The organism is Enterobacter sp. 22466 (genome assembly GCF_052044775.1).
GTDB lineage: Bacteria > Pseudomonadota > Gammaproteobacteria > Enterobacterales > Enterobacteriaceae > Enterobacter > Enterobacter dissolvens.
Genome location: NZ_JBQENX010000001.1, coordinates 1,140,368 through 1,253,363, shown reverse-complemented (window position 1 = coordinate 1,253,363; position 112,996 = coordinate 1,140,368). Strand labels below are relative to the sequence as shown.

General features: G+C 55.0%; 113 protein-coding genes and 2 tRNA genes (2 of these 115 cut by a window edge). 65 read left to right on the top strand and 50 right to left on the bottom strand.

Going from position 1 to position 112,996, the window contains the following annotated elements:
* On the bottom strand, window positions 1–402 hold the 5' portion of the coding sequence (locus tag ACTJJI_RS06125) for an aldo/keto reductase family oxidoreductase (RefSeq protein ID WP_440653428.1). The gene continues 462 nt to the left of window position 1, outside the view; only the first 402 of its 864 coding nucleotides appear in the window; its start codon is at window positions 400–402; the stop codon falls past the left edge of the window.
* 142 nt (window positions 403–544) lie between these two features.
* On the opposite strand from ACTJJI_RS06125, the gene tcp reads away from it, so the two are divergent.
* Complete coding sequence (tcp, locus tag ACTJJI_RS06120; RefSeq protein WP_014831676.1) at window positions 545–2,206, top strand: methyl-accepting chemotaxis citrate transducer; 1,662 nt, start codon at window positions 545–547, stop codon at window positions 2,204–2,206.
* A 37-nt stretch (window positions 2,207–2,243) separates the two neighbouring features.
* On the opposite strand, the gene smrA is transcribed toward tcp, so the two are convergent.
* Window positions 2,244–2,807, bottom strand: a complete 564-nt coding sequence (smrA, locus tag ACTJJI_RS06115) for a DNA endonuclease SmrA (RefSeq protein WP_014831675.1) — start codon at window positions 2,805–2,807, stop codon at window positions 2,244–2,246.
* A gap of 355 nt (window positions 2,808–3,162) precedes the next feature.
* Window positions 3,163–4,074, bottom strand: coding sequence for a LysR family transcriptional regulator (locus ACTJJI_RS06110; protein WP_014831674.1), 912 nt, complete (start codon window positions 4,072–4,074; stop codon window positions 3,163–3,165).
* A 175-nt stretch (window positions 4,075–4,249) separates the two neighbouring features.
* Here ACTJJI_RS06110 and ACTJJI_RS06105 point away from each other — a divergent pair, with 175 nt between their 5' ends.
* The 7 genes from ACTJJI_RS06105 (at window position 4,250) to uspE (ending at window position 11,416) form a co-directional block, all read left to right on the top strand.
* A complete protein-coding gene (locus tag ACTJJI_RS06105; protein ID WP_083021686.1) occupies window positions 4,250–5,560 on the top strand; it encodes a M20 family metallo-hydrolase in 1,311 nt (436 codons plus the stop codon).
* Window positions 5,560–7,005 (top strand): M20 family metallopeptidase, encoded by a 1,446-nt coding sequence (locus tag ACTJJI_RS06100; RefSeq protein ID WP_163280950.1) that lies wholly within the window; start codon window positions 5,560–5,562, stop codon window positions 7,003–7,005. Before ACTJJI_RS06105 ends, ACTJJI_RS06100 begins: the two co-directional genes overlap by 1 nt.
* A gap of 41 nt (window positions 7,006–7,046) precedes the next feature.
* Window positions 7,047–8,573 carry a p-aminobenzoyl-glutamate transporter gene (gene abgT, locus ACTJJI_RS06095; RefSeq protein WP_083021688.1) on the top strand — a complete coding sequence of 509 codons (1,527 nt, stop codon included), beginning with the start codon at window positions 7,047–7,049 and terminating at the stop codon, window positions 8,571–8,573.
* 10 nt (window positions 8,574–8,583) lie between these two features.
* Complete coding sequence (ogt, locus tag ACTJJI_RS06090; protein WP_014831670.1) at window positions 8,584–9,099, top strand: methylated-DNA--[protein]-cysteine S-methyltransferase; 516 nt, start codon at window positions 8,584–8,586, stop codon at window positions 9,097–9,099.
* 183 nt (window positions 9,100–9,282) lie between these two features.
* Window positions 9,283–10,035 (top strand): fumarate/nitrate reduction transcriptional regulator Fnr, encoded by a 753-nt coding sequence (gene fnr, locus ACTJJI_RS06085; RefSeq protein WP_006174991.1) that lies wholly within the window; start codon window positions 9,283–9,285, stop codon window positions 10,033–10,035.
* A 168-nt stretch (window positions 10,036–10,203) separates the two neighbouring features.
* On the top strand, window positions 10,204–10,356 hold the full coding sequence (locus tag ACTJJI_RS06080) for a hypothetical protein (RefSeq protein WP_014831669.1): 153 nt from the start codon (window positions 10,204–10,206) through the stop codon (window positions 10,354–10,356).
* 109 nt (window positions 10,357–10,465) lie between these two features.
* On the top strand, window positions 10,466–11,416 hold the full coding sequence (uspE, locus tag ACTJJI_RS06075; protein ID WP_014831668.1) for a universal stress protein UspE: 951 nt from the start codon (window positions 10,466–10,468) through the stop codon (window positions 11,414–11,416).
* Window positions 11,417–11,537: 121 nt separating this feature from the next.
* Here the strand turns inward: uspE and pntB are convergent, their stop codons facing one another.
* Both pntB and pntA read right to left on the bottom strand, forming a co-directional pair.
* Complete coding sequence (gene pntB, locus ACTJJI_RS06070) at window positions 11,538–12,926, bottom strand: Re/Si-specific NAD(P)(+) transhydrogenase subunit beta (RefSeq protein ID WP_014831667.1); 1,389 nt, start codon at window positions 12,924–12,926, stop codon at window positions 11,538–11,540.
* 10 nt (window positions 12,927–12,936) lie between these two features.
* Window positions 12,937–14,466, bottom strand: a complete 1,530-nt coding sequence (gene pntA / locus ACTJJI_RS06065; RefSeq protein WP_014831666.1) for a Re/Si-specific NAD(P)(+) transhydrogenase subunit alpha — start codon at window positions 14,464–14,466, stop codon at window positions 12,937–12,939.
* A 534-nt stretch (window positions 14,467–15,000) separates the two neighbouring features.
* On the opposite strand from pntA, the gene ydgH reads away from it, so the two are divergent.
* The 3 genes from ydgH to folM all read left to right on the top strand — a co-directional run bounded on the left by ydgH (window position 15,001) and on the right by folM (window position 18,274).
* Entirely contained in the window at window positions 15,001–15,945 is a 945-nt protein-coding gene (gene ydgH, locus ACTJJI_RS06060; RefSeq protein WP_046887924.1) for a DUF1471 family protein YdgH, read from the top strand.
* A 184-nt stretch (window positions 15,946–16,129) separates the two neighbouring features.
* Entirely contained in the window at window positions 16,130–17,512 is a 1,383-nt protein-coding gene (locus ACTJJI_RS06055; RefSeq protein ID WP_014831664.1) for an amino acid permease, read from the top strand.
* Window positions 17,513–17,551: 39 nt separating this feature from the next.
* Window positions 17,552–18,274 carry a dihydromonapterin reductase gene (gene folM / locus ACTJJI_RS06050; protein WP_014831662.1) on the top strand — a complete coding sequence of 241 codons (723 nt, stop codon included), beginning with the start codon at window positions 17,552–17,554 and terminating at the stop codon, window positions 18,272–18,274.
* On the opposite strand, the gene ACTJJI_RS06045 is transcribed toward folM, so the two are convergent.
* Entirely contained in the window at window positions 18,271–18,606 is a 336-nt protein-coding gene (locus ACTJJI_RS06045) for a GlpM family protein (protein WP_014831661.1), read from the bottom strand. The two genes, folM and ACTJJI_RS06045, sit on opposite strands and share 4 nt — an antisense overlap.
* A 128-nt stretch (window positions 18,607–18,734) precedes the next feature.
* Between ACTJJI_RS06045 and rstA the strand changes: the two genes are divergently transcribed.
* From rstA to tus, 3 genes are all read left to right on the top strand, one after another.
* On the top strand, window positions 18,735–19,451 hold the full coding sequence (gene rstA / locus ACTJJI_RS06040) for a two-component system response regulator RstA (RefSeq protein WP_046887922.1): 717 nt from the start codon (window positions 18,735–18,737) through the stop codon (window positions 19,449–19,451).
* A 617-nt stretch (window positions 19,452–20,068) separates the two neighbouring features.
* The gene (rstB, locus tag ACTJJI_RS06035) at window positions 20,069–21,367 is read left to right on the top strand and encodes a two-component system sensor histidine kinase RstB (RefSeq protein WP_440653420.1); all 1,299 of its coding nucleotides are present in this window, start codon (window positions 20,069–20,071) and stop codon (window positions 21,365–21,367) included.
* Window positions 21,368–21,440: 73 nt separating this feature from the next.
* Entirely contained in the window at window positions 21,441–22,370 is a 930-nt protein-coding gene (tus, locus tag ACTJJI_RS06030; protein WP_440653418.1) for a DNA replication terminus site-binding protein, read from the top strand.
* Here the strand turns inward: tus and fumC are convergent, their stop codons facing one another.
* Both fumC and fumA read right to left on the bottom strand, forming a co-directional pair.
* Entirely contained in the window at window positions 22,371–23,765 is a 1,395-nt protein-coding gene (gene fumC / locus ACTJJI_RS06025; protein WP_248061629.1) for a class II fumarate hydratase, read from the bottom strand.
* 137 nt (window positions 23,766–23,902) lie between these two features.
* The gene (fumA, locus tag ACTJJI_RS06020) at window positions 23,903–25,549 is read right to left on the bottom strand and encodes a class I fumarate hydratase FumA (RefSeq protein ID WP_013096879.1); all 1,647 of its coding nucleotides are present in this window, start codon (window positions 25,547–25,549) and stop codon (window positions 23,903–23,905) included.
* A 197-nt stretch (window positions 25,550–25,746) separates the two neighbouring features.
* Here fumA and manA point away from each other — a divergent pair, with 197 nt between their 5' ends.
* Together manA and ACTJJI_RS06010 are read left to right on the top strand one after the other, a co-directional pair.
* Entirely contained in the window at window positions 25,747–26,922 is a 1,176-nt protein-coding gene (gene manA / locus ACTJJI_RS06015) for a mannose-6-phosphate isomerase (protein WP_440653415.1), read from the top strand.
* A 98-nt stretch (window positions 26,923–27,020) separates the two neighbouring features.
* On the top strand, window positions 27,021–28,553 hold the full coding sequence (locus ACTJJI_RS06010; RefSeq protein ID WP_046887918.1) for a YdgA family protein: 1,533 nt from the start codon (window positions 27,021–27,023) through the stop codon (window positions 28,551–28,553).
* Window positions 28,554–28,592: 39 nt separating this feature from the next.
* On the opposite strand, the gene ACTJJI_RS06005 is transcribed toward ACTJJI_RS06010, so the two are convergent.
* Together ACTJJI_RS06005 and ACTJJI_RS06000 are read right to left on the bottom strand one after the other, a co-directional pair.
* Window positions 28,593–29,447, bottom strand: coding sequence for an alpha/beta fold hydrolase (locus tag ACTJJI_RS06005; protein WP_440653413.1), 855 nt, complete (start codon window positions 29,445–29,447; stop codon window positions 28,593–28,595).
* 14 nt (window positions 29,448–29,461) lie between these two features.
* A complete protein-coding gene (locus ACTJJI_RS06000; protein WP_440653411.1) occupies window positions 29,462–30,442 on the bottom strand; it encodes an MBL fold metallo-hydrolase in 981 nt (326 codons plus the stop codon).
* Window positions 30,443–30,549: 107 nt separating this feature from the next.
* Between ACTJJI_RS06000 and ACTJJI_RS05995 the strand changes: the two genes are divergently transcribed.
* Entirely contained in the window at window positions 30,550–31,446 is an 897-nt protein-coding gene (locus tag ACTJJI_RS05995; protein WP_046887915.1) for a LysR family transcriptional regulator, read from the top strand.
* A 2-nt stretch (window positions 31,447–31,448) separates the two neighbouring features.
* On the opposite strand, the gene ACTJJI_RS05990 is transcribed toward ACTJJI_RS05995, so the two are convergent.
* Window positions 31,449–32,477, bottom strand: a complete 1,029-nt coding sequence (locus tag ACTJJI_RS05990; RefSeq protein ID WP_014831652.1) for a Mal regulon transcriptional regulator MalI — start codon at window positions 32,475–32,477, stop codon at window positions 31,449–31,451.
* Between the two features lie 178 nt (window positions 32,478–32,655).
* On the opposite strand from ACTJJI_RS05990, the gene malX reads away from it, so the two are divergent.
* The 3 genes from malX (at window position 32,656) to add (ending at window position 36,566) form a co-directional block, all read left to right on the top strand.
* The gene (gene malX / locus ACTJJI_RS05985; RefSeq protein ID WP_014831651.1) at window positions 32,656–34,248 is read left to right on the top strand and encodes a maltose/glucose-specific PTS transporter subunit IIBC; all 1,593 of its coding nucleotides are present in this window, start codon (window positions 32,656–32,658) and stop codon (window positions 34,246–34,248) included.
* A gap of 47 nt (window positions 34,249–34,295) precedes the next feature.
* A complete protein-coding gene (locus ACTJJI_RS05980; protein WP_440653408.1) occupies window positions 34,296–35,468 on the top strand; it encodes a MalY/PatB family protein in 1,173 nt (390 codons plus the stop codon).
* A gap of 96 nt (window positions 35,469–35,564) precedes the next feature.
* Entirely contained in the window at window positions 35,565–36,566 is a 1,002-nt protein-coding gene (gene add, locus ACTJJI_RS05975; protein WP_440653406.1) for an adenosine deaminase, read from the top strand.
* A gap of 44 nt (window positions 36,567–36,610) precedes the next feature.
* On the opposite strand, the gene ACTJJI_RS05970 is transcribed toward add, so the two are convergent.
* Window positions 36,611–37,651, bottom strand: a complete 1,041-nt coding sequence (locus tag ACTJJI_RS05970) for an oxidoreductase (protein ID WP_440653404.1) — start codon at window positions 37,649–37,651, stop codon at window positions 36,611–36,613.
* Window positions 37,652–37,894: 243 nt separating this feature from the next.
* Between ACTJJI_RS05970 and blr the strand changes: the two genes are divergently transcribed.
* The 12 genes from blr (at window position 37,895) to gstA (ending at window position 48,082) form a co-directional block, all read left to right on the top strand.
* Window positions 37,895–38,020: a division septum protein Blr gene (gene blr, locus ACTJJI_RS05965; protein WP_170289847.1), complete on the top strand. Its 126-nt coding sequence runs from the start codon at window positions 37,895–37,897 to the stop codon at window positions 38,018–38,020.
* 233 nt (window positions 38,021–38,253) lie between these two features.
* On the top strand, window positions 38,254–38,469 hold the full coding sequence (gene ydgT, locus ACTJJI_RS05960) for a transcription modulator YdgT (protein WP_013096896.1): 216 nt from the start codon (window positions 38,254–38,256) through the stop codon (window positions 38,467–38,469).
* 87 nt (window positions 38,470–38,556) lie between these two features.
* Window positions 38,557–38,997: a DUF2569 domain-containing protein gene (locus ACTJJI_RS05955; RefSeq protein WP_014831647.1), complete on the top strand. Its 441-nt coding sequence runs from the start codon at window positions 38,557–38,559 to the stop codon at window positions 38,995–38,997.
* Window positions 38,998–39,073: 76 nt separating this feature from the next.
* Complete coding sequence (gene rsxA, locus ACTJJI_RS05950; RefSeq protein WP_014831646.1) at window positions 39,074–39,655, top strand: electron transport complex subunit RsxA; 582 nt, start codon at window positions 39,074–39,076, stop codon at window positions 39,653–39,655.
* The gene (gene rsxB, locus ACTJJI_RS05945; protein ID WP_014831645.1) at window positions 39,655–40,233 is read left to right on the top strand and encodes an electron transport complex subunit RsxB; all 579 of its coding nucleotides are present in this window, start codon (window positions 39,655–39,657) and stop codon (window positions 40,231–40,233) included. The genes rsxA and rsxB overlap by 1 nt, the downstream gene beginning before the upstream one ends.
* Entirely contained in the window at window positions 40,226–42,247 is a 2,022-nt protein-coding gene (gene rsxC / locus ACTJJI_RS05940; RefSeq protein WP_050859593.1) for an electron transport complex subunit RsxC, read from the top strand. The genes rsxB and rsxC overlap by 8 nt, the downstream gene beginning before the upstream one ends.
* Entirely contained in the window at window positions 42,248–43,300 is a 1,053-nt protein-coding gene (gene rsxD, locus ACTJJI_RS05935) for an electron transport complex subunit RsxD (protein ID WP_440653400.1), read from the top strand.
* A gap of 10 nt (window positions 43,301–43,310) precedes the next feature.
* Entirely contained in the window at window positions 43,311–43,937 is a 627-nt protein-coding gene (rsxG, locus tag ACTJJI_RS05930; protein WP_014831642.1) for an electron transport complex subunit RsxG, read from the top strand.
* Window positions 43,934–44,620 (top strand): electron transport complex subunit E, encoded by a 687-nt coding sequence (locus ACTJJI_RS05925; protein WP_014831641.1) that lies wholly within the window; start codon window positions 43,934–43,936, stop codon window positions 44,618–44,620. Before rsxG ends, ACTJJI_RS05925 begins: the two co-directional genes overlap by 4 nt.
* The gene (nth, locus tag ACTJJI_RS05920; RefSeq protein ID WP_014831640.1) at window positions 44,617–45,252 is read left to right on the top strand and encodes an endonuclease III; all 636 of its coding nucleotides are present in this window, start codon (window positions 44,617–44,619) and stop codon (window positions 45,250–45,252) included. The genes ACTJJI_RS05925 and nth overlap by 4 nt, the downstream gene beginning before the upstream one ends.
* A gap of 617 nt (window positions 45,253–45,869) precedes the next feature.
* Window positions 45,870–47,378, top strand: coding sequence for a dipeptide/tripeptide permease DtpA (gene dtpA, locus ACTJJI_RS05915; protein ID WP_014831639.1), 1,509 nt, complete (start codon window positions 45,870–45,872; stop codon window positions 47,376–47,378).
* 98 nt (window positions 47,379–47,476) lie between these two features.
* On the top strand, window positions 47,477–48,082 hold the full coding sequence (gene gstA / locus ACTJJI_RS05910) for a glutathione transferase GstA (RefSeq protein WP_096928291.1): 606 nt from the start codon (window positions 47,477–47,479) through the stop codon (window positions 48,080–48,082).
* Window positions 48,083–48,168: 86 nt separating this feature from the next.
* Here gstA and pdxY read toward each other — a convergent pair whose 3' ends face one another.
* From pdxY to anmK, 5 genes are all read right to left on the bottom strand, one after another.
* Window positions 48,169–49,029 carry a pyridoxal kinase PdxY gene (gene pdxY / locus ACTJJI_RS05905; protein ID WP_046887986.1) on the bottom strand — a complete coding sequence of 287 codons (861 nt, stop codon included), beginning with the start codon at window positions 49,027–49,029 and terminating at the stop codon, window positions 48,169–48,171.
* 66 nt (window positions 49,030–49,095) lie between these two features.
* Window positions 49,096–50,370: a tyrosine--tRNA ligase gene (tyrS, locus tag ACTJJI_RS05900; RefSeq protein WP_046887913.1), complete on the bottom strand. Its 1,275-nt coding sequence runs from the start codon at window positions 50,368–50,370 to the stop codon at window positions 49,096–49,098.
* Window positions 50,371–50,495: 125 nt separating this feature from the next.
* Window positions 50,496–51,152 carry a pyridoxamine 5'-phosphate oxidase gene (gene pdxH / locus ACTJJI_RS05895; RefSeq protein ID WP_013096909.1) on the bottom strand — a complete coding sequence of 219 codons (657 nt, stop codon included), beginning with the start codon at window positions 51,150–51,152 and terminating at the stop codon, window positions 50,496–50,498.
* Between the two features lie 57 nt (window positions 51,153–51,209).
* Window positions 51,210–51,533 (bottom strand): C-type lysozyme inhibitor, encoded by a 324-nt coding sequence (gene mliC, locus ACTJJI_RS05890; RefSeq protein ID WP_014831635.1) that lies wholly within the window; start codon window positions 51,531–51,533, stop codon window positions 51,210–51,212.
* Between the two features lie 94 nt (window positions 51,534–51,627).
* Window positions 51,628–52,752 carry an anhydro-N-acetylmuramic acid kinase gene (gene anmK, locus ACTJJI_RS05885; protein WP_440653395.1) on the bottom strand — a complete coding sequence of 375 codons (1,125 nt, stop codon included), beginning with the start codon at window positions 52,750–52,752 and terminating at the stop codon, window positions 51,628–51,630.
* A gap of 254 nt (window positions 52,753–53,006) precedes the next feature.
* Here anmK and slyB point away from each other — a divergent pair, with 254 nt between their 5' ends.
* Together slyB and ACTJJI_RS05875 are read left to right on the top strand one after the other, a co-directional pair.
* Window positions 53,007–53,474: an outer membrane lipoprotein SlyB gene (gene slyB / locus ACTJJI_RS05880; protein ID WP_013096912.1), complete on the top strand. Its 468-nt coding sequence runs from the start codon at window positions 53,007–53,009 to the stop codon at window positions 53,472–53,474.
* Between the two features lie 197 nt (window positions 53,475–53,671).
* Window positions 53,672–55,036 carry a sensor domain-containing diguanylate cyclase gene (locus tag ACTJJI_RS05875; protein WP_014831633.1) on the top strand — a complete coding sequence of 455 codons (1,365 nt, stop codon included), beginning with the start codon at window positions 53,672–53,674 and terminating at the stop codon, window positions 55,034–55,036.
* A gap of 30 nt (window positions 55,037–55,066) precedes the next feature.
* Here the strand turns inward: ACTJJI_RS05875 and slyA are convergent, their stop codons facing one another.
* Window positions 55,067–55,510, bottom strand: coding sequence for a transcriptional regulator SlyA (gene slyA, locus ACTJJI_RS05870; protein WP_043951613.1), 444 nt, complete (start codon window positions 55,508–55,510; stop codon window positions 55,067–55,069).
* A gap of 186 nt (window positions 55,511–55,696) precedes the next feature.
* Between slyA and ACTJJI_RS05865 the strand changes: the two genes are divergently transcribed.
* From ACTJJI_RS05865 to ACTJJI_RS05855, 3 genes are read left to right on the top strand one after another with little or no spacing between them, the layout of a single operon-like run.
* Window positions 55,697–55,933: a DUF1656 domain-containing protein gene (locus ACTJJI_RS05865; RefSeq protein WP_014831631.1), complete on the top strand. Its 237-nt coding sequence runs from the start codon at window positions 55,697–55,699 to the stop codon at window positions 55,931–55,933.
* Between the two features lie 2 nt (window positions 55,934–55,935).
* On the top strand, window positions 55,936–56,796 hold the full coding sequence (locus ACTJJI_RS05860) for an efflux RND transporter periplasmic adaptor subunit (RefSeq protein ID WP_050859591.1): 861 nt from the start codon (window positions 55,936–55,938) through the stop codon (window positions 56,794–56,796).
* Window positions 56,796–58,823 carry an FUSC family protein gene (locus tag ACTJJI_RS05855; RefSeq protein WP_047362117.1) on the top strand — a complete coding sequence of 676 codons (2,028 nt, stop codon included), beginning with the start codon at window positions 56,796–56,798 and terminating at the stop codon, window positions 58,821–58,823. Before ACTJJI_RS05860 ends, ACTJJI_RS05855 begins: the two co-directional genes overlap by 1 nt.
* Here ACTJJI_RS05855 and sodC read toward each other — a convergent pair.
* The 3 genes from sodC to ACTJJI_RS05840 all read right to left on the bottom strand — a co-directional run bounded on the left by sodC (window position 58,802) and on the right by ACTJJI_RS05840 (window position 60,586).
* Complete coding sequence (sodC, locus tag ACTJJI_RS05850) at window positions 58,802–59,320, bottom strand: superoxide dismutase [Cu-Zn] SodC (protein WP_014831628.1); 519 nt, start codon at window positions 59,318–59,320, stop codon at window positions 58,802–58,804. The two genes, ACTJJI_RS05855 and sodC, sit on opposite strands and share 22 nt — an antisense overlap.
* Window positions 59,321–59,401: 81 nt before the next feature.
* Window positions 59,402–60,298 (bottom strand): aldo/keto reductase, encoded by an 897-nt coding sequence (locus ACTJJI_RS05845; RefSeq protein WP_014831627.1) that lies wholly within the window; start codon window positions 60,296–60,298, stop codon window positions 59,402–59,404.
* Window positions 60,299–60,346: 48 nt separating this feature from the next.
* Window positions 60,347–60,586, bottom strand: a complete 240-nt coding sequence (locus ACTJJI_RS05840) for a DUF1289 domain-containing protein (protein ID WP_046887985.1) — start codon at window positions 60,584–60,586, stop codon at window positions 60,347–60,349.
* A gap of 148 nt (window positions 60,587–60,734) precedes the next feature.
* On the opposite strand from ACTJJI_RS05840, the gene eptA reads away from it, so the two are divergent.
* From eptA to rnt, 5 genes are all read left to right on the top strand, one after another.
* The gene (gene eptA / locus ACTJJI_RS05835; RefSeq protein ID WP_440653390.1) at window positions 60,735–62,360 is read left to right on the top strand and encodes a phosphoethanolamine transferase EptA; all 1,626 of its coding nucleotides are present in this window, start codon (window positions 60,735–60,737) and stop codon (window positions 62,358–62,360) included.
* 41 nt (window positions 62,361–62,401) lie between these two features.
* A complete protein-coding gene (locus tag ACTJJI_RS05830) occupies window positions 62,402–63,001 on the top strand; it encodes a TetR/AcrR family transcriptional regulator (protein WP_440653388.1) in 600 nt (199 codons plus the stop codon).
* Window positions 63,002–63,054: 53 nt separating this feature from the next.
* Window positions 63,055–64,152: an alkene reductase gene (locus ACTJJI_RS05825; RefSeq protein ID WP_046887905.1), complete on the top strand. Its 1,098-nt coding sequence runs from the start codon at window positions 63,055–63,057 to the stop codon at window positions 64,150–64,152.
* A gap of 100 nt (window positions 64,153–64,252) precedes the next feature.
* The gene (gene gloA, locus ACTJJI_RS05820; RefSeq protein ID WP_013096923.1) at window positions 64,253–64,660 is read left to right on the top strand and encodes a lactoylglutathione lyase; all 408 of its coding nucleotides are present in this window, start codon (window positions 64,253–64,255) and stop codon (window positions 64,658–64,660) included.
* 95 nt (window positions 64,661–64,755) lie between these two features.
* Window positions 64,756–65,406: a ribonuclease T gene (gene rnt, locus ACTJJI_RS05815; protein ID WP_046887904.1), complete on the top strand. Its 651-nt coding sequence runs from the start codon at window positions 64,756–64,758 to the stop codon at window positions 65,404–65,406.
* A gap of 43 nt (window positions 65,407–65,449) precedes the next feature.
* Here rnt and grxD read toward each other — a convergent pair whose 3' ends face one another.
* Window positions 65,450–65,797: a monothiol glutaredoxin 4 gene (grxD, locus tag ACTJJI_RS05810; protein ID WP_003832760.1), complete on the bottom strand. Its 348-nt coding sequence runs from the start codon at window positions 65,795–65,797 to the stop codon at window positions 65,450–65,452.
* A gap of 338 nt (window positions 65,798–66,135) precedes the next feature.
* Between grxD and ACTJJI_RS05805 the strand changes: the two genes are divergently transcribed.
* Window positions 66,136–66,909 carry a C40 family peptidase gene (locus tag ACTJJI_RS05805; protein ID WP_014831621.1) on the top strand — a complete coding sequence of 258 codons (774 nt, stop codon included), beginning with the start codon at window positions 66,136–66,138 and terminating at the stop codon, window positions 66,907–66,909.
* A gap of 122 nt (window positions 66,910–67,031) precedes the next feature.
* Window positions 67,032–67,613, top strand: coding sequence for a superoxide dismutase [Fe] (gene sodB / locus ACTJJI_RS05800; RefSeq protein WP_029882771.1), 582 nt, complete (start codon window positions 67,032–67,034; stop codon window positions 67,611–67,613).
* A 35-nt stretch (window positions 67,614–67,648) separates the two neighbouring features.
* Here sodB and ACTJJI_RS05795 read toward each other — a convergent pair whose 3' ends face one another.
* Both ACTJJI_RS05795 and cydH read right to left on the bottom strand, forming a co-directional pair.
* Window positions 67,649–68,815, bottom strand: a complete 1,167-nt coding sequence (locus tag ACTJJI_RS05795) for an MFS transporter (RefSeq protein ID WP_046887902.1) — start codon at window positions 68,813–68,815, stop codon at window positions 67,649–67,651.
* Between the two features lie 163 nt (window positions 68,816–68,978).
* Window positions 68,979–69,068 (bottom strand): cytochrome bd-I oxidase subunit CydH, encoded by a 90-nt coding sequence (cydH, locus tag ACTJJI_RS05790; protein WP_014831618.1) that lies wholly within the window; start codon window positions 69,066–69,068, stop codon window positions 68,979–68,981.
* Window positions 69,069–69,365: 297 nt separating this feature from the next.
* Here cydH and purR point away from each other — a divergent pair, with 297 nt between their 5' ends.
* Window positions 69,366–70,391 carry an HTH-type transcriptional repressor PurR gene (gene purR / locus ACTJJI_RS05785; RefSeq protein WP_013096929.1) on the top strand — a complete coding sequence of 342 codons (1,026 nt, stop codon included), beginning with the start codon at window positions 69,366–69,368 and terminating at the stop codon, window positions 70,389–70,391.
* 17 nt (window positions 70,392–70,408) lie between these two features.
* Here the strand turns inward: purR and punR are convergent, their stop codons facing one another.
* Window positions 70,409–71,320, bottom strand: a complete 912-nt coding sequence (gene punR / locus ACTJJI_RS05780) for a DNA-binding transcriptional activator PunR (RefSeq protein WP_046887900.1) — start codon at window positions 71,318–71,320, stop codon at window positions 70,409–70,411.
* Between the two features lie 115 nt (window positions 71,321–71,435).
* Between punR and punC the strand changes: the two genes are divergently transcribed.
* Both punC and cfa read left to right on the top strand, forming a co-directional pair.
* Complete coding sequence (punC, locus tag ACTJJI_RS05775) at window positions 71,436–72,635, top strand: purine nucleoside transporter PunC (RefSeq protein WP_440653383.1); 1,200 nt, start codon at window positions 71,436–71,438, stop codon at window positions 72,633–72,635.
* Window positions 72,636–72,933: 298 nt separating this feature from the next.
* Window positions 72,934–74,082, top strand: a complete 1,149-nt coding sequence (cfa, locus tag ACTJJI_RS05770; protein ID WP_014831615.1) for a cyclopropane fatty acyl phospholipid synthase — start codon at window positions 72,934–72,936, stop codon at window positions 74,080–74,082.
* Between the two features lie 31 nt (window positions 74,083–74,113).
* On the opposite strand, the gene ACTJJI_RS05765 is transcribed toward cfa, so the two are convergent.
* On the bottom strand, window positions 74,114–74,755 hold the full coding sequence (locus ACTJJI_RS05765) for a riboflavin synthase (RefSeq protein WP_014831614.1): 642 nt from the start codon (window positions 74,753–74,755) through the stop codon (window positions 74,114–74,116).
* 226 nt (window positions 74,756–74,981) lie between these two features.
* On the opposite strand from ACTJJI_RS05765, the gene mdtK reads away from it, so the two are divergent.
* The 4 genes from mdtK (at window position 74,982) to ACTJJI_RS05745 (ending at window position 78,381) form a co-directional block, all read left to right on the top strand.
* Entirely contained in the window at window positions 74,982–76,355 is a 1,374-nt protein-coding gene (mdtK, locus tag ACTJJI_RS05760; RefSeq protein WP_014831613.1) for an MdtK family multidrug efflux MATE transporter, read from the top strand.
* Window positions 76,356–76,508: 153 nt separating this feature from the next.
* Window positions 76,509–76,585 (top strand) — tRNA-Val (locus ACTJJI_RS05755).
* Window positions 76,586–76,589: 4 nt separating this feature from the next.
* A tRNA-Val gene (locus ACTJJI_RS05750) sits at window positions 76,590–76,666 on the top strand.
* A 119-nt stretch (window positions 76,667–76,785) separates the two neighbouring features.
* Window positions 76,786–78,381, top strand: a complete 1,596-nt coding sequence (locus ACTJJI_RS05745; protein WP_163280963.1) for an FAD-NAD(P)-binding protein — start codon at window positions 76,786–76,788, stop codon at window positions 78,379–78,381.
* A 28-nt stretch (window positions 78,382–78,409) separates the two neighbouring features.
* Here ACTJJI_RS05745 and ACTJJI_RS05740 read toward each other — a convergent pair whose 3' ends face one another.
* Complete coding sequence (locus tag ACTJJI_RS05740; protein ID WP_014831612.1) at window positions 78,410–79,045, bottom strand: carbonic anhydrase; 636 nt, start codon at window positions 79,043–79,045, stop codon at window positions 78,410–78,412.
* Between the two features lie 72 nt (window positions 79,046–79,117).
* Complete coding sequence (locus tag ACTJJI_RS05735) at window positions 79,118–79,900, bottom strand: MBL fold metallo-hydrolase (RefSeq protein ID WP_125365004.1); 783 nt, start codon at window positions 79,898–79,900, stop codon at window positions 79,118–79,120.
* A gap of 126 nt (window positions 79,901–80,026) precedes the next feature.
* On the opposite strand from ACTJJI_RS05735, the gene ACTJJI_RS05730 reads away from it, so the two are divergent.
* Window positions 80,027–80,167 (top strand): hypothetical protein, encoded by a 141-nt coding sequence (locus tag ACTJJI_RS05730; protein WP_013096938.1) that lies wholly within the window; start codon window positions 80,027–80,029, stop codon window positions 80,165–80,167.
* A gap of 36 nt (window positions 80,168–80,203) precedes the next feature.
* On the opposite strand, the gene ACTJJI_RS05725 is transcribed toward ACTJJI_RS05730, so the two are convergent.
* The 4 genes from ACTJJI_RS05725 to ACTJJI_RS05710 form a co-directional block, all read right to left on the bottom strand.
* Complete coding sequence (locus ACTJJI_RS05725) at window positions 80,204–80,683, bottom strand: GlcG/HbpS family heme-binding protein (RefSeq protein ID WP_440653378.1); 480 nt, start codon at window positions 80,681–80,683, stop codon at window positions 80,204–80,206.
* A 90-nt stretch (window positions 80,684–80,773) separates the two neighbouring features.
* Entirely contained in the window at window positions 80,774–81,385 is a 612-nt protein-coding gene (locus ACTJJI_RS05720) for a response regulator transcription factor (protein ID WP_047362128.1), read from the bottom strand.
* Entirely contained in the window at window positions 81,378–82,703 is a 1,326-nt protein-coding gene (locus ACTJJI_RS05715; protein ID WP_083021701.1) for a sensor histidine kinase, read from the bottom strand. The genes ACTJJI_RS05720 and ACTJJI_RS05715 overlap by 8 nt, the downstream gene beginning before the upstream one ends.
* A gap of 107 nt (window positions 82,704–82,810) precedes the next feature.
* The gene (locus ACTJJI_RS05710) at window positions 82,811–82,978 is read right to left on the bottom strand and encodes a hypothetical protein (RefSeq protein ID WP_014831607.1); all 168 of its coding nucleotides are present in this window, start codon (window positions 82,976–82,978) and stop codon (window positions 82,811–82,813) included.
* A 243-nt stretch (window positions 82,979–83,221) separates the two neighbouring features.
* On the opposite strand from ACTJJI_RS05710, the gene ACTJJI_RS05705 reads away from it, so the two are divergent.
* Genes ACTJJI_RS05705 through ACTJJI_RS05690 form a run of 4 tightly spaced genes read left to right on the top strand, consistent with a single transcriptional unit; the run spans window position 83,222 to window position 86,315 of the window.
* Window positions 83,222–84,052: an ABC transporter substrate-binding protein gene (locus tag ACTJJI_RS05705; RefSeq protein ID WP_170289846.1), complete on the top strand. Its 831-nt coding sequence runs from the start codon at window positions 83,222–83,224 to the stop codon at window positions 84,050–84,052.
* Between the two features lies 1 nt (window position 84,053).
* Window positions 84,054–84,869 carry an amino acid ABC transporter ATP-binding protein gene (locus tag ACTJJI_RS05700; RefSeq protein ID WP_014831605.1) on the top strand — a complete coding sequence of 272 codons (816 nt, stop codon included), beginning with the start codon at window positions 84,054–84,056 and terminating at the stop codon, window positions 84,867–84,869.
* On the top strand, window positions 84,869–85,645 hold the full coding sequence (locus ACTJJI_RS05695) for an amino acid ABC transporter permease (protein WP_182381622.1): 777 nt from the start codon (window positions 84,869–84,871) through the stop codon (window positions 85,643–85,645). The genes ACTJJI_RS05700 and ACTJJI_RS05695 overlap by 1 nt, the downstream gene beginning before the upstream one ends.
* Window positions 85,629–86,315 carry an amino acid ABC transporter permease gene (locus ACTJJI_RS05690; protein WP_440653373.1) on the top strand — a complete coding sequence of 229 codons (687 nt, stop codon included), beginning with the start codon at window positions 85,629–85,631 and terminating at the stop codon, window positions 86,313–86,315. Before ACTJJI_RS05695 ends, ACTJJI_RS05690 begins: the two co-directional genes overlap by 17 nt.
* Here the strand turns inward: ACTJJI_RS05690 and fumD are convergent.
* From fumD to ACTJJI_RS05670, 4 genes are all read right to left on the bottom strand, one after another.
* Window positions 86,296–86,505, bottom strand: coding sequence for a fumarate hydratase FumD (gene fumD, locus ACTJJI_RS05685; protein ID WP_014831602.1), 210 nt, complete (start codon window positions 86,503–86,505; stop codon window positions 86,296–86,298). The genes ACTJJI_RS05690 and fumD overlap by 20 nt on opposite strands.
* 109 nt (window positions 86,506–86,614) lie before the next feature.
* Window positions 86,615–87,427 carry a MetQ/NlpA family ABC transporter substrate-binding protein gene (locus ACTJJI_RS05680; RefSeq protein ID WP_014831601.1) on the bottom strand — a complete coding sequence of 271 codons (813 nt, stop codon included), beginning with the start codon at window positions 87,425–87,427 and terminating at the stop codon, window positions 86,615–86,617.
* A 24-nt stretch (window positions 87,428–87,451) separates the two neighbouring features.
* Complete coding sequence (locus tag ACTJJI_RS05675) at window positions 87,452–88,120, bottom strand: methionine ABC transporter permease (protein WP_014831600.1); 669 nt, start codon at window positions 88,118–88,120, stop codon at window positions 87,452–87,454.
* On the bottom strand, window positions 88,113–89,135 hold the full coding sequence (locus ACTJJI_RS05670) for a methionine ABC transporter ATP-binding protein (RefSeq protein WP_440653370.1): 1,023 nt from the start codon (window positions 89,133–89,135) through the stop codon (window positions 88,113–88,115). The genes ACTJJI_RS05675 and ACTJJI_RS05670 overlap by 8 nt, the downstream gene beginning before the upstream one ends.
* A 400-nt stretch (window positions 89,136–89,535) precedes the next feature.
* On the opposite strand from ACTJJI_RS05670, the gene ACTJJI_RS05665 reads away from it, so the two are divergent.
* The 5 genes from ACTJJI_RS05665 (at window position 89,536) to lpp (ending at window position 94,401) form a co-directional block, all read left to right on the top strand.
* Window positions 89,536–90,906: a pyridoxal-phosphate dependent enzyme gene (locus ACTJJI_RS05665; RefSeq protein WP_046887887.1), complete on the top strand. Its 1,371-nt coding sequence runs from the start codon at window positions 89,536–89,538 to the stop codon at window positions 90,904–90,906.
* Window positions 90,907–90,917: 11 nt separating this feature from the next.
* Window positions 90,918–92,063: a trans-sulfuration enzyme family protein gene (locus ACTJJI_RS05660; RefSeq protein ID WP_063412832.1), complete on the top strand. Its 1,146-nt coding sequence runs from the start codon at window positions 90,918–90,920 to the stop codon at window positions 92,061–92,063.
* Window positions 92,064–92,136: 73 nt separating this feature from the next.
* The gene (gene ynhH / locus ACTJJI_RS05655; RefSeq protein ID WP_420795139.1) at window positions 92,137–92,433 is read left to right on the top strand and encodes a protein YnhH; all 297 of its coding nucleotides are present in this window, start codon (window positions 92,137–92,139) and stop codon (window positions 92,431–92,433) included.
* Between the two features lie 7 nt (window positions 92,434–92,440).
* The gene (pykF, locus tag ACTJJI_RS05650; protein WP_013096950.1) at window positions 92,441–93,853 is read left to right on the top strand and encodes a pyruvate kinase PykF; all 1,413 of its coding nucleotides are present in this window, start codon (window positions 92,441–92,443) and stop codon (window positions 93,851–93,853) included.
* Window positions 93,854–94,164: 311 nt separating this feature from the next.
* Window positions 94,165–94,401 carry a murein lipoprotein Lpp gene (gene lpp, locus ACTJJI_RS05645; RefSeq protein ID WP_001082307.1) on the top strand — a complete coding sequence of 79 codons (237 nt, stop codon included), beginning with the start codon at window positions 94,165–94,167 and terminating at the stop codon, window positions 94,399–94,401.
* A gap of 60 nt (window positions 94,402–94,461) precedes the next feature.
* Here lpp and ldtE read toward each other — a convergent pair whose 3' ends face one another.
* The 9 genes from ldtE to ACTJJI_RS05600 form a co-directional block, all read right to left on the bottom strand.
* Window positions 94,462–95,475: a L,D-transpeptidase LdtE gene (gene ldtE / locus ACTJJI_RS05640; RefSeq protein ID WP_014831596.1), complete on the bottom strand. Its 1,014-nt coding sequence runs from the start codon at window positions 95,473–95,475 to the stop codon at window positions 94,462–94,464.
* A gap of 97 nt (window positions 95,476–95,572) precedes the next feature.
* A complete protein-coding gene (sufE, locus tag ACTJJI_RS05635) occupies window positions 95,573–95,989 on the bottom strand; it encodes a cysteine desulfuration protein SufE (RefSeq protein ID WP_014831595.1) in 417 nt (138 codons plus the stop codon).
* A 14-nt stretch (window positions 95,990–96,003) separates the two neighbouring features.
* Window positions 96,004–97,224 (bottom strand): cysteine desulfurase SufS, encoded by a 1,221-nt coding sequence (gene sufS / locus ACTJJI_RS05630; RefSeq protein WP_153906936.1) that lies wholly within the window; start codon window positions 97,222–97,224, stop codon window positions 96,004–96,006.
* Window positions 97,221–98,492: a Fe-S cluster assembly protein SufD gene (sufD, locus tag ACTJJI_RS05625; RefSeq protein ID WP_096928281.1), complete on the bottom strand. Its 1,272-nt coding sequence runs from the start codon at window positions 98,490–98,492 to the stop codon at window positions 97,221–97,223. Before sufD ends, sufS begins: the two co-directional genes overlap by 4 nt.
* Window positions 98,467–99,213, bottom strand: coding sequence for a Fe-S cluster assembly ATPase SufC (gene sufC, locus ACTJJI_RS05620; protein WP_033145303.1), 747 nt, complete (start codon window positions 99,211–99,213; stop codon window positions 98,467–98,469). The genes sufD and sufC overlap by 26 nt, the downstream gene beginning before the upstream one ends.
* Before the next feature lie 9 nt (window positions 99,214–99,222).
* Window positions 99,223–100,713, bottom strand: coding sequence for a Fe-S cluster assembly protein SufB (sufB, locus tag ACTJJI_RS05615; protein WP_014831591.1), 1,491 nt, complete (start codon window positions 100,711–100,713; stop codon window positions 99,223–99,225).
* Window positions 100,714–100,721: 8 nt separating this feature from the next.
* On the bottom strand, window positions 100,722–101,090 hold the full coding sequence (gene sufA, locus ACTJJI_RS05610; RefSeq protein ID WP_008500631.1) for a Fe-S cluster assembly scaffold SufA: 369 nt from the start codon (window positions 101,088–101,090) through the stop codon (window positions 100,722–100,724).
* A gap of 314 nt (window positions 101,091–101,404) precedes the next feature.
* Window positions 101,405–102,133: a MerR family transcriptional regulator gene (locus ACTJJI_RS05605; RefSeq protein WP_014831589.1), complete on the bottom strand. Its 729-nt coding sequence runs from the start codon at window positions 102,131–102,133 to the stop codon at window positions 101,405–101,407.
* Window positions 102,134–102,323: 190 nt separating this feature from the next.
* Entirely contained in the window at window positions 102,324–103,544 is a 1,221-nt protein-coding gene (locus ACTJJI_RS05600) for a diguanylate phosphodiesterase (RefSeq protein WP_063426271.1), read from the bottom strand.
* A gap of 340 nt (window positions 103,545–103,884) precedes the next feature.
* Between ACTJJI_RS05600 and ycgZ the strand changes: the two genes are divergently transcribed.
* From ycgZ to fdhF, 4 genes are all read left to right on the top strand, one after another.
* Window positions 103,885–104,124, top strand: coding sequence for a regulatory protein YcgZ (gene ycgZ, locus ACTJJI_RS05595; RefSeq protein WP_046887882.1), 240 nt, complete (start codon window positions 103,885–103,887; stop codon window positions 104,122–104,124).
* 4 nt (window positions 104,125–104,128) lie between these two features.
* Window positions 104,129–104,449, top strand: a complete 321-nt coding sequence (locus ACTJJI_RS05590; protein ID WP_071841843.1) for a hypothetical protein — start codon at window positions 104,129–104,131, stop codon at window positions 104,447–104,449.
* 29 nt (window positions 104,450–104,478) lie between these two features.
* On the top strand, window positions 104,479–104,757 hold the full coding sequence (locus tag ACTJJI_RS05585; protein ID WP_014831586.1) for a biofilm development regulator YmgB/AriR family protein: 279 nt from the start codon (window positions 104,479–104,481) through the stop codon (window positions 104,755–104,757).
* Between the two features lie 175 nt (window positions 104,758–104,932).
* A complete protein-coding gene (gene fdhF / locus ACTJJI_RS05580; protein ID WP_163280969.1) occupies window positions 104,933–107,083 on the top strand; it encodes a formate dehydrogenase subunit alpha in 2,151 nt (716 codons plus the stop codon).
* Window positions 107,084–107,129: 46 nt separating this feature from the next.
* Here fdhF and fliB read toward each other — a convergent pair whose 3' ends face one another.
* The 5 genes from fliB to ACTJJI_RS05555 form a co-directional block, all read right to left on the bottom strand.
* Window positions 107,130–108,347, bottom strand: coding sequence for a flagellin lysine-N-methylase (gene fliB / locus ACTJJI_RS05575; RefSeq protein WP_232943553.1), 1,218 nt, complete (start codon window positions 108,345–108,347; stop codon window positions 107,130–107,132).
* Window positions 108,348–108,435: 88 nt separating this feature from the next.
* Window positions 108,436–109,080, bottom strand: coding sequence for a helix-turn-helix transcriptional regulator (locus ACTJJI_RS05570; protein ID WP_014831583.1), 645 nt, complete (start codon window positions 109,078–109,080; stop codon window positions 108,436–108,438).
* Window positions 109,081–109,131: 51 nt separating this feature from the next.
* Window positions 109,132–109,620: a fimbrial protein gene (locus ACTJJI_RS05565; RefSeq protein ID WP_440653362.1), complete on the bottom strand. Its 489-nt coding sequence runs from the start codon at window positions 109,618–109,620 to the stop codon at window positions 109,132–109,134.
* A 35-nt stretch (window positions 109,621–109,655) separates the two neighbouring features.
* Window positions 109,656–110,603 (bottom strand): fimbrial protein, encoded by a 948-nt coding sequence (locus ACTJJI_RS05560; protein WP_182381614.1) that lies wholly within the window; start codon window positions 110,601–110,603, stop codon window positions 109,656–109,658.
* A gap of 1 nt (window position 110,604) precedes the next feature.
* A protein-coding gene (locus tag ACTJJI_RS05555) for a fimbria/pilus outer membrane usher protein (RefSeq protein WP_440653359.1) crosses the window boundary here: on the bottom strand, window positions 110,605–112,996 show its 3' portion. The gene runs 149 nt beyond the window's last position; only the last 2,392 of its 2,541 coding nucleotides appear in the window; the start codon falls outside the window, past its right edge — the gene reads right to left on this strand; its stop codon occupies window positions 110,605–110,607.

Sequence of the window (112,996 nt, the reverse complement as noted above, 5' to 3'; positions counted from 1 at the left end):
GCTAAACATAATCCGCAGGTTAACCACGTCCAGCACATCCAACTGCAGATTACGCAGGTTGTCATGTACCGCCCGGGTCAGCTCCTGCGCGGAAAAGGCCGGCAGCCAGGCACCTTTATCGTCGCGGCGCGCACCGATTTTGGTGACGAGGGTCAGATCGTCCCGGTACGGATGCAGCGCCTCACGGATCAGCTGGTTAGTCACATGCGGACCATAAAAATCGCTGGTATCGATATGATTCACGCCCGCCGCCACGGCTTCCCGGAGCACCTCCAGCGCGGCATTTTTGTCCTTCGGTGGCCCAAAAACGCCCGGCCCGGCAAGCTGCATCGCGCCGTAACCCAGTCGTTTTACCGTTCGCGTCCCGAGCGCGAATGTCCCGCTTTTATCAATGCTGCTCATGTTCACCTTCCTCATCTAAATGATCCGGATTTACAACAGGTTCCTGTCGGGAACCCTTAGTTAAGCGCGAGTTAAATTAAAGTTTAAATTCCCTACGACGATAGTATTTGTGTACCCCTGCACTTTCTTACGGACGACCGCTATGCTGAAAAATCTGCACGTGATTACCGGAATTATCTTTGCTCTCACCATATTCTGCCTGCTGCAAGTTGTCACGGGAGGGTTGTTCTACTCTGCCGTCAGCAACGATCGCCATAACTTCCAGAACTCCGGGGTGCTTAATGCCCAGCAGGAGAGCCTGAGCGACAGCGTTAACACCCTTATCAAAACGCGCGTCACCGTGACGCGAGTGGCGATCCGCTACCTGAAAAATCAGCGCGATCCGGCGTCCCTGGAGGCGATCAACAAACTGCTTGGCACCGCGGGCGACTCTCTGGCTAAAGCTGAAGCCTATAACAAACAGTGGCAGGCCCTGCCGCAGGTTAACGGCCAGAATGCGGCGCTAACCGACGAGATGCTGAAATCCTGGAACCAGATGCATGAAGTGATGCGTCTGTCGATTGAGTATCTGCGTGCCGACAACTACCAGGCCTATGGCGATCTGGATGCGCAGCAGGCGCAGGATGCTATGGAAGCGGTCTATAACCGCTGGCGTGCCGAGAACAATACCCTGCTGAAAGCCGCTACCGAAGAGAACCAGAGCAGCTTTACCCAGATGCAGTGGACGCTGGCGGCAATTTTCCTGGCCGTTATCGCCGTGCTGGTGGTGATCTGGCAGGGTTTACAGCACCTGCTGTTAAAACCGCTGAAAACCATTATGAACCATATTCGCACCATTGCGGCGGGCGATCTGACGCAGGATATCACCCTCTCTGGCCGCAATGAGATGGGCCAGCTGGCGGCCGGTTTGCATGAGATGCAACAATCTCTGGTCACCACGGTCAGCGCCGTACGCGGTAGTACCGACTCCATCTACACCGGCGCAGGCGAAATTGCTGCCGGAAGTAACGATCTTTCCGCCCGTACGGAAGAACAGGCCGCCTCGCTGGAAGAGACCGCTGCCAGCATGGAAGAGCTGACCGCAACGGTGAAACAGAACTCCGACAACGCCCGTCAGGCGACCCTGCTGGCGAAGAACGCGTCTGAAACAGCGGCGCGCGGCGGTCATGTGGTGGATAACGTTGTCCGCACGATGACGGAAATTGCCGACAGTTCGCAGCAAATCGCCCACATCACCGGCGTGATTGACAGCATTGCCTTCCAGACCAACATTCTGGCGCTGAACGCCGCGGTAGAAGCCGCGCGTGCCGGGGAACAAGGTCGTGGCTTTGCGGTAGTTGCCGGGGAAGTGCGTACTCTCGCGAGCCGCAGCGCGCAGGCGGCAAAAGAGATCAAGGGCCTTATCGAGAACTCTGTCAGCCGCGTGAATACCGGCTCTGAACAGGTTAGCGAAGCCGGTGCAACGATGAAAGAAATTGTGGCGGCAGTGACCCGCGTGACCGATATTATGGGCGAGATTTCGTCTGCGTCTGATGAGCAGAGCCGCGGTATTGAACAGGTGAGTCTGGCCGTTTCGCAGATGGACAGTGTCACCCAGCAAAACGCCGCGCTGGTACAGCAGTCCGCCACGGCGGCAGCGGCGCTGGAAGATCAGTCCGAACAGCTGCGCCAGGCGGTGGCGGCGTTTCGTCTGAGCGGCAAACAACAGGCCGCTGCCCCCCGCCCAACAAATGTGAAAACACCGCAGCTGTTGCGCCCGGCCACGGCAAGCACCGCCACCGACAGCAACTGGGAAACGTTCTGAGTGCTGTGCGGGCGAGAATATCGCCCGCCACGGCCCGTTAACGGCTGCGCTTGGCGTGCCGTTCCCAGTTCTCCTGTTTTGCGTCGTCGGATTTTCGCAGTGAAACATAACAGGCCCCGCTGCCGCCGTGATGCGGCAGCGCCACGCAGAAGGCCTGCACTTCCTCAAACTCGGTTAACCAGCGCGCCAGATAGCTACGCACCACGTTGGGATGAGCATTCTGTTCGCGCCCTTTTCCATGAATGATAATTAAATTACGTAATCCGTCGCGTCCGGCCTGGCGAATAAAGGCGTACAGCATCTGGCGGCAACGCTCGGCAGGCTGACGTAACAGGTTCAGGCTGGCCTGGCGGGAGTATTTCCCGGAACGCAGCTTATCCATTACGCCCTGTTGTACCCCTTCACGCTGGAACGCCAGCGGCTCATCCAGGGGCAGAAGTTCCAGAAAACCCAGGGTCAGGAAGTTATCCAGCTGCTCGGCATCAATCTCCTGGCGCGCCCGCGTATTGCGGCTCGGCTGCCAGTGAATATCTGCGCAGCGCTTCAGGGGCTGGACATCCTCCATGGCGTCAAGAAACAGTGATTTGTCGTCAGGGTTCATGGAAATCCTCCGGCTACATCTGAGTCTGTACTATACCTTTGCGGGGAACAGGCCTCAACAACCGCTATCCCGCTGAGGGTGGGCCTGATATTAACCTGATGAAAAGCGATAACAATGTCCGCATAAATTTAATTGCCACTTAACTTAAGTTTCAGCAAAAATAAAACTTTCGATTTGCGTTAAAATTTCATGAAATCAATCACTCAACCGCCTTTCATTTTGAGAGAAAGCTGTTATAACTACATTAACCTGCCCCATGGATATAACATCCAGGATCTGCGAAAGGACGCACTGCTGTGTGTACTGTAGGGTCTGTCTGATGTCGGACAGACTCTGTTTTTTTATAAATGATTTTTCATGCCGCGGTTATTTTCCGCGCCTCTCGTCTGAATTGCGTAATTAACGATTCGGTAAGCGGAGTCTGACGGGAATCCCGGCGCTGAATTAAATAATAAGCCGCTTTTGGAAGTGATTCGACAACCGGCAGCATGACCAGACGCCCCGCCAACAGTGGGTCACAGCCCAACTCCTGCGGCAATATGCTTAAAAAATCGCTTTGAGCGACAAGGCTAATACACGACGAAAAGGTTTCGCAGACCACGCCGATACGGGGTATTTGCGAGCGGTGGCTAAATACATCCTCTAACTGCTTATAATAACTTCCCCGCGGGGTGGGCATGGTCCAGTTATAATGCAGCAGATCGTTAATGGAGGTTGCTCCCGTCGCCGGATGCCCCTCCCGACAAAATACAGCAAACGGTTTTTCTAATAGCTTTTCAAACGTAAATTCATGATCGTAAGGCCCCTGATAATAGGTATTGATGGTGAAATCCAGTTCGCCCTGGCGTAATTCATTGATCATCGATACCAGTTGCCCTTCCATAATCCGCACCTTGACCTGCGGATGCTGAGCATGAAAGCGGGTGATCACCGCGGGCATCAGGCTTCGTGAAATACTCGCCCCCATACCGATATTGATCTGCCCGGCCAGCTCGCCCTGCCGCTGACGAATGTCATCCTGGGCCGCGCGCAGCTCTTCCAGAATCAGCCTGGCGCGCTGATAGAAGCCTTCACCACACTCGGTTAACGCCACGCCTTTACTGCGGCGTACAAAGAGCTGCGCCGCCATACCCTCTTCCAGCTCTTTGATCGATTTGGTCAACGCCGGTTGCGACAGATTCAACGTCCTGCTGGCGCCGCGAATGCTGCCCTGACGCGCCACTTCAACGAACGCCCGAATTTGATGAAATTTAATCTGAAATGACATAGCCCGACCGATAACTGTTGTTTATCAGAGTAAAGAAACTGTCATCTACTTTAATGGAAAGGGATGTGCGAGGGTAATTCCTGAACGGTTAAAACTGTGAAAAATCGGTTAGTGATAAGTAAAAACTATCACAGCGTGAAGCAGTTCACATATTTTAATGATGACAGGAACAGATATGGACTCACTGGCGCAGTACATCCAGACCTTAGCCCCGCAACTGAGCACATGGCGTCGCGATTTTCACCATTTTGCCGAATCCGGCTGGGTGGAATTTCGGACTGCCGCGAAGGTCGCGGAAATCCTGGACCACCTGGGGTATGACCTGGCGATGGGCCGCGACGTGGTGGATGCCGAAAGCCGTATGGGGTTGCCGGATAACGCCACCCTGACGCGAGAATTTGCCCGCGCCCGGGCGCAGGGCGCGCCCGAAAAATGGCTCGCACCGTTTGAAGGCGGCTTCACCGGCCTGGTTGCCACACTGAATACCGGCCGTCCTGGCCCGACGCTGGCGTTTCGCGTGGACATGGACGCCCTCGACCTGGGTGAAGCGCTTGACGACAGCCATCGCCCGTTCCGCGACGGCTTTGCCTCCTGCAATCCGGGCATGATGCACGCCTGTGCGCACGACGGCCACACCACGATTGGCCTTGGGCTGGCGCACGTGCTCATGCGCAGCAAAGCGCAGCTGAACGGCACCATCAAACTGATCTTCCAGCCAGCGGAAGAAGGCACACGCGGCGCACGCGCCATGGTGGCCGCCGGGGCACTGGACGGGGTGGACTATTTCACCGCCATTCACATTGGTACCGGGGTGCCTGCCGGGACGGTGATCTGCGGCAGCGATAATTTTATGGCGACAACCAAGTTTGACGTGACGTTCACCGGCGTCGCCGCACACGCGGGCGGTAAACCGGAAGAAGGCCGTAACGCCCTGCTCGCCGCCGCCCAGGCCGCGCTCGCGCTGCACAGCATTGCGCCACACAGCGGAGGGGCTTCCCGGGTGAACGTAGGGGTGATGCAGGCCGGCAGCGGGCGCAACGTGGTGCCCGCCCATGCCCTGCTCAAGGTCGAAACCCGTGGCGAGAGCGAGGCGATCAATCAGTATGTGTTCGAACGCGCACAATCCGTCATTACCGGTGCCGCCGCGCTGTACGGCGTGACGGCTGAGATGCGTCTGATGGGGGCTGCCACCGCCAGCGCTCCGACACCTGCCTGGGTGGATTATCTGCGCCAGCAGGCAAGCCAGGTGCCCGGTGTGGAACAGGCCATTGATAAGGTCAAAGCCCCGGCCGGCTCCGAAGACGCCACGCTGATGATGGCTCGCGTGCAGGAAAACGGCGGCATGGCCTCCTACATGGTGTTTGGCACCGATTTGAGCGCCGGACATCACAATGAAAAATTCGACTTTGATGAGCGCGTCATGACCGTCGCTATCGAAACGCTGGCGCGCACTGCGCTGAATTTCCCCTGGACGCGAGGTGTGTAATGCAGGAGAACTACGCTTTTATTGCCGATGCAATCGACACGCGATGTCGGACGTTCACCGACATTGCCGACGAAATCTGGGATCATCCGGAAACCCGCTTTGAAGAGTTCTGGTCCGCAGAGCGGCTGGCCAGCGCGCTGGAAGCGGAAGGCTTCACCCTGACCCGTGAGGCTGGCGGCATTCCGAATGCCTTTATCGCCAGCTTCGGCAGCGGTACACCGGTAATTGCCCTGCTCGGCGAATATGACGCCCTGGCCGGATTAAGCCAGCAGGCACACTGCGCGACGGCACACGCCACCACGCCCGGTGCTAATGGCCACGGCTGCGGACATAACCTGCTCGGCACCGCGGCGTTGGCGGGTGCCGTTGCGGTGAAAAGCTGGCTGGAGCAGCACGGCGGGCGTGGAACCGTGCGTTTTTATGGCTGCCCCGGCGAAGAGGGCGGCTCCGGTAAAACGTTTATGGTTCGTGAGGGCCTGTTTGACGACGTTGACGCCGCAGTCACCTGGCATCCGGAAGCGTTTGCCGGCATGTTTAACGTCAGTACGCTGGCCAATATCCAGGCCGCCTGGCGCTTTAAGGGCGTGGCGGCGCACGCGGCTAATTCTCCGCATCTGGGGCGCAGCGCGCTGGATGCAGTGACGCTGATGACCACCGGCACGAACTTCCTCAACGAACATATTATTGAGAAAGCGCGCGTCCATTACGCCATTACCGATACCGGCGGCATCTCCCCCAACGTGGTACAGGCGCAGGCCGAAGTGCTGTACCTGATCCGCGCCCCGGAGATGGCCGACGCGCAGCAAATCTACGCGCGGATTGAGAAGATTGCTCAGGGTGCGGCGTTGATGACCGAGACCACTGTTGAGTGTCGCTTTGATAAAGCCTGCTCCAGCTACCTGCCAAACCGCACGCTGGAAGCAGCGATGTATCGTGCCCTGCAGCATTACGGTACGCCAGCCTGGACGGAGGAAGAACGCGCCTTTGCCCGGGAGATCCGCACCACCCTGACGCCAAACGATCTGCAAAACAGCCTGAAGAATATTGCCGCAACCGGGGGTGATGAAGGTAAAGCCTTTGCCCGCCGCCACCAGGAGACCCTGCTGGTGGACGAGGTCGCGCCTTACGCCATCACCGACAACGTGCTGGCAGGCTCAACGGACGTGGGTGATGTGAGCTGGAAGATGCCCGTCGCCCAGTGTTTCAGCCCCTGCTTTACCGTCGGCACGCCGCTGCACACCTGGCAACTGGTGGCGCAGGGGCGAACGTCCATTGCCCATAAAGGCATGCTGCTGGCCGGAAAAGTGATGGGCGCCACCGCGCTGAATCTGCTGCAGGATGCAGCGCTGCTGAAAAAATGCCGTGAAGAGTTTGAACAACAAGTACAAGAAAAACCGTACGTGTGTCCGATCCCACAGGGCGTGACACCGTCACCTTTAAAATAAAAAAACACAACACAACAACACAACAGTCCCGAGGAACGCCCATGAGTATGTCATCCATACCTTCGCATTCCCCATCCGGTAAGCTCTATGGCTGGGTTGAAAGGATCGGTAATAAAGTGCCACATCCTTTCCTGCTTTTTATCTGGTTGATCGTGGTTTTGATGGTGGCGACAGCCGTGCTGTCCGCCTTAGGGGTGAGCGTGCGCAGCCCGGCCGATGGCAGCATGGTAAGCGTAAAGAACCTGCTGAGCATTGAAGGGTTGCACTGGTTTTTACCGAATGTGATTAAAAACTTCAGCGGTTTTGCGCCGCTGGGCGCCATTCTGGCGCTGGTGCTGGGGGCCGGTCTGGCAGAGCGCGTTGGCCTGCTCCCCGCGCTGATGGTGAAAATGGCCTCTCACGTCAGCGCACGCTACGCCAGCTATATGGTGCTGTTTATCGCGTTTTTCAGCCACATCTCTTCCGATGCCGCGCTGGTGATCATGCCGCCGATGGGGGCACTGATCTTCCTCGCCGTCGGGCGTCACCCCGTGGCGGGTCTGCTGTCGGCCATTGCCGGTGTAGGATGCGGTTTCACTGCCAATCTGCTGATTGTCACCACCGATGTCCTGCTTTCGGGGATCAGCACTGAGGCGGCGAAAACAATCGATGCGACCATGCACGTCAGCGTGATCGACAACTGGTACTTTATGGCCAGTTCGGTGATCGTCCTGACGCTTGTTGGCGGGCTGATTACCGATAAGATCATCGAGCCGCGGTTAGGGAAATGGGAAGGCCGTAGTGACGAAAAGCTGGAAACGCTGAGCAAAGAGCAACGCGTTGGCCTGCGCGTCGCCGGGATAGTCTCGCTGGTATTTATCGCGATGGTGGCGCTGATGGTGGTGCCGGAGAACGGTATCCTGCGCGACCCGGTGAAACATACCGTCCTGCCCTCGCCGTTTATTCAGGGCATTGTGCCGCTGATCATTCTGTTTTTCTTTGTCGTGTCGCTCGCGTATGGCATCGCCACCGGCAAAATCCGCCGCCAGGCCGATCTGCCGCAGTTGATGATTGAGCCGATGAAGGAGATGGCGGGCTTTATCGTGATGGTCTTCCCGCTGGCCCAGTTCGTCGCCATGTTTAACTGGAGCAACATGGGCAAATTTATGGCCGTTGGCCTGACCGATGCGCTGGAAGCCGCCGGCTTAAGCGGCGTCCCGGCATTTGTCGGTCTGGCGCTGTTGTCGTCACTGCTGTGTATGTTTATCGCCAGCGGATCCGCCATCTGGTCGATTCTGGCGCCCATCTTCGTACCGATGTTTATGATGCTGGGCTTCCATCCGGCCTTTGCGCAGATCCTGTTTCGTATCGCCGACTCCTCGGTGATCCCGCTGGCGCCGGTTTCGCCGTTTGTGCCGCTGTTTTTGGGCTTCCTGCAGCGCTATAAACCGGAGGCGAAGCTGGGTACCTACTATTCGCTGGTTTTACCCTATCCGCTTATCTTTTTAGGGGTATGGCTGGTGATGTTGGTGGCGTGGTATCTTGTCGGCCTGCCGATTGGACCGGGGATCTACCCGAGGCTGAATTAAAGGAACGACGATGCTGAGATTACTCGAAGATAAAATTGCAACGCCGCTTGGGCCATTGTGGGTTATCGCGGACGAGCAGTTCCAACTGCGCGCCGTGGAATGGGAAGAGCACAGCAACCGTATGGAAGAGCTGCTCAACATCCATTACCGCGCCCAGGGGTTTGAGCGAATCAGCGCCAACAACCCGGGTGGACTGAGCGACAAGCTGGCGGCGTACTTCGAGGGCGATCTCAGCATCATCAATGACCTGCCGACCGCCACGGCCGGTACGCCATTCCAGCGCGAAGTCTGGCAGGCGCTACGCGATATTCCGTGTGGCCAGGTCATGCACTACGGCCAGCTCGCAGAGCAGTTAGGCCGCGCGGGCGCGGCGCGAGCGGTGGGTGCCGCGAACGGTTCTAATCCTGTCAGTATCGTGGTGCCCTGCCATCGTGTGATCGGCCGCAACGGCACCATGACCGGCTATGCCGGTGGCGTACAGCGCAAGGAGTGGTTACTGCGTCACGAGGGGTATCTCTTGCTGTAATTCCCAGGCTTTTTGTGCTTAATTTTCTTCCGGTTAGGCTAAAAATCCATAATCAAGCTGTGGAATTTCAAGAAGATGGCAACACGTTGCCGTCTCATGTCCTTATTGATGGTTTGCCAGGCTTACGTACTTACCAAAAAGATGTTAAAATTGACCAATATCAATTAAGGCTTGAGCAAACCTATGATCCCGGAAAAGCGAATTATACGACGCATTCAGTCTGGCGGTTGTGCTATCCATTGCCAGGATTGCAGCATCAGCCAGCTCTGTATCCCGTTTACCCTGAATGAGCATGAACTTGATCAGCTTGATAATATCATCGAGCGCAAAAAGCCTATTCAGAAAGGGCAGACGCTGTTTAAAGCCGGAGACGAACTGAAATCGCTCTATGCTATCCGTTCTGGCACCATCAAAAGCTACACCATCACCGAACAGGGTGATGAGCAGATCACCGGCTTCCATCTGGCGGGTGACCTGGTCGGCTTTGACGCCATCGGGACGGGCCATCACCCGAGCTTTGCTCAGGCGCTGGAAACCTCAATGGTCTGCGAAATCCCGTTTGAAACGCTGGACGATCTGTCAGGCAAAATGCCGAACCTGCGTCAGCAGATGATGCGTCTGATGAGCGGTGAGATCAAAGGCGATCAGGACATGATCCTGCTGCTGTCCAAAAAGAACGCCGAAGAGCGCCTGGCCGCGTTTATCTACAACCTCTCCCGCCGCTTCGCAGAGCGTGGTTTCTCTCCGCGTGAGTTCCGTCTCACCATGACCCGTGGCGATATTGGTAACTACCTGGGCCTGACCGTGGAAACCATCAGCCGTTTGCTGGGGCGTTTCCAGAAAAGCGGCATGCTGGCCGTTAAAGGTAAATACATCACCATCGAAAACGGTGAAGCGCTGGCTGTTCTTGCCGGCCATGCCCGCAACGTGGCATAAAGCCCACGAATGATTGATGCCAGGCCGATAAATTTTTATGATTTATTGGTCTGGCAGGTAAGCACACCACTTCCCGCCCCTGCGACAGACATCCCCCGCTGCTGAAAGGTTCTCGTTGAGGTTAAATTGAGAGAAAGTTTATTTTTCGTTTCAGTTGTTATTGCCTCCGTGACCTTCATTTTCATCTGGATCATGCTTGTCGGCCCGATGAAGGGAGAGGAAAAAACCTACGTACAGGATTCGACCACGTTTGCCATCGTGGTGATGGTCCTGCTGTTGATCGCGTTTATCGCGGTGACCACGACGGTGCTGTTCTTCTGATAAATTTTCATGAATTATTGATCTGGCAAAACCCCACCTCTGTTTCATTCAGGATATATAGGTTACTCTTTTAATTACAGACTGTGGTGACAGTAGTAAGGAGACCTGTATGGCAAAGTATCAAAACATGCTGGTAGCTATCGATCCTAATCAGGACGATCAGCCGGCATTACGACGTGCTGTGTATTTACATCAACGGATTGGTGGCAAAATCAAAGCGTTTTTGCCGATCTATGACTTCTCGTATGAGATGACCACCCTTCTGTCGCCTGACGAGCGTACCGCTATGCGTCAGGGAGTGATCAGCCAACGTACCGCGTGGATCCGCGAACAGGCCAAGTACTACCTGGAAGCGGGTATTCCTATCGATATAAAAGTGGTCTGGCATAACCGCCCCTTCGAAGCGATCATCCAGGAGGTGGTCGCTGGTGGGCACGATCTGCTGCTGAAAATGGCGCACCAGCACGACAAGCTGGAATCGGTGATCTTCACGCCGACAGACTGGCACCTGCTGCGTAAATGCCCGTGTCCGGTCTGGATGGTGAAAGATCAGCCGTGGCCTGAAGGCGGCAAAGCCGTCGTGGCAGTAAACCTGGCAAGCGAAGAGGATTATCACAATTCGCTGAATGAAAAGCTGGTCAAAGAGACGCTGCTGCTTGCTGAGCAGGTTAACCACACTGAGGTGCATCTGGTCGGTGCTTACCCGGTTACCCCCATCAATATTGCCATCGAACTGCCAGAATTCGACCCAAGCGTGTACAACGACGCTATCCGCGGTCAGCACCTGCTGGCCATGAAAGCGCTGCGCCAGAAGTTCAGCATCGATGAGAACATGACACATGTCGAGAAAGGGTTACCTGAAGAGGTGATCCCGGATTTAGCAGAACATCTGCAGGCAGGGATTGTGGTGCTGGGCACCATCGGCCGGACCGGTATTTCTGCCGCGTTCCTGGGCAATACTGCCGAACAGGTGATCGATCATCTGCGCTGCGACCTGCTGGTCATCAAGCCGGATGAGTATCAGACACCGGTTGAGCTGGATGACCCGGAAGACGATTAACCCGTAAGATGAAAAAAACCGTCGGAGAACCGGCGGTTTTTTTTGCCGGATGGCGGCGTCGCCTTACCCGGCCTACGGGTTGGGTAGGCCCGGTAAGCTTGCGCCACCGGGCTTTACACCCTCAGAGTGATTTCAGAATCGCATCCACGCTGGCTTTGGCATCGCCAAACAGCATGTGGGTGTTCTCTTTGAAGAACAGCGGGTTCTGAACCCCGGCATAGCCGGTGTTCATGGAGCGTTTGAAGACAATGACGTTCTGCGCCTTCCACACTTCCAGAACCGGCATCCCGGCGATTGGACTACGTGGGTCATCCTGTGCCGCCGGGTTAACGGTGTCGTTAGCCCCGATAACCAGGACGGTGTCGGTGTCGGCGAAATCATCGTTGATCTCGTCCATCTCCAGCACGATGTCGTAAGGCACTTTCGCTTCCGCCAGCAGCACGTTCATGTGGCCTGGCAGACGCCCCGCCACCGGGTGGATGCCAAAGCGCACCTTGATGCCGCGCGCGCGCAGCTTCTCGGTGATTTCAGCAACCGGATACTGCGCCTGCGCCACCGCCATGCCATAGCCTGGGGTGATAATGACCGAGTGCGAGTTTTTCAGCATCTCAGCTGTATCTTCCGCGCTGATCTCACGATGCTCGCCCACTTCTTCGTCAGAGCCGGTAGAGGAACCGTCAGAGCCAAAACCGCCGGCGATAACGCTGATGAACGAACGGTTCATCGCCTTACACATGATGTAGGACAGGATCGCACCGGAAGAGCCCACCAGCGCACCGGTGACGATCAACAGGTCGTTGCTCAGCATAAAGCCAGCCGCCGCGGCTGCCCAACCGGAGTAGGAGTTGAGCATTGACACAACAACAGGCATATCTGCCCCACCGATGGACGCCACCAGGTGCCAGCCGAACGCCAGGGCAATGATGGTCATCACCAGTAACGCCAGTACCTGCAGACCGACGCTTTCGGTACGCACGAAGACCACCAGCAGCACAAACGACACCACCAGCGCCGCCAGATTCAGCTTATGACGATTTGGCAGCATCAGCGGCTTGGAGGAGATCTTACCGCGCAGCTTGCCGAACGCCACAATTGAGCCAGTGAAGGTCACCGCACCGATGAAGATACCCAGGAACACTTCGGTCAGGTGAATGTTGACCAGAATGGGCTCCATACCTGGTTCGTGGTACAGGTAGCTGTTGAAGCCCACCAGCACCGCCGCCAGACCCACGAAGCTGTGCAGGATCGCCACCAGCTCCGGCATCTCGGTCATCTCAACGCGTTTTGCCAGACGAATACCAATCGCCCCGCCGATGATCATCGCCACCAGGATCCAGGCAACGTTGCCGGTATCGGGTCCGAAGATGGTGGCAATCAGCGCAATCGCCATCCCGGCGATACCAAAGTTATTACCCTGCTGAGACGTTTCGTGTTTGGAAAGTCCCGCCAGACTGAAAATAAACAGGATTGCAGCAACAATGTATGCGGCTGTCACTAATCCTCCAGACATATGCTACCCCTTAGCCTTTACGAAACATTTTCAGCATGCGCTGAGTCACGGTGAAACCACCGAAAATATTGATACTGGCGATCAGTACCGCGACAAAGCTCAGGAAGCTAATCCAGCCGCCGTGGCCAATCTGCAGTAACGCCCCGACCACGATAATCCCGGAGATGGCGTTGGTGACCGACATCAATGGCGTATGCAGCGCATGGGAGACGTTCCATACCACGTAGTAACCCACCACGCAGGAGAGCGCGAAGACGGTAAAGTGGCCGAGGAACTCTTTTGGCGCGACATCGGCCAGCCAGCCAAACAGAATAATCGCCAGCGCCATGAGCGCGTATTTACGCCACGGGGAAGCCGGTTTAGCAGGCTCTGTTGGCTCTGGCGCTGCTTTCGGTGCAGCCTGAGGCTGGGCAGAAACCTGAATCGGCGGCGCAGGCCAGGTGATTTCACCTTCGCGGACTACGGTAACGCCGCGCACAACCACATCGTCAAAATCAACGGTGATATTGCCGTCTTTCTCTTTGCAGAGCAGTTTCAGCAGGTTAACGAGGTTAGTACCGTACAGCTGAGAAGACTGCGTTGGCAGGCGACCTGGCAGGTCGGTGTAGCCGATCACCTTCACACCGTTGGCAGTGGTGGAAATCTGATTCGGCACGGTATATTCACAGTTGCCGCCGTTTTGCGCCGCCAGATCGACAATCACGCTGCCCGGCTTCATGGAGTCGACCATCTCACGGGTGATCAGCTTCGGTGCCGGTTTACCCGGGATCAGCGCGGTGGTAACAATAATGTCCACCTCTTTAGCCTGAGCGGCAAAGAGTGCCATTTCCGCTTTGATAAAGGCTTCGGACATGACCTTCGCATAACCATCACCGCTGCCCGCTTCTTCCTTGAAGTCCAGTTCAAGGAACTCGGCGCCCATACTTTGAACCTGCTCCTTCACTTCCGGACGGGTGTCAAACGCGCGCACGATAGCGCCCAGGCTGTTTGCCGCACCGATCGCCGCAAGGCCGGCCACGCCTGCACCAATCACCATCACTTTCGCCGGTGGCACTTTACCTGCCGCGGTGATCTGACCGGTAAAGAAACGACCGAATTCATGGGCGGCTTCAACGATTGCACGGTAACCCGCGATATTCGCCATTGAACTCAGTGCATCCAGAGACTGCGCACGCGAAATACGCGGCACGGAGTCCATCGCCATTACCGTCACGCCACGCGCTGCCAGCTTCTCCATCAGCTCTGGGTTTTGCGCAGGCCAGATGAAGCTCACCAGTGTGGTGCCAGGGTTGAGCAGTTCAATCTCACTCTCTTCCGGCGCATTCACCTTCAAAATAACAGGTGACTGCCAGACTTCAGCACCGTCCACCACGTCCGCGCCAGCCTGAATAAAGGCCTCGTCATCGAAACTCGCCAGTTTGCCCGCGCCGCTTTCAATGGCGACGGTAAAACCCAGTTTAAGCAGTTGCTCCACCGTTTTTGGTGTTGCCGCTACGCGGGTTTCATTGGCAAACCGTTCTTTTGGTACCCCAATACGCATAGTTTTCCCTTCCATCGGTTTTTGATGATGGTTTGTCGATAAATGCCCGAGGTTGTATCAATTTTCGCCATTGTGAGAGCGGCAGAAGATGATTAACCCCGGAAAATAAAACAGTAACAAACTTTCTATAACCTACTGAAAATAGCGCCCGCGATCTACCGCCCGAAAACACTATTTCTTACTTTATCTGTGAAAAATAAGTGATCCGCGTCGCTGACAGAGATATTTACCTTAAATTCATTGTCAGGACCGATAATTCGCGCAAGCGAAGCGATAAAAACATGATATAGCGCCATAAGAGATCAACTCATTAACATTAAATTAACTTGTGAAAGTCATAAGCTTTATCACTTTTGCTTGTCAAACGCCTGTTTTTTCAACATATCACTAAATGTTATCGAATCAGATCATCCTGTGAGCACAGGCTGTGAAAAATGGCGCAGACAGCGACAGGTTTTAAATGCCATAATCGGGACCGTCTCAAATTAACAACAATACCAGTACATGGTTTGCGCAAGGCGAAGGATTATTTTTATGAAGCTTAAGAACACACTCCTGGCGTCCGCACTTCTTTCCGCGACCGCCCTGTCTGCGAATGCCGCGACAGAGTTAACGCCGGAGCAAGCGGCAGCGTTAAAACCTTTTGACCAGACGGTCATTGTGGGTCGTTACAACTCTATTGGCGATGCTGTTACCGCCGCATCAAAAGCCGCTGATAAAAACGGCGCAGCGTCGTTTTACGTGCTTGACCAGTCCGATCAAGGCAATAGCGGCAACCAGCGCGTGACCATTGCGCTGTACAAAGAGAATGCGCCAAAAGCTGACGCGCCGAAAAACCGCGTGATCAACGGCGTCGTTGAACTGCCTAAAGATCAGGCGATTGAGCTGGAACCGTATGACACCGTTACCGTTCAGGGCTTCTACCGCAGCCAGCCTGAAGTGAACGATGCCATCACCAAAGCCGCGAAACAGAAAGGGGCTTACTCGTTCTACATCGTGCGTCAGGTGGATGCTAACCAGGGTGGCAACCAGCGTATTACCGCGTTCATCTATAAAGAAGATGCGAAAAAACGCGTTCTGCAAAGCCCGGATGCCATCCCGGCTGATTCAGAAGCCGGTCGCGCGGCATTAGCGAAAGGCGGCGAAGAAGCGAAGAAAGTCGAAATTCCAGGCGTAGCAACCTCCGCAGCGCCAAGCGCTGAAGTGGGCCGTTTCTTTGAGACGCAATCCACGAAAGGTGGCCGTTACTCCGTTACCCTGCCAGACGGCACCAAAGTTGAAGAGCTGAACAACGCCACCGCTGCGCAGATGGTGCCGTTCGACAGCATCAAGTTTACTGGCAACTACGGCAACGGTACGGAAGTCTCTTATCAGGTCGCGAAGCGTGCGGCGAAGAAAGGGGCGAAGTTCTACCACATCACCCGCCAGTGGCAGGAACGTGGTAACAACATGACCATCAGCGCCGATCTGTACAAGTAACAAAACCCTTCATCAAAGGCGGCGTAATGCCGCCTTTTTTGTTACTTTTTTTGAATTTCTGCTACACATCATTGCATGCGTTCGTGACACTCCGTAAAATCCCGCGCCTTAGTGTGATCCACCATTTTTATGCGCCTGTGCGAAATAATTATTCTGGATTTGGACCTTTCATAACAGGAAGCCAATGGAAAAGAAACTTGGCCTGAGTGCTTTAACTGCACTCGTTTTAAGCTCAATGCTGGGTGCGGGGGTATTCAGTTTACCGCAGAATATGGCGGCCGTTGCAAGCCCTGCCGCACTGCTGATTGGTTGGGGGATTACCGGCGTTGGCATTTTGCTGCTGGCCTTCGCCATGCTGCTGCTGACCCGTATTCGTCCCGATCTCGATGGCGGTATTTTCACCTACGCGCGGGCCGGTTTTGGGGAACTGATTGGCTTCTGTTCCGCGTGGGGTTACTGGCTGTGTGCGGTGATCGCTAACGTCTCCTATCTGGTTATTGTCTTCTCGGCGCTCAGTTTCTTTACCGATACGCCCGAGTTGCGTCTCTTTGGTGACGGCAACACCTGGCAGTCGATTGTCGGTGCGTCGGTGCTGCTATGGGTCGTACACTGGCTCATTTTGCGCGGCGTCCAGACAGCGGCGAGCATTAACCTGGTGGCGACGCTGGCCAAACTGGTTCCGCTCGGGCTGTTTATCGTGCTGGCGTTTATGGCATTCCGTCTGGATGTGTTTAAACTCGATTTCACCGGCCTCGCGCTGGGCGTCCCCGTCTGGGAGCAGGTGAAAAACACCATGCTGATCACCCTGTGGGTATTCATTGGTGTTGAAGGTGCGGTGGTGGTCTCTGCCCGCGCGCGCAATAAGCGCGACGTGGGGCGCGCCACGCTGCTGGCAGTGCTGGCGGCGCTGGGTGTCTATCTGCTGGTGACGCTGCTCTCGCTGGGTGTGGTAGCTCGCCCGGAACTGGCGGGAATGCGTAACCCGTCCATGGCCGGATTGATGGTGAAAATGCTCGGTAGCTGGGGCGACGTGGTGATTGCTGCGGGACTGATTATCTCCGTCTGCGGAGCCTACCTCAGCTGGACCATCATGGCGGCGGAAGTACCGTTCCTGGCAGCCACGCACAAAGCGTTCCCGCGTCTGTTTGCCCGTCAGAATAAAAACAGTGCGCCGTCAGCATCGCTCTGGTTGACGAATATCAGTGTTCAGGTCTGTCTGGTGCTGATCTGGCTCACAGGTTCGGACTATAACACCCTGTTGACCATCGCCTCGGAGATGATTCTGGTACCCTATTTCTTAGTGGGTGCGTATCTGTTAAAAATCGCCACCCGCCCCGCGCATTATGCGGTGGGGATCGGCGCCTGTATTTACGGCCTGTGGTTGTTGTATGCTTCCGGGCCTATGCACCTGCTGCTGTCGGTGGTGCTGTATGCACCGGGCCTGCTGGTGTTTATCTATGCCCGACGGACTCATCAGCTGGAGAACGCACTCAAACGCCGTGAAATGGCCCTCATCGGGCTGTTACTGGTTGCTGCCGTACCGGCAACCTGGATGTTAATGGGATAGCCCTGCCTTTCCCATTGTTGAACTGAAAAGGAGAATACGATGGGAACTGCGCAGCAACGCCCAATACTGATTACCGGTGGAGGCCGTCGTATCGGCCTCGCCCTCGCCCATCACTTTCTCAACCTTCGCCATCCGGTTATCGTCAGCTATCGCACGGAATATCCCTCGATAGACGGGCTACGGAAAGCGGGTGCGACCTGCATTCAGGCAGATTTCTCCACCGACGAGGGCATTCTTGCCTTTGCGGATACGGTCAAGTCGACTACCCATGGTCTGCGGGCCATTATCCATAACGCCAGCGCATGGCTTGCTGAAAAACCCGGTACGTCGCTCAGCGAGACGCTCGCCTGTATGCTGCAGATCCACGTTAATGCCCCCTACCTGCTTAACCATGCCCTGCAGGATCTGCTGCGCGGCCACGGCCATGCCGCGGGTGACATTATTCATTTCACCGATTATGTGGTGGAGCGCGGGAGCGACAAGCATATCGCCTACGCGGCGAGTAAAGCCGCACTGGATAATATGACGCGCTCCTTTGCCCGCAAGCTGGCACCAGAGGTCAAGGTGAACGCCATCGCCCCGGCGATGATTTTATTCAACGAAGGCGATGATGCCGAGTATCGTCAACAGGCGCTGAATAAATCGCTGATGAAAATCGCCCCTGGTGAGAAAGAGGTGATCGACCTAATCGATTATCTGCTCACCAGCTGTTACGTCACCGGCAGAACCTTTGCCGTGGATGGCGGCCGACCGCTGCGCTAGTGGAAGCGGCTCCAGAAGAAAATCAGCACCCAGGCGCTGAGCCCCCAGCAGACCACCGCCCCGCCCAGCGCCAGGGGAAGCCGCAGAAAGCCCGTGAAATACCACAAGGATAACAGGTAGAGAAAATAAGGGATGATGGACCACATGCCAAACACAATGGTCGTGCGCAGCGCCTCAATGCCGCGTTCCGAGGCAACAATGTAGTGTGCAATGAGCGCAAACGTCGGGAACAGGGGAATCAGCCCGGCAATGTAGTAGTTTTTGGTTTTCGCTAGTACGCCAATCAGTAACACCACCAGCGCACCCAGCGTGGCTTTAATCACCAGCCCCATGCTTTTTCCTATAACAATCAAGTAACAATAAGAGCCAGAATAACGGAACTGACGTTAATTATGAAAGATTAATGGAAGGTTAAGGTTACGCGGTGTATGTTGGCATTTTTCGCGATAACAGACGTTGTATGAATAAGATTGTTTATGTTGAAGATGAGCCCGAAGTGGGGCAATTGATCGCCGCTTATCTGGGTAAACATGATATGGACGTCATTGTTGAGCCTCGCGGCGATCGCGCCGAAGAGGTCGTGGTGCGTGAAAACCCGGATCTGGTGCTGCTGGATATTATGTTGCCCGGCAAAGACGGGATGACGCTGTGCCGCGATCTGCGCGCTCAGTGGGATGGCCCTATCGTGCTGCTGACCTCACTGGACAGCGATATGAACCATATCCTGTCGCTGGAGATGGGGGCCAATGACTACATTCTTAAAACCACGCCGCCTGCCGTTTTGCTTGCCCGTCTGCGCCTGCATTTGCGTCAGCACGCCAGCAGTGAACGCGACGCGCCGGCGCAGTCCCTGACGCCGCATAAAGCGATGCGGTTTGGCACGTTATCCATCGATCCCATTAACCGCCAGGTCCTGCTTTCCGGTGAGCTTATCGCGCTCTCTACCGCCGATTTTGACCTGCTCTGGGAGCTGGCCACCCATGCAGGGCAGATTATGGACCGTGACGCGTTGCTGAAAAACCTGCGCGGCGTAAGTTACGATGGAATGGATCGCAGTGTTGACGTGGCTATTTCGCGACTGCGTAAGAAACTGCAGGACAACGCCACCGAGCCGTACCGCATCAAAACCGTGCGTAACAAGGGTTATCTGTTCGCCCCGCACGCCTGGGAAACCTGATCGTGTTGGCAAAATAGCATAACCTGCGCGAAATGAAGGCATTACACGACAATGCCCTGACTTTCGCGCGTTAATTTGCCCGTTGGCGCAACAATTAACTTGCTAAGCCAGCGAACTAATCCATAATTACTTTTCCTGCATTCCTTCTTGAGCTCGCACCGGGCCCGCCACATAAACGTTTTTATCGCGACGCTTTCGCTACCTCTCTCCCATAAAATCTTGAAATGAGGATTTAAGCCTATGACATATATATAGCTACCATGACGTAGAAGCCATCAAAACCAATCTTGAATGGATTGTTAATCAGGCAACGCTTAACCAAGCCTCCCCCGCGCGTGCCGACCAAAAAGCCCTCTTTGATCTTCTGGAACTGATTCAGTCTTACGAAATATTGTTGGATTTAATTAACGAATTCGGAAGCGCCGTGATTGATGCGGAGATCGCGGAAGGCCTGAGCGTGACAGAAAAACTCATCGCCAAAATCAAAAGAAGTACTCACGCCATGTAACAAACCTCGGCACGGCTCAGATAATACGTTTGTCGTGCATGATGGTGGTGAAAACACCGGAAGGTTTTTCATGTATATTCGGCATGTATCGTTTTTTCGGTGAGATTTAATGAAAAAGCTTTTTGTGCAGTTTTATCTTTTGCTGTTTGTCTGCTTCCTGGTGATGACCATGCTGGTCGGGCTGGTCTATAAGTTCACTGCCGAACGAGCGGGCAGGCAGTCGCTGGACGACCTGATGAAAAGCTCACTTTATCTGATGCGCAGCGAACTGCGTGAAATTCCACCACATGACTGGGCGAGAACCTTAAAAGAGCTGGATTTGAACCTGTCGTTCGATCTGCGCATCGAGCCGCTGAAGGATTTCGATTTAGATCCGCCCGCCATGCAGCGCCTGCGTGACGGGGATATCGTGGCGCTGGACGAGAAATACACCTTTATCCAGCGCATTCCACGCAGCCATTATGTGCTGGCCGTGGGGCCGGTCCCCTATCTCTATTATCTGCACCAGATGCGCCTGCTGGATATGGCCCTGATGGCCTTTATCGCCATTTCGCTCGCCTTCCCGGTCTTTATCTGGATGCGCCCGCACTGGCAGGACATGCTGAAACTGGAATCCGCCGCGCAGCGCTTTGGCGAGGGGCATCTTACCGAGCGTATTCACTTTGACAGCGGGTCCAGCTTTGAACGTCTGGGCGTGGCGTTTAACCAGATGGCCGATAATATCAATGCCCTGATTGCTAGTAAAAAACAGCTGATCGACGGGATTGCTCATGAACTGCGTACGCCGCTGGTGCGGCTGCGCTATCGCCTGGAGATGAGCGAAAACCTCACGGCGGCAGAGTCGCAGGCGTTAAACCGCGACATCGGCCAGCTAGAAGCGCTCATTGAGGAGCTGCTGACCTACGCCCGCCTTGACCGTCCGCAGAATGAACTGCACCTCAGTACGCCGGACCTGCCCGCGTGGTTACGAACGCATATTGATGACGTCCAGAGCGTCAATCCGCAACGCACCCTGTTAACGCGCGTCACGCCGGGAGATTACGGCGCGCTGGACATGCGTCTGATGGAGCGAGTGCTGGATAATCTGATGAACAACGCCATGCGCTATAGCCAAAGCACGCTGCGTATTGGCCTGGACTTGCAGGGAAACCAGGCCCGTCTGACGGTGGAAGACGATGGCCCCGGCATCACCCCGGACGCGCGTGAGACCGTGTTCGAACCGTTTGTGCGTCTCGATCCAAGCCGCGACCGTGCGACGGGAGGGTGTGGTCTGGGGCTGGCGATTGTCCACTCCATCGCGCAGGCGATGAGTGGCACGGTGCATTGCGGGGAGAGTGAACTTGGTGGCGCATGCTTCTGCTTTAGCTGGCCGGTATACCATAACATCGCCCTTCCTGTTCCTGCCTGACCTTAACCGCACGCTGGCCTGACCCGGCGTGCTGTGTTATACCATGAGTATGTTGTAACTAATGGGGATTCACATGGCGACATACGATCTTATCGAAAGGCTGAACAGCACCTTTCGGGAGATGGAGCATGAGCTGTTAACGCTGACCGAGCGCCTGCAGGCCTGCCGCCTGTTGGCCGCACGGGTCTTTACCCTTCCGGAGGTGGCGAAAGGCGCAGAGCACGATCCGCTGCAAACCATCGACGTCAAACAGCATATCGGTCAATCCGCGCGGGATCTGGCGCTACAGCACTATCGTCGCCTGTTTATTCAGCAGCAGTCAGAAAACCGCAGCAGCAAGGCGGCCGTTCGCCTGCCGGGGGTGATCTGCCTGCAAACGGATGCCGGAACCCGTGAGGCGCTGGAAACCCAGATTACGCACATCAATACCCTGAAAGCGGCATTTGAAAAGATCATTACCGAAGAGTCAGGCCTGGCACCAGCCGCCCGCTTTGAGTGGGTGCACCGCCAGCTTCCGGGTTTAATCACCCTGAATGCCTACCGTACGCTGACGGTACTGCCTCAGCCCGCCACGCTTCGCTTCGGCTGGGCCAACAAGCACATTATCAAAAACTTTACCCGGGACGAGATCCTGGCCCAGCTGGAAAAAAGCCTGAGAGCGCCGCGCACCGTGGCTCCATGGTCGCGCGAGCAGTGGATTGAGCGCCTGGAGCAGGAGTATCACAGCATCGCGTCATTGCCCGCTGAAACGCGCCTGAAGATTAAACGCCCGGTAAAGGTGCAGCCTATCGCCCGCGTCTGGTATTCAGGCCAGCAAAAGCAGATCCAGTACGCCTGCCCAACGCCGCTGATTGCGCTCTATGATGCCGATCAGGGCGCCGTGGTACCGGACATTGGCGAACTGCTGAATTACGATGCGGAAAACGTTCAGCATCGCTATAAGCCTCAGGCGCAGCCGCTGCAGCTGATTATTCCCCGGCTGCACCTGTATGTGGCGACGTGACTATTTCAGGCTGCCGACCATCGCTTCAGGGCGAACCCAGGCATCAAACTCGGCTTCCGTGAGGTAGCCGAGCGCCAGCGCAGAGGCTTTCAGCGTCAGCCCCTCTTTATGCGCCTTTTTGGCGATCTCAGCGGCTTTGTCGTAGCCGATGTGAGTATTGAGAGCGGTCACCAGCATCAGCGACTCATTGAGCAACTGGCTGATTCGCTCGCGGTTCGGCTCAATGCCGGAGGCGCAATGCGCGTTGAAACTCTCCATGCCGTCCGCCAGCAGACGTACAGACTGAAGCACATTGTGGATAACCATCGGTCGATAGACGTTCAGCTCGAAATTGCCTGACGCACCGCCCATGTTGACGGCCACGTCATTTCCCAGCACCTGACAGCAGAGCATGGTCATGGCTTCACACTGCGTCGGGTTCACTTTGCCCGGCATAATGGAGCTACCCGGTTCATTTTCCGGGATGCTGATTTCACCAATGCCGCAGCGCGGGCCAGAGGCCAGCCAGCGCACATCGTTGGCGATTTTCATCAGGGATGCCGCCAGCCCTTTCAGCGCACCATGCGTGTGAACCAGCGCATCACAGGTTGCCAGCGCTTCAAACTTATTGGGCGCGGTAACAAACGGTTGCCCGGTGATCGCGGCCAGCTCTTCCGCCACGCGCACCGCGTACTCCGGATGGGTATTTAGCCCCGTCCCCACCGCCGTACCGCCCAGCGCCAGCTCAGAGAGATGCGGCAGGCAGTGCTCAATGTGTTTGAGATTGTGTTCCAGCATCGCCACCCAGCCGGATATCTCCTGCCCAAGGGTCAGCGGCGTGGCATCCTGCAGGTGGGTACGCCCGATTTTGACGATATCACTGAAGGCCTGGGCTTTCTCGTTAAGGGTGGTTTTAAGCACGTTTAGCTGCGGGATCAGCTGTTCACGGATGGCGATCACCGCCGCCACGTGCATTGCCGTCGGGAAGACATCGTTGGAGCTCTGGCTTTTATTCACGTCATCGTTCGGGTGAACCTTACGCTCCATACCGCGCACGCCGCCCAGCAGCTCGCTTGCGCGGTTGGCCAGCACTTCATTCATGTTCATGTTGCTCTGCGTGCCGGACCCGGTCTGCCAGATGGCCAGAGGGAATTCATCGGGGTGCTTGCCCGCCAGCACTTCGTCGGCGGCATTGATGATGGCGTTGGCTTTGTCAGCCGCCAGCAGGCCCAGATCCAGGTTTACTTTGGCGGCGGCACGTTTGGTCAGCGCCAGCGCCTGAATCAGCGAGACGGGCATTTTTTCAGTTGAAATGCGGAAATGCTCAAGTGAGCGCTGGGTTTGCGCCCCCCAGAGTTTGTCGGCCGGAACGTCGATCGCGCCCATCGAATCTTTCTCACGGCGATGCGTTGTCATTACTTTCTCCTTGATAATTAAAGATGGGATTGCTCACATGCTTAAGAGATAAGTATTGATGACTTCTGAGAAACGTTATGGCGCTTTGTGCGCTCTTTTTGGTGTCGGGTGGCGTAGCCGCCACCCGGCTTTTTAGCTTACTTCACACATGCCGAACATTGAGAGGACTGGATCTGCTTGAAGAAGTCATTGCCTTTGTCATCCACCAGGATAAACGCCGGGAAATCTTCCACTTCAATTTTCCAGATCGCTTCCATACCCAGTTCCGGGTATTCCACACACTCCAGGCTCTTGATGCTGCCCTGCGCCAGCACCGCCGCCGGGCCACCGATACTGCCCAGGTAGAACCCGCCGTGCTTGTGGCATGCGTCCGTCACCTGCTGGCTACGGTTGCCCTTCGCCAGCATGATCATGCTGCCGCCGTTGGCCTGGAGCTGGTCAACATAGGAGTCCATGCGGCCTGCAGTGGTTGGGCCTAATGAGCCGGAGGCATAACCCTCTGGCGTTTTCGCCGGGCCCGCGTAGTAGATCGGATGATCTTTGATGTACTGCGGCAACCCTTCGCCGTTGTCCAGGCGCTCTTTCAGCTTCGCATGGGCGATGTCCCGGCCGACGATGATCGTGCCGTTCAGGGAGAGACGCGTCGAGACCGGATACTGAGACAGCTGCGCCAGAATCTCTTTCATCGGACGGTTCAGGTCAACGCGAACCGCTTCACCTTCACCGGCTTTACGCAGCGCTTCCGGAATGTACTTACCCGGGTTGTTCTCCAGTTTTTCGATCCACACGCCTTCACGGTTGATCTTCGCTTTGATGTTACGATCCGCCGAACATGAAACGCCCATACCCACCGGACAGGATGCGCCGTGGCGCGGCAGACGGATCACACGCACGTCGTGAGCAAAGTATTTACCGCCGAACTGTGCGCCGAGCCCCAGATTACGCGCTTCTTCCAGCAGCTCCTGCTCAAGCTGAACATCACGGAACGCCTGGCCGTGTTCGTTACCTTCGGTTGGCAGGCCATCGTAGTATTTGGTCGATGCCAGCTTCACGGTTTTCAGCGTCGCTTCCGCCGACGTGCCGCCGATGACAAAGGCGATATGGTATGGCGGGCAGGCTGCGGTCCCCAGGGTACGCATTTTTTCCACCAGATAGTTCTTCAGCTTGCCCGGTGTGAGCAGCGCTTTCGTTTCCTGGTAGAGGTAGGTTTTGTTGGCTGAACCACCGCCTTTGGCGATGCAGAGGAATTTGTACTCGTCACCGTCCACGCTGTAGAGGTCAATCTGCGCAGGCAGGTTGGTACCGGTGTTGACCTCTTTATACATATCCAGCGCCGCGTTTTGCGAGTAGCGCAGGTTGTCTTCGGTGTAAGTGTTATAGACACCGTGCGCCAGCGCGGCTTCATCGCCGCCACCGGTCCAGACACGCTGGCCTTTTTTACCCACGATGATGGCCGTACCGGTGTCCTGGCAGGTCGGCAGAATGCCTTTTGCCGCGATATCGGAGTTACGCAGGAACTGCAGCGCGACATACTTATCGTTTTCGCTGGCCTCCGGGTCGCTCAGGATATCGGCCACCTGCTGCTGATGCGCAGGACGGAGCATAAACGAGGCGTCGTGGAAGGCGTGCTGCGCCAGTAACGTCAGCGCCTGTGGATCGACTTTGAGGATCTCCTGCCCTTCAAACTCAGAGACAGAGACGTGATCGCGGGTTAACAGGTAATATTCGGTCTGATCCTTACCGAGCGGGAAAGGATCCTGGTAATGAAAGGGTTTGTTCGACATTGTTCTCTCACTTACTGCTTCAGTCTGATTATTTGGGCAGATGTTCCGCTGCCCGCTTAAAAGCGAGTCAGCTTATCCTACACAATTTTTTAACAAAAACTGAGACTAGTACGACTTTTTACATCCGCAGGTTACTTCCATGTGGTTTATTGCTTTAATACCCGGAGTTTATTCCACATTTGAATCAGGGCTTGATAATGCAAAAACTCATCAACTCAGTGCAAAACTACGCCTGGGGAAGTAAAACTGCGTTAACGGAACTCTACGGTATCGCGAACCCGGACAACCTGCCCATGGCAGAACTGTGGATGGGCGCCCACCCGAAGAGCAGCTCAAAAGTTGAAGATACCAGCGGCCAGGTGCGCGCGCTGCGCGACGTCATTGATGCCAATAAAGCCACGCTGCTGGGCAACAGCGTGGCCAGCCGTTTTGGCGAGCTGCCGTTCCTGTTTAAGGTGCTGTGTGCCGATCAACCTCTCTCCATCCAGGTTCACCCGAACAAGAAAGCCTCTGAAATTGGCTTTGCAAAAGAGAATGCGGCCGGTATCCCGTTAGATGCCGCCGAGCGTAACTATAAAGATCCGAACCACAAGCCGGAGCTGGTCTTTGCGCTGACCCCTTTCCTGGCGATGAACGCGTTCCGCGAGTTCTCCGAGATCATCTCGCTGTTGCAGCCGGTCGCAGGAGCGCATAACGCTATCGCGCATTTCCTGGCAACCCCGAACGCGGAAAGCCTGAGCCAGCTGTTCGCCAGCCTGCTCAACATGCAGGGCGACGAGAAATCCCACGCCCTGGCGGTGCTGAAAGCGGCGCTGAACGACCAGCAGGGCGAACCATGGGACACCATCCGACTGATTTCTGCGTTTTACCCGGACGACAGCGGCCTGTTCTCCCCGCTGCTGCTGAACGTGGTGAAGCTCAACCCTGGCGAAGCCATGTTCCTGTTCGCGGAAACCCCGCACGCCTACCTGCAGGGTGTGGCGCTGGAGGTAATGGCCAACTCCGACAACGTGCTGCGCGCGGGTCTGACGCCGAAATATATCGACATTCCTGAACTGGTGGCTAACGTGAAGTTCGTGGCGAAACCGGCTGCCGAGCTGCTTACTCAGCCCGTCAAAAATGGCGCAGAGCTGGACTTCCCTATTCCGGTTGACGATTTTGCTTTCTCCCTGCACGACCTCAGCCAGACCGAAACGACCATCGCGCAGGAGAGCGCGGCGATCCTGTTCTGCGTTGAGGGCGAAGCGACGCTGCATAAAGGCGAACAGCGTCTGGTGCTTAAGCCCGGGGAGTCAGCATTCGTTCCTGCTAATGAGTCCCCGGTCAGCGTAAGCGGTACCGGTCGCCTGGCGCGCGTATTTAATAAGCTATAGACACTACTGAATTTTTTAACAACTCTTGCTAAGCTAGTGGCAGGCTTTATATCTCCGGGCGGTTTCTACCGCCTGGTTTCATTTTAGGGATAGTCGCAATGAAAAAATCGGTCGTAGCGGTAGGCGTGATTGTAGCGTTAGGCGTAGTCTGGACGGGAGCATCCTGGTTTACCGGGAAGCAGCTGGAGAGCCGTCTGGCTGAGATGGTGGCACAGGCTAACAGCCAAATTAAGCGTGGCGCACCGGAAGCGGGTGTAGAGCTGAGCTATCAGAATTATGAGCGCGGGGTATTCACCAGCCATATGCAGCTTGTGGTGAAGCCCGTTGCCGGAAATGAAAACGGCTGGCTGAAGCCGGGCCAGACGGTGGTGCTGGATGAGGTGGTGAGTCACGGACCGTTCCCGCTGGCGCAGCTGAAGTCCTTTAACCTGATCCCATCAATGGCGTCCGTTCACACCGTGCTGGTGAATAACGACTTAACTAAGCCGCTGTTCGAGCTGGCAAAAAATGAATCACCTTTCGCAGTGGATACCCGCATCAGCTATGCCGGTGACACCAGCTCGAATATCGCGCTGAAGGCGCTGAACTACGAGAAAGAGAACGAGAAAGTCACCTTCAGCGGTGGCAACTTCACCGTAGATGCTGACCGCGAAGGGAACGTGCTCTCCTTGACAGGGGAAGCGCAAAGCGGTCTGGTCAACGCCGTTAACGAATACGATCAGAAGGTACAAATTACCTTCAACAATTTGAAAGCAGACGGCAACAGCCGCATGACCGACTTCAAAGAGCGTATCGGCGATCAGAAACTCTCGATTGATAAGATTGCCATTGCGATTGAAGGTAAAGAGATGGCCGTGCTGGAAGGCATGGACGTTGATGGTAAATCGGATGTCTCCAAAGACGGCAAGAGTATCAACACTCAGCTGGATTACACCCTGAAGAGCCTGAAAGTGCAGAATCAGGATCTGGGTACCGGCAAGCTTTCGCTGAAGATCGGCAATATTGACGGTCAGGCATGGCATGAATTCAGCCAGAAATACAGCAAAGAGAGCCAGGCGCTGCTGACCGATGCCGCCCTGCAGCAGAACCCGGAAGTGTATCAGCAGCAGGCGATGGCCGTGCTGTTCAATAACCTGCCTATCCTGCTCAAAGGTGAACCGGTAATCACCGTCGCCCCACTGAGTTGGAAAAACAGTAAAGGCGAAACCAGCTTTAACCTGTCGCTGTTCCTGAAAGATCCGGCAACGGCAACGGGCGAACCGCAAACGCTGGCCCAGGAAGTGGATCGCAGCGTGAAGTCTCTGGACAGCAAGCTGACGATCCCAATGGATATGGCGACCGAGTTTATGACTCAGATTGCGAAGCTTGAAGGGTACGGCGATGACGATGCCGGCAAGCTGGCAAACCAGCAGGTGAAAGGCCTGGCGGCGATGGGCCAGATGTTCCGTATCACGAAGGTGGACGACAACACGATTTCCACCAGCCTGCAGTATGCCAACGGCCAGGTGACGCTCAACGGTGACAAAATGCCACTGGAGGACTTTGTCGGCATGTTTGGTATGCCTGCCCTGGGCATGCCGGAACCGGCTGAACCGGCAGCGCCAGCCGAACCTGCGGCGCCGCAGCAGTAAACGACAAAACCCCTCGCATGAGGGGTTTTTTATTGCCGGTTAACCTTTCCACCCCGCCAGGAAATCCAGCAGCAGCGCGTTCACTTTCTCTGGCTGCTCCTCCTGCGGCAGATGGCCGCACTCATCGATACCATATGCCCGCAGGTTATCCGCCATTTCGGCCCAGACGCTTTGCATATCGAAGAGCTTACCCACTGCGTGAAAATCATTGCCCCACAGCGACATCACCGGACAGGTAATTTTCACGTCAGCGTCTGCCAGATCCTGTGCCACATCCTCTGCGTTGGCGCGATAGTCAGCCATAGCGCCCCGTACGGCACCCGGCGCCTGATACGCGCGTACATAGGTGTCAAACGCCTCGCCGCTGATGGTAGACGGGTCGTAGGTCCAGTCCGAGAAAAAGTGGCGCAGCCATATGCCTTCTCGCCCCGCAATCAGGGCTTCCGGCAGGTCGGGCACCAGATGAAACAGGAAGAACCAGTATGCACGCGCAATCGAAGCATTCAGATCGCGCGCCACAATGCGCGTGGGCACGTTATCCATCACCACCAGGCGGTCGAGTAACTCGGGATAATCTTTCGCAAAGCGGGTCGCCACCCGCGCCCCGCGATCGTGCCCCACCAGCACCACTTTCTCCAGACCCAGCACGCGCATCAGTTCACGGATGTCACGCGCCATGTTCCGTTTATCATAACCGGATGCGGGTTTATCCGTTTCCCCATACCCGCGGAGATCGGGCGCAATCACGCGATAGTGGCGTGATAAAACCGGTATCTGGTGGCGCCAGGCGTAGTTTGTTTCTGGAAAACCATGCAGAAGAATAACCGGCGCGCCTTCACCCTCTTCGACCACAAACTGACGGATACCGTTTGCCATTACAGTGTAACTTTTCATGCAAATATCCTCACTTATTTCAGCAGAGGCACGTTAGCCGCACGTTGATAAGGACCGTAATTAACCGGGTTCCAGCGATAGCCCTGCTGCCAGGCGGTGATATGCCCAATACCGGGGAAAGGCAGATGCGCCGCAGCCATCCACTCGCCGTCTTTTGCCAGCGCGTTAAATTCCCTCGCGCGGGATGAGATGGCTTTTTTCGAATCGACGTCGAAACGAATAGACACGTCAGGATGCGGGAACTGGACGGCAGGCGCATGGATCAGGTCCCCAATGAAGTTAATGGCCGTTCTCTGTGAAGCAAAACGGTAAACGGTGCTGCCGGGCGTATGGCCAATGGCATAGGCCGTCTGGACTTCAGGAATGGGCGAAGCGGGCGGAACAAAGGTTTTGAGATGTCCTCTGGCTTTATACGATGCCAGCGCACGCCTGGCGATAGCGAAATACGCTTTCGCATTCGCTGGCGCGCTCGCTTCTTTAGCCGGATCGAGCCAGTAATCGGCCTCCCCCTGCGGCACATAAACGGTGGCATTGGAGAACAACGCGTTCCCGTCTGCATCGCTGAGGCCACACACATGATCCAGATGAAGGTGAGTCAGGAAAATCGTATCGACCTGCTCAGGGCGATATCCAGATGCGTTCATATTGCCGATGAGCTGGCCGGCCGTTTCCGCCACGCAGTGGCCACCCCCGCTGTCAATCATGACCAGGTGTTTACCGGTATTCACCAGAAAGGCGTTGAAGGCGGTAGGCATGCGTTCGGCATCGATTTTTTGTTGTGCCAGCAGCTTGCGAACCGCGTCGGGTGAAAGGCCTTGTAACAGCGTAGGCGAAAGGTCGTTATAGCCGTCGAACAGCGCCGTCACCTCGTACTCCCCTACGGCCACGCGATAATAGCCGGGAACCTGCTGTTTTATCTGCGCGGGTACATCGGCCCACGTTGTGCCTGCAAAGAACAGGCTGCTTAACGCCAGCACCGCTTTCAACTTTTTCATCTTCACTCCACATTCATGTTTATCAGAATATGAAGAGACTATGGCAGCGTAACGACAAATAATGTAGATATGTAATTTGATAAGACAGCATAACGAAAAACGAGATAATGAAACTGGAAGATATTGAAGTGTTTGTTGAAGCCGTCAAGGCGGGTAGCCTCGCCGGCGCCGCGCGTCGGCTCTCGATGAGCGCGATGGCAGCTTCACGCGCCCTGACGCATCTCGAAGCGGAGCTGGGGGTTCGGCTGGTACATCGGACCACGCGTTCTCTCTCGCCCACCAGCGACGGGGAGATTTTTCTCCCTCACGCGCAGGCGCTCCTGGAAGATAAAAGCAACGCGCTTGCCGACCTGTTTCCCGACGGGACGCACCTTTCAGGACGCCTGCGCATTACCGCCTCAGCGGGATTTGGCCGAAAGATCGTGGCTCCCATGCTGACCCGGTTCATGCAGCAACATCCCGCCCTGCAGGTCGATTTACTCGCGACCGACGAACAGGTTGATATTGTCGGCAAAGGCATTGACGTGGCGTTACGCATTGCGCCGCTGCGCGACAACCGGCTGGTTGCCCATCGCCTGTGCCATAACCCTCGCGACCTCTGCGCCAGCGCGGAGTATCTGGCTATAAACGGTTATCCCAAATCGTTTAACGATCTGGCGGCACACAGCTGTCTGACCACATCTGACACGGTTCACTGGTCATTCGAACAGGGTGAACAGCGCTACAAACAGAAGGTAACGGGCCGATTCTCCGCGAACTCTGTTGAGGCCATTTTCGAAGCCTGCCTCGGCGGGATGGGCATCGCTAATTTATCTCGCTGGTACGTCGAACCGGCGTTCAGAGAGGGTAAACTTGTACGCATCGTCCTGGAGGATGCCCAGCCGGAATCGCTGGCAGTCTGGGCGGTTTACCCAACCTCGCGCCTGATCCCGGCAAAAGTACGAAAGTTTGTGGAAGCCCTGGAGGCCGAGCTGCTGCGTAATCCGCTTACGCAACAGACCTGAAATTATTTCACCGTCACTAACCGCGCCGCCACAATCTGGTGCCCGGCCTGCACCTCGGCGTTCTCAATGCGCTGCATGATCCTGTCCGCCAGCGTGTAACCCATCTCCCGCGCAGGGGTCGTGGCCCAGACAATGGGCAGATCGTCCAGCGCGTTCTCGCCAACGTCGGCAAATGCCCCTAACGCCACCTGATGGTCGAAGAAAGTTTCAACCCCGCCCTCGCCGCTCTGACGGCCGGCGCGGATCAGACCAAACCAGGCCCCCATCGCAATCACATCGTTATAGCAAATCACGGCGCTTATCGTCGGACTGCTGCGTAGCAGCGCACCGATCGCTTCTGCGGCTTTTTTCTGACTGGATTCACACTCCACCACCCACTCGCTGTGGAACGGTAAACCGTACTTGATCAGCGTCGCGCAATAACCGCCCACCCGTTCGGCGCGGGTCAACGACGAGCTTTTACCGCCGAGCCAGGCAATCCGCTGATGACCGCGACGAATAAGATGTTCGGTCAACATTTGTGCCGCCTGCATGTTGTCTGGTCTCAGGGTATCAGCTTCATCCAGATAACTGGCACGCGACGCAAAGACCAGCGGCACACCTTTTGCGGCCGCACGTTCGCACAATTCACTGCTGACGCCCGACGCTCCGGCAACAATCACCCCATCGACGCCCTGGGTGAGCAGCATGTCGAGCCGGGAAAGAAGCTGGTCCGCCTCGCGCCCACCGTGGAGCAGAAACACCATGCGTCCCTGCGCCTCCAGCGCTTCGGTTAACCCGGCGGTCAGTTCGGCGTAAAAGGGGGACGTCAGGTCACGAACAATCAAGCCAATCACCCCGCTTTGCCCGCCGCGCAGGGCCGATGCCTGGCGGTTACGCACAAAACCCAGTTGTTCAACCGCCTCGTTGACACGCTGACCGGTCGCAGGAGAGATGCGTCCTTTCCCGCTAAGGACCAGTGAAACGGTGCTGACGGAAACGCCAGCCGCAAGGGCAACATCGTTGATGGTGATCTTTTTCGCTACAGCCATGTCTTGGCGTGACTCCCTGATAATGAGATCGGTAAAACGTTTTATCAATACGTTATCTTTATACTACCAGTGAAAGCCTGGGAATGTGATTTAGCGCGCACTAAAGTTTGATAAAACGTTTTATCTTCTCGCAGCATTGAAGCAGACAAACTGATTTTAACCATAAAGGAGTCGTTTTATGACGGCGAAAACAGCACAAAAAATATCGCTGTGGGAGTTTTTCCAGCAACTGGGTAAAACCTTTATGCTGCCCGTGGCGCTTCTCTCGTTCTGCGGGATCATGCTCGGGATCGGCAGCTCGCTCAGCAGTAAGGACGTCATCACGCTGATCCCGTTCCTCGGGACCCCTGTGCTGCAGGCGATCTTTATCTGGATGAGTAAGGTCGGCTCCTTTGCCTTCAGTTTCCTGCCCGTGATGTTCTGTATCGCCATCCCGCTGGGCCTGGCGCGTGAGAACAAAGGCGTGGCGGCGTTCGCCGGTTTTGTAGGCTACGCGGTGATGAACCTCGCGGTGAACTTCTGGCTGACCGCCAAAGGTATTCTGCCCACGACCGATGCTGCGGTGCTGAAAGCCAATAACATTCAGAGCGTGATTGGCATTCAGTCCATCGACACCGGGATCCTCGGTGCGGTGATCGCGGGGGTCATTATCTGGATGCTGCACGAGCGTTTCCACAATATTCGCCTCCCCGATGCACTGGCATTTTTCGGCGGCACCCGCTTTGTGCCGATTATTACCCTCGTGGTCATGGGGCTGTTTGGTTTGATCATCCCGCTGATCTGGCCGGTCTTTGCGCTCGGTATCAACGGCATTGGCCGTATCATTAACGGCGCGGGCGATTTTGGCCCGATGATCTTCGGTACTGGCGAACGTCTGCTGCTGCCGTTTGGCCTGCAGCATATTCTGGTGGCGCTGATTCGCTTCACCGAAGCTGGCGGTACCATGGAAGTGTGTGGCCATGATGTGAGCGGCGCGCTGACCATCTTCCAGGCGCAGCTGAGCTGCCCAACCACTCATGGCTTCTCTGAGAGTGCGACCCGCTTCCTGTCACAGGGCAAAATGCCAGCCTTCCTCGGCGGTCTGCCCGGCGCGGCGCTGGCGATGTACCACTGCGCCCGCCCGGAAAACCGTCATAAAATCAAAGGACTGCTGATTTCCGGGGTGATCGCCTGCGTGGTCGGCGGTACGACTGAGCCCATCGAATTCCTGTTCCTGTTTGTCGCGCCCGTGCTGTATCTCATCCACGCTGTGCTGACCGGTCTGGGCTTTACCGTGATGGCGGTGCTGGGCGTCACCATCGGCAACACTGACGGCAACGTGATTGATTTCGTGGTGTTCGGCATCCTGCACGGTTTGTCCACCAAGTGGTATCTGGTGCCGGTCGTGGCGGCAATCTGGTTCGTGGTGTACTACGGGATCTTCCGCTTCGCCATCACCCGTTTTAACCTGAAAACGCCAGGCCGCGATGCCGAAACCGCCACCAGCGTTGAACAGGCGGTTGCCGGTACCGTGGGCAAGTCGGGCTATAACACCCCCGCAATTCTGGCGGCGCTGGGCGGTGCGGATAATATTACCTCTCTGGATAACTGCATTACCCGTCTGCGCCTGTCGGTGGCGGATATGTCGAAAGTGGATACCAACGCCCTGAAAGCCAACCGGGCAATCGGCGTGGTACAGTTGAATCAACACAATTTGCAGGTGGTTATCGGCCCGCAGGTGCAGTCGGTCAAAGATGAACTGGCCACCCTGATGCGCACAGTCGAAGCCTGATGCCTCCCCCCTCACGCTGAGGGGGTTTTACTTTAAGGACGTACGTCATGTTTGATTTCTCGACCGTTGTCGATCGCCACGGCACCTGGTGTACACAGTGGGATTATGTTGCTGACCGTTTTGGTACCGCCGACCTGCTGCCCTTTACGATCTCGGATATGGATTTCGCCACCGCCCCCTGCATTATCGAGGCACTACATCAACGTATTGATCATGGCGTGTTTGGCTACAGCCGCTGGAAAAACGATGAGTTCCTGACCGCAGTGTCGCACTGGTTCCGGCAACGTTTTAACAGCCGGATTGAGACGGAAACCGTCGTTTATGGCCCTTCCGTTATCTACATGGTCTCTGAACTGATTCGCCTGTGGTCGATGCCGGGAGACGGTGTGGTGGTGCATACCCCGGCTTACGACGCGTTTTATAAAGCCATTGAAGGCAATGCGCGTCACGTGGTGCCGGTTGCTATGGAAAAACAGGCGACGGGATGGCAGGGAAATATGGCCGCGCTTGAGGCCGCCCTGGCGAAACCGGAAAACAAAATACTGCTGCTGTGCAGCCCGCAAAACCCGACCGGCAAGGTCTGGACGCGGGAGGAGCTGACGCACATGGCCGAGCTGTGCGCGCGTTATGACGTGGCGGTGATCAGCGATGAAATTCATATGGACATGGTCTGGGGAGATCATCGCCACACGCCATGGAATACGGTGGCTCGCGGCAAATGGGCGCTTCTGACCTCGGGCTCAAAGAGCTTTAACATCCCGGCACTGACCGGCGCATATGGGTTGATAGGCGATGAAGAGAGCCGCAATGCGTATCTGGGCGCGCTAAAAGGCCGTGATGGTCTTTCCTCCCCCTCCGTGCTGGCACTAACGGCCCATATTGCCGCCTATCAGCAGGGTGAGCCATGGCTTGCCGCGCTGCGCGAGTATCTGGAAGAGAACCTGAAATTTATCGCACGTGAAATGAACAGCGCTTTTCCGACACTCAACTGGACGCCTCCCGAGGCGACCTATCTCGCCTGGATTGACCTGCGCCCGCTAAACATTGACGATCGCGCCCTGCAAAAGGTGCTGATTGAGCAACAGAAAGTCGCCATTATGCCGGGATATACCTACGGAAACGAAGGCAATGGTTTCATCCGCCTGAATGCTGGCTGCCCGCACAGCAAGCTGGAACAAGGGGTGCAGCGGCTGATTGCGGGTATTAACACGCTCCTGTAGTTTGTTTGCGCAACGGAATATTCCCTTGCGCAAATAGCTTTTTACCTCGTTTTGTTTTTATAATGTGGCGCACTTTAACCAGAAAAGAGTGCGACCATGATTGATACACGCCTGCCTTTAACAGATATTCATCGTCACCTTGACGGTAACATTCGTGCCCAAACCATCCTCGATCTTGGCCGCCAGTATAATTTAACGCTTCCTGCTCAATCGCTTGAAACCCTGATCCCGCACGTTCAGGTCACCTCTAATGAACCGGACCTGGTCAGTTTTTTGAGCAAACTCGACTGGGGTGTAAAGATGCTGGCCACGCTGGATGCCTGTCGCCGTGTCGCCTTTGAGAACATCGAAGATGCCGCCCGTAATGGCCTGCATTATGTCGAACTGCGCTTCTCGCCAGGCTATATGGCGATGACCCACAGTCTGCCGGTTGCAGGCGTGGTTGAAGCTGTGATTGAAGGTGTCCGTGAAGGGTGTAAAACCTTCGATGTGCAGGCCCGTCTGATTGGCATCATGAGCCGTACCTTCGGCGAAGCGGCCTGTCTGCAGGAGCTGGAAGCGCTGCTGACGCATCGTGACGCGATCACCGCAGTCGACCTGGCCGGGGATGAACTGGGCTTCCCGGGCAGCCTGTTCCTCTCTCATTTCAACCGCGCACGTGATGCCGGCTGGCATGTTACCGTTCACGCGGGTGAAGCGGCGGGTCCGGAGAGCATCTGGCAGGCCATCCGTGAACTGGGTGCCGAGCGTATCGGCCACGGTGTTAAAGCGGTGGAAGATCGCGCCCTGATGGATTTCCTCGCTGAGCAACGTATCGGCATTGAATCCTGTCTGACGTCAAATATTCAGACCAGCACCGTGTCCGCACTGGATAAGCATCCGCTGAAAACCTTCCTCGAACACGGCGTGCTGGCCTCGCTGAACACGGACGATCCGGCGGTACAGGGCGTGGACATTATCCACGAGTATACGGTCGCTGCACCACAGGCGGGCCTGAGCCGCGAGCAGATCCGCCAGGCGCAGATGAATGGGCTGGAGATGGCGTTCCTCACGCCGGAAGAGAAGCAGGCGCTTCGGGATAAGGTGGCAAACGCGTAACCCCTTTGCCGGGTGGCGGCTACGCCCTACCCGGCCCACTAAACTTATGCCAGACAGAGCGTGGCGCGATGTTTGGCAGATTCAATGCCCAGTTCGATCAGCTCCATGATCTGAATCGCCTGGCTGGCTGGTACCGGGTTTTCACCCGTGCCGTTCAGCGCATCACGCACGGCCGCATAATATGCCGGGTAGTTCCCCGGGATCGTCAGCAAGGTTTCTTCCACCAGCGTCTCCCCCTCCACTTTGGTCACCACCCCGTCGCGCATATCATATCCCCAGTCTTCCTGTGGCAGACGCTCGCCGTTTTTCAGACGCTCTTCCTGCGGATCGAGGCCAAACTTCACGTAACTGCCGCGCGTGCCGTGAAGGATATAACGGGCCGATTCCGCAGCCGCGACCATCGTTCCGTGCAGCACTATCCGGCGCTGCGGGTAGCTTAGAACGGCATGAAAATAATCGGTTGTTTGTGCGCCGGGTCTGAGCTGAGCCAGGTCAACCGTCATGCTTACCGGCAGGCCAAACAGATTCACGGCCTGGTCGAGCAGATGCGGGGCTAAATCGTACCAGATGCCGCTGCCTGGCCCGGCCTGTTCACGCCAGCGGTTTCGCACCTGCGGCCGGAAACGGTCAAAGTGCGATTCAAAAAAGGTTATTTCCCCGAGCATTCCCTCGCTGAGCAGCGCTTTTACCGTCAGAAAATCGCTGTCCCAGCGGCGGTTATGAAACACCGACAGCAGTCTGCCAAGGCTTTTCGCCAGCGCGTCCAGCTCGCGTGCCTGAGACAACGTCACGGTAAAGGGTTTATCCACCACCACGTGCTTACCGGCTTCCAGCGCAGCCTTCGCCAGCGGGAAATGCGTGTCGTTCGGCGTGGGGATCACAATTAAATCAATATTCGGATCATTGAAAAGGTGCTTAGGCTCAGAGACAACCGGCACGCCAGGCCAGTCGGCATGTACTTTAGTCGCATCACTGCTTGAAACGGCCGCCAGCGCCATTCCAGGCGTGCCGGCAATTAACGGCGCATGGAATGTTTTGCTCGCATAGCCGAAACCAATAAGTCCGACACGGATGCTATCACTCATAATACTGCCCTCTCCTGTGATGTTCTTATTTCACACTGGCTAACCTGGCTTCATAACAGATTAAGCATGTGCCATATGACTTAAAATAGCATCCTGCACCGGTTGTTTTTGTTACATGGGTTTAACCCTCTGATTGCGTTTAAGGGAACCGTTCCCAAAGTACTTGCTGTCAACCAACTGTCGCTGTAACATTTGCAACCGGTATTTATGGATAAATTACAAGCACGAATTATGACGTCAATTATTAATCGAATCATTGAATTAGCGGGATGGATTGTTCTTGGGGTATCGGTCATTTTGCTCGGCGTTGCCAGCCATATCGATAACTACCAACCGCCGGAGCCTGCCACTGTCGCGCAACCTAAGTAACCGGTTACGGCAATAAAGAGTGACACAATATGTCAGTTACGTATTGCCAGTCCTGGTGAACACGGTTAACCTTCTCTTCCAGGCATCATCTGATGCCTGAATCTTTCAGCAAAGAAAACTCCTAATTTAGTCGCGTTACCTGAGTGGGCAGTTTACGTCTTTATTAATCCGTTTATTATTCAAACGAATTACCTTTACGGGTATGACTCACTTTTATATGGAAACTTATTAATATGACAGTTCAGGACTATTTATTAAAATTTCGTAAGATCAATTCCCTTGAGAGCCTGGAAAAACTGTTTGACCACCTGAACTACACGCTGTCGGATAATCAGGACATCATCAATATGTATCGTGCTGCGGACCATCGCCGTGCGGAGCTGGTTTCCGGCGGGCGTTTGTTTAACGTCGGCGAAGTGCCCAAGTCCGTATGGCGTTACGTTTTATAAGAAAGTAGCCATCCGCGCGAAATGTTATATACTCTCCGCCCTGCAAACTGGCTGTACAACATTTCGCGCAGATTTATGGGAGAGTTCATGACCGCAACGCCTGGAGAAAGAATTGGAGGCTGGTTAATCGCCCCACTGGCATGGCTGCTGGTTGCATTATTAAGCGCCTCACTTGCGCTGCTGCTTTATACCACCGCGCTGGTTACCCCTCATGCAATCCAGACCCTGATGTCGCAAAGTGTGCTGAATATTACCCTGTGGTTCGTGTCGTTCGTCTTCGCGATCGCAATGTGGTACTACACGCTGTGGCTGACCATTGCGTTCTTTAAACGTCGCAAGAGTGTGCCGAAGCACTACATAATCTGGCTGCTGGTTTCCGTGCTGCTGGCGGTGAAAGCCTTTGCTTTTTCACCGGTTTCGGATGCCCTGGCCGTTCGTCAGCTGCTTTTCCCGTTACTGGCTGCAGCGCTTCTGGTGCCGTATTTCAAGCGTTCGACGCGGGTGAAGAACACCTTCGTGAACCCGTAATAACCTTACAGTTAACCTGTTGTCGCCTGTTGTGGTTTATCCGATAATAGGCGGCTTTTTTATTTCAGGCTGAATAATGACCGATTACTTACTGCTCTTTGTCGGCACTGTGCTGGTTAACAACTTCGTTCTGGTGAAGTTCCTTGGCCTGTGTCCGTTTATGGGCGTGTCCAAAAAGCTGGAAACGGCAATGGGCATGGGGCTGGCGACAACCTTCGTCATGACGCTGGCGTCCATCTGCGCATGGTTGATTGATACCTGGATCCTCATCCCGCTGGGTTTAGTCTATCTCCGTACACTGGCCTTTATTCTGGTCATTGCCGTTGTGGTGCAATTTACCGAAATGGTGGTGCGCAAAACCAGCCCGGCGCTCTATCGCCTGCTGGGTATCTTCCTGCCATTGATCACCACCAACTGTGCCGTTCTCGGCGTGGCGCTGTTGAACATTAATCTCGGACACAATTTCATGCAGTCGGCGCTGTACGGTTTTTCCGCCGCCGTCGGTTTCTCGCTGGTGATGGTGCTGTTTGCCTCTATTCGTGAGCGCCTCGCCGCAGCGGATATCCCTGCGCCATTCCGCGGTAACGCGATTGCGCTGGTGACCGCAGGTTTAATGTCTCTGGCCTTTATGGGCTTTAGTGGTCTGGTGAAGTTGTAATGAATACCATCTGGATAGCCATCGCCTCCATCAGCGTGCTGGGGTTGGTGTTTGGCCTTATTCTGGGTTACGCCTCCCGCCGTTTCGCGGTAGAGGACGATCCTGTTGTTGAAAAAATTGATGAGCTTTTGCCGCAAAGCCAGTGTGGGCAGTGCGGTTACCCTGGCTGTCGCCCCTATGCAGAAGCCGTGGGTGTTCAGGGTGAGAAAATTAACCGCTGTGCGCCCGGTGGCGAAGCGGTAATGCTGAAAATTGCGGCCCTGCTTAACGTTGATCCGCAGCCGGTTGATGGCGATGCGGATGTGCAGGAGCCCGTGCGTGCCCTTGCCGTAATCGACGAAGCGAACTGCATTGGCTGCACCAAATGTATTCAGGCGTGCCCTGTCGATGCCATTGTTGGCGCAACCCGCGCCATGCACACCGTCGTGGCGGATCTGTGCACCGGCTGTAACCTCTGCGTGGCGCCCTGCCCGACGCAATGTATCGAGTTGCGCCCGGTTGAAACGACTACCGAAAGCTGGAAGTGGGACCTTCAAACCATTCCGGTTCGCAACATTCCTGTGGAACAACATGCTTAAGTTATTTTCTGCTTTCAGAAAAGAGAAGATTTGGGACTTTGACGGCGGCATCCATCCGCCGGAGATGAAAACCCAGTCCAGCGGCACGCCGCTGCGTCAAATTCCGCTGGCGACCCGTTTCGTTATGCCGCTGAAGCAGCACATTGGTGCTGAGGGCGAACTGTGTGTAAAAGAAGGCGATACCGTCCTTCGCGGCCAGCCATTGACCTTTGGTCGCGGACGTATGCTGCCGATCCACGCTCCGACATCCGGTAAAGTGGTGGCGATTACCCCTCACACCGTGGCACATCCGTCAGCCCTCTCCGAGCTGAGCGTCATTATTGAAGCCGACGGCGAAGACCGCTGGTTCGAACGCGATGGCTGGAGTGACTACCGCGCTCACAGCCGGGAAGCGCTCATCGAGCGTATCCATCAGTTCGGCGTTGCCGGGCTGGGTGGCGCAGGGTTCCCGACCGGCGTCAAACTGCGCGGTGGCGGCGATAAAATTCAGACGCTGATTATCAACGCCGCCGAATGCGAACCCTACATCACCGCCGATGACCGCCTGATGCAGGACTGTGCCGCGCAGGTCGTGGAAGGGATCCGTATTCTTGCCCATGTGCTGCAACCGCGCGAAGTGCTGATTGGTATTGAGGACAACAAACCGCAGGCCATCTCCATGCTGCGTGCGGTGCTCGCCGGTAGCCACGATATTGGTCTGCGCGTCATTCCGACCAAATACCCTTCTGGCGGGGCGAAACAGCTGACGCAAATACTCACCGGGAAACAGGTTCCCCACGGCGGCCGCTCTTCTGATATTGGCGTGTTGATGCAAAACGTAGGCACCGCCTACGCCGTGAAACGTGCGGTGATTGACGGTGAACCCCTGACCGAACGCGTGGTGACGCTGACGGGTGAGTCCGTTTCTCGTCCGGGCAACGTCTGGGCGCGTCTGGGTACACCGGTCCGTCATCTTCTGGAGCAGGCCGGATTCTGTCCCGGCAGCGATCAGATGGTGATCATGGGCGGCCCATTGATGGGCTTTACCCTGCCGTGGCTGGACGTCCCGGTCGTAAAAATCACTAACTGTCTGCTCGCCCCCTCTGCGACCGAAATGGGTGAAGAGCAGGAAGAAAAAGGCTGCATCCGCTGCAGCGCCTGTGCCGATGCCTGCCCGGCGGATCTGCTTCCGCAGCAGTTGTACTGGTACAGCAAAGGCCAGTTGCACGATAAAGCGCAAGCGCATAACCTGGCCGACTGCATCGAATGCGGCGCCTGTGCCTGGGTCTGCCCAAGCAACATTCCGCTGGTGCAATACTTCCGTCAGGAGAAGGCTGAAATTTATGCCATCTCGATGGAAGAAAAACGCGCCGCCGAAGCGAAAGCCCGCTTTGAAGCGCGCCAGGCTCGACTGGAGCGCGAAAAACTGGCCCGTCAGGAGCGTCATAAGCAGGCTGCCGTTCAGCCCGGCGAGAAAGATCAGGATGCCATTAACGCGGCGCTGGCTCGCGTTCGCGAGAAAAAAGCAACGGCGGCGCAGCCTGTCGTGATCCCGGCTGGCGAGAAACCGGATAACAGCGAAGCCATTGCCGCCCGTGAAGCGCGTAAGGCCGCGGCCCGCGCACGTCAGGCAGAAAAAGCGCAGACCGCGCAACCGGAAGCCAACGTCGATCCGCGTAAAGCGGCCGTTGAAGCCGCCATTGCCCGCGCGAAGGCCCGTAAAGCGGGAGAGCAGCAGGTAGTCGTTGAGCAGGAGGCCGTAGATCCGCGTAAAGCGGCGGTGGAAGCCGCAATAGCCCGAGCCAAAGCGCGTAAAGCGGCCCAGCAACCGCAACCGGCCGCAGAAGAGGCACCGGTCGACCCGCGTAAAGCCGCAGTCGAAGCAGCTATCGCCCGCGCTAAAGCCCGTAAAGCGGCGCAGCAGGAAGAACAGCAGCCGGCCGCAAACGACGATCCACGCAAAGCCGCAGTCGCCGCCGCGATTGCACGCGTTCAGGCGAAGAAAGCCGCACAGCAAGCAGTTAACGAGGATTAAATGGTTTTCAGAATCGCAAGTTCCCCTTACACCCATAACCAGCGCCAGACGTCGCGCATTATGATGCTGGTCTGCCTGGCCGCGTTGCCTGGCATTGCCGTCCAGTGTTGGTTTTTCGGCTGGGGAACCCTGTTCCAGTTAGTGCTGGGCTGTGCCAGCGCCGTAGCGGCAGAAGCGCTGGTGCTGAAGCTGCGTAAGATGCACGTCTCCCGTATCCTCAGCGATAACTCGGCCCTGCTGACGGGTCTGCTGCTGGCCATCAGTATCCCACCGTTTGCACCGTGGTGGATGGTCGTGCTCGGTACCGTGTTTGCGGTGATTATTGCCAAACAGTTATACGGTGGACTGGGCCATAACCCGTTTAATCCGGCGATGATCGGCTATGTGGTACTGCTGATCTCCTTCCCGGTGCAAATGACCAGTTGGCTGCCGCCGCATGAGATCGCCGCCACCGTGCCTGGTTTTATGGATGCCCTGCATGTGATCTTTACCGGTCATACGGCGTCCGGTGGCGATATGAACACGTTGCGTATGGGCGTGGATGGTATCAGCCAGGCCACACCGCTCGACACGTTTAAAACCGCCCTGCATGCCGGGCACAGCGTTGAGCAGATCATGAAGTCGGCTATCTACAGCGGCGTGCTGGCGGGTGCGGGCTGGCAGTGGGTTAACCTGGCGTATCTGCTGGGCGGCCTGTTCCTGCTGCAGAAGAAAGCGATCCGCTGGCATATTCCGGTCAGCTTCCTTGTCACGCTGGCAGTCTGCTCCACGCTGGGCTGGTTGTTATCTCCTGAGTCCCTGGCCAGCCCGCAGATGCATCTGCTCTCTGGCGCGACCATGCTGGGCGCCTTCTTTATTCTGACCGACCCGGTGACCGCCTCGACCACCAACCGTGGCCGCCTGATCTTTGGCGCGCTGGCCGGTCTGCTGGTGTGGCTGATCCGCAGTTTTGGTGGTTACCCGGACGGGGTGGCATTCGCTGTCCTGCTTGCCAACATCACCGTTCCGCTCATTGACTACTACACGCGCCCGCGCGTGTACGGCCATCGTTAAGGGTTTCGCGATGCTGAAAACAATGCAAAAACACGGCGTCACGCTGGCTGTTTTCGCCGCAGTCCTGACCGGGTTGACGGCGCTGGTGAACGAACTGACCAAAACGACCATTGATGAACAGGCCGCGAAGCAGCAAAAGGCGCTGTTCGATCAGGTGATCCCGCCTGATTTCTACGATAATGACCTGCAGAAAAGCTGCTTCGTGGTGCAGGCACCGCAGCTGGGCAAAGGCCCGCATCGTCTCTTTATCGCCCGTAAAGGAGATAAAGCGGTAGGCGCGGTTATGGAAGCCACGGCCCCTGATGGTTACTCCGGTGCCATTCAGCTTCTGGTGGGTACCGATTTTTCCGGTACCGTACTGGGTACCCGCGTGACTCAGCACCATGAAACACCCGGCCTTGGGGATAAAATTGAAACCCGCCTGAGCGACTGGATTTTGCACTTCGCCGGTAAAGTGATCCACGGCGAAGCGGATCCGGCGTTTGCCGTGAAGAAAGATGGCGGCGAGTTTGACCAGTTCACCGGGGCCACCATTACCCCGCGTGCTGTCGTGAATGCCGTAAAACGAGCCGGGCTGTATGCAGAAACGCTGCCCGCGCAGATCAACAATCTTCCGGCCTGTGAGGAGTCATCATGAGCCAGGTTAAAGAGGTCATTGTCCAGGGGCTGTGGAAGAACAACTCCGCCCTGGTTCAACTGCTGGGGATGTGTCCGCTGCTGGCGGTGACATCCACCGCCACCAACGCGCTGGGTCTGGGTCTGGCAACCACGCTGGTACTGACTCTGACCAACCTCTCCATTTCCGCCCTGCGCCGCTGGACGCCGTCGGAAATCCGTATTCCGATTTACGTTATGATCATCGCGTCGGTGGTGAGTGTCGTTCAGATGCTGATTAACGCCTACGCGTTCGGTCTGTATCAGTCACTGGGGATCTTTATTCCGCTGATCGTCACCAACTGTATCGTGGTTGGCCGTGCAGAAGCCTTTGCCGTTAAGAACAGCCCGGCAATGTCAGCGCTGGATGGTTTCGCCATCGGGATGGGCGCCACCGGCGCCATGTTCGTTCTGGGCTCACTGCGTGAGATCCTGGGCAACGGTACGCTCTTTGACGGCGCAGACGCGCTGTTGGGAAGCTGGGCCAAAGTCTTGCGCATTGAGGTGTTCCATACGGATACACCGTTCCTGCTGGCTATGCTGCCGCCGGGCGCGTTTATTGGCCTTGGCATGATGCTGGCGATAAAATATCTGATTGATGAAAAACGTAAGCGCCGCGCGGCTGAGCGTAGCGTGCAGGAAGGGATACCCGAGAAAGCCTCATGAATAAAGACAAGCGCATTGCGATCCTGACACGTCTGCGGGACGAGAATCCTCATCCGACGACAGAGCTGAATTTTAACTCACCGTTTGAGCTGCTGATCGCAGTGCTGCTTTCAGCCCAGGCCACCGACGTGAGCGTGAATAAAGCCACCGCCCTGCTCTATCCGGTGGCCAACACCCCGAAAGCCATGCTGGAGCTGGGTGTGGAAGGGGTGAAGTCCTATATCAAAACCATTGGCCTGTTTAACAGCAAAGCGGAGAATGTGATAAAGACCTGTCGTATTTTGCTGGAACGTCACGGTGGCGAAGTGCCCGAAGATCGTGAGGCGCTGGAAGCGTTGCCGGGCGTAGGCCGCAAAACGGCGAATGTGGTACTTAACACCGCGTTTGGCTGGCCTACCATCGCCGTGGATACCCATATTTTCCGCGTCTCTAACCGGACCAACTTTGCGCCGGGTAAAAATGTCGAACAGGTGGAAGAGAAACTGCTAAAAGTGGTTCCCGCCGAATTTAAGGTCGACTGCCATCACTGGTTGATCCTGCACGGCCGTTATACCTGCATTGCCCGAAAGCCTCGCTGCGGCTCCTGTATCATCGAAGATCTCTGCGAATATAAAGAAAAAGTGTATCCCTGATTGCCCTCTCCTGCTTTTCCTTTCGCCTTATCAAGACCTTACTAAAGGAAGGCTTAACTAAAAACCTTCCTTTTGACCGCAAATTGTCCGTACCGGTGCGCTTTCACCCTGTCAATTATTCGGTCATTTAACGCTCAAACAGGTTAATACTTTTTTCACTACCGAAAATTTCTATACATCTGTGATCGGGATCACTCTGATAACTTCATGTTGATTTTTTGTTGTCAAAACCAACCCAAACCCTTTGCCAGACAAGATATAACCCCTCAAGGACCACAGATAAAACCACCCATTTTTCAGAATATGGGCTATATGACTGCAATTAGCGGCAAATAGCAGAACATATCGCCTGATAGCGGGAGCAGAGGGCATATGGCAGTCAAAAAACCTAACAATACTCATCGTATAAAATTTAACGCTGAATAACATTTGCATAAACCGAGGATTATAGCGGCTCAGTTATATGTAACAGATTATTACAAACGTATTGCCAGACGGGTCAGGATAGTGAACATTACCCGCCGTTTCTCCTCCCAATATAACTATAAGGCGGATGGACTACGGCCATCACGCTATGAACACCCCCGTTAATATGGGATGTAAAAAAAGAGGTATATGTGTCAACTGCAAACAATAAACCAACAGAAGAAAGCGTGAGTCTGAACGCTTTTAAACAGCCAAAAGCGTTCTATCTCATCTTCTCTATCGAGTTATGGGAGCGTTTTGGTTATTACGGCCTGCAAGGGATCATGGCGGTTTACCTGGTTAAGCAACTGGGTATGTCCGAAGCAGATTCCATCACGCTGTTCTCTTCATTCAGTGCCCTCGTTTACGGTCTGGTCGCTATCGGCGGCTGGCTCGGTGATAAAGTTCTTGGTACTAAACGTGTCATCATGCTGGGCGCCATTGTGCTGGCGATCGGCTATGGACTGGTTGCCTGGTCAGGCCATGACGCAGCTGTGGTCTATATGGGGATGGCGACCATCGCCGTTGGTAACGGATTATTCAAAGCGAACCCATCTTCCCTGCTCTCTACCTGCTACAGCAAAGATGACCCGCGTCTGGACGGTGCATTCACCATGTACTACATGTCCATCAACATTGGTTCATTCTTCTCTATGCTGGCGACCCCATGGCTCGCGGCTAAGTTCGGCTGGAGCGTGGCGTTTGCGCTGAGCTTTGTCGGTATGCTGATTACCGTTGTGAACTTCCTGTTCTGCCGTAGCTGGGTTAAAGACTACGGTTCAAAACCGGATTTCGAACCAGTACATATGGGCAAACTGCTGGCCACCATCGTGGGTGTTGTGATCCTCGCGTCAATCGCCACCTGGCTGCTGCATAACCAGGGTGTTGCACGTGCCGTTCTGGGCGTGGTTGCGCTGGGTATCGTGATTATCTTTGCTAAAGAAGCCTTCGCGATGCAGGGTGCGGCCCGTCGTAAGATGATTGTGGCATTCATCCTGATGCTGGAAGCGATTATCTTCTTCGTACTGTACAGCCAGATGCCAACGTCTCTGAACTTCTTCGCTATTCGTAACGTTGAGCACTCCATCCTGGGTATCGCGTTCGAGCCGGAGCAGTATCAGGCACTGAACCCGTTCTGGATCATGATTGGCAGCCCTATTCTGGCGGCTATCTATAACAAGATGGGTGACCGTCTGCCAATGCCGCACAAGTTCGCTATCGGTATGGTGCTGTGCTCAGGTGCATTCCTGGTGCTGCCGCTGGGTACCAAATTTGCGACTGACGCCGGTATCGTCTCCGTTAACTGGCTGATCCTGAGCTATGCGCTGCAGTCCATCGGTGAACTGATGATCTCCGGTCTGGGCCTGGCGATGGTTGCACAGCTGGTGCCACAGCGTCTGATGGGCTTCATCATGGGGAGCTGGTTCCTGACCACTGCCGGTGCGGCCATCATCGCCGGTAAGATCGCAAACCTGATGGCGGTTCCGGAGAACGTAACCGATCCGCTGGTCTCCCTGAATGTTTACGGTAGCGTCTTCCTGCAGATTGGTATCGCAACAGCGGTTATCGCGGCTCTGATGCTGCTGACTGCACCGAAGCTGAACCGCATGACTCAGGACGACGACAAAACGACGAAGGCGACCGAAACCGCTACCGCGTAATGTTATTGAGAAACGACGAGCCGCTAATGTATTAGCGGCTTTTTTTTTGTTTGATCGCGCACTAACATAGCTGAAACCTCAGCAAAAAGGAGTTACCGATGAAACTGTTCTACAAACCGGGCGCGTGCTCTCTTGCTTCCCATATAACCCTGCGCGAGAGCGGCAAAGATTTCACGCTGGACGGCGTTGACCTGATGAAAAAACGTCTGGAAAACGGCGACGATTTTTTTGCCATTAACCCGAAGGGACAAGTTCCGGCACTGCTGCTGGATGACGGTACCCTGCTGACAGAAGGCGTCGCGATTATGCAGTACCTGGCGGACAACGTGCCCGATCGTCAGTTGCTGGCCCCGGTAGGGACGATTTCACGCTATAAAACGCTTGAGTGGCTGAACTACATCGCTACCGAACTGCACAAAGGGTTCACGCCGCTGTTCCGTCCGGATACACCGGAAGAGTACAAACCGACCGTGCGCGCCCTGCTGGAGAAAAAGCTGCAGTTCATCAACGAATCGTTGAAAGACGACCAGTTTATCTGCGGGGCACGGTTTACCATTGCCGATGCGTATCTGTTTACCGTGCTGCGCTGGGCACGTGCGATTAAGCTGAATCTGGACGGGTTAGACCATATCGCAGCGTATATGGCGCGCGTGGCGGAGCGCCCTGCGGTGGCCGCGGCGCTGAAAGCGGAAGGATTGAATTAACCGGGTCGTTATCGCCCGGCGGCGCTTCGCTTGCACGGGCCTACGGGATTGGTAGGCCGGGTAAGCGCAGCGCCACCCGGCATAGTTTAGAGCTGTGTTGCACTAAAATAGTGTTCTGGCTGCGCAATACGATCCTGTGCCGCGACCACCTGCAGTTCATATTCCTGCATCTCTTTCGTCGCAACCATAATCTCGTAAACCGCCGCAGTCACATGCTCAAGCGCTTCGCGAAGCGTCGCGCCCTGCAGCAATTTCACCAGCAACAGTCCGCTGGTCACATCCCCCACTCCCACTGGCTGACGCAGGCCAAAATCCACCAGCGGACGGCTGATGTGCCAGGCGTCGTCTTTGGTGACCAGCAGCATCTCAAAACGGTCTCTGCTCAGCCCTGCGCGTGCGAGATGTTTCACCAGCACAATCTCAGGCCCCTGGGCTATCAGTTCACGAGAAGCGCTTACAGCTTCTTCTACACTGTTTACCGGATGCTCGCAGAGGATCTCCAGTTCGATCAGGTTTGGCGCGATGATATCGCTGGCGGGCAACGCATGGCGAACATGGAATTCAGCCACCCCAGGCGCCACAATACAGCCTTTCTCCGGATGCCCCATAACCGGGTCGCAGAAGTACTTTGCGGATGGATTTGCCGCTTTCACCTGGCGGACGATGCCGAGAATATGCTCCCCCTGCTCTGCGGAACCCAGGTAACCGCTCAGAACGGCATCACAGCGTTTGAGCTGGTCGATATCGGCAATGCCCTGCACGATCTCCGTGAGATGCGAGGGCGGCATCACGCAGCCGGTCCATTTGCCGTATTGTGTATGGTTTGAGAATTGTACGGTATTGAGGGGCCAGACGTTGGCACCGAGGCGGCGCATCGGGAATTCCGCCGCGCTATTGCCAGCATGTCCAAAAACAACGTGGGACTGAATGGCGAGGATGTTCTTCATTTTATGCTTACCAAACCCTGAAAAAACAAAAAGGGCGTGGTTTCCCACGCCCCTGGAGATTTTTATTTATTTCCAGCAGACCAGGCAGTAATTTTTCTTGCCGCGACGCAGCAGCGTATAGCGGCCATACAGGCGATCGCTGTCAGCGAAGGTGTATTCCGGGTCAGCCTGTTTTTCACCGTTAATGGTGATAGCGTTAGACGCAATGGTTTTACGCGCCTGGCCACGAGACGGCTGCAACTCAGAGTCCACCAGCGCCTGCATCAGGTCGGCACCTTTCTCCATCTCCACCATCGGCACGCCATCCTGCGCCAGCTGTTCGAAATCGGCTTCGCTCAGATCGCTCAGCGTACCGTTGAACAGGCTTGCGGTAATGCGTTTCGCCGCGGCCAGACCTTCTTCGCCGTGAACCAGTTTGGTCACTTCATCCGCGAGCACATACTGTGCACGTGGTGCTTTACCGCTGTTTTTGTCTTCTTCTTCCAGGGCATTGATGGTTTCAATGTCCATAAAGGTGAAGAACTTCAGGAAGCGGTAAACATCGGCGTCCGCGGTGTTGATCCAGAACTGATAGAATTTGTACGGGCTGGTTTTCTTCGGATCGAGCCATACGGCACCGCCTTCGGTTTTACCGAATTTAGTCCCGTCGGCTTTGGTGATCAGCGGAACGGTCAGACCAAACACCTGGTTTTGATGCAGGCGACGGGTCAGATCGATACCGGAGGTGATGTTACCCCACTGGTCAGAACCGCCAATCTGCAGGCAGACGCCGTGCAGTTTATTCAGACAGGCGAAGTCATAACCCTGCAGCAGGTTATAAGAGAATTCAGTAAAGGAGATACCTTGATCATCACGGTTCAGGCGCTGTTTCACCGCTTCTTTGTTAATCATCTGGTTAACAGAGAAGTGCTTACCGATATCACGCAGGAAGGTCAGCACGTTCATGCTGCCAAACCAGTCGTAGTTGTTGGCGGCAATCGCGGCGTTATCACCACAGTCGAAGTCGAGGAACGGTGCAACCTGTTTGCGGATCTTATCCACCCACTCCTGCACGGTGTCTTCGGTGTTCAGTTTACGCTCAGCGGCTTTAAAGCTTGGGTCGCCGATCAGACCGGTCGCGCCGCCCACCAGGGCCACAGGCTTATGCCCAGCCATCTGGAAGCGTTTCAGGCATAACAATGGAACAAGATGCCCCAAATGCAAGCTGTCAGCGGTGGGATCAAAGCCGCAATAAAGCGCGATCGGGCCTTGCGCCAGTCGCTCTGCTAACGCTTCCTCGTCCGTCACCTGGGCCACGAGGCCCCGCTCTTGCAATTGTTTAATCAAGTTACTGCTTGCCATCAAATTCTCCATGTATAAACGACTGCACCTTTGCCGGTACACGACTTTTCGCCTGATGCGAAAGGACCATAGAATAAAGCGCAAGCGCGGTGTGCGCTAGCGCTTAAATCAACAAATTTCGGGGATTACGGTGCCAGCCTGTCGATTTTCCAGCCGCCGTTGTCGCGCTGGTATAAAAAGCGGTCGTGCAGGCGATGTTCGCCCCCCTGCCAGAACTCAATCTGCTCGATCGGAATGCGGAAACCGCCCCAAAAACTGGGCAGTGGAATTTCGCCCTGCTGGAACTTCTGCTTGAGTTCAAGGAATTTGCTTTCCAGCACACCGCGGGCAGAAATTCGGCTGGACTGTTTTGAGACCCAGGCACCAATCTGGCTGTCACGCGGGCGGCTGTGGAAATACTTCACCACTTCCAGCGTGGAAAGGCGCTCCGCTTTGCCTGTGACCATCACCTGGCGTTCCAGCATATGCCACGGAAACAGAAGGCTGATACGGGGATTGTTTTCTAAGTGGTGCGCTTTGCGGCTGCCCAGGTTGGTGTAGAACACCAGCCCTTTCTCGTCATAATGCTTAAGCAGCACGATGCGTTGATACGGCTGACCATTTTCATCTACCGTGGCGACAACCATGGCCGTTGGATCGGCCAGTTTTGCTTCGCAGGCCTGTTTGAGCCAGCGTTCAAAAAGCACCAGGGGTTCAGCGGGAAGATCCTGGCGACGCAAGCCGCCTTTGGTGTATTCACGGCGCAGATGCGCAATTTGCTGCAGTTCGTCGTTATCAGACATGGCGTTAGGTGACGTTGAGATTGGGTGGCGCTATTGTGCGCCGCCCCTGTGAAAATCTCAACGCTTCGGATTTTCGAGCTGGCAATTGTTCAGCACGATGCGGTCGCGTTTGTAGATGGTTGCGCTGTCGCCTTTTGACCAGAAGACATAAATGCCGTCGGTATAACGCGCCCCGGAAGCCGAAATACCCTGCTTCAGGGTCAGCAATTTGTTGTCATAAACAAAGCTGGCTTCCTGGCGAGGATTATTTAGCTTCACGGTCAGCGGTTTTTCATCACAGCGATACTCCAGCGTATCGGTCTGCATGCGCTCAACGAGCTGGTTATAGACGCTGCACCCAGACAGCAAGACAGGTACAGCAAGAAGGAGAAGTTTTTTCATGAGCGTATTCCGAAGACTATCCTGGTCCTGGAGGGCATGTCCGCCCCCCTGTTTGCATGCCATTTTAACGGCGATACGCAGCGCTGAATTTCAGTTAACTCTGATTATGACGCGGATTGGCCGGGAAAATCGCACCGAGCACACTGGCCTCGCGTGCGCCGGTCACTGACGGTAAATTACCCGGCAGCCCGGCAACGGTACGCCAGGCAAGCCAGGCGAAGGCCAGCGCTTCCATGTCGTCTCCGCTGATGCCGGCATCATCGGTGGTCGTCACTTCGGTGCCAGGCAACAACCCGGCAAGGCGGGCCATCACCAGCGGGTTGCGGCTTCCGCCTCCGCAGACCAGCAGACGTTCGCAACCACCGCTGAGAAGCACCTGTTCTGATATGGAGACCGCCGTGAGTTCGGCCAGCGTCGCCTGGATATCCTGCGGTGCCAGCGCCGGGAACTGCGCCAGCTGACGTTCTAGCCAGCCATAGTTGAAATACTCTCGCCCGGTGCTTTTCGGTGCCGGTAACGCAAACCAGGGATCGCTTAGCATGGATTGCAGCAGCGGGAGAATCACTTTGCCTTCGCTTGCCCACTGGGCGTCTTTATCATACGGTTTACCGCACTGACGCCAGATCCAGGCATCCATCAGCATGTTACCCGGGCCGGTATCATATCCCCGTACCGGTTGGCCCGGGATCAGCATCGACAGGTTGGCAATACCGCCAATGTTAAGCACCATACGGCGCTCCGTCGGATGCCCCAGCAACGCCTGATGAAAGGCCGGTACCAGCGGCGCCCCCTGCCCACCCAGCGCGATATCACGACGACGAAAATCGCCCACGACCGTCACACCCGTTTTGGCTACAATCTGATTGTTATCGCCGATTTGCATGGTATGTGGCGCGTCACCAGTGGGTTCGTGCCAGACAGTTTGCCCGTGACACCCAATCGCGACCACATCCTGCGACCGGAGATTCTCTTTACGCATCAGCGCCAGTACCGCATCGGCAAACAGCGCACCCAGCCTGACATCAAGCTGTCCAAGCTGCGAAAGCGTCAACTGTTGCCCCTGACAGATGCTCAGGATCTCCTCTTTCAGCGAAATGGGGATAGGCCAGGTCAGGCTTGCCTGTTGTGCCACCATGTTTTCATCGATAGCAGCCAGGACGACATCTACCCCATCCAGACTGGTGCCTGACATCACACCAATATAGCGACCCGATTTCATGCGCTTTCCTTACGTTACGTGGGCTAAGGATAACCACTCAACCATAAACAGCACCGCTTTGCCATCCGGCGATAATATTTTTTAACACTCTCAGAGACGTAACAGGGCGGAATTCTGTTTATCTCTCGTTAAGTCAAATTCAAGTACAATTTTCCGATTGTTAGTGCAAAGATATGAACTATGGCTCTTTATGCCATATAATTTAGCCATAACGGATGCCCGGATCGGGCGTTTTTGGTGAACAGGAGATTCAAATGATTTTACGTGTACTGGGCGTTTCGCTGATTGGTTTAACCCTGGCTGGCTGTGTGAATGACAGTTCACTTTCTGGCGACGTTTATAGCGCTTCTGAAGCGAAACAGGTTCAGAACGTGACTTACGGTACTATTGTTAACGCACGTCCTGTTCAGATTCAGGGTGGCGACGAAAACAACGTCATGGGCGCCATTGGCGGCGCGGTTCTGGGTGGCTTCCTGGGTAACACCGTAGGCGGTGGTACCGGCCGTTCTCTGGCAACTGCGGCAGGTGCCGTGGCAGGTGGCGTAGCAGGCCAGGGCGTTCAGGGTGCGATGAACAAAACCCAGGGTGTGGAGCTGGAAATCCGTAAAGACGACGGCAGCACCATCATGGTTGTACAGAAACAAGGCAGCACCCGCTTCTCTGCTGGTCAGCGCGTCGTGCTGGCAAGCAACGGTAGCCAGGTTACCGTTTCTCCGCGTTAATTCATAAAGGATGTGGCTCTCAGGCCACATCCTTTTACAAAAAGCATCATTAAAATAAATATATTTACAAACCCCATTCACGCCATCAATAATTAACCTCCTCGTATCTTGTTCCTGCGCAAAGTATTCCCCCCGCATTGCCGTTAGACTAATCTCAATTCTCTTTTTGCAATTTATTATATTTTATTAAAAACCCTATGCTTGCGATTACCCGATACGTGAAAAAACCTTATATTCCGTTCTGTTTAGGCTGCATTGTCGTTATTGGAATATTACAATTTCTGTTTTTAAAACTGGTCGAATGGGTGCCGTCATTCTCACCACTTTTATTCCCTACACTTACCATATTTTTACTGGTATTCCATCTGTTTATTGCCTGTTTTATGGCGATGAAATACTGGTGTGACAGAAGGCGGCTGTATCTGATTGCCATCGCTTTCGCCTTTGGCGGCTCGGCTCTGCTGATGGTGGGAACGCTCACCAGCTTCCCGGCATGGCTTGATCTCTATCAGTTCAACGTCGTGGACTATAACGATGCGATGATTTTCTTTATGTTCCGCCATCTGTTAATGGCGGTACTGATGATCGTGTCGGCCTTACTTTATATCGTCAGGGATAATCCGCTTCCACGCATGGCGCATATTTCCATTGTTGCCGCCACGTTTCTGTTTACGGTTATCATGGTCATGCTGGCATGGATCTATTCCAGCCATTCGCCGTGGCTGTCGCTGGACCTGGTGGATAATGAAACCCACCAATTTATGGTTCTCTGGAGCCATGCGATTAACATCGTCTTAATTATTCTTTGGGTAGTGACATTAGCAACGCTAATGCTTATAACCCGCGTCCGCAATCTTTTCTGGGTGGGCGGTAATTTCTTATGCGTCTGTTATATCGTGACACTGGCGATGTTATTAGCGGGCGGACATGCCGAGGATATCTCCTGGTATCGTGCGCGCTTATTTGAAACCGTGGCGACGTTACTGATTATATTTGTCCTGCTGTACGACGTCTTTCAGCTGTATCGCGACTCGCATCTGAAATATCAGCAGTCTTATCAGAACTCAATTCGCGATCCCCTGACCCGTCTCTACAATCGCAGCTATTTTTACGATGCGCTCAATCAGGCACTGAGTACCAGCAAAGCCAGCCGCCCTGTTTCGGTTATCGTCAGCGATCTCGATCGTTTCAAACGCATCAATGACTGCTACGGCCACCTGCAGGGGGACAAAGTGCTGCAGTTTGTGGCGAACCTGCTGATGGACTCTGTGCGACCGCAGGACATTGCTGCTCGTATAGGCGGCGAGGAGTTCGTGTTGATGTTAACCAACACCTCTTCGGAAGCCGCGTACCGGGTTGCAGAACGCATCAGGCTGAATTTGAGCAGTTTTGATAAGACCAGCAGCGAGGGTCAGCTACCGGAACCGATAACCATCAGTATGGGCGTCTTTACGGCAACGTCAGTAGACGTGACCGCTGAAGAGTGCGTTGGAAATGCTGACAAAGCGATGTACGAGGCGAAAGAGACAGGCCGCAACCGGGTGATCGTCTTCAGAGGATAAAAGGCCTTGCGAATGCAAGGCCTGATAAGGTCAGGCGTCGCGCGCCTGCAGCTCGTGAATGTTTTGCTCAAGACGTCCAATCAGACTGATGAGCATTTCAAGCTCCGCAGGTGAAACCCCGGACAGGATCTCGCCGCGCGTTTTGGTAATCACCGCTTCCATTTCAGTGATAATGGGAGCCGCTTTCTCGGTGAGTTTAATCCGCTTGGCGCGACGGTCGCTGGCACAGGTTTGTCGGGAGATCAGTCCCTTCTCTTCCAGTTGATCAAGCGTTCGCACCAGCGACGGCTGCTCAATACCGATCGCTTTTGCCAGTTGAATTTGTGACTGGTCGGGCGGCAGCTGATGAATGTTGTGCAGCGTGACCCAATGCGTCTGTGTCAATTCCAGAGGTTTCAGGCGATGGTCAATCAGAGCACGCCAGACGCGTACCAACCTTGCCAGATCAGAACCTAATGGCGATTCCAATTTCATCTCCTTATAATTAGCTTGCTAAGTTATTATACTGATTTTAGAATAGTGTGCAGCATTTGTATTGCCAAAACAAATGCATTACGACATTCATCAAACTTAAAACTATGACTTACACTGAAAAGTGGTGTTTCATCTCATTAAGACAAGCCATCCCGGCATTCTGTTCACTGCAAAGGATCTCTGCTCGTGACGTTTTTTCATCGCTCAGAGGGGCTGCCCCTTCAGGACCTGATCTTCGGTGCATCAGTCTACTTTCCTCCCCTGTTTAAAGCCGTTCTGGTGGGCTTTCTGATCTGGCTTGTCGCCCATCGTCTGCTTCGCGACTGGATGTATTCTGGTGAGATCTGGCACCCCATGTTGATGGATCTCTCTTTGTTCGCCCTCTCCGTGTGTCTTGGTCTTGCCGTATTGATTGTGTGGTGACTATGCCCCTGAAAACGCTGAAGTACTTTTCCACCCTTTTTGTCCTGGCTCTGGCCCTGGTGGCCGGATGGTGGTTGTGGAATTATTATATGCAGTCCCCCTGGACACGTGACGGCAAAGTCCGCGCTGAGCAGGTCAGTATCACCCCGCAGGTATCGGGCAGTATTACGGCGCTTCTGGTTAAGGATAACCAGTTCGTTAAAAAGGGAGATGTTTTATTCCGCATTGACGATACCCCTTATCATATTGCGATCCTTAACGCCCAGGCACAGCTGGCTAAGGCCCAGACTGAGCTGGCAAAAGCGAACAACGAAGCCACGCGTCGTCGGCATTTATCACAAAACTATATCTCCGCCGAAGACCTGGATACCGCCAACATCAACGTCAAGGCGATGCAGGCCAGCGTCAATGTGGCTGAGGCAACGCTCAAACAGGCGCAGTGGGAACTGACGCAAACCGTGGTACAGGCCCCTGTCGATGGGTGGGTGACGAACCTCTCTGCCCGCGTGGGTAATTATGCCACCACCGGCCAACCGATTTTCGCGCTGGTCGACAGCCACTCGTTTTACGTGGTGGGCTATTTTGAAGAGACCAAACTTCGCCACATTCGGGAAGGTGCCCCTGCCACGATAACGCTTTATAGTGGCTCGCAAAGGTTACAGGGTCACGTGTCCAGCATTGGCCGTGCTATTTACGATCAGAGCGTTGAAACCGATTCGGGCCTGGTTCCCGACATCAAACCGAATGTCCCCTGGGTGCGTCTGGCCCAGCGCGTGCCGGTTAGGGTGGAATTTGACCACTTACCGCAGGGCTTAACGCTGGTTTCCGGCACAACCTGTACTGTCTCCATCGGAACACACTGATGAATGCCTTCTCCTGGCGAAACCTGCCGTGGATGAAAGCAACGCGCCCTCAGTGGCGCTACGCCCTGCGCAACGGCATTGCCATGTGCCTTGCGCTAAGCATTGCCTATTATCTGAACCTTGACGAACCTTACTGGGCAATGACCTCCGCGGCGGTCGTGAGCTTCCCGACCGTTGGCGGCGTGATCAGTAAAAGTCTCGGGCGCATCGCAGGCAGCCTGCTGGGTGCCACGGCGGCGCTGATCATTGCAGGCCATACGCTCAACGATCCGTGGCTCTTTTTACTGAGCATGGCGGCATGGCTGGGGTGCTGCACCTGGGCCTGCGCCCACTTTACCAATAACGTCGCCTACGCCTTTCAGCTGGCGGGCTATACCGCCGCGATTATTGCCTTTCCGGTGGTTAACGTTCTCGACACCACCGAGTTATGGGACATCGCCCAGGCGCGCGTCTGCGAAGTCATTGTCGGTATTCTGAGCGGCGGGTTCATGATGATGATCCTGCCCAGCACCTCTGACGGCACCGCGCTTATCACGGCGCTGAAGACCATGCATACCCGCTTGCTGGAACATGCGAGCCTGCTCTGGCAGCCGGATACTAACGATGAGATTCGCCTGGCGCATGAAAAGGTGATTGGTCAGATCCTGACCATGAATCTGCTACGCATTCAGGCCTTCTGGAGCCACTACCGTTTTCGCCGCCAGAACACCCTGCTGAACTATCTGCTCCACCAGCAGTTACGGATGACCAGTGCGATCTCCAGCCTGCGCCGGATGTTGCTCAACTGGTCAACGCCACCGGAAAACACCCGCGCCATCATTGAAACGCTGCTTGCGGCCCTTGCTAGCCCGAATGCCGACATCTACACGGTGGCCCGCATTATCGCCCCGCTCGCGCCGAAAGATGAGTACGATTATCGCCACCGCGCCTTCTGGCAGCGTCTGAACTACTTTTGCCGGTTGTACCTGCGCAGCAGTCGCTGGATCAAGGCCGTCGAAAATGCCACGCCAATAACGGAGTTCGCCGTCCCCAGTAGCCCGGCCCTGGCACGGCACACCGACTATCTGGAAGCGTTGTGGAGCGGTTTTCGGACCTTTTGCGCACTGACGCTGGTGGGCGCATGGAGCATCACCACGCAGTGGGAATCGGGCTCCGCCGCGCTCACGCTTGCCGCCATCAGTTGCGTGCTCTACTCCGTTGCCGCCTCACCCTTCAACTCGCTTACGCTACTGCTGCGCACGCTGGTGTTGCTATCGCTGTTCAGTTTTGTGGTCAAGTTCGGCCTGATGGTGCAGATAAGCGACCTGTGGCAGTTCCTGCTGTTTCTGTTTCCGCTGTTAACCACTATGCAGCTTCTGAAGCTGCAAATGCCCAAACTGGCGGGTCTCTGGGGTCAGCTGATTGTCTTTATGGGCTCGTTCATCTCGGTAACGAACCCGCCGGTTTATGATTACGCCGATTTTCTCAATGATAATCTGGCAAAAATCCTTGGCGTGGGTCTGGCGTGGCTGGCTTTTGCCGTATTACGCCCCGGCTCAGACGCACGCAAAAGCCGACGCCATATCCGCGAGCTTCGTCGGGGATTTGTCGATCAGCTCAGCCGTAAACCGCATCTGCGCGAGAGTGAGTATGAATCGCTGGTGTACCACCATGTCAGCCAGCTCAATAACAGCCAGGACTCGCTTTCGCGTCGCTGGCTGCTGCGCTGGGGAGTGGTCCTGCTGAACTGTTCCCATGTGGTCTGGCAACTTCGCGCATGGGAGACGCGGTCCGATCCGCTGTCGCAGGTGCGTGACGTGTGCATTTCCCTGCTTCGCGATGTGATGAGTGAACGTGGTGTTCAGCAACGCCCTCTGGAAGCGACGCTGACTGAGCTGCAGCGGATCTGCGACAGTCTCGCTCACCACCATCAGCCCGCCGCGCGTGATTTAGCGTCGATAATCTGGCGGCTGCACTGTTCCCTGTCACAGCTGGAACAAGCGCCACCGCCGGGGACGATTGGGGATCAGATCACCCCGCAGGCATAGCGTGCACCACCACCACCAAGCGGTTTCGGCTGATCGGACATATTGTCGCCGCCGACGTGGATCATTAACGCCTTGCCTTTCACCTCATCCAGCTTTTTAAGGCGAGGCGCAACCACGGGATCCGTGGCTTTACCGTCGTTATTCACCACCAGCACGGGTAGATCGCCCAGATGGCCCATTCCGTTCGGGCCTTCATGCTTACCGGAATGTTGTGGGTCAAGGTGGCCGCCTGCCGCCTCTGCTGCCGAGGCTTTACCCTCTTTTAACGCCGGCTGACAACTGCCCTTAGCATGAACATGAAAACCATGTTCGCCGGGAGGCAGGGCTTTGAGATCGGGCGCAAATTCCAGTCCTTTGTCGGTTTCAGTAATTTTCACTGTGCCGATGGACTGACCTACGCCCTGCGAGGTGACGAGATTCATTTCTACTTCATCGCTGGCTGCCTGCGCCCCTGCGCAAACAACCAGCGTGACCAGTGCCAGAGCAAAACGCTTCATATGACCTCCGCTGGTTATTTTTTGCCCCTTAAGTGTATACCAGGGGCAAAGATTTCACCGGAAAGTCACATTTTTACCGGTCTACGGTACGTCGTAACCGAGCGCAGCTTTGCGGATGCGGAACCACTGCTGACGGCTCATCTGCAACTCTTCCGCTGCCAGGGCAGAACGCACGCGTTCAATTTTACCGGAACCAATAATCGGTAGCGGTTTCGACGGCAGGCGCAGGATCCACGCGTAAACCACCTGTTCAATATTCTCAGCGTTCAGTTCACGGGCAATGGTTTCCAGCTCATTGCGCAGCGGCTGGAATTCATCGTCATTGAACAGACGACCGCCACCGAGGCAGGACCACGCCATAGGACGGATACGCAGCTGTTGCAGCTGATCGAGCGTACCATCCAGCAACAATGGCTGATGCACCGGGGAGATTTCCACCTGGTTGGTGGCCAGGGTAAAGGGCAGACGAGACTGCAGCAGCGCAAACTGCGCCGGGGTAAAGTTTGAGACGCCAAAATGACGCACTTTGCCGCTTTGATGCAGCGCCAGGAAAGCTTCAGCAACCTCATCGGCATCCATGAGCGGGTCGGGACGGTGGATCAGCAGCAGGTCGATATGATCCGTCGCCAGGTTCACCAGCGACTGCTCGGCGCTTTTGATGATGTGTGCGCTGTCGGTAATATAATGACCAAGGGCATGTTCAGGTTTTGCCGTCGTGGCAATACCGCATTTGGTGACAATTTCCATCCGCTCACGCAGCGCCGGAACCAGCTTGAGGGCTTCTCCGAACGCGGCTTCACACGCATAGCCGCCATAAATGTCAGCATGATCGACGGTGGTGATCCCTAAATCGAGGTGCTCCTCAATGAAGCTCGCCAGCTGCAGGGGGGACATATTCCAGTCCATCAGGCGCCAGTAACCCATCACAAAGCGGGAGAATTCTGGCCCCTGGGGGGCAAGGGTAATACGCTGAACCATAACATTTTCCTCAAGGAAGTGATGTCATGAGTATACGCAATTACCGTGTTAAAACAGTGAAGGTTGCTGGGGTTCTTCGGTTTCACCCGGCTTGTTTGCACGTATTTTGCGCAGAAACCGCTGGCGGCAGAGGCGAAGCACCTCCTGCTTTTGCGTGTCGCTGAAATGTTGCCAGTTAAACCGCTCGTCGCGGGTACGCATACACCCACGGCAATAACCGCGTTCATCCACCTGACAAATCCCCCGGCACGGGCTCTGGATGGGGAAAAACTCCAGCTGCTCTGCCACGCTCACCTCCAAATACCAACACTTACCTACAGTGAAGACGTTAAACGCCCCACGTGCAAGGGCTTTACCACAGTTTTGTGGCATTAAGGTTTCACTAATCTTCCCTCTCTATACTCGCCTCATCAATATGATGACAGGTTTGTTTTCGATGTGGTTAACGAAAAAGTTACAGTGTAACGATATAAAATTCACTCTGGGTTGTGCGCTTTTCTTCACGCTCTTAAACGCACTGTTTATTCAACGTAGCTGGGCCATTATTGCCCCGGTGCGGTTTCACGATATTCTCTTTGCCGCGTCCGTGCCGCTGGTGCTGTTCTGCGGCTGGGTGATTGTCTTCAGCCTGCTCAATATCCCCTTTATCCGTAAGCCGCTGCTGATCGTCTTAACTATCGGATGCGCCGCGGCCACCTATTTTATGTACACCTATGGTGCGGTTATCGATCAGAACATGATTGTTAACGTGTTCGAAACGAACTCCCAGGAGGCGACTGCGCTGGTCACGCCACAGATGATTCTGTGGATTGTCATTGCGGGACTGGTGCCTTCCGGGGTGTTAACGATGACGCGCATTCATACCGGAAAGTGGTGGTATGCCCTGCTGATGCGCGTTGCCGCCATGCTTGGCGCCCTGCTGGTGATCATCCTTGTCGCCGCCGTGTTTTACAAAGATTATGCGTCGCTGTTTCGCAATAATAAAAGCATCGTCAAGATGGTGACGCCGGCGAACTACGTCAGTGCCATGGTGAAATACAGCAAGATGCGCTGGTTTGCAGGCGACCAGACGCTGGTGCGTATTGGTGAAGATGCCCATAAGGGCCCACTGATTTCAGGTCAGTACAAGAAAACGGTTCTGGTGCTGGTGGTAGGTGAGGCCTCACGTGCCGCGAACTACTCGCTGAATGGTTATGGCCGTGAAACGAACCCGGAACTGAAAAAGCAGGATGTCATCAACTTCCTGCAGGCCACGTCATGCGGTACCGAAACGGCCGTTTCCGTTCCCTGCATGTTCTCCGGCATGACGCGCAGCAAATACGATGCTGACCTGGCGCATCACCAGGAAGGGTTGCTCGATGTGCTCAAACATGCGGGAATCAACCTGCTGTGGCGCGACAATGACGGCGGCTGTAAAGGTGCCTGCGACCGCGTACCCCATACCGATATGACCCAGTGGAACCTGGATCAGTTCTGCAAAGACATGTCCTGTATTGATGATGTGAACTTCTACCGTCTCGACAACGTGCTGGACGGCCTGAAACAGGACACCGTACTGGTGATCCACCTGATGGGCAGCCACGGCCCGGCTTACTATCACCGTTATCCGGACAATTTCCGCAGGTTCACGCCGACCTGCGATACCAACGAAATTCAGGATTGCGATCACCAGGCGCTGATGAACACCTACGACAACACCATCCTGTATACCGACAGTATGGTCAGTAAAACCATCGATGCGCTGAAAGCACGCCAGGCCAACATGAACACCGCGCTGATTTATCTCTCTGACCACGGCGAATCGCTGGGCGAAAGCGGAATTTATCTGCACGGTACACCGTATATGCTGGCCCCTGAGCAACAAACGCACATTCCGTTTATGTTCTGGTTATCACCGGACTATGCGAAAAACTTTGGAATCAACGCGCAGTGCCTGCGCGACTACGCAGCAAAAAATGCGGTTTCGCAGGACAACCTGTTCTCTACCGTACTGGGTATGATGGACGTGAAATCAACGGTTTATCAGCAGCAACTGGATATTCTGAACGCCTGCCGTCAATAAACTCACTTGCAATAGACCGAACGGTCTATTAGAGTTCGACCATGAACAGAAATACTGAACACGATACACGCGAACATTTACTGGCGACCGGCGAGCGGCTTTGCATGCATCGCGGGTTCACCGGTATGGGGTTAAGCGAGTTACTTAAAACCGCCGAAGTGCCGAAGGGGTCGTTTTATCACTACTTCCGATCCAAAGAGGCGTTTGGCGTGGCGATGCTGGAGCGGCACTATGCCAGCTACCATCAGCGCCTGGCGACCCATTTCGCCAGTGGCGAAGGTAACTATCGGGATCGTGTTCTGAATTACTATCAGGAAACCCTGAACCAGTTCTGTCAGCAGGGCATTATCAGCGGATGCCTGACGGTAAAACTTTCTGCCGAAGTGTGCGATCTCTCCGAAGATATGCGCGCGGCCATGGATAAAGGTGCCAGCGGCGTTATCGCCCTGCTGGCGCAGGCGCTTGAGAATGGCCGCCGTGAAAAAACGCTGGCCTTCTCCGGTGAGGCGTTAACCCAGGCGCAGGTCTTATATTCGCTCTGGTTAGGGGCGAACCTGCAGGCCAAAATTTCCCGCAGTGCCGTGCCGCTGGAAAGCGCACTGGCACATGTTAATAGCAGCATTACTGCGCCTGGCGTGTAGCAGGCGTTTTTATTTACTTAATTACTAGTCGACTGGTCTACTCAGGAGTCGTTATGTCAGCTGAAAAACTTTTCACCCCACTGAAAGTGGGCGCCGTCACCGCACCAAACCGCGTGTTTATGGCCCCACTCACCCGTCTGCGCAGCATTGAGCCGGGTGATATCCCAACCCCACTGATGGGTGAATACTATCGTCAGCGCGCCAGCTCTGGCCTCATCATCACTGAAGCGACGCAAATTTCCGCACAGGCGAAGGGATATGCCGGCGCACCAGGCCTGCACAGCCCGGAGCAGATCGCCGCGTGGAAGAAAATCACCGCCGGTGTTCACGCTGAAGAGGGTCGTATTGCGGTTCAGTTGTGGCACACCGGCCGTATCTCTCACAGCAGCATTCAGCCTGGCGGTCAGGCACCGGTTTCCGCGTCAGCCCTGAATGCGAATACCCGTACTTCCCTGCGCGATGAAAACGGTCACGCGATCCGCGTCGACACCTCAACGCCACGCGCCCTTGAGCTGGATGAGATCCCGGGTATCGTGAACGATTTCCGTCAGGCCGTGGCCAACGCCCGCGAAGCCGGTTTTGATCTGGTCGAACTGCACTCCGCGCACGGCTATCTGCTGCATCAGTTCCTGTCACCGTCGTCCAACCACCGCACCGACCAGTACGGCGGCAGCGTCGAAAACCGCGCCCGTCTGGTGCTGGAAGTGGTTGATGCCGTTTGTCAGGAGTGGAGCCCGGATCGTATTGGTATTCGCGTCTCCCCAATCGGTACGTTCCAGAACGTCGACAACGGTCCGAACGAAGAAGCCGACGCGCTGTATCTGATTGAAGAGCTGGCGAAACGCGGTATCGCGTATTTGCACATGTCCGAGCCGGACTGGGCCGGTGGTCAGCCTTACTCTGAGGCCTTCCGCCAGAAAGTGCGCGCGCGTTTCCACGGGGTGATCATCGGTGCGGGGGCCTATACGCCTGAGAAAGCCGAAGATCTGATTAATAAAGGGTTAATCGACGCCGTGGCGTTTGGTCGTGATTACATTGCCAACCCGGACCTGGTTGCCCGTCTGCAGCAAAAAGCAGCGCTGAACCCACAGCGCCCGGAAAGCTTCTACGGCGGCGGCGCGGAAGGCTATACCGACTACCCTACGCTGTAATCTCTCCGTTGTGCATTGATAGCGGCGGCCTTTCGCCGCTATACTAAAACATCGTTTCTGTTCAAAAAGATACTCTACTCCATTGGTTAATGAGGAAATTATGCGCCTACTTCACACCATGCTGCGCGTTGGCGATCTGCAACGTTCTATCGATTTCTACACTAACGTACTGGGTATGAAGCTGCTGCGCACCAGCGAAAACCCGGAATACAAATACTCGCTGGCGTTCGTGGGTTACGGCCCGGAAACGGATGAAGCGGTTATCGAGCTGACTTATAACTGGGGCGTCGACAGCTATGAGCTGGGCACGGCCTACGGCCACATCGCGCTGGAAGTGGACAACGCGGCAGAAGCCTGTGAACGTATTCGCAGCAACGGCGGTAACGTCACGCGTGAAGCGGGCCCGGTAAAAGGCGGCACCACCGTGATTGCATTTGTTGAAGATCCAGACGGTTATAAAATCGAGCTGATTGAAGCCAAAGACGCGGGTCGCGGTCTGGGCAACTGATCCTTCAGGGCGCACTATGCGCCCGTTGTTTTACTGCATCCCCCGCCAAAATTTGCCATAATGCGCTCTGCTTTTTTCCCTTGTAAGAGACCCTGATGTCCGATAACGCTCAACTTACCGGTCTGTGCGACCGTTTTCGTGGTTTTTATCCTGTTGTCATTGATGTCGAAACAGCCGGATTTAACGCTAAAACCGATGCGCTGCTTGAAATTGCCGCCATCACGCTGAAGATGGATGAACAGGGCTGGCTTACACCGGACACCACGCTGCATTTCCACGTTGAACCCTTTGAAGGCGCAAACCTGCAGCCAGAGGCGCTGGCATTTAATGGCATCGACCCGCATAACCCACTGCGCGGTGCGGTAAGTGAATATGACGCGCTGCATGCCATTTTTAAAATGGTGCGTAAAGGCATGAAAGAGAGTAACTGCAGCCGCGCCATTATGGTGGCGCATAACGCCACGTTCGATCACAGCTTTACCATGGCTGCCGCCGAGCGAGCCTCTCTTAAGCGTAACCCTTTCCACCCGTTTGTGACCTTTGATACCGCCGCACTGAGCGGCCTGGCGCTCGGACAAACGGTGTTATCAAAAGCCTGTATCACCGCCGGGATTGAGTTTGACGGCACGCAGGCCCATTCCGCTCTGTATGACACGGAGCGCACCGCAGAATTGTTCTGTGAGATCGTCAACCGCTGGAAGCGTCTGGGCGGCTGGCCGCTGCCGATGGGCGACAGCGAAGAATAAAAAAAGCGACCTCTTAAGGTCGCTTTTTTATTTGCGCAGAAAATTACTCCGCGTCAGGCTCTTCCGTTTTGTACTTCGCCGCCGTCTCTTTGATCAGCTGCTGCAGTTCGCCGCGCTGATACATTTCAATCAGGATATCGCAACCGCCAACCAGTTCACCGTCGACCCACAGTTGCGGGAACGTCGGCCAGTTAGCGTATTTTGGCAGCTCAGCGCGGATGTCCGGGTTCTGCAGGATATCAACGTAAGCAAAACGTTCACCACAGGCAGACAGCGCCTGAACCGCTTGCGCGGAGAAGCCACAGCTTGGCAGCTTCGGAGAACCTTTCATATACAGCAGAATCGGGTTTTCAGCGATCTGGCGCTGGATTTTTTCAATAGTGGTGCTCATGTCTTGCTTCCTTTAACTTCTGTTACGGCATTAGTCTGACATTGTAGCGGTTCAGACTGGCATCGGAAAATAACATTTTTGTCACGTATAGCTATTTTATCGCGAGTGGGGAAAAGTTGCATTGTAAATGGTGCTTAACCCTGCGGCAGGCAGGGTTTTGCTTAGGGCGTGAACAATTGTGCGACAAATCGATGAATTTTTTTGCACTTGCTAACGAAACAGGTTTTTAGATTGAAAAATGCTATTAACTTCTCGGGTTTTTATGGATTAGAATCGACGGGCTTTGTAAATCATACGCGGGTATTATTGATGACCTGCATTAATCAGGGGACTGCCCAGTGGCGCGGATAAATAAAATCTCGATCACGCTCTGTGCTTTACTGTTTACATCACTCTCTTTCACGCCAGCGGCAAACGCCTCTCAACAGGCGCGGCACTCTGCTGTGCAAAAAACGCATCTGGCAAAAACCACAGAACGTAAAAAAAAGACCACCAGTAAGAACGAAAAGAAAAAAACAACTGCTCAAACGAAAAAGACCGCCTCCAGCAAATCGAAATCAACATCTTCCCGCACTGCCCTCGCATCGAAACGTAAAGCCTCACAAACTGCTGCCAACCTCGTAACGGAAAAATGCACCACGCGCAAAGGGCATAAAGCCAAATGCACGAAAGTGACGAAAATTGCCGACGCGCATAAGGTTCGGGTACAGAAAGCGCAAAAAACGGCGATGAATAAGCTGATGGGGCAAATTGGCAAACCGTATCGCTGGGGTGGCACTTCTCCCCGCACCGGTTTTGACTGCAGCGGGCTGGTGTATTTCGCCTATAAAGATCTGGTGAAATTCCGCATTCCGCGCACCGCCAATGAAATGTACCACCTGCGCGACGCCGCCCCCGTTAACCGTGGCGAGTTGCAAAATGGCGATCTGGTCTTCTTCCGCACTCAGGGTCGCGGTACGGCTGATCACGTCGGCGTGTATGTGGGTAACGGGAAGTTTATTCAGTCGCCACGAAGCGGTCAGGACATTCAGATCACCTCGCTTAGCGAAGACTACTGGGTGCGTCACTACGTCGGCGCACGCCGCGTCATGACACCGAAAACCATCCGCTGAACCCTGCCCTGCCGTCACCACGGCAGGGTAAGTTCCTCTTTTGCATACCCTTTCAATTTGCTATCCTGTCCTTGTTGTCTGTGTGGTTATTGGCAACACAAAATACAATAAGGAGAGAAGCAATGTCGTTCGAATTACCTGCACTACCGTATGCAAAAGACGCCCTGGCACCGCACATTTCTGCGGAAACCCTGGAATATCATTACGGCAAACATCACCAGACCTATGTCACCAACCTCAACAACCTGATCAAGGGCACCGATTTTGAAGGCAAAACGCTGGAAGAGATCGTCCGCAGTTCAGACGGTGGCGTATTCAACAACGCTGCTCAGGTGTGGAACCACACCTTCTACTGGCACTGCCTGGCACCAAATGCGGGCGGCGAGCCGACCGGTGAACTGGCTGCTGCGATTAACGCCGCCTTTGGCAGCTTTGCGGAGTTCAAAGCGAAATTTACCGATGCCGCAATCAAAAACTTCGGTTCTGGCTGGACATGGCTGGTAAAAGAGGCCGATGGCAAACTGGCTATCGTCTCCACGTCTAACGCGGGTACACCACTGACCACCAGCGCGACTCCGCTGATGACCGTGGATGTCTGGGAACACGCGTACTACATTGATTACCGTAACGCGCGTCCTAACTACCTGGAGCACTTCTGGGCACTGGTTAACTGGGACTTTGTGGCGAAGAACTTCGCCGCGTAAGAGAGACGCAGAGGGGTTTCCCCTTCTGCGTTTTTTTATTCGGCAGCACAGGCCGCTTCAGGCTGTTTACGACCCGACATCATCACTAACAGCAGGCCAAGCGCGGCAATAATGGCCCCCATCACCGGCACAAAGCTGTATCCCAGACCACCCGAAATCACAGCACCACCCGCTGCGGCACCGAGCGCATTGCCCAGATTGAACGCACCAATATTCACTGACGAGGAGAGGCCCGGCGCCTCATGCGCGACGCGCATTACGCGCATCTGCAGCGGCGGAACCACGGCAAAGGTGGCCGCCCCCCAGACGACCATCGCAATGGCCGCGCCAACTTCATTACGCGCCAGCCATGGGATGGCAACCATGATGACAATCAGCAGGGTCAGAAAACCCTTCAGCGTTCCGCTCACGGAGCGGTCAGCAAATTTCCCGCCCAGATAGTTACCAATCGAGAAGCCCACGCCAATCAGCACCAGCATCGCGGTGATAAAGATCGGCGTCGCGTGAGTGATGTCATGCAGCACCGGCGAAATATAGGTGTAAAGGGTAAACATCGCCCCGGCACCCAGCACGGTAGTAAGCAGCGCCGAGAGCACCTGCGGGCGCATCAGTACCGACAGCTCTTTACGTACCTCAGGCCGCTCACCAGCGCTGCCTTTCGGCAGGGAGAAGAACAACGCCACCATCGCGACAACGCCCAGTACGGCGGTTGCGAGGAACGACATACGCCAGCCAATGACCTCTCCCAGCCAGGTCGCCGCAGGAACACCGCCAATGTTGGCGATGGTCAGGCCCATAAACATGGTTGCCACGGCACTCGCCTGCTTGTGTTTGGGCACCACGCTTGCGGCAACCACCGACCCCAGCCCAAAGAAGGCACCGTGGTTAAGGCTGGTCAGAATGCGGGACAGCATCAATGTGGTGTAATCCGGCGAAATGGCGGAGAGCACATTGCCGAGGGTAAAGATAGCCATCAGGAAAATCAGCGCGTTACGGCGAGCGCGGTGGGAAAGCAACAGCGTCATCAGCGGAGCACCAACCATTACGCCAATGGCATAGGCGCTGATTAACATCCCGGCTGCAGGGATAGAGACGTCCACACCGCGGGCGATAACCGGTAAGAGCCCCATCGGGGAGAATTCAGTAGTGCCAATCCCAAAAGCGCCAATCGCCAGGGCCAGCAGGGGAAAATTGATTTTCATGCGTCAACTCCGGATGCCGTGTCAGGTCGTGACACAGAACAAAGAAGGCGAAAGCATGACATTAATCACAAAAAATGAGAAGTTAACAAATTGGCAAAAGATTTTTGCCGGAGATGTAACAATCAGGGGAAGCGGGAGAGAGCGAACGCCCCCTCCGCGTAAATCAGTGCAGTGCAGCCGTCAGACCCGCGGCAACAATCAGCGCCAGCACAATAATGGTGGTGAACAGCGAAAACTTCAGATCGGAACTCATCAATTTTTCTCCTTTTAATCCCCCCACGAAAAGTGAGCTTGCTCATTTTTACACAATTTACGTCAAAAATCTTCCCGGATTTAAACGGATAACCACTTTAGCTCTTCCCCTTTTCATCAAGATAGGACAAAATTCCACGCTAAATTTATTAGCGTACCGGCCATTGACCCCCTCCTGACGTCCCGTGTCGTTTTCCTGGCGTGCCGCAATTCAAGATTGCGTGATAAGGGTGAGAGAAGGCAAACGTTTACCTTCAAGGTTTTCAGGAGTTTAGGATATGGTCTGGAGTGACATTTAATGGCAACAATTAAAGACGTAGCAAAACGCGCAAACGTTTCCACTACAACCGTATCACATGTAATTAACAAAACCCGCTTCGTGGCGGAAGAGACGCGCAACGCCGTCTGGGCGGCAATCAAAGAGCTGCACTACTCGCCGAGTGCCGTTGCGCGCAGTCTTAAAGTTAATCACACCAAATCTATTGGTTTGCTGGCGACCAGCAGTGAAGCGGCCTATTTTGCCGAAATCATCGAAGCGGTTGAGAAAAACTGCTTCCAGAAAGGCTATACCCTGATCCTCGGCAACGCGTGGAACAACATTGAAAAACAGCGCGCCTATCTGTCGATGATGGCGCAAAAACGTGTGGATGGCCTGCTGGTGATGTGCTCCGAGTATCCGGAGTCCGTGCTTTCCATGCTGGAAGAGTATCGTCATATCCCAATGGTGGTGATGGACTGGGGCGAAGCGCGCGCCGACTTTACCGACTCCGTCATCGATAACGCCTTTGAAGGCGGTTATATGGCGGGCCGCTATCTGATTGAACGCGGTCACCGTGAAATTGGCGTGATCCCGGGGCCGCTTGAGCGCAACACCGGTGCTGGCCGTCTGGCCGGATTTATGAAGGCGATGGAAGAAGCGCTGATCACCGTGCCGGAAAACTGGATCGTGCAGGGCGACTTTGAGCCGGAATCGGGCTACCGCGCCATGCAGCAGATCGTTTCCCAGCCGCATCGTCCAACGGCGGTGTTCTGCGGCGGGGATATCATGGCGATGGGGGCCCTGTGTGCGGCCGATGAGCTGGGCCTGCGCGTGCCGCAGGATATTTCCGTGATCGGCTATGACAACGTGCGCAACGCGCGCTTCTTTACCCCAGCGCTGACCACCATCCACCAGCCGAAAGACTCCCTGGGTGAAACGGCCTTCAATATGCTGATGGACAGGATCGTCAACAAACGTGAAGAGTCGCAGTCGATTGAAGTCCACCCGCGTCTTATCGAACGCCGTTCCGTTGCGGATGGTCCGTTCCGCGACTACCGTCGTTAATCGCTGTACGGAGCCAGTTACGCTGGCTCCCGTAACCATTCCCGGTTAAGCGTTTCGCTGTCTCCCAGGTAATCCAGTAACCACGCCATGGCGGGCGACACGTCATTTTGTTGCCACGTCAGGCAGCAGGCCGCATCCGGGAACGGATTCTCCAGCGTCAGTTCGACCCATTCACCGGTATCGATTCTCGGCTTAGCGAAATGCACTGGCACCATCGCGACGCACAGCCCGGCACTGAGGCAGGTCGCGGAGGACTCCCAGTCCGGCGCCACCACCCGCCGCTGATTATCCAGAAGCCAGGTAATACGTTTTGGCAACGAGCGCGAGGTATCTTCCAGCACCAGCGACGGCCAGTTGCGCAGCGTGTCGTCACTCAGCGGCCCCTCCATGGCAGCCAGGGGATGATCGCTTGCCACCACACATTTCCAGCTCAACATGCCCATATCACGAAACGCATAGCGTCCCCCGACGGGGATCGCCTGGGTCGCCCCAATCGCCATCTCTGCCCTGCCGTCCGCCAGCGCGTCCCAGACGCCGTTGAACACCTCCTGCGAGACGCGAAGTTCAACGTCTGAAAAATGACGATAGAAATCCACAATCATCTGCCGGGTGCGCTCGGGTTTGACGATGTTATCCACGGCAATGGAGAGATGCCCGCGCCAGCCGTTGGCGATCTGCTGACACTGTTCACGGGTGATCTGCATTTTTTTGATAACAGAACGCCCTTCTTTCAAAAACCACGCCCCTGCCGGCGTTAATTCCACATCGCGATGACGTCGTTCAAACAGCGGCACAGCCAGCCACTCTTCGAGCTGACGTACCGTGTAGCTTATCGCGGAGGGAACGCGGTGTAGCTCCTGTGCGGCACCGCTGAAACTGCCGTTTCGTGCGACAGCATCGACAACTTCAAGAGAATAATCTGACCACATTTTCTGCCTGCAAAAAATTTGAATGCACTAGCCAAATATTAGCGTTTCACAACCCGCTTTGCACTCCCTACACTCTGCGCCAGTGTCTACCTGCCTCCTCAAGGAGAATAAAACAATGCAACCCAGGAATGGATTTTTAGTCTGGCTCGGCGGTTTGAGCGTGCTGGGCTTTTTGGCCACCGATATGTACCTGCCCGCGTTTGCGGCGATGCAGGCAGATTTACAAACCCCTGCTGCGGCCATCAGCGCCAGCCTGAGTTTGTTCCTCGCGGGCTTTGCCATTGCACAGTTGCTCTGGGGCCCGCTCTCCGATCGCTTTGGGCGTAAACCGGTGCTGTTACTGGGCCTGGGCATTTTTGCCGTCGGCTGTCTGGGAATGTTATGGGTACGCGATGCGACCTGGCTGCTGGTGCTGCGCTTTGTGCAAGCCGTCGGCGTCTGTGCGGCAGCGGTGACCTGGCAGGCCCTTGTTACCGACTACTACCCGGCCAACCGCACCAACCGCATTTTCGCCACTATTATGCCGTTGGTTGGCCTGTCACCCGCCCTCGCTCCCCTGCTGGGCAGCTGGATCCTGGTGCATTTCGAGTGGCAGGCTATCTTCGCCACGCTGTTTGCCATCACGCTGGTACTGATGCTGCCGGCGTTTGCCCTCAAGCCGGCGCATAAAAAAGAGGCGCATGCTGACGCCAAACCGATCACGTTCCTCTCCCTTCTGAGCGCCAAAGCGTATCGTGGTAATGTCCTGGTCTATGCCGCCTGCTCGGCGAGTTTCTTCGCGTGGCTGACCGGTTCGCCCTTTATTCTGCACGATATGGGATACAGCCCGGCCGCCATTGGCCTGAGCTATGTCCCGCAGACCATCGCCTTCCTGCTGGGCGGATACGGCTGCCGTGCGACACTGCAGAAATGGGAAGGTCAGCAGATGCTGCCATGGCTGCTGGTGCTCTTTGCTCTGAGTGTGATCGCCACCTGGGCTGTCGGTTTTATTCCGGGCGTCGGCCTGGTAGAGATATTGATTCCGTTCTGCGTGATGGCAGTGGCTAACGGCGCCATTTACCCTATCGTGGTAGCACAGGCGTTACGTCCTTTCCCGCAGGCGACAGGTCGTGCCGCTGCCCTGCAAAATACCCTGCAGCTGGGTCTGTGCTTCCTGGCAAGCCTGGTGGTTTCAGCGCTGATTGCCACGCCGCTGTTGACCACCACCAGCGTGATGCTGGCGACCGTTGTGCTGGCCGTGATGGGATATCGCATGCAATCAGCCGCGCAACGTGAGCTTGATAGCCCCACGCAGCCGGAAACCTCGCATGCGTAGTCACTGCGGAAAATATGTGATATTTCAGTGATTAGGTTGCTAAGAATTTTCTATTGAATCACCAAATTTTGAGGCCTATACTAAATTTGGTTCGATTAAATACGATAAATATTAAGTGTTAACGGGAGCCGGAGTGCTCCCGTTTTACCATGGAAGGCATTTCGGCAAGGGATATCTCCCTTCCTCTGTTCTACGTCGGATACTAGCCTCGCGGTATTTACCGTGAGATTTCTCACAAACCATAAAAAGCGTCTACGCTGTTTGAAGGTTCTGATCACAGTAAGGTGATGGAGAAGCTATGAGTTCATCGTGTATAGAAGAAGTCAGCGTTCCGGACGATAACTGGTCCCGGATCGTCAGTGAACTGTTAGGTCGTGCAGGCATCACTATCAACGGATCTTCACCCTCCGATCCGCAGGTCAAACATCCCGATTTTTTTAAACGCGTGCTGCGCGAGGGATCGTTAGGGCTGGGCGAAAGCTATATGGATGGCTGGTGGGATTGCGAGCGGCTGGATATTTTCTTTGCCAGCGTGTTGCGCGCCGGTCTGGAGAACCAGCTCCCACGCAATATCAAAGATACGTTGCGCGTCGCTTCCGCCCGTTTGTTCAATCTGCAAAGTAAAAAACGGGCGTGGATAGTGGGTAAAGAGCACTACGACCTCGGTAACGATTTGTTCAGCCGCATGCTGGATCCCTTCATGCAATACTCCTGCGCCTACTGGAAAGAGGCGACCACCCTTGAAGCGGCCCAGCAGGATAAGCTGCGGCTGATTAGCGAGAAGCTACAGTTACAGCCCGGTATGCGCGTTCTGGATATTGGCTGTGGCTGGGGCGGTCTGGCGTATTTTATGGCGAAGCATTATGGCGTCAGCGTAGTCGGCGTCACCATTTCAGCCGAGCAGCAAAAAATGGCCCGGGAACGCTGTCAGGGTCTGGACGTCGATATCCGTCTTCAGGACTATCGCGACCTCAACGAACAGTTTGATCGCATTGTTTCCGTGGGCATGTTTGAGCACGTCGGGCCGAAAAATTACGACACCTATTTTGAGGTGGTGGATCGTAATTTAAAACCGGACGGCATCTTCCTGCTGCACACCATAGGCTCTAAACGCACGGACAATAACGTTGACCCGTGGATCAATAAATACATCTTTCCGAATGGCTGTTTGCCTTCAGTCCGCCAGATTGCCAACGCCAGTGAAGGCCATTTCATCATGGAAGACTGGCATAACTTCGGCGCGGATTACGACACGACCCTGATGGCCTGGCATGAGCGTTTCCAGCAAGCGTGGCCTGAGATTGCAGACAACTATTCTGAACGATTTAAACGCATGTTCAGCTATTATCTGAATGCCTGCGCCGGTGCGTTCCGGGCGCGTGATATTCAGCTCTGGCAGGTGGTCTTTAGCCGCGGGATTGAACACGGTTTGCGTGTACCGCGATAAAAAATAACCCCGGATTGCCGGGGTTATTTTTTTATTCTTCTTCCGTGGCCTTTATTATGGCCGCCTCTTTTGCCGCCAGCACGCGCTCCACGGTATCCACGACTGCCTGGGTTTGCGGATCGATCTCGATATTCACACGCTGCCCCAGTTTTTTCGCGCCCAGCGTCGTACGCTGCAGCGTTTCCGGAATTAAATGCACGCAAAAACGCGTCGGCGTCACTTCTCCGACCGTCAGGCTAATCCCATCAATACCAATAAACCCTTTATACAGGATGTATTTCATCAATGCCGGATCCTGCACTTTAAACCAGATTTGACGATTATTTTCAGAGGTGACAATTTTCGCCACTTCGGCGGTGGTCATGATATGGCCCGACATCAGATGACCACCAATTTCATCGCTGAACTTCGCCGCACGCTCTACGTTTACGGTATCGCCCACCACCAGTTCGCCCAGATTGGTGATACGCAGCGTCTCTTTCATCAAATCAAAGCTAATCTGATTGCCGTTAATTTCGGTCACCGTCAGGCAGCAACCGTTATGCGCAATCGAGGCACCGGTTTCGATGCCATCCAGCATATATTCCGGCAGCTCAACAACGTGGGTACGGAAATTAGGTTTTTCATCAATGGACACCACTTTGGCGGTGCCCTGCACAATACCAGTAAACATGCTTACAACTCCTGTTTTTTCCGGACGGTGGTGACACCGTTTAATCCCACCACAATAACAGTTGGAAATACAGGTTGCCAGAGGAGCGCATTTTCTGGCGATTTTTTCACTAGATAATTAGTTAAAGCCCGCTACAATAGCTGACACCCCCTCTGCTTTTTCTTCTTGCTGCCTGTTATGGCGGCTTTTTTAGTCTCTCAAATAACAACAATACAAAGGTGTTCACGTGCAGAAGTACATGAATGAAGCGCGGCAATTATTGGCACTGGCTATCCCGGTGATCATCGCGCAGGTGGCCCAGACCGCAATGGGATTTGTGGATACGGTAATGGCAGGTGGCTACAGCGCCACCGATATGGCCGCCGTGGCAATCGGAACCTCTATCTGGCTTCCGGCCATTCTCTTCGGTCACGGCCTGCTGCTGGCACTCACGCCGGTTATCGCTCAGCTAAATGGCTCCGGTCGACGTGAGCGCATCGCTCATCAGGTGCGTCAGGGGTTCTGGCTGGCGGGTTTTGTCTCACTGCTGATTATGGTGGTGCTGTGGAACGCCGGTCATATCATTCGCGCCATGCATAATATTGACCCGGCTCTGGCTGACAAGGCCGTGGGATATCTGCGCGCCCTGCTCTGGGGGGCACCGGGCTACCTCTTTTTCCAGGTGGCGCGTAACCAGTGCGAAGGCCTGGCAAAAACCAAGCCGGGGATGGTTATGGGCTTTATCGGTTTACTGGTCAACATTCCGGTGAACTATGTCTTTATCTACGGTCACTTCGGCATGCCCGAGCTTGGCGGCGTTGGCTGCGGCGTGGCGACGGCGGCGGTGTACTGGGTGATGTTCTTCAGTATGCTCGCCTTTGTTAAACGCGCCCGCTCCATGCGTGATATCCGTAACGAGCGTTCATTCAGCACGCCGGACTGGAACATCATGATGCGTCTGGTACAGCTGGGACTGCCTATTGCACTGGCACTGTTCTTTGAAGTGACCCTGTTTGCCGTGGTCGCCCTGCTGGTCTCCCCGTTGGGCATTGTGAACGTGGCCGGACACCAGATTGCGCTGAACTTCAGCTCACTGATGTTCGTCCTGCCAATGTCGCTGGCGGCGGCGGTCACCATCCGCGTCGGCTTCCGTCTCGGGCAAGGCTCAACCCTGGATGCACAAACGGCTGCGCGTACCGGGCTGGGTGTGGGGGTTTGTATGGCGGTCTGTACCGCGCTTTTTACCGTCGCACTGCGTGAGCAAATTGCCCTGCTCTACAATGACAACCCGGAAGTGGTGATGCTGGCATCGCATCTGATGCTGCTGGCGGCGGTATACCAGATCTCCGACTCCATCCAGGTGATTGGCAGCGGCGTACTGCGTGGTTATAAAGATACCCGCTCCATTTTCTTTATCACCTTCATCGCCTACTGGGTGTTGGGTCTGCCGTGTGGTTACATCCTCGCCCTCACCGATCTGGTGGTTGATCGCATGGGTCCTGCCGGATTCTGGATGGGCTTTATCATCGGTCTGACCTCTGCGGCCATCATGATGATGCTGCGCATGCGCTTCCTGCAGCGCCAGCCATCAACGATAATTTTGCAGCGCGCCGCACGTTAAATACGCAGTAGCCGCCAGCTGGCGGCTACTTTCTCTTCACTTTGCGCGGTAATGAAGCAATCGCGTGAAATCAGAGAGAAAAATGCATTTTGCCTCTTGCCACTGCGGTGCTGTGCCGCTAATATTCGTCCCCGTTGTCACCGACAACACGTTGCGTTCATAGCTCAGTTGGTTAGAGCACCACCTTGACATGGTGGGGGTCGTTGGTTCGAGTCCAATTGAACGCACCATTCTGCGTCCGTAGCTCAGTTGGTTAGAGCACCACCTTGACATGGTGGGGGTCGGTGGTTCGAGTCCACTCGGACGCACCATTTCAGTCCTGAAATGGTGCAAATCCTCTTCTCGTAGTCTGAATAATCCCAATCGCCTGATTTTTTACGTTTTCTCCTGCTACGCTTTTCATATGACAAAAAAAGCAGGAACAGTGTCGATGAAAAAAATCGCCATTATCGGCTCCGGCCCCACAGGGATTTACACCTTTTACGCGCTACTGAAAAATAAAACACCACTGGCTGTTTCCGTCTTTGAAAAAGCCGATGAGGCAGGCGTGGGTATGCCCTACCGTGTTGATGAAAACTCGCGTCTGATGCTGGCGAATATTGCCAGTATTGAAATCCCGCCCGTTTTTATGACCTACCTCGACTGGTTAAAAGAGCAGAGTGAAAGCCATCTGGCCCGTTTTCACGTCGAAAAAGCCTCACTGCACGACCGGCAATTTCTGCCCCGTATTCTGCTGGGGGAGTATTTTCGCGACAGCTTTCTCACGGTGGTAAAAGAGGCCCGCAGGCTGGGATTTCAGGTCGACATCCATGAGTCAGCCGAAGTAACGGATATCGCCACCGACAAAGACGGCGTCACGCTTTCGGTAAATGACAGCCTCTTTCCTGAACGCTTCGATCTTGCCGTCATCGCCACCGGCCACGTCTGGCCTGAAGAGGACGAGGCTACGCGCACCTTCTTTCCGAGCCCCTGGTCCGGTTTGATGGACGCCGACATCCCCGCCTGTCGGGTGGGGATTATGGGGACGTCCTTAAGCGGGCTGGACGCCGCGATGGCGGTTGTTATGCAGCATGGCGCGTTTGTTGACGACAAATTTATGCTGGATAAAGGCAGCGAGGCGTTAAAAATAGTCCTGATGTCCCGGACGGGTATTCTGCCTGAGGCCGATTTTTACTGCCCTATTCCTTACGAGCCGCTGTCGGTATTGACTGAATTTGTCGTTGAAAGCGAAATCGCCAAAGGACCGGACGGGCTGCTCGATCGTATCTTCGCCCTGATGGTGAAAGAGCTGGAACTCGCCGATCCAACATGGTGCGAGAAAATCGGGCTGCGCATGCTGGATGCGGACACCCTTCGCGAGGCCTGGTTTGAAGATCGTAAGCAGCACGGCCCGTTTAGCTGGGCAGAAGCCAATCTGAATGAAGTCGAACGCAACAAACGTGAACGGCGAACGGTGCCCTGGCGCTACACCGTACTTCGTTTGCACGAGGTAGTTCAGGAGATCGTGCCGCATCTTAATGAGCAGGACAGGGAACGTTTCAAACAGGGACTGGCGCGGGTGTTTATCGACAACTATGCCGCCATTCCGCCGCAGTCCATCCGCCGGCTGCTGGCACTGCGCGAGGCCGGGATCATCAGCGTTGCCGCGTTAGGAGATGATTACACGCTGGATATCGGTAGCGCGCAGACGGCGATCGCGACTGAAGACAACACTTATCACTTCGACGTGTTTATCGATGCCCGCGGGCAAAAGCCCCTCAGAACAAAAGATCTGCCTTTTCCCACCCTGCGCAAACAACTGCAGGCGACAGGTGACGAGATCCCCGATATTAGCGAGGATTACACCCTGAAAGCGCCTGAATCGGTGTGCGGGAGGATCGCGTTTGGCGCGATACCGTGGCTGATGCACGACCATCCCTTCGTTCAGGGACTGGCGGAGTGTGCGGAGATTGCGGAGGCGATGGCGAAAGCGGCGGAAAAACCCGCGTTGGAACTACGCCGGAGATTACCGTATTTCGATTACTGACAGGGCCTCCATGCCCTGCAAAGCGTGATTATTCGAAGAATACTTCCGGGTTTTCAGACAGGGAGACGAACGTTTTCGTCGCTTTATCCAGCGCACGGATCTCACCGCTTTCAATGTCATATACCCAGCCGTGCAGGCGAAGAGAGTTATTGCGCAGGCCCACAGCAACGGAAGGATGTGTCTTGATGTTGCTCAGCTGCGCAAACACGTTCTCCTGCACCATCGCGTTCACTTTGTCGATGGGCTTATCCCAGCTTTTCTTCTCAACCACGGCTTTAGCGGCATCAGAATAGCGCAGCCAGTGGGAGACAGCGGGCATCGGCTCGAGGTTCGCGTTATCCGCAATCGCCTTCATCGCCCCACAGTTGGAGTGACCGCAAATCACGATATCCGTCACGCCCAGCGCCACAACGGCATATTCGATAGTCGCGGAGACACCGCCCGGCTCTGGTCCAAACGGTGGCACAATGTTGCCAGCATTTCGAATGACAAAGAGCTGTCCTGGCTCTTGCTGAGTGACCAGTTCTGGTACCAGACGGCTGTCGGAGCATGAGATGAACAGCGCTTTGGGATTCTGGCTGGACGCTAAACTGCGGAAGAGCTCTTTACGTTGCGGGAAAATCTCTTTTTGAAAGTTGAGGAAACCTTCAATGATATGTTGCATAGCAATTTCTCTTTTATCTGTTGTCGTTTAGGTATGATCGGGATCACACTCGTGAAGTTTACCCATCGTGCTTTACCTGAGACAAGCAATATATTTCTGGCCCGACCGCTGCACAATCGCGTCCGCGTACGCCGGGATGTTTTGTCCCTCAAAGGCGCCGTACAGACGAGCAAATTTTTTGCCCTCCAGCAGACCGGTGACCCGCGCAACGGTACGGGCAGGCAGCGGCAGCATATTCGGGTAGCTCCACATGAATGACACGGCGTCCTTGCCGGGCGTAACCTGAAGAATATCCCCCACCAGCAATACACCATCGCCCTCCTGCCAGTGCAGCACCGTGCCGCCCGCAAAATGGCCGCCCAGACGCAGCAAGCTGACCGACGGGAAAAGTTCCAGCGCATCCCCTTCCCAGAAGCGAAGGGCCGGACTGCTGCACATGACCCACTCTCTGTCGCTGGCGTGCAGGTACACCGGCGCATCAAATGCCGCAGCCCATACCTGCATGGTGGTGTAATAGTGCGGGTGCGAAATCGCAATCGCGCTGATGCCGCCGAGCGCGGTGATAAGCGTTTTGGTTGCCAGGTCGAGGTTTGCAATACAGTCCCAGAGAATATTACCGTGCGGGGTACGCAACAACAGCGCGCGCTGGTTGATCGCAAAGGCGGGAACCGTTTTGATACTGAACAGCTGTGGCTCCAGCTGCTGCCATTTGTTGCTGTGCGTGGATGTCACGGTAGCAAAGTCTGTCCACGCCTGGCCGCTGTGTGGAACATACTGGCGCTCGTCTTCGCAAATCGGGCATATTTGCGGCGCGGCGTCATACGCGGTACCGCAGGTTTTGCAGAGTGTCATCATTGGCATTCCTCATCCATAAAGCAGAGAGTATGGCAGGGATTATCCATATGTGCTGCGAGGTACATTGCTGGCGTTTTTTGCCCTATACTGTGCCAGTATCAAAAAACTGAACAAAGCAGGTGCCACATGGAAATTGATCTCGAAAACCTGGTCTTTAACGGACTGGATGAAGCAGAAGAGCGTAATGCGGAACGTCTGGACGACGCAGATAAAAAAGCCCAGGCGATTGTCGCCGATGACGACTGCGGCGATGCCTGCAAAATCTGATGAAAAAGCACCGGCTAACCCGGTGCTTTTTTTATGTTACTTTTTCAGCCCGTCAATGGCTGCCTGCGCGCAGGCTTCATCAAGATGACCGCCCGGCGCACCGCCGATACCAATCGCTCCGATCACCTCATCGCCCTCTTTTACCGGCAAGCCGCCCGCCAGCAGCAGGAAGCCAGGGATGTCACGCATGTTTTGCGCGCCGGCATTGCTCTGCGCCACTTCCATCACTTTGCCTGACGCATTTTTTGCGCTGAGCGCCGTCCAGGCTTTCATTTCACTGGCTTTGACCGTGTGAGGACCGGCATTGTCGGTCCGTTGTACGGCTTTCACCACGCCCGCGCGGTCAACCACGGTGACCGCCACCTGATAATTTTTTGCCGTGCACGCCTGAATGGCGGACGTTGCCAGCGCATTCGCCTGCGCCAGCGAGAGATTCTTTTGGTTCAACGTATCAGCCTGAGCGGCCAGACTTACACTACCCGCGGCCAGTGCCGCAACCATCATTAATTTTTTCATCGCACTTCCTCGCGTGTTGGGATACGTGGCAAAGATTACCCCGACGTGCGATGAAACATAATTCGGTTGAATACGCACTCAACCTGGTAGTTATACGGATTGCAATTTATCGTATTCGCGTATTGCCTGGACCAGGCTGCTGACGCCAAGCTTGGTAAATGCCGCCGCGCGGTGCGCTTCCACCGTTCGTGGCGAGAGGTTCAGCCGGGCAGCCACCTCTTTGTTACTGAGCCCTTGCATCAACTCCCCCAGCACTTCATGTTCCCGCGCGGTCAATTGCGCGAAACGCGCTTTGGCCCGCGAGGTTTCCTGCCAGTCGGCAAAGCGACGCTGACTCTCCTCAAAGGCCAGACCCACCGTTTCGATAAGCTTGTCGGCATCCAGCGGCTTGGTGAAAAACTCAAACACGCCGTTACGAAATGCCCGACGGCAGGCATCAACGGTACCGTGCCCGGTCATGATAATCACCGGCAACAGAGGCCAGGGCCATTTGCCCTCCTCTAACCAGGTGAGTCCACCTTTTCCTGGCATCCGCATATCCAGCAGCATACAGCCTACCAGCGCGGTTTCCCGGGAATGGGCCGCGGTAAAGGCATCAACACTTTCAAACGTTCTTACCGGCCAGCCCATGCCCGACAGCAAAAACGCCATGGACTCTCTTATAGACTCATCATCGTCTATCAGCCAGATTGTGTTATCCAACCGTCGCCTCCTTTCCGTTCGCCAGTTGTAATCGGATCTGTGCCCCGCCCTGCGGCGCATTATCCAGCGTAATCGATCCATTCATACGCGTCATTAATGATTCCGTTAGGGTCATCCCCAGACCAATGCCCACCTCTCTGCCACTGTAAAATGGCATAAAGGCATTCTGTAACGCCTCCGGGCTAAAGCCAGGACCGCCGTCAGTCACGGTTATCTGAATACCCCTCTCGTTTTTCTGACTCTCTATCTTTACCCAGCCGGCTGAACTGGCCTGTTGGGCCTGAATCGCATTGCTGAGCAGGTTATGCAGCACCTGCTCCAGCCAGAGAGGGTCGGCCAGCACGGTGGTGGCCCCGGGAGCAAACGCATGGCTGACCGAGATATGTTCAGCCCTGCGCTCATGCTCAAGTAAGTTCACCACCTGCAGCCAGCACTGCACCAGGTCGGTTTCCCGCAGGGTCACTTTCTCCTGCACGACGTGTTCGCGAAATCGGGTTAACAAGGCGCTAATGCGCTGCATTTGCGTCAGCGCAGCCGCCAGCGCCTGCGACACCGCCTGCCCATTTTCCGGCTGCAACTGACGCTGCGCCCCCTGGATCCAGGTCTGCGCGGCGGTTAGCGGCTGATTGATTTCATGCACAATACCGGCGGTGATCTCCCCCAGGGTGTTGAGTCTGGCGTGCTGGTAATAGCGCGCCCGTTGTTCAGCATCTTTACGCGCCCTGCGCTGCCAGAGCACCACGCTCGCCACCGCAATCACGATCCCCCAGCCGATAAACAGGATGGGATAAAAATACCAGCTGACGCCGAACCAGTCCGGACGAGAATCCGCTTCCAGCGTAAAAGGTTGAGTATGCTGCGGGAAGGTGCGTTGCCAGTGCCAGAATGCCTCAGACGCCGGTTCGTCGCCTGTCGGGATAAAGCGGATCCCAAGGTGGGTAAAGGGATGATGTGCATTCAGAATCGGGCCGAGGTCCACCCGCACGCGGATCTGACGCCAGGGGTTATAAAGCCAGTACTGCATCTCGTGGGCAGGCTCCACCCGCGCCGCATCCAGTGGGCGTCCCGTCGTTTTTTCCAGAGCGAGGAGATGGGGGAATTTTTTGCGTAGGGCGGCGATATCTTCATCGCCATTCAGGAGCGGTAAAACCGATTCATTTTGCGTCAGGACCGCGCTTAATTCGGAGAATAACGCCGAGAACTCACGGTCTCGTTCCCAGAACTGACGGCGAATCTGTTCGGCGTAGAGCAACACGCCGCTGATGAGGCAGACTATCGTCCAGACAACAATGCCACGTTTGAAAATAGGGTTCTTCATTCCATTTACTGACCAGGCTCAACATCCTGTTGACCTTAACAGCTAACCGGCGTCAGAACAAAATTTAGCACAGCTCGTTCCAGTACATTTCGCGCGTGCGGCGCAGTTCAGCGTGACGTTTTATCATGGAACCACTCCGGGTCAATGTTGGCCACGTCCACGCCATACAGGCTGGCGACAGGCAGTATCGACTCAAGAACACGTTGCGCGCTGTTCTCCGCATTCACGGGTCGGGTCGCAAAAAACCGCCGTAACGTGCTTATCCACTTTTTCATCGTCAGACTCCTCTCGCTTTACCTGCCCTCAGTTAAACACCCAAACTCCGCACAGGTGAAATACCAATATCCACTGTTGATATGCAGGATCTGCAAATGCCGCCAGAATGTGTTACCACCACGTAACACACTGTTAACTAATGCTTTTTTGTTTATAGCAAAGAACGATTTCTTATTTGGCGATAGCTTTCGCTTATGGGAGCGTAACGGGACAAAACAAAAACGACGGGATGACGTATGACTATGGCAGCAAACAGAAAAGGGTTCAAAAAACGAATGGTTGCGCTGGGTTTACTGGCAACAGGTGGCCTGCTTTCTGCACAGGTTCAGGCAGATCAACTGGCGGATATTAAAGCCGCAGGGGTGGTGAAAGTGGCGACCTTTGATGCCAACCCACCGTTTGGTTCCGTCGATGCCAAAACGCATGACATCGTGGGCTACGACGTGGACTTTGCCAGAGCGTTGGCAAAATCGCTGGGCGTGAAGCTGGAACTGGTGGCCACTAACCCGGCGAACCGCATTCCACTGCTCCAGTCCGGTAAAGCGGATTTAATTGTGGCGGATATCACCATCACCCCGGAGCGGGCGCAGGTGATTGATTTCTCTACACCGTATTTTGTCACCGGCCAGCAATTCCTGGTCCCGGCAAAATCCGCCGATAAGCTGGACGCCTACAGCCATGCACGCATTGGCGCGGTAAAAGGCACCACGGGCGAACAGGCGCTGCACCAGCGGTTCCCGCAATCCCGCGTGCTCTCCTACGACGATATTCCGCTGGCGCTGACGGCGCTTCGCAATGGCAACGTGCAGGCGATCACCCAAGACAGCACCATTCTGGCCGGCCTGCTGGCGCAAGCCCCGGATAAAGCGAATTTCAAAATTCTGCCCGATCTGCTCAGCAAAGAAGAGATTGGTGTGGGGGTCAAAAAAGGTGAAGCGGCACTGCTGAAAGCCGTCAATGATGAGCTGGTGAACCTGGAGAAAAACGGCCAGGCAGCAAAAATCTACGATGTCTGGTTTGGTCCAGACACCCCGTCTCCACAGCCACGCGCCTTTACAATAGAAGCTAAGTAAGATGCTTTCAGGTTTATTTTCACACTCCGCGGCAGGCTCCGCGGATTTTTCACATCTGGAACAGGCCAGTGTCGAGTTTCGCAACGTCGACAAACATTACGGTAACCATCCGGTTTTAAACGGTATTAACCTTACCATTACGCCTGGGGAAGTGGTGGCTATCCTCGGCCCTTCGGGTTCGGGTAAATCTACGCTGATCCGCCTTATTAACCAGCTTGAGACGTTAAGCGGCGGTGAGATCCTGGTCGACAACAAACCCACCGGGCGACTTTCCGGCCCCGCGCTGCGCCAGTTACGTAGCCGCGTCGGGTTTGTGTTCCAGCAATTTAATCTCTATGCCCATCTCACCGCCAGTCAGAATATCACCCTGGCACTGGAGCATGTTCACGGCTGGAAGCCCCTGCCCGCACAAGAACGTGCCCTGACGTTGCTGGAAAACGTAGGCATGCTGGACAAGGCACACCATTTCCCTGCGGAACTTTCCGGCGGCCAACAGCAGCGGGTGGCGATTGCCCGTGCGCTGGCCTCATCGCCGCAAATTATTCTCTTCGACGAGCCGACCTCCGCGCTCGACCCTGAAATGATTGGCGAAGTGTTACTGGTCATGAGATCGCTGGCTCACAGCGGGATCACCATGATTGTGGTCACGCACGAGATGCAGTTTGCCCGTGACATTGCCGACCGGATTGTCTTTATCGATGGCGGACAGATACTGGAAACCGCGCCGCCGGAACAATTCTTCCGCCATCCGTCGCACCCGCGTGCGCAGCGTTTTCTGCAAAAGGTGTTGAACCCGCTGCATCAGGAGCCGTTGTAATGCCCGCGCTCGACTGGCAGGGGGTGCTGACCGGACAGCCCCTGCAATGGATTATTTCCGGTTATCTCACCACCCTGTGGGTGACGCTCGCCGGGGCGATACTGGCAAGCCTGCTTGCGCTACTTTTTCTGCTCCTGCGTCTTTCCGGTGGGCGCCCCGGCAACGCGGTGGTCAATGCCTGGGTGTCGCTTTTTCGCAATACCCCGCTGCTGGTACAGCTGCTGTTCTGGTATTTTGCCGCCTGGAACGGTCTGCCGCAGGCATTCCGGGATACAGTGAATGCAGATCACCGCTGGTCCATTCTTCCCGGTGATGTCTGGTGGTTCACACCCGAGTTTTTATGCTCGGCCTGGGGACTGGGCGTGTTTACCTCGGCTTTTCTCATTGAAGAAGTGGCTTCCGGATTACGTTCAGTTCCGGGCGGGCAACGGGAGGCGGCGCTCTCCCAGGGATTCTCCGCGTGGCGTCTGTTTCGTTACATCCTGCTGCCGCAGGGGCTGGCGAACGCCTGGCAGCCCGTTGTGGGGCAGTACCTTAATCTGATGAAACTCTCCTCGCTTGCCAGCGGTATTGGTTTTGCCGAACTGACCTGCCAGATCCGGCAGATTGAGAGCTTTAACGCGCACGCGCTGGAGGCGTTTACCGTAGGCACCCTGCTCTATCTGTTCACCGGTGTGGTGATGGGCGTGGTGCTGGTGCGGCTCGGTCCCGCCGCAAAACGTCAACGCCAGCAGACAATACTCACAGGGAGTGAAAAACATGATTGCCGGACTTAATGTCATTACCGATAACCTGGATTATCTGCTGTGGGGACGCGCCGCTGCCGGTGTGCCCGGCGGGGTCCTGCTCTCCTTATTGATGGCCGCAGGCGCGGCGCTCCTCGCGCTGCCGGGCGGGGTGGCCCTTGCCTGTCTGGCATGGCGCTATTCCGGGGTGATACGCAAGGCGCTGTTTCTGTGGGCTGAGCTTATCCGGGGGATCCCGTTAATCTTTGTGATTTTCTGGATGTGGTATCTGTTGCCGCTTATCACCGGTGGCGACCTCCCTGGCGCGCTCACCGTGACGCTGGCGCTGGCGTGGTTTACGGCCGCATCGGTGATGCACTCCGTCCTGGCCGGCATTAATGCGCTGCCATCGGGTCAGTACGAAGCGGCATTAACGCAGGGGTTCAGCACGCAACAAACCCTGTGGCACATTCTGTTGCCACAGGTAATGCGCAATATTCTGCCGTCTCTGGTGGGCATTTTTATCAGCCTGCTGAAGGACACCTCGCTGGCTTTTATTGTGAACGTGCCTGAGCTGACCACGGTGGCAGGACAGGTGAACAACCGGGTGCAAATTTACCCGGCGGCCATTTTTATCTTTACCGGTGTCGTTTATTACCTGCTCTGCTGTTCTCTTGAGCAGCTGGCAAAGCGCTGGCGTATCAGCCGGCCAGCGCTTTAACCACCGTTTCCATCGCCTGGGTGGTTAATTCGCTGCGTTTTACGCGCTGGTTCGCCAGCGCCGTACGCAGTACCCCGGCAATCACAATATGCTTCGGCTCCTGCCCTAAGTCACGCATCTCCAGAACGACCTTCCCTACCACCCGACACATCTCCTGGTACAGCGCTTCGTCTTTGGTCACATTGCCCACGGTCATCCACTCCATTGCCCAAAAGCGTCAGCTTAAATGATCCCTCGCCCGGATACAAAAAAGAAGCCCGGCGAGAGACTCACCGGGCTTCATCTGTTAAATCAACCGATTAGTTATTTACCGGGATCACCGCGCCTTTATACTTGGTGCGGATCCAGTCCTGAATCTCTTTCGAGTGCAGCACGTTCACCAGCGCGACGATATCTTTTTTCTTCTCATCGCCACGATGCACAGTAATGATGTTGGCATACGGGTTGTTTTCGCCGCTCTCAACCGCAATCGGGTCGTGAACCGGATCCAGACCCGCATCAATCGCGTAGTTGGCGTTGATCACTACCGCAGCCCCTTCATCGTTGTTGTACATCTGCGGCAGCAGAGAGGCTTCTACGTTAGGCGTGAACTGCAGCTTTTTCGGGTTGTCCACGATGTCGCTGATACGCGCGGTCACTTTGTCGACGCCAGGCTTAAGCTTGATCACCCCCTCTTTTTCGAAGATAGAGAGAATGCGCCCCTCTTCAGACACGGCATCACGCATGATGATTTTGCCGCCTTCCGGCAGGTCTTTCAGCGACTTGTATTTTTTAGAGTAGATTCCAATTGGCTCAATATGGATCGCGCCGGCACTGACAAAATCATAATCCTTATCACCCGCGTGATCTTTCAGCACGCTGTTCAGGTAAGGAATGTGCTGGAAGTAGTTAGCGTCAATGTCATGACCTGCCAGCGCGGTGTTGGGCAGAATGTAGTCCTGGAAGGGTTTAATCTCCAGATCGATACCCTGCTTTGCCAGAATCGGCTTCGCCTGCTCCAGAATTTCAGCGTGTGGCGTATTGGACGCGCCCACGGTCAGGGTGTCAGCCCACGCGGCAAAGCTCAGGGCGCTCAGGGTTGCAGCGGCGATCAGTGTCAGTGTCTTTTTCATGATGATGGTTCCTGTGTGTATTTATTAGCGTTTATCTAACAGTGAAGTGATGATGTCGCCGCAGAACTGAATAATGAAAACGATGATCAAAATGGTCACCGTTGCCACCAGCGTGACGTCACCATGGTTGCGCTGGAATCCTTCCAGATAAGCCAGATTTCCCAAACCGCCTGCGCCAATCACCCCGGCCATTGCGCTGTAGCTCACCAGCGCAATCAGCGTCACCGTAATACCGGACACCAGTGCAGGTGATGATTCTGGCAGTAAAACCCGAAAAACTAAGGTGCTCAGTCGCGCGCCCATCGAGCGCGTCGCTTCAATCACCCCTTTGTCCACTTCGCGCAGGGCAATCTCTACCAGACGCGCGTAGAACGGTGCCGCGCCAACAATCAGCGCCGGCAGTGCCGCGTTGGCCCCCAGAATGGTGCCGACGATGGTCTTGGTGAACGGGATCAGCAGGACAATCAGAATGATGAACGGGATAGAACGAAACACGTTCACCACAATCGAAATCACGCTGTAGACCGTACGGTTGTGGAACAACCCACCACGCGCGGTTAAAAACAGCGCCAGACCCAGCACAATCCCCAGTACAAAGGTTGCCACGCCAGAAAGCGCAGTCATGTACAGCGTCTCGAGCGTTGCCGCCCAGAGTTGATCCCATTTCAGGTGCGGAAAGAGGGTATCAGCCATGTTTAATCACCTCGCCTTCAATATCGCTGTGCTTCAAGTCGGCGAGGATATTGTTCAGTTGTTCATCAGATGCCACCACGTGTACCCACAGCTGGCCAAAAACGCCGTGCGCCGTCTGGGTCATTTTTCCGTGCAGAATGTTAAACGGCAGGCCGTAGCGCAGCGTCAGTTCACCCACAATCGGTTTGTGCGTGCTGTGTCCGGTGAAGGTCAGACGGATGACCGTGCCTTCCAGGTCGGCTGCCAGCTCGGTATTGAAGGTCTCTTCCTCGGTATACTGGCTCACCTGACGGACAAACTGCCGGGTGATCGGCTGTTGAGGGTGAGTAAAGACGCTCAGCACGTCGCCCTCTTCCACCACTTTGCCACTCTCCATCACCGCCACGCGATCGCAGATTTTGCGCACCACGTGCATTTCATGGGTGATCAGCACAATGGTGAGTTTGAAACGACGGTTGATGTCCAGCAGCAGATCGAGGATCTGATCGGTCGTCTGGGGATCGAGTGCGGAGGTGGCTTCGTCACAGAGCAGCACGTCCGGGTTGTTCGCCAGCGCACGCGCAATGCCCACGCGCTGCTTTTGCCCGCCGCTCAGCTGCGACGGATACGCATTTTCACGGCCTTTCAGCCCGACCAGTTCCACCAGCTCGGCCACGCGAGTCTGAATCCTGGCTTTTGGCACTCCGGCTATCTGCATTGAGAAGGCGATGTTTTCCGTTACCGTACGTGACCACAGCAGGTTGAAATGCTGGAACACCATGCTGATCTTCAGCCGCGCCTGACGCAGTGCTTCCCCTTTTGCGGCAGAAATGTCCTGCCCGTTGATGGTCACGCTGCCGCTGCTCGGTTTTTCCAGGCCATTCAACAGGCGGATCAGGGTACTTTTCCCCGCGCCGCTGTAACCAATAATGCCGTATATTTGCCCCTGTTCGATCGTCAAATTGACGTTATCAACGGCCGTGAGCGCCACCTTTCCGTTGTCAAAAACCTTCGAAATATTACTGAGAACAATCATTCTTATTCATTATCCGTCCGCGCATAGCGGTTTAGCAGTATGGATGTCCAAAATGATAGTAAACAGCCGTTATCAGCTTTTAAATGAACAAAAAAGAATGTGTTATAACCTGAAGAAATAAGCGGCGGATTCAGCGGGTAGGAACCATTTAGACCAATTTCAGCAATGATTATCTGCCAGATGCATATCTGACAGACACCAGACGAGAAAAACGGTCATTTTTTCAGCATTTTCTGTTGATATAGCCATCCTCACATCCAGAGCACTTTACGTCTTGCTGTCCTGACATCCAAAAACATCATTTATATTCTTTTCTGTTCTAAAAAGCAGAGATTCGTTCTTTCTTGAGAAAATTTCATCGCCCTATCATCCCGTCATAATCTCCTGAAAGGACAAAACCATGACGATTTATCACTCCGTCACTGAACTGATTGGCCGTACACCGCTTATCCAGCTGCATAAACTCGATACCGGCCCCTGCTCGCTGTTTTTGAAACTGGAGAACCAGAATCCGGGTGGATCCATTAAAGACCGCGTGGCGCTGTCGATGATTAATGAAGCGGAGCGTACCGGTAAGCTGCAGCCGGGTGGCACGATAATTGAGGCGACGGCAGGCAATACCGGTCTCGGCCTGGCCCTGATTGCCGCCCAGAAAGGCTACTCGCTGATCCTGGTGGTGCCGGACAAAATGAGCCGCGAGAAGATTTTCCACCTGCGTGCGCTGGGTGCCCAGGTAGTACTGACGCGCTCGGACGTGAATAAAGGTCATCCGGCCTATTATCAGGATTACGCCCAGCGTCTGGCTAATGAACTGCCCGGTGCGTTTTATATCGACCAGTTCAATAACGAAGCCAACCCGCTGGCGCATCGCACCACCACCGCGCCGGAACTGTTTGAGCAGCTCGACGGCAACATCGACGCCATCGTGGTTGGCGTGGGCTCCGGCGGTACGCTGGGTGGCCTGCAGGCCTGGTTTGCCGAGCACTCTCCGCACACGGAGTTTGTGCTGGCAGACCCGGCCGGCTCCGTACTGGCAGACCAGGTCGAAACCGGGCGCTACCACGATGCCGGTTCATGGCTGGTTGAAGGGATCGGTGAAGACTTTATTCCGCCGCTGGCTCACATCGAAGGCGTGGAGCGCGCCTGGCGCATCACCGACCAGGAAGCATTCAACACCGCGCGTGAACTGCTGAAAACGGAAGGTATCCTGGCAGGCTCCTCCAGCGGAACCCTGCTGGCGGCCGCGCTGAAGTATTGCCAGGCACAGACCACGCCGAAACGCGTCGTGACCTTCGCCTGCGACAGTGGCAACAAATACCTCTCGAAGATGTTCAACGATGACTGGATGCGCCAGCAGGGGCTGATGTCCCGCCCGCAGGCAGGCGATCTCTCCGACTACATTGCGCTGCGCCACGATGAAGGGGCCACCGTCACCGCCGCCCCGGATGACACGCTCTCCACCGTGCTGGCGCGAATGCGTCTGTATGACATCTCGCAACTGCCGGTGCTGGATAACGGCAAGGTGGTGGGGATTATCGACGAGTGGGATCTGCTGCGCCATATCGGCGGCGATGGGGATCGCTTTGCCCTTCCCGTCACGGCAGCGATGACGCGACAGGTGGAGTTTCTTGATAAGCACGCACCGGAAAGCGCCCTCAATGCCATTTTTGATCGCGGTCTGGTGGCCGTGATCAATGACAACGACCGTTTCCTGGGTCTGATTACGCGCAGCGATGTCCTCACCGCCTGGCGCAACCGTCTACAACAATAAAGGAAAAGATGATGAAAAACCTGGCCACGCTCAGCGTACACAGCGGTGAGTTTAACGATCAACACGGGGCGGTCATGCCGCCCATTTACGCCACCTCGACGTTTGCGCAACCGTCACCAGGGGAGCATACCGGCTACGAATATTCCCGCAGCGGCAACCCCACCCGCCATGCGCTGGAAACCGCCATCGCCGAACTGGAAGGCGGCTCGCGCGGCTATGCTTTCGCCTCAGGCCTGGCCGCCATTTCCACCGTGCTGGAACTGCTGGACAAAGACAGCCATATCGTTGCCATTGATGATGTGTATGGCGGCACATACCGGCTGATTGAAAACGTACGCAAGCGCAGTACCGGGCTGCAGGTCAGCTGGGTTAAGCCTGGCGATCTGGCCGCGCTGGAAGCCGCCATTCGACCTGAAACGCGCATGGTCTGGGTGGAGACGCCGACCAACCCGTTGCTGAAACTGGCCGATCTGGCGGCCATCGGTGCCATTGCCCGCCGTCATAACGTGATCAGCGTGGCAGATAACACCTTCGCCTCACCGGTCATTCACCGTCCGCTGGAGTCGGGTTTCGATATCGTGGTGCATTCCGCCACCAAATACCTGAACGGCCATTCCGACGTGGTTGCTGGTCTGGCGGTCGTGGGGGATAACCCGGCGCTGGCAGAACGGTTGGGGTATCTGCAAAACGCCGTCGGCGGCGTCCTGGATCCGTTCAGCAGCTTCCTGACGCTGCGCGGGATCCGGACACTGGCACTGCGAGTTGAAAAGCACAGCACCAACGCGCTGGCGATTGCGCAATGGCTTGAGCAGCAGCCGCAGGTTGACAACGTGTTCTACCCGGGGCTGGAGTCGCACCCGCAATATCAGCTTGCCCGCACGCAAATGGCGCTGCCGGGCGGGATGATTTCCGTCGTGGTAAAAGGCGATGCGCAACGTGCGACGGAGGTGATCCGCAACCTGAAGCTGTTCACCCTCGCAGAAAGTCTCGGCGGTGTGGAAAGCCTGGTGAGTCAGCCCTACAGCATGACCCACGCCTCGATCCCGCTTGAGCAGCGTCTGGCCAACGGCATTGTGCCGCAACTGATCCGCCTGTCTGTAGGGATCGAAGATACGAAAGACCTGATTGCCGACCTGAGTCAGGCGCTGAAAAATTAAGCAAAATACGGCAGGTTACCCGCCTGCCGTCATAAGTTGTCATTATGCCTTAACGCCTTGATAACAATATTATGTGAAACTGCATAGATTATTTTTGAAACGCTGTTTTCATTTTCCTTTTATCCTAAAATCAGCGTATAATGCGCGCCTAATCCCTGGTGAATGGTTTCAGCGCTTGGAATACAAAAAACAACGTACAACTTCTCCTCTCCTTCGTTGGGCTGACACTCAGGCACACTTTCTTCTGCACGCTCATTTGATGTCTCCTATCCTTAGTGCGTGTCATATACTCTTTTGCAACACAGGTTTGACTCCGCGGCGGTGCGCCCCCGGAGCGAGATTTCCATATCCTTCCCAACTTAAAGACTAAGACTGTCATGAAAAAGACGAAAATTGTTTGTACCATCGGCCCGAAAACCGAATCTGAAGAGATGCTGACCAAAATGCTGGACGCCGGCATGAACGTTATGCGTCTGAACTTCTCTCACGGTGACTACGCTGAACATGGTCAGCGTATCCAGAACTTGCGCAACGTCATGAGCAAGACCGGTAAAAAAGCCGCCATCCTGCTGGATACCAAAGGTCCTGAAATCCGCACCATCAAACTGGAAGGCGGTAACGACGTCTCTCTGAAAGCGGGCCAGACCTTCACCTTCACCACTGACAAGTCTGTGGTCGGTAACAGCGAAATCGTTGCGGTGACCTATGAAGGTTTCACCAGCGATCTGTCCGTGGGTAACACCGTGCTGGTAGACGATGGTCTGATCGGGATGGAAGTGACCGCGATCGAAGGCAACAAAGTCATCTGTAAAGTGCTGAACAACGGCGACCTGGGTGAAAACAAAGGCGTTAACCTGCCAGGCGTTTCTATCGCGCTGCCAGCCCTGGCTGAAAAAGACAAGCAAGACCTGATCTTCGGTTGCGAGCAAGGCGTTGATTTCGTTGCAGCCTCCTTCATCCGTAAGCGTTCCGACGTGGTTGAAATCCGTGAGCACCTGAAAGCGCACGGCGGTGAGAAGATCCAGATCATCTCCAAAATCGAAAACCAGGAAGGCCTGAACAACTTCGACGAAATCCTCGAAGCGTCTGACGGCATCATGGTTGCGCGTGGTGACCTGGGTGTTGAAATCCCGGTTGAAGAAGTGATCTTCGCGCAGAAGATGATGATCGAGAAGTGTGTTCGCGCGCGTAAAGTGGTTATTACTGCCACCCAGATGCTGGACTCCATGATCAAAAACCCACGTCCAACCCGCGCAGAAGCTGGCGACGTGGCGAACGCCATCCTCGACGGTACTGATGCTGTCATGCTGTCTGGCGAATCCGCGAAAGGTAAATATCCGCTGGAAGCAGTGTCCATCATGGCCACCATCTGCGAACGTACTGACCGCGTGATGACCAGCCGTCTGGACTTCAACAACGACAGCCGCAAACTGCGCATCACTGAAGCGGTATGCCGCGGTGCGGTAGAAACGGCTGAGAAACTGGAAGCGCCACTGATCGTGGTTGCCACCCAGGGCGGTAAATCTGCTCGTGCAGTGCGTAAATACTTCCCGGATGCGACTATCCTGGCGCTGACCACCAATGAAACCACTGCGCGTCAGCTGGTGCTGAGCAAAGGTGTTGTAGCACACCTGGTGAAAGAGATCGCCTCTACCGACGATTTCTACATTCAGGGTAAAGAGCTGGCTCTGGAAAGCGGCCTGGCACAGAAAGGCGACGTGGTGGTAATGGTATCGGGTGCGCTGGTACCAAGTGGCACCACCAACACCGCATCTGTTCACGTGCTGTAATAATGCACAAACAAATTAATTTTTGATAAAAAGCGTCCTTCGGGGCGCTTTTTTTATTCGTGGTATTAGCCAAATCTATTCAAAAAGCAAATCGGGTTTTTCTATTTAATCGCGATTTATCTAAGATGAATCCGATGAAAAATGCCTTTTTTAACATAGCTTTTTCGACAAAAACGCCGAATTCGTTGCTTCTTTGAGCGAACGATCAAAAATAGGCGTATTCCCATCAAAAAAATATTCTCAACCCAAAAAAGTTTGTGTAATACTTGTAACGCTACATGGAGATTAACTCAATCTAGAGGGTATTAATAATGAATCGTACTAAACTGGTACTGGGCGCGGTAATCCTGGGTTCTACTCTGCTGGCAGGTTGCTCCAGCAACGCTAAAATCGATCAGCTGTCTTCTGACGTTCAGACTCTGAACGCTAAAGTTGACCAGCTGAGCAACGACGTGAACGCAATGCGTTCCGACGTTCAGGCTGCTAAAGACGACGCAGCTCGCGCTAACCAGCGTCTGGACAACCAGGCTACTAAATACCGTAAGTAATAGTACCTGTTAATAAAATGGCGCACATTGTGCGCCATTTTTTTTGTCTGCGTCAAACCCCTACTGCGTCACCTTCTCTCCGTCATCTTCCATTACCGCAGCAGACACCCGACTGTTCTGCACGGACTGCACGCTGTTGCTGGCTGACGGGCCGTTACTGGCCGACACGGCAACCGGGATCCCTGCCCGGCGCGACAAGGCTTTATCAATAAGCGCTTTATCACTCCCCGCCTGAGAAACAAATGAGGCGAAATCAGCGGAATGGGTAATCGGCGTTACCTGCGGGTTTTCCCCCTCAACCTGTGCCAGCGGGCGATGCACTTCAATGTAGCGTTTGCCGTCCGGCTCAACGGAGAACTTCACCGGCTCATTGATAATCTGCACCCGGGTACCGACACGCACCTGTTCGAACAGGGCTTTAATATCCGGCGCGTTCATGCGCATACAGCCGGAGCTGACCCGCAGGCCAACGCTGTCCGGCGCACTGGTGCCGTGGATGAGATATTCCCCATTGCCCACGCCTAAACGCAGTGCAAAGCGCCCCAGCGGGTTATTTGGCCCGGCGGGTACTACCGGCGGTAATTTAATGCCCTGCTCCAGTGAACGCGCCCGGATGCCCGGCGTCGGGGTCCAGGTTGGATTAGGGATTTTCTGGCTCACGCGGGTGGTCGTGACCGGCGTTTCCAGCCCCAGCTGTCCAATCCCCAACGGGAAGACCTGGACAATATTGCCGCCCGGCGGGAAGTAGTAAAGCCGTAGCTCGGCCAGGTTCACCACAATACCTTCGCGTGGCGTGTCCGGAAGCAGCATCTGGGATGGGATGGTAATAACCGTTCCCGGCGCGGGGTTCACCGGCGCAATGGTATTATTGGTCTCGAGGATCAACTGCGCCGCAGTATTAAACCGACGCGCGATGGTCTGCAGTTTAGTGTCCCCTTCCTGTATTGTGTAAGTTTGATTTTGCCCAATCAGACGGCTGCCTGCGGGCGGTAACGGATAATCCATCGCCATGGCCGAATTAAGAGCGCCGAGCGAACCAAGGAGTAAGAGTGTTATTAGAGACGCGCGCTTCATGCTGAGATTCCTTATTCACTGACAGAACGCCAGAAAGCTGAAAAACCAGCGAGGCGGGAACCACCTCGCGAAACAGAATGAATGCTGTCCTGTAAGTCTAGCTAAGGATTGCAGCTTTGGCGCGGATGGCGCGAATCATCGCTTCCAGTCCCTGGGAGCGGGACGGGGTGAGGTGTTGGGTCAGGGCCATTTTTTCAAACCACGGGCGCACATCAAAGGCGACAATATCCTGCGCAGACATCTGGTGGTACAGAATAAAGACCACGGCGATAAGCCCTTTCACAATCGCGGCATCGCTGTCGCCGTGCAATTCAATCGTACCGTCGCCCTTTTGCTCCATCACGATCCACACCTGGCTCTGGCAGCCCTGAATAATATTCTCCGGGTTATGCGCCTCTTCACTGAGCGGCGGCAAACGCTGTCCCAGCTCAATAATATAGAGATACTTTTCTTCCCAGTTCGCGCAACGCCCGAAGTTACGCAGCAATTTATCTTTATCCGGCAATTCTGCCATTGTTTGCCTCTCCGTTAGCCCAGCAACTGGTGAATGCGTTTTAGCCCCGCCACCAGCCTGTCGACCTCTTCCGTTGTGTTGTACATCACCAGCGACGCGCGGCACATTGCCGGGACCTGGTAAAATGCCATCAGCGGCATGGCACAGTGGTGTCCGGTGCGCACGGCCACGCCATAGTTATCAAGGAAACTCCCCACGTCATAGGCATGGTGTTTTCCCAGGTTGAACGCGATCACGCCCTGCCGGTCTGCCGGGCCGTACAGAGTAAGATCCGGTACGCTGGCAAGCTCCTGCAGCGCATAATGCATCAGCAGCTGTTCGTACTCCTGAATTGCGTCAAGGCCAATCGCGGAGACGTAAGAAACCGCTGCCCCCAGCCCGATAATCCCGCCGGTATTGGGTGTACCAGCCTCAAAACGCCACGGCGCACGCGCGTAGGTGGTGCCTTCCGACAGGCTGACGGTGGCGATCATCGAGCCGCCCCCTTCCCACGGCGGCATGGCCTGCAGAATATCGTCTTTCACATACAACACGCCGATCCCGGTGGGCCCATACAGCTTATGCCCGGAGAAGACGTAAAAGTCGCAGTCCAGCGCCTGAACATCCACCGGGTGGTGCATAACCGCCTGAGCGCCGTCAATCAGGACTTTCGCTCCCGCCTGGTGCGCTTTTTCAACGATCTCTGCCACCGGGTTTTCGGTGCCCAGCACATTAGAAACCTGAGTAACCGCGACCAGCCGCGTGCGGTCGTCCAGCAAGGCATCAAGGTGCTCAAGCTGGAGCGTTCCCTCCTGATGCAACGGGATGACCCGTAGCTCGGCGCCAACACGCTCACAGAGCATCTGCCACGGCACAATATTGGCGTGGTGTTCCATCTCGGTGATGATGATGTTATCGCCAGCGTGCACCTGCGCATTGCCCCAGCTGTTGGCAACCAGGTTGATCCCTTCCGTCGTGCCGCGCACAAACACCAGCTCTTCCGGCGATCGCGCATTCAGAAAAGCGGCCACCTGGGTGCGGACGTTCTCCATACGCTGGGTCGCCTCTGCGCTCAGCGTATGAATACCGCGATGCACGGCGGCGTAACCGTGGCGGTAGAACTCCGCTTCGGCATCCACCACCTGGTTCGGCTTCTGCGCGCTGGCCGCGCTGTCGAGATAGGCCAATGGCAGTCCGTTTACTTCACGGGTCAGAACCGGAAAATCGGCCCGTACTTTCTCTACGGGAAAACTCATGCTTCGCCTCCAGGCAGCCGCTGACCAATACGAGCCAGCACCTGCTGTTTTAACAGGCCATCGTCCAGCGCCTCCGTCAGCTCTGCGGCAAAGGCGTAGATAATCATCTTCTGTGCCGCCTGCTGGTCGATACCGCGTGAGCGCAGATAGAACATCTGTTCGTCATCAATGCGCCCGACCGTGGCGCCGTGGCTGCATTTAACGTCGTCAGCATAGATCTCCAGCTGCGGCTTGGTGTCCACTTCTGCCAGACGCCCCAGCAGCAGGTTGTTGTTGGTCATCTGCCCGTCGGTCTTAATGGCGTGTTGCGCCACATTAATCAGACCGTTAAACACCGCGCGGCCTTTGTCGCTGACAATGGTTTTGTGCAGCTGGCGGCTGTTGCAGTAGCCTTTGTTGTGCTCAAGCCAGGTACGCGTATCGCACACTTCCGATTTGACCGGCATCGCCAGGCTGTTGATGCGCAGCGTGGTGTTCTCGCCGTTGAGCTGCGTGCTGGTGTTGTGACGCAGTACCGCGCCCCCCAGCAGGAAGCTGTGGCTGTATGCCGCTGCGTCCTGCCCAAGCAGAATATCGTTATGCGCAAAGTGATGACTCTGCGGATTCTCAAATGCCAGCTTGATATGGTGCAACTGAGCGTTGGCGGCGACGTTCATCGTCAGGCGCGCCCCGGTAAAGTGGCGGGTGTCGTTGAGGCTGACGTAATGTTCAATGACCGTGGCCTCCGCCCCCTCCGCCAGCGCCAGATGGTGGCGATAATGCGCGGTATTGAGTTCGTCGCCATCCAGTCCCTGCGTGATATGCATCAGCAGCAGCGGTTTTGCCGGGCGCTGGTTTCGCTTCACGTGAATCTGCGTCACGCTCTGCGCCAGGCTCTCGGTAAGATGCAGAAAGACTTCTGGCTGCACGGGCGCCGTCAGACTCTGACGCTCATCATCAATGGTTATTGTATAACCGCTATCTTCGGTGCTGTCGCTCAGCTCCGCACGGAACTGGCCGTCGACAAATACCAGGCGCAGGGCATCGACATTCAGCGCCAGTGCGTCGCGTTGCGTCGGGTTGATATCCGCCAGACGCGAGACGAACTCAGCGTTCATCAGGCCATCGAGCGGCGTGTATTTCCAGTTTTCATGTTTACGCGTGGGCAAACCGAGGCGCAGCATCTGTTGCAGGTGCTGTTGTGCCTGCTCAGAACGCGTTTGCCCCTGAGCTTCAAACAGGCGGTGCCACTGCTGGAGCGCATTACTGCTGTTCGGTAAGCCAGCCATAACCCTGCTCCTCCAGTTGTTTGACCAGCGTGAAATCACCGGATTTCACAATGCGCCCCTGGTAAAGCACGTGGACGTAATCCGGTTTGATGTAGTCAAGAATACGCTGGTAGTGGGTGACGATAATGAATGACCGTTTGCCGTCGCGCAGAGAATTCACCCCGTCGGCGACAATCTTGAGGGCATCGATATCCAGACCGGAATCGGTCTCATCCAGAATGCACAGCTCAGGTTCAAGCACCGCCATCTGCAGAATGTCGTTGCGCTTTTTCTCGCCGCCGGAGAAGCCGACGTTAACCGAGCGGGTGAGCAAGTCTTCCGGCATTTTCAGCAATTTGATCTTCTCTTCCATCAGGTCCTGGAAATCAAAGCGATCCAGCGCCTCCAGACCACGGTATTTGCGTACCGCGTTGAGCGCCGTTTGCAGGAAGAACTGATTACTGACGCCCGGAATTTCAACCGGATACTGGAAGGCCATAAAGATGCCCTCTCCGGCGCGATCTTCCGGTGACATCTCCAGCAAATCTTTGCCGTTAAACTCCACCGAGCCGTGGGTCACTTCGTAATCTTCGCGTCCCGCCAGCGTCGCTGAAAGCGTACTTTTCCCGGAGCCGTTTGGCCCCATGATGGCGTGGACCTCTCCTGGCCTGACGTCAAAATTGAGGCCACGCAGGATGGCTTTATCTTCCACGCTAACCTGTAAATCTTTAATGCTTAACATGTGCTTTCCTTAACCGACGCTGTGTTCAAGACTGATGGCGAGGAGTTTCTGGGCTTCAACGGCAAATTCCAGCGGCAGTTCAGAGAACACATCCTTACAGAAGCCGTTTACGATCATTGAGATGGCATCTTCTTCACTGATCCCGCGCTGCAGGCAGTAGAAGAGCTGATCTTCCCCAATACGCGATGTTGTCGCCTCATGTTCAAGCTGGGCGCTGTTGTTGCGACACTCCACATACGGGAAGGTATGCGCGCCGCAGTCCGCGCCAATCAGCATTGAATCGCACTGGGTAAAGTTTCGCGCATTGGTGGCCGTCGGCATGATTTTCACCAGCCCGCGGTAGCTGTTCTGGCTGTGCCCGGCAGAAATACCTTTTGAGATGATGGTTGATTTGGTGTTTTTACCAATGTGGATCATTTTGGTGCCGGTATCCGCCTGCTGATGGCCGCTGGTGAGGGCCACAGAGTAAAACTCGCCGATGGAGTTATCCCCGCGCAGGATGCAACTCGGGTACTTCCAGGTAATGGCAGAGCCGGTCTCGGACTGCGTCCAGGACATCTTGCTGTTTTCACCCTCGCACAGCGCGCGCTTGGTGACAAAGTTAAGGATACCGCCAGTGTTACCATCGCCCGGGAACCAGTTTTGCACCGTAGAGTATTTCACTTCAGCATCTTTATGGATGATGACTTCCACCACCGCGGCATGGAGCTGGTAGCTGTCGCGTACCGGAGCGGAACACCCTTCGATGTAGCTGACGTAACTGCCTTCGTCCGCCACCAGAATGGTGCGTTCGAACTGGCCGGTTTTTTCCGCGTTGATACGGAAATAGGTCGACAACTCCATCGGGCAACGTACCCCTTTCGGCACGTAGATAAAGGTGCCATCAGAGGCCACCGCCGCGTTGAGCGCCGCAAAGAAGTTATCGTTAGACGGCACCACGGTGCCAATGTACTTTTTCACCAGTTCCGGGTGCTCATGAATTGCTTCGCCAAAGGAGCAGAAAATGATCCCCTGCTCCGCCAGCTTCTCACGGTAGGTGGTCGCCACCGAGACGGAGTCAAAAATGGCATCCACCGCCACCTCTTTCCCCTCGCGAACCGGCACGCCAAGCTGGTTAAACGCCTCTTCCACTTCTTTACTCAGGAAGCTGTTATCCGCCCCGGTTTGCTGTACCGCACCGGGCTGGGAGGCGCAGGTGTCGTCACAGCTGCCGCAGGAAGGGGCTGAGTAGTAGCTGTAATCCTGATAATTCAGCTTGTCGTAGTGCGCTTTCAGCCAGTGCGGCTCTTCCATCTCCAGCCAGGCCCGATAAGCGCTCAGGCGGAACGCCAGCATCCACTCTGGCTCGTTACGTTTGGCCGAAATCGCCCGCACGACATCTTCATTGATGCCCTTTGCCAGTTCATCGGTCTGCAGCTGCGTGAAGAAGCCCTCTTTATAATTGAGGTGCCCGCCGCTCCAGGTATTTACATCACTCGTTGCTTCAGTATTACGAGACATAGTACCGCCTATACCCCAAAGCTTTCGCCGCAGCCGCATTCGTTCTGCGCTTTCGGGTTATGAAATTTGAATAACTGGTTTAAGCCTTCACGCACGTAGTCCACTTCGGTGCCGTCGATAAACGGCATGGCCTGAAGCGCGACATACAATTTTGCGCCGTCCGTTTCAAATACCAGGTCATCCTTCTCAGGTTCGGTGACAGTGTCGAGCACGTAACCGAAGCCAGCGCAGCCGGTCTGTTTGACCCCTAAACGCACGCCAAGGATCTCGGGCTTTTTCGCCACCAGCTCGTGAATATGGGCCGCCGCCGCTGGCGTCAGCGTTAAGCCGCGCCAGGCGAAATCGGCAGGATTGAAGGTTTCTGAATGCAGTTCCATAGGTCCACCTCATCTGATAAGCCATCAGGGCATAACACCATGTTAGTGATAACGATTATCACTTCAACCCTCTGTCAGCAGGGGCTTTCGGCTAAATAGCCCTTTTTGCCTGGTTTTATTAAGCATAGACCCTGTACAAGGATGCAGTAGAGATGGATGTATTTGTTCAATGCATTGATTAATAATGCATTTCCTAGTGGGACTTATGAGGGCGAGAGGAAAAATAAAATATGCATCGGAAATGCCTATTTTTGAGATAGCTTTTGCGCAGAAAAACCACAAAAACAAAAAAAGGCCCTTAAGGCCTCTGATGATTAAAGATGAAATGAGACAGCAAAACCTTGTTCACGCCAGTGATCGAGCTGTTCCTGCTGACGAGGTGTGAGTGATTTCCCCGTCCAGACGAAGATTTTTTGCCCCGGGAAGAGTTCCGGGCGCGGTGAATCAATCGGTTCCGCCAGCACGTCAATGTGCCAGCCCTTGCTGGTCAGGCGCGCGGCCTCAAGCCACAGATGCGTACGGTCGTCACATTCCCATCCAACGAGCAAAGCATCTTTACCGGCTTTTTTGCGCGATTCTGCCAGGCTTGCCACGGCGAATTCAATCAGCACGCCATCCAACAGGCTCGCCATGTGGCGCACCGTATTCTGATCCTGATTCATTCGCTGTCGTACGGGGATAATGATGTTATCAATCAGCGCATCCATCGCATGATCGCGGCGAAACTCGCCTATTTTGGCGCGCAGTTTTGCCGGGCTGGCATAACGCAGAACGGTCATCATCTCTTCCTGGAAAGCGGCCCAGTTACCCTGGGTCATCACTTCCTTGTTTTCCAGCAAGGCTTTGACTTTACCCACCGAGACGCCCGTTTTCATCAGGCGCTTAATCTCTTCTATACGCAGGATATCTTCATCGTCGAACTGACGATGGCCCCCTTCGCTGCGTTGCGGCTTCAACAAACCATAACGGCGCTGCCAGGCACGCAGCGTAACGGGGTTGATACCGCATCGTTCGGCCACTTCGCCGATACTGTAATAGGCCATTAACTCCCTCACGCTCAATACTTCCATACCTAACCACGGCAACCTTATCAGATTGTACAAGCCATTTGTATAACGAAGACCTCAGTTTGCAACAGGTGAATGGCCTGTTCACCACTCACGCTGTTTACTCTATTGTTGTCTAAATTTTGCCTTACGTACAGTTAACTCTGCCGCACGATGTACAGCTTTCTCACAATTCGGGATTTTTCTCGGGCCACGCAATGGCCGGAATGCCGCCATGTCGGGGGCTGGCAAACAGATGCCCCTGAAACTGGGAAATTCCTGCCGATTCCAGCCACATCCACTCCTCGGCCTTCTCCACGCCCACGGCGCAGAACTGAATTTCCAGCGAGGAACAGCACTTGATGATCGCCTGAATGATGGCCTGTCGCGGACCGCTTTTATGCACATCCAGAACCAGATCGCGATTAATCTTAATTCTGTCCGGCTGGAACTGCGCCAGCAGCTGCAGCCCGGCAAACCCGGCGCCAAAGTGATCGATCGTCACGCTGATGCCTGCACTTTTTAACTGTCGTACCGAATGGGTAAACTCATCGAAGCGGGAGATAGCTTCGCTCTCGGTAAACTCCACCACGATCTGCTCCGGCACAAAGCCATTCGCATTAATGGCGGTAAGCAGAAAATCGACGGCACCCGGTACATTGACCAGCGTCATGGGCAGCAGATTAATGGACAGCGTCTGGTCCTGTAACCCCAGTGCACTGGCCATCGACAGCGCAACCTGTTTGCTCTGCAAATCTGCCGTGTACACCGCTTCCCGCGGAAGCGCCGCAAAATAGGCCCGTGGTGAATCACCCGATGGCGTGCGGATCAACGCCTCCCAGGACACCACCTGCTGCATAAACGGATCCACGATCGGCTGAAAGGCAAAGCTGCAGTCCGCCCCTTTTGCCACCACCGCCGGTTGCGCGGATAACGGCGTCTCTTCGGGGATAAAATCCCAGGCGTCAGCGGGCGGCAATTCAAAATAGTTGGCTTTCTCTGTCGCCTCAACGAACGTGCGGAAGAATTGCAGGGGGCGATCGCTATAGGTCAGTTGGTACCGGGTCGTCCCCTTATCAAGTACCTGCTGGAGCACATCGTCCCTGTCGTACTGACGTAAATCAAAGAGCTCCATACCCACGTTGCCAAACCGTCGGGAAGGACCGTGATCGCGCATCAGTTCCACCACATTGTGATGACGCGGGTCGCGGCAGATCTGCTCATAAATGGCGGTCACGTTGTCTACTGGCCCTTCGAGTAACTGGAAAAAATGCGTGCCGTTAAACAGCAGGATCCCCGTGACATCGGATTGTCGGTTTTTACTATTTGCAGCAGCGACCATGTTTTCCAGCGCTTTCACCGGAACGTCATCGCAGATATGGCTGCGGTATATGATGGTTGTCAGCATGCTTTTCCTGGGGGTTAGGGGTTTGGCCACGTAAACACGTGGGTAGAGTTCTGTTATAGCATATTAATTGTCAGGCAAATAATTTACATCTCAATGATTTAGGCAATGTATGACCCCGTTTTTTTTCTGTTGTATAACTTAACCGCAACATCATAAGTTGTACAATATATCCTGTCACAATGCTGTCACAACACTGACACGCAACAAATTGAAATATAAAGACTTTATAAGATATATCATAAAAACATCAAAAATCTGTACATTTTTAATGTACAGATTTAGAAATTGTGTATACCTTAAATGTAACGTTAGTGATTACTAAATTTTACAGGAGCGAAACATGAACCAGAACGGTTATGTCGCCGATTCAGCCGCCGCCATTGCGCAATACTTCGAAAAAGCTGCTCTCCCTACGCAACAGGAAACGCTGGGTGAGGTGGTTGTGGAAATACTTAGCGACGGGCGAAACCTTAACCGCAAGTCGCTCTGCACCAAACTCTTAAGCCGCCTCGAAAAGGCCGAAGGCCCGGAAGAGGAACAGCATTACCACATGCTGCTTGGCCTGCTCTTCGAACGGTAACGAGATGAATCGCAGTGACGCAGAAAGACTGACAGACCAGTTGATTGGTGAAGCCGTGCTTTCCCTTCTGAAAGAGCGGGGGCCGTTAACAACCGATTCTCTGGTACAGCGTCTGCGTAAAATGCAAGTTCGTGAAAAGGATCCCCGGCGGCGGGAGACACTGGCGAGGGTGATTGCCGACATCGGCTCAAAAAGCAGCGCCTTTATACGTCGAAGAACCGCGCAAGGACGACCAATCAGAGAGGGATCTCTCAATGATAACAGAGACAATGTAGTGCCGTTATTTGGAAGTGGAATACCGTCCGACCCCAAAAAAATACATTGACTGCAACTTAACAGCTACGGTGAGAACAAATGAGACAGAATATTCAGCTGCAACCCGAATTTCATTCGGCTTTTCTTGATAGCGCCCTGTCGGAGTATTTCCGCCACGCTGGCGATCGTTTTGCTGAAGAGTCCGCAATTTTTTCTACTGCAGTACGTTGTGTCCTGGCCACGGAAGGTCACCTTACCAACAAAGCGATCATTCTCTGGCTGATACAAACGCTGGAAGCGACCAACGACGTGGTTCAGGCGGACGTCATACGCAAAACGCTTGAAATTGTTGTGGGTTACACAATGGACGATCTTTAAAGACTGCTAACGTGTCATCGTCATAACTGTCGAACAGCCTGACGATGACACCCCTCCTCCCCGATAACACCCTGCAATACACGCCTCCTAAAGATGGCACGCTTCCTGCTTATCCCTCTTTACGGGATCGGGCTATCCGATCATCTTGCTTCATTTCTTAACAGGTCTGTTATTGATGAAAAAAATCGCCAGCGTCTGCCCTTACTGTGGTGCAGGCTGCAAATTAAACCTTGTTGTTGAAAATAACCGTATCATCCGTGCCGAAGCCGCAGACGGCGTGACCAATCAGGGCACCTTATGTCTGAAAGGGTTTTACGGTTGGGACTTCCTCAACGACACTCGCTTGCTCACCCCTCGCCTTACGCAGCCGATGATCCGGTATCACAAAGGCGAACCCTTCACCCCTGTCACCTGGGACGAGGCCATTCGTTATACCGCCAACAAGCTTAAGAGCATTAAAGCGCAGTTCGGCCCACGGTCGATCATGACCACCGGCTCATCCCGGGGTACAGGCAATGAAACCAACTATGTGATGCAAAAATTTGCCCGCGCGGTGCTCCATACCAACAACGTGGACTGCTGCGCGCGCGTCTGTCACGGCCCTTCTGTTGCTGGCTTACAGGAAACACTGGGCAACGGCGCGATGAGCAATTCCATTAACGATATTGAAAACTCAAAATGCCTGCTGGTTTTCGGTTACAACTGCGCTGACTCTCACCCTATCGTCGCCCGCCGGGTGCTGAAAGCCCGCGAGAATGGCGCGAAAATTATCGTCTGCGATCCGCGTCGGATTGAAACCGCACGCATTGCCGATCAACACCTGCAGCTGAAAAACGGCAGCAATATGGCGCTGGTCAACGCCTTTGGCTATGTGCTGCTGGAAGAGGAGTTGTACGACAAAAACTACGTCGCGCGCTTCACGGAAGGGCTTGAGTCCTACCGGCAGACGGTGAAAGCGTACGCGCCAGAGAAAGTTGAACATCTGACCGGCATTCCCGCCCGCGATGTCCGCCAGGCGATGCGCACTTTCGCCGCGGCCCCCTCCGCCACCGTGATGTGGGGAATGGGCGTCACGCAGTTTGGTCAGGCCGTGGATGTGGTAAAAGGGCTTTCCAGCCTGGCGCTGCTGACCGGTAACCTTGGTCGCCCTGCCGTCGGCGTCGGGCCGGTGCGCGGGCAGAATAACGTGCAGGGTGCCTGTGACATGGGGGTTCTGCCCAATATGTTCCCGGGATACCAGGACGTAACGGACCCGGCAGTCAGGCAGAAGTTTGCCGATGCCTGGGGAATTGACGTGAAGGCGATGGACGATCGCGTCGGCACACGTATTACCGAGGTGCCGCATCTGGCCCTGGAAGACAAGGTCAAAGCTTATTACATCATGGGGGAAGATCCGCTTCAGACGGAGGCCGATCTCGGTCTGGTGCGCAGCGGCTTTGAAGCGCTCGACTTTGTGGTGGTTCAGGACATCTTTATGACCAAAACGGCAGAAGTGGCGGATGTCCTGCTGCCCGCCACCTCCTGGGGCGAGCACGGCGGCGTCTTTACCTGTGCCGATCGCGGCTTCCAGCGCTTTGGCAAAGCCATTGAGCCCAGCGGCAACGTGAAACGTGACTGGGAGATCATCAGCCTGCTGGCGACGGAAATGGGCTATCCAATGCACTACGACACCAACCAACAGATCTGGGATGAGATGCGCGAGCTATGCCCGCTGTTCTACGGTGTAACGTATGAAAAAATGGGTGAAATGGGACATGTCCAGTGGCCGTGTCCGACGCTGGATCACCCCGGCACGCCGTACCTCTATAAAGGCAACCAATTCGACACCCCCACCGGTAAGGGTCAACTGTTTGCCGCCGCCTGGCGCGCGCCCGCGGAAACACCTGATGATGATTATCCTCTGGTGCTGTGCACGGTACGTGAGGTAGGTCATTACTCCTGCCGCTCCATGACCGGTAACTGCGCCGCGCTGCAAAGCCTGGCCGACGAGCCGGGTCGGGTACAAGTGAACCCGGCGGATGCGGACAAACTCGGCATTACAGACGGGCAACTGGTCTGGGTGCGTTCGCGTCGCGGTAAAGTGATCACCCGCGCCAGCCTCAGCGAACGCATCAACGCCGGGGCCGTTTATATGACCTATCAGTGGTGGATTGGCGCCTGCAACGAACTGACGCAGGATAACCTCGATCCCATCTCCAAAACGCCGGAAACGAAGTACTGCGCGGTACAGCTGGAAGCCATTGAGGATCAGCGCTGGGCTGAGGATTTTGCGGCATCGGCGTACCAGTCCATGAAGTCTCGGCTGATCAGTGCGGTGAACGTCTGAGAAAATGCCGGGTGGCGCTGCGCTTACCCGGCCAACTACCGGGCATTTATCCGATCAACAACAGGCAGGATAAATCATCGCCGCCATTGATTTTATCAATCGCAAAGTCCATGCGGGCATCAATGGTGGTATTGTGCATGGTCTTTTCGGAGAGGCTGGCGATGGTTTTCATTACCACCTGTTGGTCGATTTCGTCCTGCATCGATCTTACGCTGAGGATGCATTTGATATAGAAAAAGTCCAGCACGATACGATAAAACTGACGCATGATGGTGGCCATATTTTTGCCGGGGAAATAGCTGCTGTACAGTTTGTACAACAGATAATTACGTAATACGTAGGGTTCAGACAAACAGGAATTCTCACACAATCTGTGCCACTGCTGATTAATCGCGTCGAATTTTGTCTCCAGTTCCGCCGCGTCGCTGATACCGGCCACATCCAGATACGAGGCAATTAGCTGATGCCCTTCAAGAATGAAACCATCCCGGGCCGAATCCTTCGCCACGTTTGTGCCCATGACGGACAACGCCAGATATTTCATTGCGTTTGACTTCGCCAGATGACCGGAATCCATCAGCGATTTTCCGCTTTGCAGCTCATTGAGAAGCGCTTCGTAGAAATTTTCCACTTCAGCAAATTTATTATGTAGATCAAAGTTAACGTGCTGGAGGCAAAGAATAAACTGCGCCAGCGCCATCAAATTTTCTTCAATATTACGCGATGGTGACTGGATTAAATTCCAGGCAAAAAGATGGATCACCTGCTGCGTCTGCGAGGCAGACTGGCGCTGCCCAATCAGGTTGGTTTTATAGCCCGCCACCAGTTCATCCTGCTCCTGAAGCAGCATCGCATCCGGGTCAAACAACACCCGCCGGACCACTTCCGGGCAAGAGAGCGTCATCGTATGCCGGGTCTCATCCTGGTAGCGAGTTGAACCCCTGGGGTAGGTGCTACAGGTATGAGAGAGCGCCTCTTCACCTAAATCGCGATGAACCATGCAGAGCTTGTTTTCATCGACAAAAGGGCAGTCCCCTTTTTCGTTGAGCTTCACTCTGGAATAGTTATTTTTACCCTTTCGCTGAAGGATAAGATTCTCTTTGGCAATGGCGGCAATGTCTGCGTGCGAGGACAGGACATATTTCTGGTGAGTTTTCTTGTCAATATTGATTGTCCAGCCACGACAGCATGACATTAAGCACTCTGGCCCAACACACTGAAACTTACAGACGAAAATAGGTTTGATGGTTTTATGAATTTGCATAGCGAAGGCGTCATGATATAAAGCATAAAAAGTACCATGATGCGTGCGTTATGCTAAAGGTGCATAACGTCGCACAAATTCAGGTAATTTAGAGTATCAAAGAGAATGCGAGATAGTCACCGAGCCGGTTTGGATAACTGTTCCTCTGCACCATTCGGCGAATAAGGGCAATCAGTTCAAAATCAGTTCTCAGATTAAACTTCTGCATCATCACATACTTTTGCGTAAAAACGGTTTTATCGCTGATCTTCAGCGCATGCGCGATCTGCACTACCGATAATCCCCGATAAAAATTGGCCATAATGCGTTTTTGCTGGGGTGATAATATTTTATGCTGACACTCTGCGCAGCTTTTTTGCTTCCAGCTGTTCCCCGCCAGCTCTGCACGGTACCAGGCGATGAACAGCACCTGGTTTATCCGATCAAGCGAAGCGCGACGCGAAATAAAAATAATATCGTTAAAACAGGAGGGTAAGGCAGGAAAATGATATTCATCTTCCACCAATCCGATCACAATCCCTTTCTGGCGCGCCTGTAATTCGGGAAAACAGACCAGCGCCTCCCCCATACAAAATGAGAGAACGATAATATCGGCGGCACTGACGTTATCACGGCTAAGCTCTGCCTCGAAATGAATCTGCTGCTTAAAATTACGTAAAAAGAATTCCACAAAGAAACACTGCAGCCCATGGTGAAAAAATTGGTCTGTCTCTTGAATCAGAATATTCAACATAGCAAATACCGATGTGGGTCAGTCAATAAACGTTATTAACGCGCGGGATTTTTAATTGTATTGCATGGTCATCACAACAACTGCACTGACACTGCCCGGCGTCGCGCCACCGGTTACAGATTTTACCGAAGCCTGCATGGCCATGGTCGCCGTTCTGTCCGGCGTAATATTTTGCGTTATGCTGGACCCGGTCCCCTTCAGCGTACCCGTGGCGGCCTCACGCATGGCTATCGCCACGTTTGTCGCCGAGCCGCTGTTCAGGTAGTACTCCGCACCGGCCGCCGGATCGGGGGTGCCGGTAAACGAGACCGTGACGCTGCGGGTCCCCGCCGGGCACAGGGCAAATTGCAAATTAAACGGTACCGGATCGGATGTCGATCCCGGCGTCGCCATATTAGTCGCCTGTATATTTCCAAGATTAATATCCAGGTTTGCGCTCCCGCCATTAAATACACAGGGCGAGGCGATGATATTTCCCGTTACACCCAGATTAACGCTATCAGCCGCAACGACGTTCCAGCTGATAGCAAGGAGGAGCATCCCTCTCCTTAAGGATAATTTCATCATGTCACCTGTTATTGGTAGGTCAAATTAAGCGTGGCAGAGGCATTTGCCGAGCCGGATTCGACGGTCGTTAAGGTCTGGTAATAGCGTGCCGTTAACGGGAGCGTCTCCTGCCCGCCTGCAGACTGTTTTAATAAAAGACGACTGTTCAAGACCAGTGGCGTGCCATTATAGAGAAATTGCACGCCAACGCCTTTTGCCGTGCCGCTATTTCCCTGCCCGGTTAATGCCATGACGCTGGTGTTGGCACTGTCCGGATTCTGTATTCCGCTCAGGGAAACCGTAATATTGGTGCCGGCACTGCAGTTTAATCCCAGGTTTTGCGTATTCTGCGCAACCGCTGGCGTGGTCCCCACCACGCTGCCAAATGCCGCGGCCGAAATATCCCCCATCGGGAAGGTCAACTGTGGCGTGGCGATCGTGCATGCCAGCGCATTGATTGTTCCGCCGGTAAGTTGCGTGGTCAGCCCGTCGCGGTAGATACCGTCGCTGCCCTGAAGCGTGACCACACCTATTGCACCAGGCGTTAAGGCACCGGACGACACCGGGCCGGTGACAACCAGTTCGACCCGGCCACCATACCAGTCCACGTATGAGGTTTGCGCATTATACGAGAACGTATTGCTCGGGTTTTCAAAGTAGGCATTCGATGAGAATCGAATGCCTACGCCGCTGACATTAGTGTTGTAAACGTGGTTTCCGTAGCTGCTCAGCGTGGCACTGTTATATCGCATGCTAAAACCCAGCATTAACGGATTAGTACATCCGCTAAGATAGGATCCCGTATACGTTCCCGCACCAGAAAAAATCACCGTGCCGACAGGCGCATCGCGCTGAACATTGATTGTCCCCACCGATAATGTCGAAAGCTGCGGTGTAATGGTGGTGCAGGTTCCCGCCCGGGCGATGTGCCATGCGCAAAGACAGCACAGCAGTAATAACATGTTGATCCGTTTCATCTTAATGCTCCTGGCGACACGAGACGCTGATGTCCGTAATTCCGCCGTATTGCGATCCATTCGGCAGGCTAAAATCTGCCCGACACTGCTGGTGAGGTTGATGTCCCCATGTTGCCAGGACTGTGCCCCGGTCGCGCAGGCCGGTTAAATAGACCTGGCCGCGATCGCCCACGATAAAGCTGCTCTTGTCATCATCCGCCAGGGTAACAACCGCGCCAAACGGCACGAACTGATCAGGCGTCGTCAACGTCATCAGCACCCGACGTCCGACTTTGGACAAATAATCGGCTTTCACCACCGCACCACGTGTAGGTGTGACCGTGCGCGTGTTGATCTCCAGCTCCACATCATCAGGCATATTTTCAGGATCGAGAGCGAGATCGTTTTTGCGGTATACGGAGAGGTTATTCACCACCGTATATCCCCGGTAATCCGTCCGTACGCCGGACTGGTTACGAATATTCACACCATGAGCGCCAGGGGCTTTGATTAACGCATTGGTTTCTCCCAGCGGCTGAGACAGCGTTATGCCATCAGCATGGGCGAGGATCCCCCCCTGCACACCATAATTAAGGCGTTCGCTATGTTTGTCGTAGCCATATCCCGCCGTGACCTCGCCGTACGTGCCTTTGTAGTCACCGTTCAGCGTGCCGGTATACCCCACGCCATCCGTGCCGTAACCTTGCTGGATATTCCAGTTCAGCGCGCTATTGTTGAGAGCCACCCCGTTCATGCCGATACTGTGCGTCGTGCCATTGTTCTTACTGGTATTCAGGCCATAGTTGGCCCACGTCTGCGGCAGGAATTTATCCAGCGGCACGCTGACGGTAAACGCCAGCAACTGGTCGTGGTCATAGGTCTTTGTACTTCCACTGCCGGATGAGGTCGGGCCCCCATTTTTGCTGTATGTCCAGGTCACGCCATAACTGATGTTGTTCCAGTTGTTGTTGTAGCCGACACTCCACGACGCCATTGATTTGTCGGTGTTCCAGTAATCTTCCCGTGCGGCGCTGAGCGTCAGCGCCCCCCGCTCATCACCCAGCGTCTGGCTCATCGTCAGCTCCACGCGGTTACGTCGTCTGTTCAGAAGCGCACTGCTGTCTCCGTACGAGTCCAGCACGTCCTGGAGCCCGTAATAGCCGCGTGTTGAATAACGGTATCCTGCAATCGAAAAGTTAGTGCCGGTATTCAGCACGTTCTTGCTGTAGCGTGCGCGCAAGGATTGCCCCTGCGTTTTCGCGGTATGGGCCAGTGTTGACCAGGCCTGGGTGACATCGGCGGAGAGCGCCCCGAAATCCCCCATGTTTTTACCTGTGCCGACAGCAAACGACTGGTACTTGCCGGAACCCTGCACCCCGCCATATAGCGTAATGCCATTCCGCAGCCCATAAATACCGCTGACCTGCCCGAACGGGGTTTTCTCCACGCTGCTGTTATAGGCGCGATACTGTCCGCCGGTGAGGGCATATTTCAGTCGCCCTTCACGCTGCAACACGGGTACCGAGGCATACGGCAGCGTGAAATGCTGCTCGCTGCCATCTGCCTCTTTGATGGTCACGTCTAAATCGCCCGCGCCACCGGTGGGATACATATCGGTAATTTCAAACGCGCCCGGTGCCACATAGCTTTGGTAGATCTGATAGCCATTCTGGCGAATCACGACCTGCGCATTGGTGCGCGCGATCCCTCGCACCACAGGAGCATAGCCTTTCAGGGAGTCCGGCAGCATGTCATCGTCCGACGCCAGCTGAACCCCGCGAAAAGGCATGCTGTCAAAGACATCCGCCGGGGCGGAGCTGTCCCCAAGGGTAAGCTGCGCTTTCAGGGGTATCACGGCACGTTGCAGGTAGCTGTAGACCGTGTCCCATTGATCTTTCCCGGCAGCATCCCGCGACCAGGTGGTGTAGTTGCGTAAACGCCACGGCCCGATATTGACCCCTGGACGCAGGTTCGCATACTGGGTGTTGCTACTGACCCCCTCGCCCGCTCTCGCCCGGCTGTTTGCCCCACTCAGGCTGTAATTGAGCATGGCTGCCGTGATCCCTTCATCCCACATCTCCGGCGGCACATAGCCTCTTGCCGGCAGATCGATGGCAGCCTGCGGAATACTCAACACCAGACGCTGGGCAGCAAACTGAAAATCCGCACTGGCCTGTGGAATAGCCTGAAGATTGACGCATTCACTCTTCTCTGCATCAAGCGCTGGAAATAGTGCCGTTTTCACGCCCCAGCGTTTTAATTGCGCAAGACTCAGACAAGGTTGCAATGACGCATCGCCGTTGTCGGCTTTGCTCGCGGTAAACTGAATATCCCCCGTCTCCAGAAACGCGTCGTCGACAATAATATCGACATGGTAGATCCCCGGTGCCTGCGAGCCTGATTCAAAGGCCGAC

Excerpts from the sequence above, each read along its gene's own strand:
- tcp (WP_014831676.1), top strand. The coding sequence starts at position 545 with ATGCTGAAAAATCTGCACGTGATTACCGGAATTATCTTTGCTCTCACC.
- smrA (WP_014831675.1), bottom strand. The coding sequence starts at position 2,807 with ATGAACCCTGACGACAAATCACTGTTTCTTGACGCCATGGAGGATGTC.
- ACTJJI_RS06110 (WP_014831674.1), bottom strand. The coding sequence starts at position 4,074 with ATGTCATTTCAGATTAAATTTCATCAAATTCGGGCGTTCGTTGAAGTG.
- ACTJJI_RS06105 (WP_083021686.1), top strand. The coding sequence starts at position 4,250 with ATGGACTCACTGGCGCAGTACATCCAGACCTTAGCCCCGCAACTGAGC.
- ACTJJI_RS06100 (WP_163280950.1), top strand. The coding sequence starts at position 5,560 with ATGCAGGAGAACTACGCTTTTATTGCCGATGCAATCGACACGCGATGT.
- abgT (WP_083021688.1), top strand. The coding sequence starts at position 7,047 with ATGAGTATGTCATCCATACCTTCGCATTCCCCATCCGGTAAGCTCTAT.
- ogt (WP_014831670.1), top strand. The coding sequence starts at position 8,584 with ATGCTGAGATTACTCGAAGATAAAATTGCAACGCCGCTTGGGCCATTG.
- fnr (WP_006174991.1), top strand. The coding sequence starts at position 9,283 with ATGATCCCGGAAAAGCGAATTATACGACGCATTCAGTCTGGCGGTTGT.
- uspE (WP_014831668.1), top strand. The coding sequence starts at position 10,466 with ATGGCAAAGTATCAAAACATGCTGGTAGCTATCGATCCTAATCAGGAC.
- pntB (WP_014831667.1), bottom strand. The coding sequence starts at position 12,926 with ATGTCTGGAGGATTAGTGACAGCCGCATACATTGTTGCTGCAATCCTG.
- pntA (WP_014831666.1), bottom strand. The coding sequence starts at position 14,466 with ATGCGTATTGGGGTACCAAAAGAACGGTTTGCCAATGAAACCCGCGTA.
- ydgH (WP_046887924.1), top strand. The coding sequence starts at position 15,001 with ATGAAGCTTAAGAACACACTCCTGGCGTCCGCACTTCTTTCCGCGACC.
- ACTJJI_RS06055 (WP_014831664.1), top strand. The coding sequence starts at position 16,130 with ATGGAAAAGAAACTTGGCCTGAGTGCTTTAACTGCACTCGTTTTAAGC.
- folM (WP_014831662.1), top strand. The coding sequence starts at position 17,552 with ATGGGAACTGCGCAGCAACGCCCAATACTGATTACCGGTGGAGGCCGT.
- ACTJJI_RS06045 (WP_014831661.1), bottom strand. The coding sequence starts at position 18,606 with ATGGGGCTGGTGATTAAAGCCACGCTGGGTGCGCTGGTGGTGTTACTG.
- rstA (WP_046887922.1), top strand. The coding sequence starts at position 18,735 with ATGAATAAGATTGTTTATGTTGAAGATGAGCCCGAAGTGGGGCAATTG.
- rstB (WP_440653420.1), top strand. The coding sequence starts at position 20,069 with ATGAAAAAGCTTTTTGTGCAGTTTTATCTTTTGCTGTTTGTCTGCTTC.
- tus (WP_440653418.1), top strand. The coding sequence starts at position 21,441 with ATGGCGACATACGATCTTATCGAAAGGCTGAACAGCACCTTTCGGGAG.
- fumC (WP_248061629.1), bottom strand. The coding sequence starts at position 23,765 with ATGACAACGCATCGCCGTGAGAAAGATTCGATGGGCGCGATCGACGTT.
- fumA (WP_013096879.1), bottom strand. The coding sequence starts at position 25,549 with ATGTCGAACAAACCCTTTCATTACCAGGATCCTTTCCCGCTCGGTAAG.
- manA (WP_440653415.1), top strand. The coding sequence starts at position 25,747 with ATGCAAAAACTCATCAACTCAGTGCAAAACTACGCCTGGGGAAGTAAA.
- ACTJJI_RS06010 (WP_046887918.1), top strand. The coding sequence starts at position 27,021 with ATGAAAAAATCGGTCGTAGCGGTAGGCGTGATTGTAGCGTTAGGCGTA.
- ACTJJI_RS06005 (WP_440653413.1), bottom strand. The coding sequence starts at position 29,447 with ATGAAAAGTTACACTGTAATGGCAAACGGTATCCGTCAGTTTGTGGTC.
- ACTJJI_RS06000 (WP_440653411.1), bottom strand. The coding sequence starts at position 30,442 with ATGAAAAAGTTGAAAGCGGTGCTGGCGTTAAGCAGCCTGTTCTTTGCA.
- ACTJJI_RS05995 (WP_046887915.1), top strand. The coding sequence starts at position 30,550 with ATGAAACTGGAAGATATTGAAGTGTTTGTTGAAGCCGTCAAGGCGGGT.
- ACTJJI_RS05990 (WP_014831652.1), bottom strand. The coding sequence starts at position 32,477 with ATGGCTGTAGCGAAAAAGATCACCATCAACGATGTTGCCCTTGCGGCT.
- malX (WP_014831651.1), top strand. The coding sequence starts at position 32,656 with ATGACGGCGAAAACAGCACAAAAAATATCGCTGTGGGAGTTTTTCCAG.
- ACTJJI_RS05980 (WP_440653408.1), top strand. The coding sequence starts at position 34,296 with ATGTTTGATTTCTCGACCGTTGTCGATCGCCACGGCACCTGGTGTACA.
- add (WP_440653406.1), top strand. The coding sequence starts at position 35,565 with ATGATTGATACACGCCTGCCTTTAACAGATATTCATCGTCACCTTGAC.
- ACTJJI_RS05970 (WP_440653404.1), bottom strand. The coding sequence starts at position 37,651 with ATGAGTGATAGCATCCGTGTCGGACTTATTGGTTTCGGCTATGCGAGC.
- ydgT (WP_013096896.1), top strand. The coding sequence starts at position 38,254 with ATGACAGTTCAGGACTATTTATTAAAATTTCGTAAGATCAATTCCCTT.
- ACTJJI_RS05955 (WP_014831647.1), top strand. The coding sequence starts at position 38,557 with ATGACCGCAACGCCTGGAGAAAGAATTGGAGGCTGGTTAATCGCCCCA.
- rsxA (WP_014831646.1), top strand. The coding sequence starts at position 39,074 with ATGACCGATTACTTACTGCTCTTTGTCGGCACTGTGCTGGTTAACAAC.
- rsxB (WP_014831645.1), top strand. The coding sequence starts at position 39,655 with ATGAATACCATCTGGATAGCCATCGCCTCCATCAGCGTGCTGGGGTTG.
- rsxC (WP_050859593.1), top strand. The coding sequence starts at position 40,226 with ATGCTTAAGTTATTTTCTGCTTTCAGAAAAGAGAAGATTTGGGACTTT.
- rsxD (WP_440653400.1), top strand. The coding sequence starts at position 42,248 with ATGGTTTTCAGAATCGCAAGTTCCCCTTACACCCATAACCAGCGCCAG.
- rsxG (WP_014831642.1), top strand. The coding sequence starts at position 43,311 with ATGCTGAAAACAATGCAAAAACACGGCGTCACGCTGGCTGTTTTCGCC.
- ACTJJI_RS05925 (WP_014831641.1), top strand. The coding sequence starts at position 43,934 with ATGAGCCAGGTTAAAGAGGTCATTGTCCAGGGGCTGTGGAAGAACAAC.
- nth (WP_014831640.1), top strand. The coding sequence starts at position 44,617 with ATGAATAAAGACAAGCGCATTGCGATCCTGACACGTCTGCGGGACGAG.
- gstA (WP_096928291.1), top strand. The coding sequence starts at position 47,477 with ATGAAACTGTTCTACAAACCGGGCGCGTGCTCTCTTGCTTCCCATATA.
- pdxY (WP_046887986.1), bottom strand. The coding sequence starts at position 49,029 with ATGAAGAACATCCTCGCCATTCAGTCCCACGTTGTTTTTGGACATGCT.
- tyrS (WP_046887913.1), bottom strand. The coding sequence starts at position 50,370 with ATGGCAAGCAGTAACTTGATTAAACAATTGCAAGAGCGGGGCCTCGTG.
- pdxH (WP_013096909.1), bottom strand. The coding sequence starts at position 51,152 with ATGTCTGATAACGACGAACTGCAGCAAATTGCGCATCTGCGCCGTGAA.
- mliC (WP_014831635.1), bottom strand. The coding sequence starts at position 51,533 with ATGAAAAAACTTCTCCTTCTTGCTGTACCTGTCTTGCTGTCTGGGTGC.
- anmK (WP_440653395.1), bottom strand. The coding sequence starts at position 52,752 with ATGAAATCGGGTCGCTATATTGGTGTGATGTCAGGCACCAGTCTGGAT.
- slyB (WP_013096912.1), top strand. The coding sequence starts at position 53,007 with ATGATTTTACGTGTACTGGGCGTTTCGCTGATTGGTTTAACCCTGGCT.
- ACTJJI_RS05875 (WP_014831633.1), top strand. The coding sequence starts at position 53,672 with ATGCTTGCGATTACCCGATACGTGAAAAAACCTTATATTCCGTTCTGT.
- slyA (WP_043951613.1), bottom strand. The coding sequence starts at position 55,510 with ATGAAATTGGAATCGCCATTAGGTTCTGATCTGGCAAGGTTGGTACGC.
- ACTJJI_RS05860 (WP_050859591.1), top strand. The coding sequence starts at position 55,936 with ATGCCCCTGAAAACGCTGAAGTACTTTTCCACCCTTTTTGTCCTGGCT.
- ACTJJI_RS05855 (WP_047362117.1), top strand. The coding sequence starts at position 56,796 with ATGAATGCCTTCTCCTGGCGAAACCTGCCGTGGATGAAAGCAACGCGC.
- sodC (WP_014831628.1), bottom strand. The coding sequence starts at position 59,320 with ATGAAGCGTTTTGCTCTGGCACTGGTCACGCTGGTTGTTTGCGCAGGG.
- ACTJJI_RS05845 (WP_014831627.1), bottom strand. The coding sequence starts at position 60,298 with ATGGTTCAGCGTATTACCCTTGCCCCCCAGGGGCCAGAATTCTCCCGC.
- eptA (WP_440653390.1), top strand. The coding sequence starts at position 60,735 with ATGTGGTTAACGAAAAAGTTACAGTGTAACGATATAAAATTCACTCTG.
- ACTJJI_RS05830 (WP_440653388.1), top strand. The coding sequence starts at position 62,402 with ATGAACAGAAATACTGAACACGATACACGCGAACATTTACTGGCGACC.
- ACTJJI_RS05825 (WP_046887905.1), top strand. The coding sequence starts at position 63,055 with ATGTCAGCTGAAAAACTTTTCACCCCACTGAAAGTGGGCGCCGTCACC.
- gloA (WP_013096923.1), top strand. The coding sequence starts at position 64,253 with ATGCGCCTACTTCACACCATGCTGCGCGTTGGCGATCTGCAACGTTCT.
- rnt (WP_046887904.1), top strand. The coding sequence starts at position 64,756 with ATGTCCGATAACGCTCAACTTACCGGTCTGTGCGACCGTTTTCGTGGT.
- grxD (WP_003832760.1), bottom strand. The coding sequence starts at position 65,797 with ATGAGCACCACTATTGAAAAAATCCAGCGCCAGATCGCTGAAAACCCG.
- sodB (WP_029882771.1), top strand. The coding sequence starts at position 67,032 with ATGTCGTTCGAATTACCTGCACTACCGTATGCAAAAGACGCCCTGGCA.
- ACTJJI_RS05795 (WP_046887902.1), bottom strand. The coding sequence starts at position 68,815 with ATGAAAATCAATTTTCCCCTGCTGGCCCTGGCGATTGGCGCTTTTGGG.
- cydH (WP_014831618.1), bottom strand. The coding sequence starts at position 69,068 with ATGAGTTCCGATCTGAAGTTTTCGCTGTTCACCACCATTATTGTGCTG.
- purR (WP_013096929.1), top strand. The coding sequence starts at position 69,366 with ATGGCAACAATTAAAGACGTAGCAAAACGCGCAAACGTTTCCACTACA.
- punR (WP_046887900.1), bottom strand. The coding sequence starts at position 71,320 with ATGTGGTCAGATTATTCTCTTGAAGTTGTCGATGCTGTCGCACGAAAC.
- punC (WP_440653383.1), top strand. The coding sequence starts at position 71,436 with ATGCAACCCAGGAATGGATTTTTAGTCTGGCTCGGCGGTTTGAGCGTG.
- cfa (WP_014831615.1), top strand. The coding sequence starts at position 72,934 with ATGAGTTCATCGTGTATAGAAGAAGTCAGCGTTCCGGACGATAACTGG.
- ACTJJI_RS05765 (WP_014831614.1), bottom strand. The coding sequence starts at position 74,755 with ATGTTTACTGGTATTGTGCAGGGCACCGCCAAAGTGGTGTCCATTGAT.
- ACTJJI_RS05745 (WP_163280963.1), top strand. The coding sequence starts at position 76,786 with ATGAAAAAAATCGCCATTATCGGCTCCGGCCCCACAGGGATTTACACC.
- ACTJJI_RS05740 (WP_014831612.1), bottom strand. The coding sequence starts at position 79,045 with ATGCAACATATCATTGAAGGTTTCCTCAACTTTCAAAAAGAGATTTTC.
- ACTJJI_RS05735 (WP_125365004.1), bottom strand. The coding sequence starts at position 79,900 with ATGATGACACTCTGCAAAACCTGCGGTACCGCGTATGACGCCGCGCCG.
- ACTJJI_RS05730 (WP_013096938.1), top strand. The coding sequence starts at position 80,027 with ATGGAAATTGATCTCGAAAACCTGGTCTTTAACGGACTGGATGAAGCA.
- ACTJJI_RS05725 (WP_440653378.1), bottom strand. The coding sequence starts at position 80,683 with ATGAAAAAATTAATGATGGTTGCGGCACTGGCCGCGGGTAGTGTAAGT.
- ACTJJI_RS05715 (WP_083021701.1), bottom strand. The coding sequence starts at position 82,703 with ATGAAGAACCCTATTTTCAAACGTGGCATTGTTGTCTGGACGATAGTC.
- ACTJJI_RS05710 (WP_014831607.1), bottom strand. The coding sequence starts at position 82,978 with ATGAAAAAGTGGATAAGCACGTTACGGCGGTTTTTTGCGACCCGACCC.
- ACTJJI_RS05705 (WP_170289846.1), top strand. The coding sequence starts at position 83,222 with ATGGCAGCAAACAGAAAAGGGTTCAAAAAACGAATGGTTGCGCTGGGT.
- ACTJJI_RS05700 (WP_014831605.1), top strand. The coding sequence starts at position 84,054 with ATGCTTTCAGGTTTATTTTCACACTCCGCGGCAGGCTCCGCGGATTTT.
- ACTJJI_RS05695 (WP_182381622.1), top strand. The coding sequence starts at position 84,869 with ATGCCCGCGCTCGACTGGCAGGGGGTGCTGACCGGACAGCCCCTGCAA.
- ACTJJI_RS05690 (WP_440653373.1), top strand. The coding sequence starts at position 85,629 with ATGATTGCCGGACTTAATGTCATTACCGATAACCTGGATTATCTGCTG.
- ACTJJI_RS05680 (WP_014831601.1), bottom strand. The coding sequence starts at position 87,427 with ATGAAAAAGACACTGACACTGATCGCCGCTGCAACCCTGAGCGCCCTG.
- ACTJJI_RS05675 (WP_014831600.1), bottom strand. The coding sequence starts at position 88,120 with ATGGCTGATACCCTCTTTCCGCACCTGAAATGGGATCAACTCTGGGCG.
- ACTJJI_RS05670 (WP_440653370.1), bottom strand. The coding sequence starts at position 89,135 with ATGATTGTTCTCAGTAATATTTCGAAGGTTTTTGACAACGGAAAGGTG.
- ACTJJI_RS05665 (WP_046887887.1), top strand. The coding sequence starts at position 89,536 with ATGACGATTTATCACTCCGTCACTGAACTGATTGGCCGTACACCGCTT.
- ACTJJI_RS05660 (WP_063412832.1), top strand. The coding sequence starts at position 90,918 with ATGAAAAACCTGGCCACGCTCAGCGTACACAGCGGTGAGTTTAACGAT.
- pykF (WP_013096950.1), top strand. The coding sequence starts at position 92,441 with ATGAAAAAGACGAAAATTGTTTGTACCATCGGCCCGAAAACCGAATCT.
- lpp (WP_001082307.1), top strand. The coding sequence starts at position 94,165 with ATGAATCGTACTAAACTGGTACTGGGCGCGGTAATCCTGGGTTCTACT.
- ldtE (WP_014831596.1), bottom strand. The coding sequence starts at position 95,475 with ATGAAGCGCGCGTCTCTAATAACACTCTTACTCCTTGGTTCGCTCGGC.
- sufE (WP_014831595.1), bottom strand. The coding sequence starts at position 95,989 with ATGGCAGAATTGCCGGATAAAGATAAATTGCTGCGTAACTTCGGGCGT.
- sufS (WP_153906936.1), bottom strand. The coding sequence starts at position 97,224 with ATGAGTTTTCCCGTAGAGAAAGTACGGGCCGATTTTCCGGTTCTGACC.
- sufD (WP_096928281.1), bottom strand. The coding sequence starts at position 98,492 with ATGGCTGGCTTACCGAACAGCAGTAATGCGCTCCAGCAGTGGCACCGC.
- sufC (WP_033145303.1), bottom strand. The coding sequence starts at position 99,213 with ATGTTAAGCATTAAAGATTTACAGGTTAGCGTGGAAGATAAAGCCATC.
- sufB (WP_014831591.1), bottom strand. The coding sequence starts at position 100,713 with ATGTCTCGTAATACTGAAGCAACGAGTGATGTAAATACCTGGAGCGGC.
- sufA (WP_008500631.1), bottom strand. The coding sequence starts at position 101,090 with ATGGAACTGCATTCAGAAACCTTCAATCCTGCCGATTTCGCCTGGCGC.
- ACTJJI_RS05605 (WP_014831589.1), bottom strand. The coding sequence starts at position 102,133 with ATGGCCTATTACAGTATCGGCGAAGTGGCCGAACGATGCGGTATCAAC.
- ACTJJI_RS05600 (WP_063426271.1), bottom strand. The coding sequence starts at position 103,544 with ATGCTGACAACCATCATATACCGCAGCCATATCTGCGATGACGTTCCG.
- ycgZ (WP_046887882.1), top strand. The coding sequence starts at position 103,885 with ATGAACCAGAACGGTTATGTCGCCGATTCAGCCGCCGCCATTGCGCAA.
- ACTJJI_RS05590 (WP_071841843.1), top strand. The coding sequence starts at position 104,129 with ATGAATCGCAGTGACGCAGAAAGACTGACAGACCAGTTGATTGGTGAA.
- ACTJJI_RS05585 (WP_014831586.1), top strand. The coding sequence starts at position 104,479 with ATGAGACAGAATATTCAGCTGCAACCCGAATTTCATTCGGCTTTTCTT.
- fdhF (WP_163280969.1), top strand. The coding sequence starts at position 104,933 with ATGAAAAAAATCGCCAGCGTCTGCCCTTACTGTGGTGCAGGCTGCAAA.
- fliB (WP_232943553.1), bottom strand. The coding sequence starts at position 108,347 with ATGCAAATTCATAAAACCATCAAACCTATTTTCGTCTGTAAGTTTCAG.
- ACTJJI_RS05570 (WP_014831583.1), bottom strand. The coding sequence starts at position 109,080 with ATGTTGAATATTCTGATTCAAGAGACAGACCAATTTTTTCACCATGGG.
- ACTJJI_RS05565 (WP_440653362.1), bottom strand. The coding sequence starts at position 109,620 with ATGCTCCTCCTTGCTATCAGCTGGAACGTCGTTGCGGCTGATAGCGTT.
- ACTJJI_RS05560 (WP_182381614.1), bottom strand. The coding sequence starts at position 110,603 with ATGAAACGGATCAACATGTTATTACTGCTGTGCTGTCTTTGCGCATGG.